This is a genomic window from Nocardiopsis sp. NPDC055551 (assembly GCF_053619415.1).
Window position 1 is genome coordinate 171,902 of sequence record NZ_JBSHJJ010000010.1, and the last position, 115,343, is coordinate 287,244.

Consider the following 115,343-nt stretch of genomic DNA (forward strand, 5'->3'; position numbering starts at 1 on the left):
CCACGGGCACAAGAAAGGGGACGACAGGAGGCACGATTCGTCCTACGATTGCCGTTGTGCCGGAATCCAACCGTGGTGTCGCCCTCGGAGCGAGCGCCTTCATCCTGTGGGGCTTCGCGGCCATGTACTGGCCGTTCCTCTCCGCCGCAGAACCCGCCGAGATCCTCGCCCACCGCATGGTGTGGGCCTTGGGCGCGATGTGCGTCTTCCTGCTGCTGGCGCGGCGGGGCTGGGCGTGGCTGCTCCCCATCCTGCGCAGTCCCAGGCGCCTGTTGCCGGTGGCCGCCGCGGCCGTGCTCATCTCGCTCAACTGGTGGGGGTTCATCTACTCGGTCTCCATCACCCAGACCCTGCAGGCCTCTTTGGCCTACTTCATCAACCCGCTGATGACCGTCTGCCTGGGTGTGGTGTTCTTCTCCGAGCGTCTGCGCGCCGCACAGTGGGTCGCCGTGGGGTTGGGCGCGACGGCGGTGGTCGTGATGACCGTCGCCTATGGTTCCACCCCGTGGCTCTCCCTGCTCATGGCCTCCTCCTTCGCCGCGTACGGCGCGGTGAAGAAGTACGTGAGCCTGGACGGGTTGCAGAGTCTGACCATCGAGACCCTGGTGATGTTCCTGCCCGCGTTGGGCTACGTGATCCACCTGGAGGTCACCGGGGCCGGTACGACGTTCTCGGTCTCGCCCGGGCACACCGCCCTGTTGATCGGGGGCGGCCTGGTGACCGCGCTGCCGCTGCTGCTGTTCGGGATGGCCGCGCGCCGGGTGCCGTTGAGCGTGATCGGGATGCTCCAGTTCATCACGCCGACCATGATGTTCCTCATCGGCTGGCTGCTCCAGGGCGAGGAGATGCCCCCGAGCCGCTGGGCGGGCTTCGGTTTCGTGTGGCTGGCCGTGTGCGTGTTCGCCTACGACCAGGTGCGTTCGTCCCGTCGCCGTTCCGCCGAGCGCACCGCGGCGGGCGATCTCCCCGACGCGCCCACGACTCCCCCGGCCCCCGCGCCAAGAGAATGAGTTCCCCGGTTCCGGCGAACCGAAACTACACTGTGTGACCCTGTGCTAACGTCTGGTCGTGGGTGTCGGGCTCTGCCCCCACCCCGAACCGGCCGCCTGCCCTGGAGGGTCCTCGTGAAGCCTCGCCTCAGCTCGATCGGCACGCTCCGTGCCGCCTCGGGCCTGCGCGCGGCGGCACTCGCCCTCCTGTTCCTGCTCGGTGTGCTGTTCGCGGCCCTGTGGTTGCTCTCCGCTCCCGCTCAGGCCGAGACCCGTTCGGAGCCGTTGGGGGGCCTGGGGCTGGAGCGGGTCGACGAGGTCACCGGCCCGGTGACCGCTCCGGTGACCGACACCCTCGGCACCGTCCACCAGCGGGTGGAGCGGGGAACCGGCGAGGCCGCGGCGTCCGCCGTGGCCCTGCCCGAACCCGCCGTCGCCGAAGTACGCGGGGAGGTGCGCGGGGTCGTCACCGGGATCGATCGGACCCGTGAAGAGGCCGCCGACCAGGGCCTCGTTCCGGCCCTCGTCGAACCGGTCGTGTCCTCGTATCCCGACGACGAATCGGCCACCGACGACTCGATCACCGCGCCGGAAACGGACTCCTCGGACCAGGCGAAGCCGTCCGCCGAGGAGACCACCGAGGCCGGCGAGGACCGAGCCATCCCGGCACCGTTCCGACCCACGGTCGAGGAGCACCGGGCCGCCGACCCCGAACACGATCCCGAGTCCGCCGGGGCGCTCACCGGCGATCCCGTCGACCCACCCGAGGTTCAGACTTCCGCCGGTTCCGTGGTTTCCGCGGTCTCCTCCGCCAACGCCCCCACCTCGGCGCCCGCCGCCGTCGCCGGCTACCTCGCCACCGCCGCGCTGCCCGGCCCCGACGCCGCCATCGCGCTCGTGCACGCCCGGTCCCCGCACGCCACACCCGCGGACCCGGCGGACGACCCCACGGTCTCCCCCGACTAGCGAACGGCCCGACCGCACGTTCGGCGCGTGTTCCCACGCCTGCCCGCGTGCCCCCGTGCGCCTTCCGTGCGCCCCTCGGACCCGTTCCCAGCCCGCCCCCACCTTCTTCGTCTGGGAGCTGACCTGAGTCCCGTGCTCCGCACACGTGATTCACGTCAGCCGGTGGTCCACCCCGGCTCGATCAGGCCGCCTCCCGCGGCCGCCCCAGCAGCAGCTTCAGGAAGGAAACCCATGACCCAGCCCAAGCGCCTGACCGCCCGAACCGTGATCCTCGCCGCCGGCGCAGCCGGATTCGTGGCCCTCGGCGCCGGTATCGCCGGGGCCGAGGACCTGCAGACCCCCATGCACGACATCGCCCCCACCGTCGAGCGGGCCCTCGTCGAAGGCGTGGCGCCCACCATGAACAAGATCGCTCCCGAGGGCGTGGGCCCGATCGCCGGAACCGCTCTGGAGGAGTTGCAGGCCAGTGCCAACGACCCCGAGCACGGCGCCCCCGACCTGGGTGCCGCCCTCCCTGACTCCCCGCTCGCCGACGCCGTCACCGAGACCCAGGACGCCACCGGTCTGGACGGGGACCCGCACGACACGATCGGTCACACCGCAGGCGAGTCGCTGGAGGCCGGCGCCCAAGACGCCGGGGTCGTGGTGGAGGACACCGCTCGCGGGGCCGGTGGCATCGTGGAGGACAAGGCCCGGGAAGTGGTGCCGCACACCGTGGTGGCCGTCACCGACCTGCGCGACGAGACGCTCACGCTGCCGGAGCTGGAGGGCCCCACCCTGCCCATGAGCCACTCCGAGTCCGCGCTGCCCACGGCGCCCAACGTGTGGGACCTGGCCGCCGGCTTCGGTGTGCGGACCCCCGACCGGCTCCAGGACGTCGTCGAGTCCAACCCGGTCACCGCGGACAACTACGTGGACCTGGGCGAGCAGGAGGTCTTGGGCATGGTGGGCAACCGGGCCTGGGAAGAGGAGGTCACCACCGTCCCGCAGAGCTCGCCCCAGGTCCCGGGTCTGACCGACCTCACCGACGGCCTGGCCGAGGGCATGTCCTCCGGTGAGGCCAAGCCCATCGACGTGAACGGCCCCCTGGCGGACGCGCAGCTCCCCCAGGTCGCCGACGGTCTGGACACCACCGCCGCCGAGGACCTGGTGGCCGGCCTGAGCCGGGGCACGGACCTGGTCCACGACCTGGACACCAGCGACCTGGTCGCCATCGAGGGCGGCACCGCCGAGCAGGAGACCCCCGAGGGCATGGTCGAGCACCCCACCTTCATGGACCTGCCCGGCTCCGAGGCGCTCCCCGTGATCTCCTAAAGCCATCTGACGGCACTCCCCGTGTCGACGGCGCCGCCCCGGTGTATGAGGGGCGGCGCCGTCCCTTGTTCGCGGGGACGATTCCACGTCCGGTGGCCAGGGCCGGCGCAGGGGCGGTGGCAACAGACGAAACCGTTGCCGTTTTGGTCCTCTAAATCTCATTCGGGATCATGATTCGTCGGCAGAATCAAAGAATGGTTCTCAGCAAACTGTTCGCTCACGCAGATGATCGCCTTGCCCGGAAGTACGGCGTCGTCTGGGGCGACCCCTGGCACGACCCTGACCTCGCCGCTGTCCTTCCCTCCATCAAGGCGGGCGACCTCACCGCCGGTCTGGCTCTCCTCGACACCCCGGACCCCCAACTCCGTTCCCTTCGCCTGCACATCCTCTCCAACGAGACCATCTCCCTGTTGGAGAAGCTGGAGTCGGGGATGGACCTTCCAGACCCCGAGCCGGACCTGTTGATGTGGGCGGGTGCTGCCCGCACCAAGGCCGCCTGGGCCATCCGCACCGGGGCCTGGGCCAAAGACGTCGACGCGGAACGGTTCCATCGCTTCCATGAGATGTTGGCACCCGCGGCCGACCCGCTCATGTACGCGGCCCGGATCAGCCTCTCCCCCACTGCCCTGGACCAGCTCCAGTGGTACTGCCTGGGAATGGATCTTCCCCGCGAGGAACTGGACGCGGTCTGGGAACGGATCATGGAGCTGGATCCCGACCACCACGCCTCGAAGGAGAGCAGACTCCAGGTCCTGTGCCCGAAGTGGCGGGGCTCTCACGACGAAATGTTCTCCTTCGCCCGTGAGGCGGTGGCCCGGGCTCCCCTGGGTGATCGTTCCCTCGTACTGATCGCGCAGGCGCACTACGAGAATCTCAGCGTCATGATCGGAAAGGAGGGCCTGGAGACCTATGGTGCCGTCAGTGGAGTCTTGGAGGGCTACTACCGAGACCCCTCGGTGAGGGCCGAGATCATCGACGCCGCCGACCGTTGGGTAGCGGGTCCGATCACCTACCCCCTGGCCGCACGAGACGCGCATACGTTCGGTTCGGCGCTGCACGTCGCCGGTGATCACCAGCGTGCCGCCGCGGTCCTCTCCCTGGCCGGCCCCCTGGTCCCGGAGTCGGGCTCCCACCTCTGGCGCTTCCTGGACTCCCACTCTCCGGCCTACTACGCCCGAACTCGGGCCAGGCTGCTCGTCCCCCTCCCCAGGGTCTGAACCCACCCGAACACGACGCGGGCCCTCCCTCGATCCGAGGAAGGGCCCGCGTGAAGTCGTCGTGCGGTGGGTCAGCCGGAGCGCTCCACCACGTAGTCGCACAGCGAGAGGAAGGCGTCCCGCGCCGGGATGTCCGGGAGTGTGCTCAGCTCTCCCCGGGCCTTGTCGGCCCAGTTGCGCAGGGTCGCGTCGGCCTCGGCCATGGCCGGGTGGGGACGCAGCAGTGCCAGCGCCTCCTCGGCCTCCGTGTCGTCGAGCGGCCGGCCCAGCAGGGACTTCAGGCGCTCGTCGGCCGGGTCCTCGGAGCGCATCGCGTAGAACATGGGCAGGGTGAGCACGCCCTCGCGCAGGTCCGTACCGGGGACCTTGCCCGAGTCGGCGCTCTCGCTCGCCACGTCCAGGATGTCGTCGGCGAGCTGGAACGCCATGCCCAGCGCGTCGCAGGCACGGGTCAGGGTGCCGACCGTCTCCGGGTCGACCTTGCCGAACATGCCGCCGAACTCCGCCGACGAGGCGATCAGCGACGCCGTCTTGTCGTCGATGACGTTGAGGTAGTGGTCCAACGGGTCGACGCCGTCACGAGGACCGGAGGTCTCCAGGATCTGCCCCTGCACCAGGCGCGCGAAGGTCTCCGCCTGCAGCCGGACCGCTTCGGTGCCCAGGTCGGCCAGCATCGTGGAGGCCTTGGCGAACACGTAGTCGCCGGTGAGGATGGCGACGGTGTTGCCCCAGCGCTGGTTGGCGCTGGACCTGCCGCGACGCAGTTCCGCCTCGTCCATGACGTCGTCGTGGTAGAGCGTCGCCACGTGGGTCAGTTCCACCACTGCCGCCGCGGGGATGAGGTCGGGGACCTTCGGGTCGCCGAAGTGGGCGGCGAGCAGCACCAGCATGGCGCGGAAGCGCTTGCCACCGGCCTCCAGCAGGTGGGACGCCGCCTCGGTCAGCAACGGGTCACTGGACCGCACCGACTCCCGCAGCAGCTCCTCCACCTTCTCAAGGTCGTCCTGCACCCCACGAGCGAGGGCCGCATCGACTCTCGGCAGAGCGAGAAACCCGCTCGGGACAGCACCGCTCACCGTAAAGCTCCACCTGTTGAACGGGCGTGTCGGCGACCCCCTGAGAGGGGGCCGCCGCACGCTCAGCACATGAACATGATCCGACTTGCCACGGTATCCGACCCGGAATGATCGTCCAAAGCCACACCCGGGTCGGTGATCACTCCTCGGTGACCTGGTGGACCATCACCGCCGCCGGTTCCTGACCGGCCTCGGCGTCCGGAAGCAGACCGTCCAGGACCGGCCCCGGGAAGATTCCGAGGGCCAGCGTAGCCGCCACACCCACGGTGATCACGCCGCCGGTGAGTGCGCCCGCGCGGGCCACCGTGGGTCCTTCGCCCTCCGATTCCCGGAAGAACATCACAACGATGATCCGGATGTAGAAGAAGGCGGTCACCGCGCTGCTGAGGACACCGACCACTACGAGCGGGGTGGCGCCCGCGGCGACGGCGGCCTCGAACACCGCGAACTTGCCGATGAACCCGCTGGTGAGCGGGATACCGGCGAAGGCCAGGAGGAACAGCGACAACGCGAGCGCGAGCCCGGGGGCACGACGCCCCAGACCGGCCCAGCCCTCCAGGTCGCCGAGCTCCTGACCGCCGTCCCTGGTGCGCACCAGGGTGACGATCGCGAACGCACCCAGGGTGGTGAACCCGTAGGCGGCGAGGTAGAACATGGCGCCCACGAGGCCCTCGGTGCTGGAGGCGATCACGGCGGTGAGGATGAAGCCGGCGTGCACGACCGAGGAGTAGGCCAACAGTCGCTTGATGTCGCGCTGGGTGACCGCGATGACCGCCGCCGCCACCATGGTGAGGATGGCGACCGTCCACAGCATCGGCTCCCAGATCTCCAGGGATCCGCCGAAGGGCACGAAGAACACCCGCAACAGCGCGCCGAACGCGGCCACCAGGGTGCAGGAGGCCATGAGCGCGGTGATGGGGGTGGGGGCGCCCTGGTAGACGTCCGGCTTCCAGTTGTGGAAGGGCACGGCGCCGACCTTGAACAGCAGACCGATCGCGACCAGGCCGATGCCCATGATGAGCAGCGGTTCGCCGTTGCCGTCGGCGAAGATCGCCGCGCCACCCGAGTCCACGGCCTGACGGATCGCGGTGAAGTTCACCGAACCCGCGTAGCCGTACACCAGGGCGATGCCGAAGAGGAAGAACGCCGAGGAGAACGCGCCGAGCAGGAAGTACTTGACCGCGGCCTCCTGGGAGAACAGGCGACGGCGGCGGGCCAGCCCGCACAGCAGGTACAGCGGCAGGCTCATCACCTCAAGGGCGATGAACATGGTGAGGAAGTCGTTGGCCGCGGGGAAGAGCAACATGCCCAGCACCGCGAACAGCACCAACGGGTAGACCTCGGTGTGCTGGGACCCGGCGAGGATGTGCCTGCGTTCCTCCTCGCTGCCCGGGACCGTGGCGGCCTGCGCGGAGAACGCGTCGCGGCCGTCACGCCGTTCGGCGATGAGCATGAGGCTGATCAGGGCCAGCACGGTGATGGTGCCCTGGAGGAAGAGCACCACGCGGTCCATCGCGAGGACTCCGCCCGCCACGATCACGCCGTCGCCGACCGCCTCCACCTGGAGGACGATCATGACGAACGTGACGAGCAGTGCCACGGCGGCGACGGTGATCTGCACCGGCCGCAGGACCTTCTTGGGCACGAAGGCCTCGAACAGCACCGCCAGCACACCGGCGCCGAAGACCACCAGGATCGGGGCGAGGAGCCACCAGTCCAGGGTCGGTGCCGCCTCGGTGATGCCGGGGAGCGACGGGGGCGCCCCGTCGGCGACGTAGAGCGCGTTCACTCCTCGTCTCCTTCCTCGGTGTCGCCCTCGGCGTTCGTGGTGGCCGAGGCGGTGTCCGCCCCGATCTCCACGGTCCGTTCGACGGCGGGGTTGATCACGTTGAGCAGGGGCTGCGGGTAGACACCGAGCGCGAGGATGAGGGCGAGCAGCGGAGCCACCACCCAGGTCTCACGCGCGGACAGGTCGGGCAGCTTCGACAGCTTCTGCGGGGTCGGTCCGGTCATGGTGCGCTGGTACATCCACAGGATGTAGAGAGCGGCCAGGACCACGCCCACCACGGAGATGATCGCGGGCACCGGGTTGAAGGCGTAGGCGCCGACGAACACCAGGAACTCACTGACGAACGGGGCCAGTCCGGGCAGGCCCAGACCGGCGAGGCCGGTCACCAGGAACACCCCGGCGAGCTTGGGCGCGACCTTCTGGACGCCCCCGAAGTCCTCGATGCGGGAGCTGCCCCGACGGGCGATGAGGAAGCCCACGATGAGGAACAGCGCGCCGGTGGCGAAGCCGTGGTTGACCATGTACAGGGCCGCGCCCGCCTGCGCCTGCGGGGTCAGGACGAAGATCCCCATGGTGATGAACCCGAAGTGGGAGATCGAGGTGTAGGCCACCAGGCGCATCATGTCGCTCTGTCCGATGGCGAGGATCGCGCCGTAGATGATGCTCACGACGCTGAGCCCCACCACCGGCCACACGAACCAGGACACCGCGGACGGGAACAGCTCCAGGCAGAACCGGAGCATCCCGTAGGTGCCGACCTTGTCCAGGACACCGACCAGCAGCACCGCGGTGCCGGGGCTGGAGGAGCCCGCGGCGGTGGGCAACCAGGTGTGCACCGGCCACATCGGAGCCTTGATCGCGAAGGCGATGAAGAATCCGAGGAAGAGCCAGCGCGCGGTGGCCGGGTCGACGGTGGCGAGCGGACTGCCCGGCGCGGTCAGTTCGGTCCACAGGAAGGTGCCGCCGATGACGTACACGCCGATCACCGCGACCAGCATGATGAGGCCGCCGGCGAAGCTGTACAGCAGGAACTTCAACGCGGCCTTGGTGCGCTCGGCGCCCCGGCCGTACCGCCCGATCATGAAGTAGACCGGGATCAGCATGACCTCGAAGAACACGTAGAACAGGAAGACGTCGGTGGCGGCGAAGACACCGATCATCATCGCTTCGAGGGCGAGGATGAGGGCGAAGTAGCCGCGGCCGCCGTCCGGGTGGTCGGAGTGTTCGTTCCAGGCCGCCAGGATGACCAGCGGGACCAGGATCGCCGACATCAGGACCATCGTCAGGGCGATGCCGTCCACACCGACGGCGAAGTGGACCCCGAAGTAGGGGATCCACGGGTAGACCTCCTCGAACTGGAGGTCACCCGCCGTGGCGGTGTCGAAGTTCAGCGCCATGGCCACGACCAGGGCCAGGGTGACCAGGGAGACGATCAGCGCGACGCGCTTGGCGTTCTCCGCGGAGGCGGTTCCCGCCCCGGTCCCGGTGGCGGGCCGGGTCTTGACCGCGGTACCGCCACCGCCCGCCTCGGCGGAGGCGGTGGCCCGGGCCGAGCCGGACGCCGCCTCGGCCTTCGTCCCGACCCGGGGCAGTGCCCAGATGAGGATCGCGCCGACCGCCGGAAGGGCGATGGCGAGTGTGAGCCAGGGGATCATGTCAGAACCTCACAGCCAGCGTCGCGGCGACGATCACGGCGCCGATGAGCATGGTGAGCGCGTAGGTGCGGGCGAACCCGGTCTGTGCCTTGCCGAGCCCGGTGGAGGAGTCTCGGACCCCGGCACCGATCCCGTTGACCGCGCCGTCGATGACCTTGTCCTCGATGACGACCAGCGCCTTGGTGAGCACCTGGCCGGGTCGCATGAACAGGTCTTCGTTGATCTCGTTGCCGTACAGCTCGTTGCGGGCCGTGTTGGTGACGAGGTTGCCCTTGGGGGCGGTGCGTTCCACCGACTTGCGCAGGTAGATCGCCCAGGCCGCGACCACGCCCAGGACCAGCACGGCCAGCGCCGCGATGCCGTAGGGCGAGGTGAAGGCGTGGCCCACCGTGAAGTGGGGAAGTTCCGCTCCGGTGACGGGCTGGAGGAACGCGGCGAAGCGGTCGCCGGCCACCAGGAATCCGCCCAGGGCGATCGAGCCGAGCGACAGCACCACCATGGGGGCGGTCATGCTCACGGGCGACTCGTGCGGGTGCACGCCCTCGTCCCAACGCTTCTTACCGAGGAAGGTCATGAAGACCATCCGGGACATGTAGAAGGCGGTGAGCGCGGCGCCCAGGATGACCAGGGAGCCGAAGACCAGGCCGACGTTGCCGCCGAGACCGAAGGTGGCGGAGATGATGCTCTCCTTGGTCCACCAACCCGACAGCAGCGGGACGCCGATGATCGCGAGGTAGCCCAGGCCGAAGGTGGCGAAGGTGATCGGCATCTTCGACGCCAGACCGCCGTACTTGCGCATGTTCACGTCGTCGTTCATGGCGTGCATGACCGAACCGGCGCCCAGGAACAGCCCGGCCTTGAAGAAGCCGTGCGTGACCAGGTGGGCGATGGCCGCCGCGTAACCGATCGGGCCCAGGCCCGCGGCCAGCACCATCATGCCGATCTGGCTCATCGTGGATCCGGCCAGGGACTTCTTGATGTCGTCCTTGGCGGAGGCGATGATCCCGCCGGCCAGCATGGTGGCGGCGCCGACGACCATGACGGTCATCTGCGCCGTCGGGGAGGCCTCGAAGATCGGACCGGCGCGCACGATGAGGTACACACCGGCGGTGACCATGGTGGCCGCGTGGATGAGCGCCGACACCGGGGTCGGGCCCTCCATGGCGTCCAGCAACCACGCCTGCAACGGCAGCTGCGCGGACTTACCGCAGGCGCCCAGCAGGAGCAGCAGACCGATGGCGAGCAGGACACCGTCGTGTGCGCCCGGTACGGCGGCGAAGACGTCGCTGAAGCCCACCGCGCCGAACGCGGTGAACATGATCATGATCGCCACGAGCAGGCCCATGTCGCCGACCCGGTTGATCAGGAACGCCTTCTTGGCCGCGGTGGCGGCGGTGGGCTTGTCCTGCCAGAACCCGATGAGCAGGTAGGACGCCAGGCCCACACCCTCCCAGCCGAGGAACAGCAGGACGAAGTTGTCCGCCAGCACCAGAACCAGCATGGCGGCGACGAACAGGTTGAGGTAGGCGAAGAACCTGCGCTTGCCCGGGTCCTCGGCCATGTAGCCGAGGGAGTAGACGTGGATCAGCGAACCCACGAACGTGATGAGCAGGACGAAGGTGATGGAGAGCGGGTCGACCAGCAGGTTGATCCGCGCGGAGAAGTCGCCGGCCGCGAACCACTCGTAGACGGGAACGGAGACGCTGCGCGCGTCGGCGCCTCGTCCGAGTAGGTCGAACAGGGCCAGGACGGCCCAGACGAAGGAGACCACCGGTAGGACGGTGGCCAGCAGGGGCCCCCAGGCGTTGGTGCGTCGCCCGCCCAGCAACAGGATCGCCGCGCCCACCAACGGCAGGGCGATCAGCAGCCAGGCGTTCGACAGCACCGCGCTGTCGGCCGCGGTCGCCGCGGGTTCGGCGGCGAGGTACGCGTGATGTCGTGTCACAGCCACGTCGCCTTCTAGTGCTTGAGCAGGTTGGCGTCATCGAGCGACGCGGACCTGCGGGTTCGGAAGATCTGCATGATGATCGCGAGGCCCACGACCACCTCGGCGGCGGCGACGACCATCACGAAGAACGCGATGACCTGCCCCTCGATGTCCCCGTGCATCCGAGCGAACGCGACGAACGCCAGGTTGCAGGCGTTGAGCATGAGCTCCACGCACATGAAGACGATGATCGCGTTGCGTCGGACGAGGACGCCGACCGCGCCGATGGTGAACAGAAGCGCCGCGAGGACGATGTAGTTCATCGGGTCCACGTGGACTCGACCTCCTGCCCGTTGCCGTTGGTGCCGTTGTCGACCGCCGGGTCGGAGCCGTCCTCACCGTCGCCGGTGGGTCGGGCCCCCTTCCCGGCGGTGGGTTCGTCGTCCTCGGGTCGGATCGCGTCGGACCCCCCGCCCTGGAGCGGAGTCGCCCGGATGTCCATGGGCACGCCCTTCTGGTACTGGGGGTCGCGCGCGGTGAGGACGGGGTTGAGGGACAGCTGGGAGACCGTGCCGTCCGGCAGCAGCGCGGGCATGTCGATCGCGTTGTGCCTGGCGTAGGTGCCCGGCCCGGGCAGCGGGGTGGGGTGGTCGCCGCGGATGCGGTCCTCGGACATCTCCCGCTGGGTGCGGCGCTTGCCGATCCGAGCGGTGTGCGCGAGCACCATGGCGCCCAGCACCGCGGTGATGAGCAGCGCGGCCGTGGCCTCGAACGCGACCAGGTAGCGCATGATCAGCTCGCCGGCCAGCCACGGGATGGTTCCTCCGACCGGGGCCGCGGCGGCGATCCCGGCCGGGTCGCCCACCGTGATGCGGGTGATCCCGGTGGCGAGGGCGCCGATGAAGCAGATCGCGACGATCGCCGTCAACAGCCGCTGTCCGCGCAGGGTCTCCACCACGGAGTCGGAGGAGCTGACGCCGACGAGCATCAGTACGAACAGGAACAGCATGAGGACGGCGCCGGTGTAGACGACGATCTGGACGACCATCAGGAACGGCGCCTCGTTGATGCCGTAGAAGATCGCCAGGCCGACCATCGTCAACGCCATCGACAGGGCCGAGTGGACGGCCTTGCGGGAGAAGACCACGCCCAGGGCACCGAGCACCACGATGGTGCCCAGTACCCAGAACAGGGCGGTCTCCCCCGACCCGATCGGCGCTCCCGCCGCGGAGTGCAGGACGTGCGGAGTCGTGTCGAGCGGGGTCACGGGGTGGCCTCCGCGTTCTCCGGCCGGTCCTGCGTGCCGTGCTGACCGCGCCCGGTGGCGTAGTAGTCCTGCTCGTCGTCGCCGAGCCGCATCGGGTGCGGGGGCTGCTCCATCTCCTCGGTGAGGGGCGCCAGGAGCTGCTCCTTGGTCCAGATGAGGCTCTGCCGGCTGTCGTCGGCGAGCTCGTACTCGTTGGTCATGGTGAGCGCCCGGGTCGGGCAGGCCTCGACGCACAGACCGCAGAGGATGCAGCGCAGGTAGTTGATCTGGTAGACGCGACCGTAGCGTTCGCCGGGCGAGTACCGGTCGTCGTCGGTGTTGTCACCGGCCTCCACGTAGATGGCGTCGGCCGGGCAGGCCCAGGCGCACAGTTCGCACCCGATGCACTTCTCCAGGCCGTCGGCCCACCGGTTCAGCTGGTGCCGTCCGTGGAAGCGCGGCGCCGTGGGGCGCTTGACCTCCGGGTACTCGACGGTGGGCACCTTCTTGAACATCGTGTGGAAGGTGACACCGAAACCCTTGACGGGGTTGAGCCACTCAAGCACCGGTAACCTCCCCCTTCTTCTGATTGCGTTCGACGGTGCCGGCCGAGGCCGTCCGAGACGGCTCGGCGAGCACGCGGCTGCCGTAGTGGGCGGCGGTGCTCGGGGGCACCGGGAACCCGCCGAAGGAGGGTTCCTTGTGGGCTCGGCGCGCGTTCTCGGCACGCACCTTGGCCTCCTCGGCGCGCTCGCGGCGCACGAAGCGCACCCAAGCGGCGAAGGCGGCGATGGTGGCCACGGTGAAGGCCGCGACGACCGCCCCGATGATGACCGGGGAGGCGCCGTCCAGGATGAGCATGCGCACGACGGCCACACCGGTGATCCACACGAGCTGGATCGGGATGAGGACCTTCCAGCCGAGCTTCATCAGCTGGTCGTAGCGCACACGCGGGAGGCTGCCCCGGGCCCAGATGAACAGGAACATCACGGCGACGAACTTGAGCAGCCACCACAGGAGCGGCAGCCAGCCCTCGTTGGCGCCGGGGATGATCGCGGTGACGCCGGGCGGCGCGTACCAGCCGCCGAGGAAGAGCGTCACGGACACCGCGGCGACGGTGCACATGTTCACGTACTCCGCGAGGAAGAACATCGTGAACTTCATGGACCCGTACTCGGTCATGAAGCCACCGACGATCTCGCCCTCACCCTCGGCCAGGTCGAACGGGAGCCGGTTGGTCTCGCCGATCATCGTGACGATGTAGATGAGGAAGGAGGGCAGGAGCAGCACCGCGAACCACAGGTTCTCCTGGGCCGCGACGATGCCGGAGGTGGTGAGGGTGCCCGCCATGATGAAGACCGCCACGAAGGACAGGCCCATGGCGACCTCGTAGCTGATCACCTGCGCGGAGGCGCGCAGACCACCGAGCAGGGCGTACGGGGATTGGGAGGCCCAGCCGCCCAGGACGATCCCGTACACGCCCAGCGCGGCGGTGGCCAGCACCAGCAGCGCGGCGATGGGCAGGTCGGTGAGCTGTAGCGGGGTCATGACCCCGAACATGTTCACCTCGGGACCCATCGGGATGACCGAGAAGGCGAGGAACGCCGGAATGGCGGCGATCATCGGCGCGGCGATGTAGACGAACCGGTCCACACCGCGCGGGATCACGTCCTCCTTGAGGGAGAGCTTGATCCCGTCGAACAGGGACTGCAGGAGGCCGAAGGGGCCCATCCGGTTGGGTCCGTGTCGCTGCTGCATGCGGCCCATGACCTTACGGTCGGCCATGATCATCATCAGCACGCAGACCATCAGGAACACGAAGATGCCCAGCGCCTTGATGGTGGTGATCCACCACGGGTCGTTCCCGAAGGCGCTCAGGGTGCTCTCCGCGGCCAGGTCGGCCACGCGCGGATCGAGAGCGGCGGGGGTCACTGTTGCCTCCCGTTGGTGGTGGGCGAGGCCAGTTCGACCGTCTGCCCGGCGGTGGCGCCCAGGTCACGACGGATGTCGCAGCCGTGCGCGTTGGCCGGGAGCCAGACGACCCGGTCGGCGATGTCGGTGACGACCGCGGGCACGGTCACCGTCCCCAGGGGGCCGGTGACGCGCAGCGAGCCGCCGTCGGAGACGCCGACCTCCTCCGCCGTGGTCTTGGACAGGTAGGCACGGGCCTTGCGGGCGGTCCCGGCCAGGTAGGGCTCGCCGTCCTCCATGCGGCCGGTGCCGAGCAACTGCTTCCAGGTGGACAGCAGCGCGCGGCCGGGGCCGGGTTCGGGTGTGGCCACCGGACGCGCGGAGGGGCCGACGGGGCGGTTCCCCGCCCACGGGCCCAACTCCAACAGTTCCCGGTGGGCGCCCGTGGCGTCGGGCAGACCCAGGTGCACGTCCATCTCGTCCGCGATGGCGGACAGGACCCGCAGGTCGGAGAGGGCTCCGGGCACCTTGAGCGCCTCACCGAAGGGTCGGTGACGGCCCTCCCAGTTGACGAAGGTGCCGGACTTCTCGGCGACGGCGGCCACCGGGAACACCACGTCGGCGCGGTCGGTGACGTCACTGGCGCGTAGTTCCAGGCTGACGATGAACGGCACCCGGGCCAGGGCGGCGCGGGCCGCCTCGGGGTCGGGCAGGTCGTCCAGTTCCAGCCCCGCGATGACCAGGGCGTCCAGTTCACCGGCGGCGGCCGCGGCGATGATCGCGTCGGTGTCGCGGCCGGGTTCGCTCGGCAGGGAACCGACGTTCCAGGCTCGGGCGACCTCGGCGCGGGCCGAGGCGTCGGCGACAGGACGTCCGCCGGGCAGCAGGTTCGGGAGCGCCCCGGCGTCGATGGCGCCGCGCTCACCCGCGCGACGCGGGATCCACGCCAGGCGGGCTCCGGTGCGTTCGGACAGGGCGACCGCCGCTGTGAGCGCGCCGGGGGCGGCGGCGAGCCGCTCGCCCACCAGGATGATCGCGCCCTCCTGGCCCATGGCCTGGAGGATCTCGGGATGTTCCACGTCCAGGGAGTTGAGGGTCCGACCCTCATCACCCGGGACGGTCCGAACGAGCGTGCCCTTGGTCTTGGTCAGGCCGAGGGTGGAGTGCGAGGCCAGCGAGTACACCTTCAGTCCTCGCTTGCGCATGCCCTTGCGCAGGCGCAGGAACGTGGAGGCCGACTCGTCCTCGGGGTCGAATCCGGCGAGCAGCACCGCGGGCGCCTTCTCCACCGAGGTGAAGTCGACGTCCACCGGCCTGCCCGCCACACGCGCGGCGAGGAAGGCCGCCTCCTCGGCGGAGTGCTCGCGGGCGCGGGCGTCCACGTCGTTGGTGCCCAGGGCCACGCGGGCGAACTTGGCGTAGGCGTAGGCGTCCTCGTAGGTGAGGCGTCCGCCGACCAGTACGCCCACGTTGCCGCGAGCGGCGGCCAGTCCCTGGGCGGCCATGCCGATGGCCTCGGGCCAGGAGGCGAACTCCAGGGCCCGGGAGTCCTCGTCACGGACCAGGGGGCGGCTGAGCCGGTCGCCCTCGGTGGCGTAGGTGAACGCCCACCGACCCTTGTCGCAGTTCCACTCCTCGTTCACCTGCGGGTCGTCGCCGGCCAGGCGGCGGGTGACCTTGCCCCGTCGGTGGTCGGTGCGCTGTGCGCAACCACCGGCGCAGTGCTCGCAGATACTGGGGGTGGAGACCAGGTCGAAGGGGCGTGACCGGAACCGGTAGGCGGCGCCGGTGAGCGCGCCCACCGGGCAGATCTGCACCGTGTTGCCGGAGAAGTAGGAGTCGAACGGCTCCCCCTCGGCGATGCCGATCTGTTCCTGGGCGCCGCGCTCCATGAGCTCGATCAACGGGTCACCGGCGATCTCGGCGGCGAAGCGGGTGCAACGCGTGCACTGGATGCAGCGCTCGCGGTCCAGCAGCACCTCGGTCGACAGCGAGACGGGCTTGGGGAAGGTGCGCTTGACGTCGATGAAGCGGGTCTCGCCCTGCCCCGTGGACATGGCCTGGTTCTGCAGGGGACACTCGCCGCCCTTGTCGCAGACAGGACAGTCCAGCGGGTGGTTGATCAGCAGGAACTCCATGATTCCGCGCTGGGCCTTCTCCGCCACCGAGGAGGTCAACTGGGTGTTGACCACCATGCCCTCCATGACCGTGATGGCGCAGGAGGGTTGTGGCTTGGGCATTCCCCGGCCGTTGCCCATGTCGGGGATCTCGACCAGGCACTGGCGGCAGGCGGCGACCGGATCGAGCAACGGGTGGTCGCAGAACCGGGGGATCTGAATGCCGAGCAGCTCGGCCGCGCGGATCAGCAGGGTCCCCTTGGGCACCCGGAGCTGGAAACCGTCGATGGTGACGGTGATCAGATCCTCCGGGGGCGGGGCGGGTGAGGACCCGCCGGATGTGTTGGAGGTGACGGTCATCGGTTCCCTCCCTCTGCAGAGGTCGGCCGGTCCGCCCAGAGGGTGGACCTGGAGTGGTCGAAGGGACAGCCGCCCTTCTCGAAGTGGTCGACGTACTCCTGGCGGAAGTACTTGATCGACGACATGACGGGGCTGGTGGCACCGTCGCCCAGGGCGCAGAAGGAGCGACCGAGCAGGTTGTCGCAGATGTCCAGGAGCTTGTCGATGTCGGCCTCGGTGCCCTCGCCCCGCTCCAGCCGGTCCAGGACCTGGACCATCCAGAAGTTGCCCTCGCGGCAGGGCGTGCACTTGCCGCAGGACTCGTGGGCGTAGAAGGCGATCCAACGGCCGACGGCGCGCACCACGCAGGTGGTCTCGTCGAAGATCTGGAGGGCGCGGGTGCCGAGCATGGACCCGGCGGCGCCCACCGACTCGAAGTCGAGCGGGGTGTCCAGGTGCTCGTCGGTGAAGATCGGTGTGGAGGAACCGCCCGGGGTCCAGAACTTGAGTTCGTGCCCGGCGCGCATCCCGCCCGCCATGTCGAGGAGTTCGCGCAGCGTGATGCCGAGCGGCGCCTCGTACTGGCCGGGGTTGGCGACGTGCCCGGACAGCGAGAAGAAGCCGAACCCGGCGGACTTCTCGGTGCCCATGGAGGTGAACCACTCGGCGCCGTTGGCGACGATCCCCGGGACGCTGGCGATGGACTCCACGTTGTTCACCACGGTGGGGGAGGCGTAGAGCCCGGCCACCGCGGGGAACGGCGGCTTGAGCCGCGGCTGGCCCTTGTAGCCCTCCAGGGAGTCCAGGAGGGCGGTCTCCTCACCGCAGATGTAGGCGCCGGCCCCGGCGTGCACGACCACGTCGAGGTCGAAGCCGGTGCCGAGAATGTCCTTGCCCAGCAGTCCGGCCTCGTAGGCGTCGGCCACCGCCTGACGGAGCCGTCGGATGACGTGCAGGACCTCACCGCGCACGTAGATGAAGGCCTGGCTGGACTTGATCGCGTAGGCGGCGATCGCCACGCCCTCCACCAACACGTGCGGGTTGGCGAGCATGAGCGGGATGTCCTTGCAGGTACCCGGCTCGGACTCGTCGGCGTTGACGACGAGGTAGCGCGGGTTGGGGTTGTCCTTGGGCAGGAACCCCCACTTCATCCCGGTGGGGAAGCCCGCGCCGCCGCGGCCGCGCAGGCCGGCTTCCTTGACCAGGTCGACGATGCCGTCGGGCTCCATGGTCAGCGCCTTGCGCAGCGCCTCATAGCCGCCGGTGGCCCGGTAACCGTCGATCGTGAAGGAGTCGGGACGATCCCAGTTCTTGGACAGGATCGGGGTCAGGGTGGTCACTTGGCGCCCTCCTCACCCTGCTCGTCGGAAGAAGGTGTGGGGAGGTCGTCGGGGTCCGGAGCCGTCCACCCGCGCTGCTGGGCGAGCTTGAGGCCGGCCAGCGACGGGGTGGCCGCCTGGACACCCTCGCCCGCGCGCCCGTCGTCGAACCCGGCGAGCACGCGCGAGGCCTGCTTCCAGGTGCACAGGCTCTTCGGGCCGCGGGTGGGCGCGACGTCCTCGCCCAAGCGCAGGTCGTCGACCAGCTGCTTGGCGGTGGCGGGCGTCTGGTCGTCGAAGAACTCCCAGTTGACCATCACCACGGGGGCGAAGTCGCAGGCCGCGTTGCACTCCACGTGCTCCAGCGTGACCTTGCCGTCCTCGGTGGTCTCGCCGTTCTCCAGGTCCAGGTGCTCCTTGAGGGAGGAGAAGATCTCGTCTCCGCCCATCACCGCGCACAGGGTGTTGGTGCACACGCCCACCTGGTAGTCGCCGCCGGGACGGCGGCGGTACATGGTGTAGAACGTGGCGACCGCGTTGACCTCGGCGAGGGTGATGTCCAGCTGGTCGGCGCAGAACCTCATGCCGTCCCGACTGACGTGCCCTTCCTCGGACTGCACCAGGTGCAGCAGCGGCAGCAGCGCCGACCGCGGCTTCGGGTAGCGGCTGATGATCTCCTTGGCGTCCTGCGCCAGGCGGGCCACCACCTCGTCGGTGAAGACGCTCTGTTCGGTCTCGGTGGTCCCGTTGTCGTTGTTCTCGCTCACCGGTCCACTCCTCCCATCACCGGGTCGATACTGGCCACGGCCGCGATGACGTCCGCCACCGTCCCGCCCTCGCACATGGCGGCGACGGCCTGGAGGTGGGTGAACGACGGGTCGCGGAAGTGGACGCGGTAGGGGCGGGTGCCCCCGTCACTGACGGCGTGGCAGCCGAGTTCGCCCTTGGCGCTCTCCACCGCCGCGTACGCCTGGCCGGCCGGGACCCGGAAACCCTCGGTGACCAACTTGAAGTGGTGGATGAGCGCCTCCATCGAGCCGCTCATGATGTGCGCGATGTGGTCCGGGGAGTTGCCCAGACCGTCCGGACCCAGCGCGAGCTTGGCGGGCCAACCGATCTTGGCGTCCTCGATCATCACGGGCCCGGGCTCCAGCTTGTCCAGGCACTGCTCGACGATCTTGAGGCTCTCCTCCATCTCGGCCATGCGCACCCGGTAACGGGCGTACACGTCGCCGCCGTCGGAGACCGGCACGTCGAACTCGTAGTTCTCGTAGCCGCAGTAGGGCTTGGCCTTGCGCAGGTCCCAGGCCAGACCGGAGGCGCGCACCAGCGGTCCGGTGACGCCGAGCGCCATGCAACCGGGCAGGTTGAGGTAGGCGACGTCCTTGGTCCGGGCCAGGTAGAGGGGGTTCTCGTCCAGGAGCTTGCGCATGATCTTGATGCGCTCGGGCATGTCCTTGAGCAGTTCCCGCACCTTGCCGACCGCGCCCGGAGGCAGGTCCTGGGCCACCCCGCCGGGGCGGATGAAGGCGTGGTTCATTCGCAGACCCGTGATGAGCTCGAAGATGTCGAGGATCATCTCGCGTTCACGGAAGCCGTTGGTCATGATCGTGGTGGCGCCCAGCTCCATGCCGAACGTCGCCATGGCCACGAAGTGCGAGGCCATCCGGTTCAGCTCCATGAGCAGGATCCGGATGACGTTGGCCCGGTCGGGGATGCGGTCGGTGATGCCGAGCAGCTTCTCGACCGCCAGGCAGTACGCCGTCTCGTTGAAGAGCGGCGTCAGGTAGTCCATGCGGGTCACGAACGTGGTGCCCTGCGTCCACGTCCGGTACTCCATGTTCTTCTCGATACCGGTGTGCAGGTAACCGATGCCGACTCGGGCTTCGGTGCAGGTCTCGCCGTCCAGGGTGAGGATCAGCCGGAGCACGCCGTGCGTGGACGGGTGCTGCGGTCCCATGTTGACGACGAGGCGCTCGGCGCTACTGCCCTGGGCCTTCTCGACGACGTCGTCCCAGTCCCCACCGGAGGCGTCGATGTAGTCCTCGGTGACGGTCATGCCGTGCCTCCCTTCTGGATGGCCCTTCGAATCACTCGTGTGGTGGCCGGGCGGTTCACTTGTAGTCCCGCCGCTCGTCCGGTGGGGGCACGGTCGCGCCCCGGTACTCGACCGGGACGCCGCCCAGTGGGTAGTCCTTGCGCTGGGGGTGGCCTTCCCAGTCGTCGGGCATCTGGATACGGGTCAGGGCCGGGTGGTCGTCGAAGACGATCCCGAAGAAGTCCCAGGCCTCGCGCTCGTGCCAGTCGTTGGTCGGATATACCGACACGATGGAGGGCACGTGCGGGTCGGCGTCGGGGCAGGTGGTCTCGACCCGGATCTCGCTGTTGTGGGTGATCGACCGGAAGTGGTAGACCGCGTGCAGCTCGCGCCCGACCTGGTCGGGGTAGTGCACCCCGATCACGCCGGTGCACAGCTCGTAGCGCAGGGCGGGGTCGTCGCGCAGTACCCGGGCCAGTTCCAGGAGGCCCTCGCGACGGACGTGGAAGGTGATCTCCCCGACCGCCACCACGACCCTCTCGACGAGGTCCGCCCGTTCCAGGGCGTTCAACGCCGCCTCCAGGTCGTCGGCGACCCGGTCGAAGTCGGCGGTGCGCGGGTCGTCGGGGTCGGTGAAGGGCCGACTGCTGTGGACGGGAGCGCTCCCCCGCACCTTCAGCCCACCGAACCCGGAGGTGTCCCCCGTGGTCGTCGACCCGAACATGCCGGTTCGCTTGATCGGCGCGGCCAACCGTTCACGCCCGAGCTGGTCGGGCAGGTTCTCCGCCGACTCGTCGCGGTCGCGCTCGTACTCGTTGCTCATGATCAGTCCTTGGTCACCAGCGGCAGCGAATGACGGAGCATCCGCTCCTCGGTCTCGGTGATCTCCTGCTCCCGATGGGCGCCGAGCTTGGTGTTCTGCACCTTGTCGTGGAGCTTGAGCACGGCGTCCAGGAACATCTCCGGCCTGGGCGGGCAGCCCGGCAGGTAGATGTCGACGGGGACGATGTGGTCCACGCCCTGGACGATCGCGTAGTTGTTGAACATGCCTCCGCTGGACGCGCACACGCCCATCGCGATGACCCACTTGGGTTCGGGCATCTGGTCGTAGATCTGCCGCAGGACCGGCGCCATCTTCTGGCTCACGCGTCCGGCGACGACCATCAGGTCGGCCTGTCGGGGGGTGGCACCGAACTTCTCCATGCCGAAACGGGCCAGGTCGTAGTGGGGACCGCCGACCGACATCATCTCGATCGCGCAGCAGGCCAGACCGAACGTGGCCGGCCACATGGAGGTCTTACGGGCGAGCCCGGCGACCTGTTCGACCGTGGTGAGCGCGATCCCCGCGGGGAGTTTCTCTTCGAGTCCCATCAGCTTCGGACCTCCTCAAGGCTGAACTGCCGGGTCTGTGGTGCCTGGGGGTGGGGGTGGGGCATGCGGATCAGTCCCATTCGAGGCCTCCGCGGCGCCATTCGTAGGCGTAGGCGATGGAGACGTTCACCAGGAAGAGGATGATCGCGATCAGACCGAACCAGCCGAGGGCGTCGAAGTGGATCGCCCAGGGGATGAGGAAGATGATCTCGATGTCGAAGACGATGAACATCATGGCCGTCATGTAGTACTTGACGGTGAAACGGCCGCCACCCGCCGGCTGCGGGGTCGGCTCGATGCCGCACTCGTAGGCCTGCATCTTGGCGCGGTTGTAGCGCTTGGGTCCGACGATCGCTCCGACGACCATCGACACCACCACGAAGGCGGCGCCGATCCCGCCGAGCACGAGTAGCGGTGTGTACAGCTCCACGGCTCACCCTCCTCCGTTGAACGGCCCGCCGGGGCGCGCGCCCGGCGGTCTTGTGAACGTTTTCACCTGCATGTCCCGCATCCTTTTCGGTGTGAGGGGCACCCTTTCGAAAGCACCCGAAAGGGGCGCCCGTCACGAGAACGCTGTGCTTTTTCGGGCCTCCGCCAGGGCTTCGGCCCATGCTCTTCGTGGCGTCGCGAGAAACCTCGGGTCAGGCCGCGGGCGCCATCTTGCTCAAACCGTTGATCACCCGGTCCATGGCGTCACCCTTGTTCGGCTCGGTGAGGTTGGCGAGCATCTTCAGCACGAACTTCATGAGGGTGCGCTGACGCAGTCCGTACTTGGTCGCGTACTTCATGAACTCGGGCTGACCGATGACCTTCACGAAGTAGCGACCGAGCGTGTAGTAGCCGCCGTAGGTGTCGGCGAGGATCTCCGGGTAGTTCAACAGGACGCGTTCCCGCGTCTGCTGGGTGGTGCGACCGTGCGCCTGCACGATCACGTCCGCGGCGATCTGCCCGGCCTCCATGGCGTAGGCGATGCCCTCACCGTTGAAGGGGTTGACCATGCCGCCCGCGTCGCCGACCAACATCAGGCCGCGCGCGTAGTGCGGAACCCGATTGAAGCCCATCGGAAGCGCCGAGCCGAGGATCTTGCCTTGCCGGTTCTCCTCCCTGAAGCCCCATTCCTCGGGCATGGAGTCGGTCCACCGGCGCAGCAGCTTGCGGTAGTCCACGTCCTGGAAGGCGGTGGTGGAGTTGAGGATGCCCAGGCCGACGTTGCTGGTGCCGTCGCCCACGCCGAAGACCCAGCCGTAGCCGGGCAGGAGGACGTCCTTGTCGCCGCTGCGGTCCCACAGCTCCAGCCAGGACTCCAGGTAGTCGTCGTCGTGGCGGGGGCTCTCGAAGTAGGTGCGCACGGCCACGCCCATCGGACGGTCGTCACGCTTACGGATGCCCATGCCGATGGAGAGCCGGGAGGAGTTGCCGTCGGCGGCCACGACCAGCGGCGCCCGGAAACTCACGGGTTCGCGGTCGGCGTTCTTGGCGCGCACACCGACGATGCGATTGCTGCGCTCGTCCATGATCGGGCCGGTGACGTTGGTGCGTTCCAGGAGCTTGGCCCCGGCGCCGACCGCACGTTCGACCAGGATCTGGTCGAAGTCGTAGCGGGTGCGGACGAGTCCGTACCCGGGGTAGGCGGCCAGTTCGGGCCAGGGAAGTTCGAGTCGGACGCCGGCCCCGACGATGCGCAGGCCGTGGTTCTTGATCCAACCCTCGTCCTCGAAGGTGATGCCCATCGAGGTGAGCTGCTTCACGGCCCTGGGTGTCAGTCCGTCACCGCAGACCTTCACCCGGGGGAAGGCGGTCTTCTCCAGCAGGAGGACGTCCAGTCCGGCCTGAGCCAGGTAGTAGGCGGTGGTGGCTCCAGCGGGGCCTGCGCCGACGACGATGACGTCGGCGTCGTACTCGATCCGCTCACGGCCTCTGGGAGCGGAGGTGGCTGTCTCACTCACGGGTGGGTCCTCGACTACTCGCGCGGTCCTACCGTGGCGGGCCAGTGCGGGTTCGACCCGCCAACGGGGGTGTTATGGGTCGGTTCGGGACTTCCGACTTGTCCGACATAGGGCCATGTGTCCTACGCCTCGTGCGCTTGTGAAGCACTTCACAAGCCTCTTTTCCGAAGTCTAGCCCCCCAAGAGCCAAGAGGCGACACCCGGGGCCCGTTCTTCAAGAAATCGGATATTGAACCCATAACCACCACAGCCGGCATCAAAGCGCCACTCAACGACAACAGTGCAGCTCATGGCGGATAAGCGGGACCAAGTGACTCATCGGTAACGTAAAAAGTCCCAAGGAACAGGATTCCTTGGGACTTGAGAACTTTGTTAATTTATACGAACAATAATGCCACCTGGGCGTTATGTCGGATTTTACTTTTCCCGGAAGCCACGGTGCAGGGCCACCGTGCCCAGCGTCAGGTTGCGCCAGGCCACCCGCGACCAACCGGCCGCCTGGAGGTACTTGGACAGCTCCGCCTGGTCCGGCCAGGCCATGATCGACTCCGACAGGTAGTCGTAGGCCTCGCTCCGCCCGGAGAAGGCGCCGGCGACCTTGGGCAGCGCCGCCATCAGGTAGGTCGAGTAGAGCTTGTCGACGAACTCCACCGGGATGTGGCTGAACTCGCAGATGACCAACCGGCCACCGACCTTGGTCACCCGCTGCAACTCGCGCAGGGCCTGGTCCACGTCGGCGACGTTGCGCAGACCGAAGGAGATGGTCACCGCGTCGAAGGTCTCGTCGGCGAACGGCAGCGACAGCGCGTCGCCGGCCACGAACGTCACCCCACCGCGAGAGGCGCCGCCCCGCCGCTCAGCGCCCTTGCTGAGCATCCCGAGGGAGAAGTCGCAGGCGATGACGCGAGCGCCCTTCCTGATGAAGGACTCCGAGGAGGTTCCGGTGCCCGCGGCCAGGTCCAAGACCAGCTCACCGCTGTGGGCGTCGACCGCGTCCACCACGGCCCGACGCCAGGCACGATCCTGGCCGAGCGAGATGACGTCGTTGACGAGGTCGTAGTTCTCTGCGATGCCGTCGAACATCGCTGCGACGTCCTTGGGCTGCTTGTCGAGCTTCGCGCGGGTCATGGCAACAAGACTAAGGGGGCCCGACAGGCGTCCGAGACCGCCCTCGCCCGGTACGGGATCAGACCTGGTGCTCCCCGTACCGCCCACCCTCCAGGAGGACCCGAGGAAGATAGTCCGAACGCACGTCCATCCGCTGGTCCGGATCGCGCCCGGCCTCGTCGTAGACCAGGCTCGCCAGTCCCAGCAGGCCGAGGGGCAGGACCTGCTCCAGCGGATCGGTTCCCCCCGAGCGGGCGTGGAAGTCCCCGAACATCTCCAGGCCGCGTACCAGTGTGCGTTCGAAGTCGTCCGGTTCGCCGGTCAGGTACGCGCGCAGCAGGTCCATCTGGGGAAAGACCAAGAGGTCCACTTCCAGCGCCGATCCGGCGTCCTCTCGGGAATGGGCGTCCGACCCCTCCATCGCCTCCCGCAGGTGCGCGACAAGCCGGTCGTCAAGGTTGATCAGTGCTTGTAGGGCGCTCACCCAGGCGTAGACGTACTCGGGGTGCCGGGCCTTGCCCTCTCCGCGCAACCGTTCGATGGGGATGGCCGCCAGGTGCCGGACCCGCTTCTCGTCCCGGCAGATCAAGCCCATGAAGAACGCGGTCAGCCAGGTCCGCGCGTCCGCTCCGGCCATGGCCCCTGGAGAGACCAGCGAGCGGGTCTCGTAGTCCACGAACAACTCCAGTTCGGTGCCCCGCGAACTGGTCCCGAGCGCGACGACGGCGTGGTGGTACTGAAAGGCGAACGCCCACGCGTCCCATGCCCAGATCCAGGTGCACTCGGGGTCCAGGACCAGCAATTCCATGGCGAGGCGGTACACCGCGTCGAGGTGGACGTCGGCGGTCGCCGTCTCCTCCACCAAGAGCCGGACGTAATGCTCACGCTCGGCCTCGATCGCCTCCACCCGTGACTCGTCGACCGTGAACCCGATCGGGGTGCGGCGGGGAACGAAAACCATGTGGGGTCTCCTCTAAGTAGGACGACTGATGCGACAGGTCGTTAGACGGGGAAGGCGTCGCGCCAGGAACCGTTCACGATCCCGGCGGGCAGGTAATCGGACTCCACTTCGAGGGACACACCCTCCACGGCCCCGTCATGGGCCAGACAGGCCAACGCCAACAGGCCCAGCGGCAAGATCCCTGTGGTGCTCCCCTTGGCCAACTCCTCCGCGGTGTACTCCCGATACAACTCCAAGGCCCGAACCAGGGCTTCGTTGAACCCGGGACCGTCCCCCGCGACCAACCGGCCCAGAACATCCAGCTCAGGAAGCGTCACCATCTCCGCGTGATCGGCGGCGAACGAAGCCCGTTTCGGGTCCGACAACTCCCGAGCCCGCTCCACCAGCCCCGCTGTGTCAGGTGAACCCAGGACGAACGCCTGCCACGCCTCCACCTCCGCGTAGGCGCCGGGCATGAAACGAGTGCCCTCGCTCTCCCCCGCACTACGCAGAACCTCGACCGGAACCCGCGCCAGAAACCGGGACCGATCAGCGGCGCGGCACGTCAAGGTCTTACGCATAAGACTGATCCACGAACTCGCATTGATCGCATAGTTCGGATTGAAACTATGCAGGTTCCGCATCCGACCAGCGACCAAACAATCCACCCGAGAATAAGGCTCCGCCATCGATGCCTGATAGAAGGCATGGTGATACTGCATTGCCGTCAACCACGCATCCCAAGTCCGACCCTGTTCCACCCGAGGATCAGCGACAAGAAACTCAGTAGCCTTATGGTCAATGATATTAATCGCGCCACCCAGCTTCCTAACACCCCCGTCTAGTTCACTGGCTTTTCTTTCAATAAACTCCTGATTCCTCCGCAGTTTATTTTCGCCGACCGGCCGAGAGATTTTGGGGCGAGCCACATACACGATTTTTATCCAATGTCGAAAATCCGATAATCGTACCCATTCGCCTGTTCCGCACCACCCGCCCTCATTGGATTCCCTTTAAATAGTGCATAAGTCAACTGACCCTGCTCTGACTTTTCGGAAATATATTCAGCAAGAGATTCTTCGTCAATAAATGACCTCCCCCCGATTTTCTGCACTCCAGGGATCTTCGAACCCTCCCCAACGGGAATAAGAGAACCTTCACCACGCCTTAGCATTGCGTCAAGGGTTGAATCAACATAACCACTGGTCCCCTGCATGACATCGGCAGGTCTCCCACCCTTCGGGGCATGAATCCTTGTGCCCAAGGAAGTCGTCGTGCTGGCCTTGGCCTCGACGATGACGATGTCCCCGTCTTTGGTCTCATAGATCAGGTCGAACTGACTGTTTCCGTTTCCAGGAGCCCCGGACCCACGGCCCAAAAGGGTCGCACCTTCCAGGTCCGGTTTGACGACCTTCTCCTCCCCGATCACGTTGCCTTGATCATCCTTGACCTCCCGCATAACCTCATTGCCATGCTTGTCAAGCAGAGGACTTCCGTCGAATTCGTAGCGGGCGGCGATCTTCGCCGACTCCTCGCCAAAGGTTTCGGCCACCTTCGTCGATTTGTGATAAGCATCCACCTTGTCCTGGTGTGCCCTTTCGAGCAGGCCATGATTTTCTCCACCTTCTACATATTTCCCGTATTTTTTCTCCGCCGCCTTGAAGGTTTCGTTTTTTCTTACCGCATCATCGTACGTCTTCGCCTTCTGTTCCGCCAAAGCATCAAGGCTCCTGAAATCTTCGCGGAGTTTCTCCTTCCTGGCGAGTTCGTCACCTGTAAGCGGATTTCCATTTGAATCCTTGAGGAAGTCAGGGCTATTGATCCTGACCTTGGTCTTGTCCCCATAGTAGTCCGGTGAATCCGGCTGCTTGAGAGGTGTGCGCCAACCAGTATTCTCATCGATGTGGAGCTTGGGAAGCTGCCAATTCTCCAGCCCAATCTTAAGATCTTCTTTAACCCGATGACCGATCCGGTTGTAATATTTCTTCCGGAAATCCTCGTCGTGGTTGACCAGATGTTCCACATCCCGCAGGAAGGCTTCCTCCGCGGCCGGGTCCTTCTGGTCACCCCAGCGGTGTTTCTCGAACTCCGCCAGGGTCTTGGGGCCGGGTGGCCTGGGATCGTCCCCGGTTCCATTGGCGAAGGGATCATCGGGGCGACCACCGCCTCCATCACCCCCGCCACCGAAGTGAGCGGGACCTCCGCCGGAACCGAAAGCACCGCCCGTGCCGGTCCCCCCAGAGTGACCGCCGGAGTCGCGCTCCAGCAAAGCGGTACTTCCAGGGCTCTGTCCGTCTCGCGCCCGGGTTCCATCATGTCCACCATGTGGTTCGCCGGCGGTGGAATTCTGAGCCTGGAAACCGTCCTCTCCATTGCGGCGTCCGAGACCGTCGGGCCCGGGGATCTCCATCCCGCCGGGTCCGACCGTTGCCCGGTCCAAACTGCGTTTCAGCAGACGGGCACGCTTTTCCGCGTCCATCGCGCTGAACCGGTCGACCTCCTCGGACAGTTCACGAACCGATCGGTCCTCGGTTTCGTTCCGACGCCCCGTCGAGGCGGGCTCCTCCGAATGGCGGTCGTCGCGGGAGCCTTCGGATTCGTCGGAGCGCGTAGGTCTGCTACCCGAGCCATCTGCGTCGCCGTGGTTCGCGAACGGTGGCGTGGGCCGGTCCGGAACCGACTGTTCCGGTGTCGACCAACGGGTGGTGAGTTCGTTGAGCCGCACGGAGAGGTCGTTCAACCGACCGAGCACTCCCCCGGACCCATCCGGATTCCGGCCACGGAAGACATCGGACAGGTCGAAACCCGGACGTGCGGCCAACCCTGGGCCGAGGTGGAGGGATGGAGTGAACTCGTCGAGGTCCAGTCGGAACGCCCCGGTCCCCACCCTGGCGAGCATGGTCGCACCTCGCACCGGCAGACCACCCACCAGCGTCAGCGCGAGGTTTCCTCCGGCAGTGGTGATCGTGTACATGGGACGGTCGTCCCACTCCCGCCACGGCACCAGGTCGTGGGCGACCTCCTTCCAGGACTCGCCCATGTTCTGCAGCCAGGCTTCCCCGGTGAAATCACCATCGTCGAGGACGGTGCCGGATCCGCCGTACAAGCCCGCGAGCGCCCCGTATCCCTTGAGGGTCTCCTTCAGGTGGTCCTTGGCGTTGTCGTAGACTTCGGAACCGTTCTGGGCCCAACCACTGTTCGCGTGCCACAGCCCGGTCGCCGACACGGCGTTGACACCGATGCCCCAGACCATGCCGCCGCCGAAGTTGTCCCAGCCGGCCATACCGGCGTCGACCGCCCAGTTCATGCCCTTGGGCTTGTCGCCGTTTTCCAGGTAGTCCCAGGTGAACTCATGGACCCGTTTCCAATCGGAGAACTTGCCGGGGTCGAAGTTCGGATCGGGGACGTCGTTCGGGTCGATCCCGTAGACGACCTCTCCGGTGTCGGGTTCGCCCTCACCGGCGGCCACGTAGGTGTTACCGGAGCCACTGATCGATGAAAGCCCGGTCGCGCAGTCGCGCTCGGCGTCCTGGTACTCACCCCATGCCTTGTTGACCGCGAGTTTGAGTTGCAGGTTACGGAGCGTGTTGATCGGGTTCTCGCTCCAGGCGTCCTCGGCCTGCATCTCCTCACGAAACTCCCAGGCCTCCTCCCGGAGCGAACCGAGCCTCTCCTTGGCGGTCTCGGCCGCGTCGGCGAAGGTCTCCAATTCGGATACCGCCGAGGCGATGTCGCCATCGATGTCGTCCCCCCGTTCGGAGACCCGTCCCATGGCGGAGAAGAGGGTGTCGCTGCCAGGCGCCGAGTAGTGGTTGGGGAGGGCACCCCAGGTGTCCTCGATGTCGTGGCCGCTGTCGCTGATCGACCCGGCCGCCGACCTCATCGTGCCGATCGCCTCCCGAAGGTTCTCCACGATCGTGGCGGGTCGGGGGATCAGCGGAGGATAGATGAGGGTGTTGGGATCGTGGTCGATCGCTTGTTGGTTGCGGGGATCGTCATCGTGTGAGGGCCTGAAGTCCTCGATGAGGGGCATGTGATTCGTCTGTCCTAGCGAGAGTGGGGGATCAAGCCGGGTCGTCGATTGTTCCCGCGGCGCTCTGGGCCTCCGCCGCCATCTCCATGTCGCCGACGAGGAAGGCGTCGACGGCTTCCGCGCATCCTTCGACCGCGGATCCGGCCCGACCGACCATTTCCTCGCACATCTCGCCGACGTGTTCGAGCAACGCGTAAAGCTCGGATCCGACGGGTCCGCTCATGGACGAGCCGGCGGCCTCGACAAGTGAGTTCGCGAGCGAGGTGAGGTGACCGTCGAGCGCTTCTCCACCGCCGTCACCGACCTGGTCGGCCACGTTGTGGAGAACCCCGCCCACGCCGGTGGGGTCGACATCCCACTCGCTCATAGGTCGCCCCCGCCGGAGAAGAGTTCGGGACGGAAGTTCTCCGGGGGTGGGGACTCGTCTATGGCGTGGTGGTCCACTCGCTCGTGCTCGTAGCGAACGATGTTGGAGTCCAGTCGTCGCAGGACGGAGTGCAATGAGCGGGCGACCGTGGTGACACGGCCTCCCAAGGAGCCCGCACGCCGGGCCATCACGGTCCTGACCTCACCACCGGGTGACGGGGGGCGAGCCGTTTCGAGAGGTGACCCGTTCTCGGTCTCCTCCGGCCGGTCCAGGGGTGGAACCAGCTCGAACCTCACGGTCCTCGCACCTGCTTTCCGTGTTTTCAGGGCGTTTGCAAACTCTGTACATCACTTATATCGACAATTGGTGACAGAGTGGACGTAGAAGTCACATGCGCCGTTCATGTGACCTTCCCTACAGATCCCCCGACCAGGCAGAGCCGAAGGACCCTGGATGAGTTATGACGTGGTGGCGCTCGTAGCGGAGAATCCGGACCTGCGGACACTCACCCGAGCGTTGGAGGATGCCGGTGCCGACTTGAGGGTGGGAGCGTTGGCCGGCGGTGGTCTCCTCCAGTTGCGCGATTCCCACGGGGTGCTGTTGACGTTGGAGCCCGGCCAGGCGGTCGAGGCTCCCGGAGAGGTGGAGAGGCTGCTCGGTCCTGACCTCGGGTCAGGGCTACCCGGGCGCTTCTGGTGGGTCGAGCTCCGGGCCCGTCCGGACGATGCCGGACGCGAGGTGGCGCACCGGGTCGCGGACCGACTGGCGCTGCGGCTGGGTGGGGCCGTATGGACTTCGGGACCTGCCGACTTCGGGGTCTGGGAAGAGACCCCGCACCCGACGGTGGAGCACTCGGCGAGCCGGGCCGTCGTAGTAGCGCAGGATCGCGAGGTCGTCCCCTACTCCTCCTGGATCGCCGACGCCTTGACCGTCCACGCGTCCCGGGGTGACGGCTTCCAACTACTGACCCCGACACACACCCGCCTGACCTACTCGCTGCGCACCCTGATGACCCTGCCCCTGGCTCGCTGGGTCGTGCGCGACGAGGCCGGTGGCCACTACGACGGCATTTCCGGGCTACCACTGCGCTGGGACCCCGAACACGGCCACGTGCCCGTACGGCGGGTGGGGGACATCGCGCCGGCCGAGGGGTTCCTGGACGACTCCCCGACCGGTCGGCAGCTCGTCCTCGAAGCCACCCTGCGGTTTCCAAAGTCGGATTTCACTCCGGGCAGGTCGGTCGAACTGATGGCGGAGCGATTGCGGGGATCCCTTCCGGTCGCGTGGGGACAGTACGAACCAGCACTGACCCCCTGGGACGGGGAACGTTTGGCACGCCTGGTCCGGCATCGGGCACCACGCACCACGTTGGTGCGTTTCCGGGGGAACGGATTCTGTGGGGACCTGCGGGTGAGCCACGACTCGGGGAGTGTGCGGGAGGAGGTCTCCTTGGTGTTGGGGTGCGAAAGCGCGGACGCGTTCCCCTACGACCACGTACCTTCGGCCGCGGCCTCGCTGGCGGAGGGCTTGGAGGTGCTACACGTGAGGCGGATGCGAGGGCGCACCGACTGCACCTACGCGCCGCGCTGGTACGGCCTGGCCGAACCGGTGGGATTCGCCGTGGGTTCGGGTCGGGCCGAAGCGGCCGAGGAACTCTCGGGGCGACTGAAGGGCGCCCGGGTGGGCGACGCCGTCTGGTTCGCCGCGCCGAAGGACGCCACTCGGGAACAGGCACTGCGGCTGATGGCGGCGCGCATTCGCCGGCTGTGACCGGGTGGGGGCACGGACCGCACAGAAGCTTAATCACCAGACGTAGTCATTCGACTACTTCATGCAAGAATGGGGGCACCGCAGCCGTTCCCCCGCCCAAGGAGAGAAACCCGTGAAATCGGCCCGATCGTTCGCCGCCCTGACCATGGGCTCGCTGCTCCTGCTTCCACTCGGTGTCGCGACCACCGCCCCGGCCGCCGCCGCACCCCACGAGGGCGTGGTCGGCGAAAGCCCCGTGGACTGGACGCCGCACGTGTTGAACGGCTCGGTGAAGGACATCCTTCGGATCGGCGACATCGTCGTGGTCGCCGGTGAGTTCGACCGGGTCTCCGACTCCAACGGCGATGGCACACACGATCGGCGCAACCTGTTCGCCTTCCGTCATGGCAGCGGGGAGATCCTGGGGGACTTCACCCCCTCTGTGGACGGGACCGTCACCTCCCTGGCGGAGGGGCCGGACGGGACGGTGATCCTCGGCGGACACTTCAATCAGGTCAACGGGAAGGACAGCCGGGGCGTGGCCCGGATCGACACCACCGCCGGCGACACCGTCGACGGGTTCGACGCCGCGGTGGGCGACGGGAACGTGTACCGACTCGCCTCCGACGGCACCGACGTCTACCTCGGCGGCAACTTCTCCACCGTGAACGGGGAGAGCCGCACCGGGCTGGCCCGTGTCGACTCCACAGACGGGACCGTGGACGCCGGCTTCACCCCGACCATCGCCGAGCAGCGGCGCGGAAGCCTGCGCGTGCAGGAGTTGGCCTTGAGTCCCGACGGGCGGCGTCTGGCCATCAACGGGACCTTCACCGAGGTGGACGGCGAGGACCGCTACCAGATCGCCATGATCGACACCGGATCCGGCGGCCTCACCCCATGGTCGACCTCGGTCTACGAGGCGCCCTGCGACTACGAACGCATGCACACCTACATGCGGCAGATGGACTTCTCCCCCGACGGTTCCTACTTCGCCGTGGTGACCGCGGGCGGCCCACGGGTCAAGCCGGGGTTGTGCAAGTCCATCGCCCGGTTCGAGAACGACTCCACCGCGAACGCCGAACCCACCTGGACCAACCTGACCGGCGGGGACTCCATCTACTCGGTCGAGGTCACGTCCAGCGCGGTCTACGTGGGCGGCCACCAGCGCTGGATGGACAACGAGGAGGGCGCCCTCAACCCGGGCCCCGGTTCCGTGGAGCGCGAGGGGATCGCGGCGGTGGACCCGATCTCCGGGCGCGCGCTGGAGTGGAACCCGGGCCGGGCGCGCGGCCACGGGGCCGAGGCCCTGCACGCGACCTCCGACGGGCTGTACGTGGGCAGCGACACCGAGCGGCTGGGGGGCGCCCGCCACGCCCGTCTGGGCATGTTCCCGGCCTCCTGAGGCCGGATTCCGCACCGGGGTGGTGGCCGCGTGGCGCGGCGGCCACCCCGTCGTCGTCGGGGGCTACTTGACGGGTTTGTCCGCCTTGGGCTCGACCTCGGACCCGGTGTCGGCTTCGGCAACGGTGTCGGTGGCGCTCTCGTCGGCGGTCCTCGCGTCGGAGTCGGCGCTCTCGGCGGCCTTCTCCTCCTGCGCCCGCAGGACCTCGTCCTGGATCTCGTCCTCACGGGCGGCTCCGCCGACCAGACGCCCCCCGACCGACTCCTCCTTGCGTTTGTCCGACCATTCGGTGACGGAGGAAGACATCTGATCGCGCCACTTGGACAACAGAACATAGGAGGCCAGACCACTGATCACCCACGCCAGGACCAGCGCGACCCAGGACCTCGCACCGAACAGGTAGACGACTCCGAAGGCGCCCGCGAAGAGCGCCACCCGGGCGGCGGTATAGGTCAACCAGCTACGCATCGAAAAAGCCTCACAACAGACGATTACCTGCACTAGATTGGTCAGCACACCCATCCACGTACGTTCACGTGCGTGTACGGCCGAGCCGGACGAGCGCGGCAGAAGGGGTGTTGTCCCGGTCAGACGGCCCTCACCCCAGGTTAAGGGCCTGCTGCGGGCATCGTGCACCAGGTCCGGGTGTGTTCCGTCGCCACTGGAACGGGGCACCCAAGGCATCGGATACGGGTATTCGTGGGATGTTTCCAATCCCGACAGTGGGGACCGAACATCACGTTCCGATCACATATCCCCCAGCTATCCCCCGATCGCCGTAAATTCTCCGAAAACTAGGGAGGAAACGGTCCAACTCGTGCACACTAGGGGATCAAACGCCCGCCGCCCCCTCACTCAAGGCGGGCATGATTGGGGGAATGTGAAGGTGGAACGAGCAAGCGAACGCCTGTTGACCCCCGGGGAAGTGGCCTCACTCTTCCGGGTTGATCCCAAGACCGTGACCCGCTGGGCCGCATCCGGGCGGATCAGCAGCATCCGCACTCCTGGCGGGCACCGCCGTTTCCGGGAGTCCGAGGTACGGGCACTCCTCCTCGGGGAACCCAGCGAGACCACCCCCTGACCTAAGACAGAGCAACGTCCTCGACGGCCCCGGGCACCCGCTCCGCGGGGTCTCCGGCAGCCCTGGGCCGGGCCACGGGGAGTGGACAGCGAGAGTAGGCTGGAACCATGGTGTGGCTCGGTGGCCTGATCACGCTCGTATCGATCGTTCTATGGGTGTACGCGTTCTTCGACGCGTTGACCACCCCTGCCCAGGAGGCTCGGAACCTACCGAAGATCCTGTGGTTGGTCGTCATCGGACTGTTCGTGCCCGTGGGATGGATCCTCTGGTTCTTCCTCGGCCGGCCACGCAAGACCGCTCCTGTGCCGGGTGACGCGCCCTCTCCGGCCCAGGACGTGTCCGCGGATGACCTTGACCCGTCCGACTTCTCCAAACCCTCCGGCAGCCCGCACCCGCTCGGACCCGATGACGATCCGGAGTTCCTCCGTCGACTGAACCGACGGATCGACCCTGAGGACTAGTCGTCCCGAGTGGTACCGCCGCTCGAACCAACGTTGGGGGCCGCGCCCGAGGAAATCGGGTGCGGCCCCCAACGCGTTTCAGGGAGCGGGTGAGGACCTCACAGGAGTCCGGCCCCGACCTCCCGCGCGAGCCCGCGGATCGCGTGCACCGGTTCGACCTCGGCCGTGAACTGCGGCACCCAGGTGAGCCCGGTGCCCAGCGGCGCGTTCGGGTAGAGCACGTTGTGTTCGGCGACCAGGTCCACCGGGGTGAGACGACCGCCGCCCTGCGACATCGTCACGTTCCCGTGCTCCACGATGTCGGTGCCGCCCCAATTGCGGAGCAGTTCACCGGCCCCGATCCCGTCGTGCAGGTCGAAGACGTTGTTCTCCGCGTACAGGTGCGACTCCAGGCCGACTCCCAGGCTGTAGCCGAAGTGCTCCGGATCCCGGACGGTGTAGAGATTGTTGTGGACGTGCACCTGCCCGAACCGCACTCGGGGAGCCCGCTCCCCCAGCCCGTCGAAGTGGTTGTGCCGATAGGTCACCCGCAGATACCCGCGGTCGGTGGTCCGGCCGTCGCTGTTGCCCAACAGCATCGCCTTGTCCCTGCCGTCGAAGTGGTTGCGGGACACCGTCACCAGGTCGGTCTCCCGGACGATGTCGAGCAGTCCGTCGTGTACTTCGTACTTGCGGCCGAAGTACTCGGGGAGTTCGGTGCCGGGGTTGTCGCCGTCGTCGAAGGTGTTGTGGTCCACCCACACGTTGGTGGCGCCGGAGACCTCCACCTGGTCGTACTCTGAGTTCCAGTTGCCGGTCTCGCCATCGGTGGGGTCCCAGCCGGGGAAGCAGTCGTGCGCGTCGGAGAAGGTCAGGTCGCGCAGGATGACGTTGTCGACGTCGTGGACGCGCAGGTTCGTCCCGGAGAGGACGGCGTCGTCGCCCGCGCCCACGATGGTGGTGTTGGATCCGACCTCGACGCGGATCCGTTCCGCCTGCACCGCGGCGGAGGCCAGGCGGGCCTCTTCCAGGGGACCCTCGGGGTCGTCCCGACCCCAGACCTCTGGATCGTAGGCCTCCAGGTACTCCTCCATCGTGTATCCGTCGACCGCGTAGTCCTCGCACTTGAGCGGGGCACCGTTCGAGTCGGTGTTGGCGTCGATGTGCCCCTCGACGTAGACGATCTTGGGGGTGTCGTCGTCCTTGCCGCCGACCGCGTCGCGGAACTCCTCGAAGGTGGAGACCACGTGGACGTCCTCGGGGGCGGCCGACGAGCCGCCGGTCGTTCCGTGTCCGGCCGACCCCCAACCGTCGCCCTCATGGAGGGCCTCACGACCGATGCCGCGGGGGTCGACGTCGGGTTCGGCGCTCGCCGGAGCGGCGGCGACGAGAGTGGTCGTGGCCAGGACGGCCGCCAAGGTCAGGGACGGAATCGGGGGTGGCTTGCGCATCGGCGCTCCTCCGGGGGATGACGGGTCGGGACCCGTGTACAAACGTTTGCATGAACGTCCCCGATACACGTGACCCCCGTCAACCCTCCTCCATCGAGTTGTTGCGGGAAAATGCTGGAAAGCCGGGCCTTCGATGGGTCACGATGACAAAAGCGGCAAGGCCCGAAGGGTGCTCTTGGAGCAAACGCTTGCCGTCCCCAAGATCGAACAGCGGAACGGAGTCCACGGGTGGCCGTCACCATCAAGGACGTCGCCAGGGTGAGCGGGGTCCACGTCTCCACGGTCTCGCGGGCCTTCTCCGCGACGCACCTGGTCAACGCCGACACACGCGCGCGCGTCCTCGCCGCGGCCGAGGAACTCGGCTACCGCCCCAACCGGGCGGCGCGGGCGCTGTCCACCAGTAGGACCGGCAACCTCGGGCTCATCGTCGCCGACATCGCCAACCCCTTCTTCCCGCCCCTGATCAAGGCGGCCCAGGCCCAGGCCCGAGCCCGCGACTACCACGTGTTCATCGCCGACACCGACGAGCAGGCCCGGGTGGAGGAGGAACTCATCCGGTCCATGGCCAAGCAGGTGGACGGCGCCGTGCTGGTCGCACCACGTCTGACCAACCGGGCCATAGCGGAGCTGGCGCAGGAGATCCCGCTGGTCGTGGTGAACCGACGGCTGCGCGGGGTGTCCGGGGTCCTGATGGACGTCGGTACCGGCGCCCGCCGGGCCATGGAACACCTCATCGAACTCGGCCACCGGGAGATCGCCGTGGTGGGCGGGCCCTCACGCGCCTGGACCAGCGGGGAGATCGAGAGCGCCACCGAGCACATCGCGCGGGACCACGGGATCCTGATCCAACGCGTGGGCCCCAACCCACCGACCGAAGAGGGCGGCCGCGCCGTGGCCGACGAGGTCGTGGCCGGTAACGCCACCGCGGTCCTGGCCCACAACGACCTGCTCGCCTTCGGTCTCGTTCGGCGGGCCACCGAACTCGGCCTCGACGTTCCGGGCGACCTCAGTGTGATCGGCGTGGACAACAGTCACGTGGCCCGGTACTCCAGCCCCGCCCTGACCACGGTGGCCATGCCGGTCGCCGAGGCCGGGCACGGGGCCGTCGACCTCCTCCTGCGCTCGGTGGACGCGGCCGGATCCACCGGCACGGTCACCCTGGAGACCTCACTGATCGTCCGCGGGTCGACCGCGCCTCCGGGGATCGGCGAGGACCCTCGCTGACGCCTCGACCCTCGACCAAGAGGCCGAGGGGCGACCCGATCCCTCGGGCCGCCCCTCGCAGGAGTCGCGTTCGCTCTCCGCCGCCGATCAGGCGTAGGAGTGCAGACCGCTGAACATGTAGTTCACCGCGAAGAAGTTGAACATCACGGTCGCGAAACCGAGCACGTTGATCCAGGTGGCCTTGGGTCCGCGCCAACCGCCGGTGACCCGCGCGTGCAGGTAGGCCGCGTAGATGACCCAGGAGATGAACGACCAGACCTCCTTGGGGTCCCAGCCCCAGAAGCGGCCCCAGGCCTCGTCCGCCCAGATCGACCCGGCGATGACGCCGAAGGTCCACAGCGGGAAGGCGAACAGGATGAACCGGTGGGAGATGCGGTCCAGCAGCTCCGGGCTGGGCAGCCGTCCGGCGATACCGGCGACCTTCTCCCCCAGCGCCCTCTTGCCCTCGGCCCGGTGCGCGACCAGGTAGGTGATACCGGCGACACCGGACACCATGAACGCGCCGCCCGCGATGATCACCGCCGTCACGTGGATCGGCACCCAGTAGGACTGCAGCGCCGGGATCAGCGGACCCGGGTCGACGTACAGCCAGCGCACACCGATGCCGAGCAGGAGCAGCACCGGAACGAGCACGAAGGCGCCCAGGAAGCGGGCCTGGTAGCGCCAGGAGGCGAACAGCAGCGCGCCGACGGCGACCAGGCACATCGCCACGACGAACTCGAACATGTTGCCCCACGGCCAGCGGCCGGCGGCGATGCCACGGGTGATGATCTGGGCGAGGCTGAACAGGAAGCCCAGCGCGGTCACTCCGAGGGCGATGCGGCCGAGCACGCTCTGGGAGGCCTGGGCCTCTCCCTCGCTGGTTCGGACGTTGACCTCGATGTCGCTGTCGCCGCCCTCGACGGCTCCGGCGCCGACCGGCATGAGGCGACCGGCCTTGAGCTTGGTACGACGGCCGTACGCGGCCTCGATCGCGAACATGAAGAGCGCGGCGGCGTAGGTCACGATCATCGCGATGATGAGCGTGTCACTGGCCGACGCCATGCTCTCGTTCACCGGTGCGGCGAGTGTGTTCGTCACCGGTCACTCCCTCGTGTGGTCGACTCTTCGGTTGGGCTGGTGGGGTCGTCGGTGGACTCGCTCCGGAGCCGTCCGGCGAGCCGTGTGGTGATCTCGTGGAACTCGGCGTTGTTGCCGGCCACCTCGGTCTTGCCGAGTCCGGCCAGCTCCACCCGGGTCCGTCCGTCCTCGCCCTCGGTGGCCCGCACCCAGACCCGGCGGGGGCGTACGAACAGGGTGACGATCAGGCCCACGACGGCCAGGGTCGCGGCGGTGAGCGCCGGCACCCGTGCCCCGTCCCGGTTGCTCTGCAGGGTGGCGTACTCCTGGACACCGGTGAAGGTGACCGATCCGGCCTCGTCGGGAAGCTCCCAGGTGTCGCCGACCGCCATCACGGGGGACTCACCGAGCCCCTCCATGTTCTGGGTCTGGATCTGGTAGACCGACTGCGGGTCGACCATGCCGAGGTCGCCTCGGTAGGCGTCCAGTGTCACCTTGGGGTTCTCCGCGCCGGGGAAGGTGGACACCAGTTCCCCTTCGGCGTCCTCGTCGGCGGTGGGCAGGAAGACACCCACGAAGCCGAGTTCCTCGCCTCCGGTGTCGGGCACCTTGACGACACCGTCGGAGGCATAGGTCATGGTCTCGCGGTGCAGGAACGGGACCGCCTGGTCGAAGACCAGGTCGCCCTCGGCGTTGCGGACCTCGAACCGCGGCGCGTAGCCGTGGCCGAGCAGGTACACCTGCACGCCGTCGACGCTCAGCGGGTGGTTGACCTCCAGCCGGTGGGTCTTCTCCTCCCCGCCGGGTTCCTCGGTGTAGGTGACGTCGGCGACATAGGCCTCCGCCTGACCGCGCAGGTCACCGTCCTGGATGAAGGTGGCCTCGAAGTCGTCCAGGTGCATGGTGAACGGAGCGAACTCGTCGGTGTCGGTCCAGTGCCCCGGGTAGATGGCGTCGTAGGAGGGCAGCGTGTTGGCGAACCCGTCGCCCTCCACGATGAGCATGTTGCCGCGGTAGCCGAAGAAGGAACCGGCGGCCAGCGCCAAGAGCAACCCGAGCAGGGCCAGGTGGAACAGCACGTTCCCGGCCTCGCGCAGGTAGCCGGTCTCCGCGGACAACGAGTCGCCGTAGCGCTCGGTCCGGTACCCCTTGAGAACCTTGCGCGCCTGTTCCAGGGCGGTGTCGGGGGTGGCGTCGGTGCTGAACCGTGCCACGTACGGCATGCGGCCCAGGTTGCGCGGCGTGGCCACCGGCCTGGCCCGCACGGCCTTGGCGTGGACCATGGCGCGCGGAATGACGCACCCGGCCAGCGACACGAAGAGCAACAGGTAGATGGCCCCGTACCAGGGCGAGGAGAACACGTCGAAGAGGTAGAACCGGTCGAGCCAGGGGGCCAGCTCCGGGTTCTCCTGGAAGTAGGAGGCGACCTCGTCGACGCTCACCACGTTCTGCGGCAGGATCGATCCGGGGATCGCCCCCAGCGCCAGCAGGAACAACAGGATCAACGCGGTGCGCATAGAAGTGAGCGTGCGCCAGATCCAGCGCGCCCAACCCAGGACGCCCAGGCCCTTGGCGGCGCGCGGCTTCTCCTCGGGGTTCGTCGGTGTGTCGGTCTTGGTCGTGGTCAAGTCAGATCACCGTCTGGAAGTTCGCGGCCCATCCCTGCATGGCGATGGTCATCTCGGTCCACAACCCCGTCACCATGGCCAGGCCGACCAGGACGAGCATGACCCCGCCGACCATCGTGACCGTGCGGGTGTGCCTCTTGAGTCGGTCGAAGGAATTGAGCGCGCGCCGGTAGAGCAGCGAGGCCAGGATGAAGGGCAGCCCCAGGCCGACGCAGTAGATCAGGGACAGGAGCATGCCGCGGCCGGCACCGCCCTCGACGAAGGCGAGGGTCTGCACGGCGGCCAGGGTCGGCCCGATGCAGGGGGTCCAACCCAGCCCGAACAGGATCCCGAGCAGGGGCGCGCCCGCCAGGCCGGCCCGGGGCAGGCGGTGGAACCGGAACTCGCGGCCCATCCCCGGCATGAACCCCATGAAGGCCAGACCGAGCACGATCGTGAGCGCGCCGAGCACCCGGGTTATGGGGTCGGTGTAGGCCATGAACAGGTCGCCGAGCCAGCCGATGAACCCGCCCACGGCGATGAACACCAGGCTGAACCCGACGATGAACAGGACGCTTCCGGTGACCATCGTCCAGCGCCGGGAGGCGAGTTCGGTGTCGATGTCGGTGACGGTTCCGCCGTCTCCCGCCGCCTCCTGGCGTTCCCGCACGTGCGAGCCGCTCATCCCGGACACGTAGGAGAGGTATCCGGGTACCAGGGGCAGGACACACGGGGAGAGGAAGGAGACCAGCCCCGCGGCCAGGGCCAGCGGAGCGGCGAGCAGGAGCGAACCGGACAGGATCGTGGTGCCGATGGGATCCATCAGCCATCGTCCTCGGCGGAGCCCTCGGCGTCCGCCTCGTCGCCGTCCTCCGTGCCGTCGGTGGCCTCGGCGCTCTCCGCGTCCTCGGCCCCGTCGTCACCGCTCTCCTCCTCGGCGACCCGAGGACGTTCCTCGGGGTCGCCCAGGTCGAACTCGACGACCAGCGGGTCGAGGAGTTCGGTGAGCTGCCCATAGGTGGTGGGGCCGATCACGCGGGCGGCGATGTCGCCGTTCGGGTCCAGGATCAGGGTGCTCGGGATGGCGCGCGGCGGGACCGTCTCCCGAAACGCCTGTGGGATCTCTCCCGGCTGGTCGTGCAGGCTCGGGTAGGCCACGCCCTTGTTCTCGGTGTAGGCCCGCGCGGCGGTCTCGTTGTCCTTGATGTTCACGCCGAGGAAGTCCACACCGAGGCCCTCGTACTCGGTGTGCACCTCGTCGAGCACCGGTTGTTCGGCACGGCAGGGACCGCACCAGCTGGCCCACACGTTGAGGACGAGGATCTGCCCCTCGTAGTCCGAGAGGGCGAGGTCGTCGCCCTCGAAGGTGTTTCCCTCGACGTCGGGCGCGGGTTCGCGTTCGCCGGTCTCGAAGACGGTGGCGCTGCCGTCACCGGAGATGAAGCGGTCCTCTTCGCCACCGCTCTCGATCTCGGTTCCCCCGGCGCAGCCGGACAAAGCGAGGACGGCGGCCAAAGCGGCGGCCGACAGGCGCGGCACGGCGCGACCGGGTCGCGTACCCGTACTGGTACTGGGCATCCAGGCAACCTCGCGAACGGGGTGTGATCAGGGCGGACTACAACAACGACAAAGTGTAGTAGATGCCCTGCCATGCCCTTCGTCGCCCCGGGGCAAGAGCCGTTCGGCCCGTTCCCGGAGCGACCGCCGACGAGGGAAGGTCACCGTGGGGGACGGCGCCGGGGGCGCGCCGTCCCTCAGGTGGTGGACCGGGTGTCGAGCGTGTCCGCCCCACACCCGGATCCCACCGATCAACCGGCCTCGACGAAAGCCTCGCGGAGGTAGTCGTGCACGGCACGTTCGGGGACCCGGTAGGACCGCCCCACACGGATTGCGGGGAGAACTCCCGAGTGCACCATTCGGTAAACGGTCATCTTGGATACGCGCATGATCGTGGCGACCTCCGCCACGGTCAAGAACCTGACCTCTTCGAGAGGCGGCTTGCTCCCGTTCATCTTGCGACGCCCTCATTCCCGGACGTGATCAATTGTCTACCCTTCAGCCCTGGCACACCGGACGTTGGTCGGACGACCCCGGAAACCGTGTTCGTCCCACCGACACGCCGGCGTGTCATGCTGTCACTACTGACACGTCCGTTTTCAGAGTAGAGCCGAGTTCCCGTCTAGGGAAGGTCGTTCGCGCCCGCTTCCGGGTTATACGTTGAGCACGGGTCGGATGAGGTTTAACGGTGGGTATAAATGGCCCACCCTGCTCAGAGGAACCCGGCTCGGCGGAGAACGTAATCCCGGAGAGGGGCGTAGTCCTCGGTCAGATAACCGTCGTCCAAAGGCACCGTGACCAGTAGCTTTCCCTCGTGTTCGGCGAGGAAGAGGGCCGGGTCGTTGCAGTCGGCGAAGCCCACCGTCGGGACCCCCATCTCCCCCGCGGCCCCGGCGAATCCATGATCGGCGATGACCAACTGCGGCCATGCCTCACCGCGGCCTCCGAGCTCGTTCAGGATCGCCCGCATGGCGAACGGATGGTGGCTGTGCCGGGGCAGTCGGCCGTCGGTCACCATGGCGACGTCGTCCCGCCAGACCACGATCCTTCGGTTGGGCGGGCGTTCCGTGGTCACCTCGTAGGAGTACCCGCCGGCCGCGGTGAGCACGGTGCAGCCGCGCTCGACCAGGGCGTCCTTCCACGCGGCGTAGGTCTCCCGGAGGTTGCGGGGGTGACCGGTGGCGAACATGACGCGTTCACGGCGTTCCGCGGCCAACGCCAACCGGTCGGCGAGGGCCTCCAGCGCGTCGATGGTCCGGTCCGGGTCGATCGTGTCGATCCCCCACACGTACTCCTCGTCGTCCACCACACCGCACCGCTTGCTCAGCAGTGAGAGGACCTCGCTGAAGGTCCAGTCGTGCGAGAAGGTCAGGCCGAACTGGTGATAGGGGTCCTTCTGGACGAGCCGTCGATAATGGCGCAGGTTGTTCTGCCGTGGGGTGTCGACATGCCCCGCGATCCCCGTGCGAACCAGATAGGTGATGAGTTCGGCGCGTGTCGGCGGCGTCACCTGCGTTCCCCTTCCTTTCCTGAGCGGCGATCGCGGTGACACGTCGGGCGGCCACCGAGGCGCCGACTCGCGTTCGCCCGGTATTCATCCCCTTCCTACCCGCCACGAGCCGGCCACTCCGCGAACACGCGGATTTCAACCATCGTGTGACCCGACGATCCGATCGAGTGGGATCGGAAGGTTCAGAGAGTGGGGTCGATACCGTGGCTGGGGAAGATCGCGGTGCGGGTGGCGTGGATGGCCCGGTCGATGGGGTCGCCCGGGTCGTAGCCGTTCTCGAAGGGTGTGAAGGTGACCTCGCGCCCGTCCGTCATGTACAGCGGCGCGAGTTCGCCGGTGCGCTCACGTACGAAGTCGCGCCACTTCTGCGGGGTCTCGCGGTCGGGGTCAATGGGGGCACCGGCCGCTTCGCCGAGCAGGTGACTCCAGGCCCTGGGCACGACGTGGACCAGGCCGTACCCGCCACCGCCGAACATCAGCCAACGACCGCCCGCGGTCTTGCGGGCCAGCTTGTGCAGTTCCTGGTAGGCGCGACGCTGCCCGTCCACGCTGAGCGTGAGGTTGGCCAGGGGGTCCAGCGCGTGGGTGTCGCACCCCTGCTGGGTCACCAGGATCTCCGGCTGGAACTCGTGCAGCAGCGGTGGGACGACCGCGTCGAAGGCGCGGTGCCAGCCGGTGTCGCCGGTGCCCGCGGGCAAGGCGACGTTCACGGCGTAGCCCTCCGCGTCCGGACCACCCGTCTCAGAGGCCTGGCCGGTGCCGGGGAACAGAGTCACCGGGGATTCGTGCAGGCTGATGGTGAGCACGCGCGGGTCGTTGTAGAAGGCCTTCTGGACGCCGTCGCCGTGGTGGACGTCCACGTCCACGTAAGCGATCCGCTTGGCCCCCTGCTCCAACAGCCAGGCGATGGCCAACGCGGGGTCGTTGTAGACGCAAAAGCCCCAGGCGTGTCCGCGCATGGCGTGGTGCAGGCCGCCCGCGATGTTCGCGGCGTGCGCGCTCTTTCCCGTCCACACCGACTCGGCGGCGGCCACCGAGGCGCCGGAGATCAGCGCGGCCGCGTCGTGCATGTCGGGGAAGACGGGATTGTCGACGGTGCCGAGCAGGTGTGTGTCGTCGGGTTGGAGGGTCTTGCCCGCCCGCTTGACCGCCTTGATGTAGGCGGGGTCGTGCACCAGGGAGAGCAGTTCGTCGGAGGCCGGCTCCACGTCGATCAGGTCCACGCCCGGCCCGTCGAAGACGCCGAGTTCACGACTGAGCGCCATGGTCAGTTCGACCCGGATCGGCGCCATCGGGTGCTGCGCCCCGAAGTCGTAGGTGGTGAGTCCTTCGTCCCATGCCACCCGAAGCGAGCAGGACGTGTGCCCTCCCATATGGTGACCCCCGTTCCAGGTGTACGTGCTCCGAAGCACACAGTACGCAAACCGGGTCCACCTCAGAACCTCGGGGCCCGCACGATGGTGACTCGTGCGGGCCCCGTTCGGTTTCCTCGTGGTCGTGAAACGCTCGGGATCACTCCATGTAGAAGCAGTCCGCGTACGTCTCCCCGGCCTTCATGTCGATGGTGTTGTGCAGGGGGCGGCTGGTGAAGCCGTCGACCGATCCGATGACGATCCGGTACTCGCCCGGGTCCAGCGTCAGGTCCATCGCGTTGGAGTCGCTGAGGCAGGAGGTGTCGGTGGGCGCGGAGGACGTGTCACAGCTGTCGCAGGGCTCGATGATGACCTCACCGTGCACCGCGTCAGGTCCGACGTAGAGGAAACGCATGTCCTCGTCGGTGTGGTTGACGTACTGGACCTCGACCTTGTCACCACCACCGGTCTCCCAGGCGGTGCCGTCCAGGTCGCTCTCTCCGACGATGACCGCGAGGTCCATCTGCTGCTCGATGCGGCCGGCGCCGACGTGCCGCTCCAGGTCCTCGACCTCGTCGGCCTCGTGCTCGGGGTAGTCGGCGGCGAGGAACTCGACCTGCTCCTCCGCCTCGTCGAAGTTCCCCTCGTCGATCTGGTCCCAACCACACTGAAGGGCGGCGTTGGGACGCTCCTCCTCGATGCGGTCGGCGATCTCGGGCGCGGAGTCCCAGTTCAGACCGTCGAACATGCCGATCTGACCGAAGGCCCCACACCAGCTCTCTTCGGCGTAGTCGCCGGTCGCCAGGTCGTACAGGTCGACCAGGGCCGCGGGCACCTCTCCCGCGGCGGGGGTGTCCGAGAAGTCCTCGGCCACGAAGGTGTAGGTCTCCTGGGCCTGACGGAAGGCCTCCTCGACCTCCGAGGTCACCTCTCCGCTGTACAGCTCGTCGGCCTCCGTCGCGAGCTGGGAGGCGTAGTCCAGGTGAACCTCGGCGACGCTGCCGTCGGTGTCCTCCCACTGGGCGGACCCATGCGCGAAGTACTCGCTGTAGGACTCCAGGGCGTGGTCGTAGGCCTCGTTCTCCACGTCGGCCTGGGCGCGACGCAGCAGCTCACAGGCCTCCACGCCAGAACGTGCCCGGTTCATCAGGCTCGGGGACATGGAGAGTTGGAACCCGGCCTCGACCCCGTTGTAGGCGTCGATCGCGGCGTCGCAGTCACCACGCGCGTGAGCCGCGTCGGCCACCCGCAGGCGCCACTCACCGGCCTGCCACACCCCGACCAGCGAGGCGGCCATCACCAGCACCAGGCAGGCCGCCAGGATCATCGGCATGGGCTTGGCGGAGGGTTGTTGTCCCACGCCCATGAGCCGTCGGTCGTGCGAGCGGCCGGCGAACAGGCCGTGCACGACGGTGATCAAGATCCAGAAGAGCAGCGAGGGAACCCACACGAGCAGGTTGTCGGCCGCGCCGAGGATCGCCGCGGTGACCAGGAGTGCGAGCGTGACACCTACGTTGATCCCGAAGAACAGCCAACTGCGCAGGTAGAAGTAGCCCGCGCCGACCCCGGACAGGTTGAGCAGCGCGGCGCGCAGGCCCGACTTGGACTTGAACAGGCCGAGCGGGGGCAGGGGCGGCGGGCCGGGAGGACCACCATAGGGACCGGGGGGCGGCGGCATGCCCGGGCCTCCGGGGCCGCCGGGTCCACCGGGACCGCCCGGGGGCAGACCGCCGGCGCCCATCCCGCCAGGGGGCATTCCTCCGGGAGGCGGCGGACCACCCGGCGGCATTCCGCCCGGGGGCGGACCCATGGGGCCGCCCCCGGGCGGCCGTCCCGCGCTCGGAGGTCCGAAGTTCGGCTGTCCACCGCTCGGGGGGCCGAGCGGCGGCCGACCACCGGAGGGGGCTCCCCCCTGGGGTGGTGGTCCACCGGGTGGTGGTCCACCCGATGGCGGGCCGGCCGGTGGCGAGCCCGCCGCGGGCCGCCCTCCCGTGTTCGGCCCGGGAGGGGTCTGGCCGCCGGAGGGGTTCCCAGGGACCTGGGGGCCACTCGGAGCTCCGGGCGGGGGCGTGTTCGGCCCGGGCTGTCCGGGCTGGTGGGAAGGGTCCGATGGCGGTTGAGAGTTGGTCATGGGGCCCCGGAATCTGTGGAGGAGGTACTGGGAGTGCGTGGGGTGGAAGGAGGCGGGGTTCCACCCGCTCTGCCCGACTTTATGCATCCCATACGACGCCACTTCCAGCGCCCCTCGATCACGAACCGTTACGGATTTTTATGTGATTTACGCCACATACCCTGCGGTCAGTGCCCGGAGAGAGCCCTGCTCCGGTCCCTCGCGGCCTCGATCGCGTCGGTGAACGCGGTCCGCACACCGTGCCGTTCCAACTCGCGCAGGGCGGCGGCGGTGGTCCCACCCGGTGAGGTGACCGCTTCGCGCAGGACCACCGGGTGTTCCCCCGAGCCGTCGAGCATGGCGGCGGATCCGGTGATCGTCTGGCCGACCAACCGCTGTGCCGTGGCGCGCGGCATACCCATCGCCACTCCGGCCTCGATCATGGTCTCGGCGATGAAGTAGAAGTAGGCCGGCCCGCTCCCGGAGATCGCGGTCACGGTGTCCATGTGCTGCTCACCGACCCGGATCACCTCGCCGACCGTGCTCAACAACTCCTCGGCCCGGTCCAGGTGTTCGGTCCGCGTGTGCGCTCCGCCGGAGACGGCGGTCATCCCCTTCCCCATGAGGGCCGGGGTGTTGGGCATGGCCCGGACCACGGGGACACCGGAGGGCAGATGGCTCTCCAACACGGCGGTGGTCAGCCCCGCCGCGACCGAGATGACCAGTCGCTCCTCGGACAGGTGCGCGGAGACCTCGTCCAGCAGGGCGAGCATGTCCTGGGGCTTGAGGGCCAGGAGCAGGGTGCCGGCGCGCTTGACGGCGTCGACGGCCGGCACGGTCTCGACCCCGTAGCGCGCGCGAAGCTCCGCGGCGTGCTCCTCGCGCGGTTCGGTGACCAGGACGTCCCCTGGGGAACGGTCCTTGGCCAACAGCCCGGCGAGCAGTGCCTCGCCCATCTTGCCTGCACCGATGATCGCGATCATGAAGGGGTCCTCTCTGCGGATCCCTCCACGCTAACCGTCCCGCCGGGCCGAGGTGGACCACACGTCCCAACCCGTGGACAACCTCTCCGGGGCGGTGGCGACGGGTGCCTCAGTCCGGGTCGACGGTGCCCTCGTCGTCGACGGCCCCGCCCTCGTCCACGGCGAAGCGTCGCGGCGGCGCCTGGGGGCGGCGGCGCAGCAGCGCGATCCGCTCACGACGGCCCAGCGCGGGTTCGGGCTCGCGTGGTCCGGCGAAGTGCAGTCGGGTGAAGGCCAGCGCCTCGGCCAACTCGCGCATCCGGGTCTGCCGATCGGGGGCCTTGCGGGTGCTCACCTCCAGGACGAGCTGACCTTCGTACCGGTTGCCCGCCAGATGTTCGAGGAGTTCGGCCACGGGCTGGCTCCCCCGCCCGGGGATGAGGTGCTCGTCCAGGTTCTGGCCGCCCAGACCGTCGGCGACGTGCACGTGGGAGAGGCGATCGCCCAACCGCTTGGCCATGTCCATCGCGTCGGAACCGGACATGGCGGTGTGCGACAGGTCGAGGGTCACGTCGGCGTAGTCGCGGTCGAGCGGGTTCCAGCTCGGGGCGTAGGGGACGACCTCTCGGTCGCGCACCCGGACCGGGTACATGTTCTCCACCGCGAAGACCACGTCGGTCTCGTCCTGCATGCGGGAGACGCCGATCTCGAAGTCCTTGGCGTATTCTCGCTGCCAGCGGAAGGCCGGGTGGACCACGATCGCCTTGGCCCCGAGGGCCTCGGCCATCTCCTTGGAACGGACGAGCTTGCCCCAGGGATCCTTGCCCCACACCCGTTGGGTGAGGACGAGGCAGGGCGAATGGACTGCGGTGACGGGCATCTGGTGGTAGTCCGAGAGGCGCCGGAGGAGTTCGATGTCCTGGCTGGCCGGGTCGGAGGAGACGAGCACCTCCACACCGTCGTACCCCAGCTTCGCCGCGATCTCGAAGGCGGCCGGGGTCTTCTCCGGGTAGACCGACGCCGTCGATAGGACCACGGGCGCGTCTGGGACCTGGATAGGGCTCACAGGTTCCAGGGTATGCGCTTTCGGCGTCCTTGGGGCGACCGGGTACGCCAACGCGGCGTGGCGAGGGACCTTCGTCCCGACCGTTCCGGCGCACTCCCGTGAAAGGGGCCGACGGCCGTGGCCCCTGTGGGCGACGACCGTCGGGAAGAGTGACGGGGCCGGAGCGGCTACAGCCGCACACCTCCGGCGAGGTTGTAGCGCGTCACCGCGCGCTCTCCGACCTTGCCGCCGGAACTCGGGGCGTCGATCATGCGGCCGCCTCCGAGGTAGATGGCGACGTGGTAGGCGTAACCGCCCGAGTCGGTCCAGTAAAGGAGATCACCGCGCTCGGCGTTGGCGTAGGAGACACGGGTTCCGGAGGCGACCTGGTCGTGGGCGATGCGGGGCAGGCTCACACCCGCCTTCCCGAAGGCGTGCTGTACGAGCCCGGAGCAGTCGAAGGAGCCGGGGCCGGTGCCGCCCCAGCCGTAGGGTTTGCCCGTCTGGGCCTCCGCGGCGCCGATGGCCTTCTCGATGGCGGACGAGGTGAGTGCCTGGTGGACACGTTCCGGTCCGCTCTGCTGCGCGGCGGCGACCGGAGCGGTCGGCTGATGGGGCTGGGAGAGCGCCGGTGCGGTCCCGGTGGCCAGGGCCGCCGCGGCGAGCGCGGCGACGACGAGTGCCCGCTTTCCCCGACGGTGCGCCCCGACGGTGACGGCCTGCTGTTCCGGGTCCGTGATGGAACGGCAGGCCCGCGTTTGCTCGTGGTGTCGCGGTAGGCACATGTGGTGACCCTCCTCGATCGACCGGGGCGGACCACGCCGCTGTGACGTGGATCTCCCACCACCGGCCCATCACCATTGGTCACATATTGATTACGTTAAGTCACTCTCCGTGATTCAGGCGATCCCCAAGAACGGTAAAGACTGCTTGACCCCGGCGGACATTTCGGTCGGAGAAGTACCAACCGAACACCATCCACCGGGGTCATCACCGGGGACCAAGGGTCATTGGAACCCAGGGCGCGTTCCGTGGACGCCGCCCTAGGGGGCCGGGACCCCGAGGGCGTCACGGACGAAGTCGGTCGTCGCCTGCATGCCCAGGTTGTTCGGGTGGACCGGAGCACCGTCCTCGGGGATCAGCCCCTCGACCCAGCGGGTGTCCGACCCCTGGCAGACGTCGTGACCCCGCTCGAAGGTGTCCACGAAGACCGCGCCGTGGGCCGCGGACTCCTCGGCGATCATCGTGTTGAGCGCGGTCTGCGCCTCGTCCAGGAACGGGACGTCACCACGGGCGATCGGCGTGCTCGGCCAGCAGCCGCCGCTCTCCGGCATGATCTGGAGGTACCCGACGGCGAGCACGGTCGCGTTCGGGCTGCGCTCGGCGATGTCGGCGTAGACCTGGGACACCTCGCCTCGCATCCCCTCGATCCGGTCGTCCAGCTCGGTGCCGTAGTGGTCGGCGCAGGGGCTGCCCACCGGGTTGCTCAGGCTCTGCTTGGCACACTCCACGAGCATCTCGGAGAAGCCGAAGTCGTTGCCGGCGATCCCGACCGTGACCAGGTCGGTCTCGGGGCGAAGGGCGTCGAGCTGCGGTTCGGTGTCGTCGAACTGCTTCTCGTACAGGTGGCTCATCACCGCGCCGGAACAGCTGACGTCGGTGATCTCCTCGATCCCCAGCTCCTCGGCGAGGCGCTTGGGGTAGTTGACGGACGACTGCATGCAGCCCAGCAACGGCATCTGCGCACTCACCATGGGGCCGGCGGTGAAGGAGTCACCGATGGCCACGTAGTGCGAGTAGGCGGCGGTCTCGGCGTCGTCGGCCGCGGCGGGCGCCGATGCCATCGTGACGCCCAGTGCCGCGATGGCGACGGGGGCGACGATCCGGGCCAGACGGCGCCGGAGCCCGGTACGGGAGCGGTGGGGGGTGGGGGATTCGTGTGAGCGGGACACGAGGGACTTCCTCTCGAAGGAGCGGGGGACAGGAATTGTCAGATACCGCCGGGGAGTGACTCCCCACACATTCTCTAACATGATTTACCGGATTCATGACCTAACTCGTAGGTAACTTTCATGTGTCTCCCTCGGAATTCCGGTGGCCGCGGAGCACCTGTGGACGACGCTCCACGCATGTCACCGGCACCCGTTAGCGTGGCGACCATGGCAAAAGCAGTGAAGACCTCGTTCCGGTGCGTCGAGTGCGGCTGGAGCACCCTCAAATGGGTCGGGCGCTGCGGTGAGTGCCAGGCCTGGGGCACCGTCGAGGAGGCCGGGGCGCCCGTCCCCAGCGCCGTCGCGCCCGCCCCCGTCACCGCCAGGGCCCGCCCCATCACCGAGATCAGCGTGGAGACCGCCGAGGCGATCCCCACCGGCGTGGACGAACTCGACCGCGTCCTGGGCGGCGGCGCCGTCCCCGGCGGGGTGGTGCTGCTGGCCGGTGAACCCGGTGTGGGCAAGTCGACCCTGCTCCTGGAGGTCGCCGCGATGCGCGCCGCCGACGCGCCGGTCCTGTACATCACCGGCGAGGAGTCGGCCGGGCAGGTACGGCTGCGCGCCGAACGCCTGGGCGCCCTCTCCGAGCGGCTGTACCTGGCCGCGGAGACCTCGGTGGCGACCCTGGCCGCCCACGTGGACGCGGTCGCGCCGAAGCTGCTCATCGTCGACTCCGTGCAGACCATGGTCTCCCCCGAGGCGTCCGGCGTCCCCGGCGGTGTCACCCAGATCCGCCAGGTGTCCGGCGCCCTCATCCAGATCGCCAAGGAACGCAACATCGCCACCGTGCTGGTCGGCCACGTCACCAAGGACGGTTCCATCGCCGGCCCCCGGATGTTGGAGCACCTGGTCGACGTCGTCCTGCACTTCGAGGGCGAACGCCACTCCCAGTTGCGACTGCTGCGCGCGGTCAAGAACCGCTACGGCCCCACCGACGAGATCGGCGTGTTCGAGCTGAGCGACAAGGGCATCGAGGGCCTGCCCGACCCCAGCGGGCTGTTCCTCTCCGATCGCACCGATCCGGCCCCGGGCACCTGCGTCACCGTCACCCTGGAGGGGCGGCGCCCCCTCATCACCGAGGTACAAGCGCTGGTCGCGCCCTCACCGCTGCCGGCGCCGCGCCGCGCCACCTCCGGCCTGGACACCTCACGGGTGAACATGATCCTGGCCGTGTTGGAGAAGCGTTCGGGCATGAAGCTGGCTAACCTGGACGTCTACGCCTCCACCGTGGGCGGTGTGAAACTGACCGAACCCGCCGTCGACCTGGCGCTGGCCATCGCCGCCGGCGGCTCCCACAACGACATCGCCCTGCCCAAGGGGTTCGTGGCCATCGGCGAGGTCGGGCTGGCCGGGGACGTACGTTCCGTCCAGGGGGTACGCCGCCGGGTGGCCGAGGCGCAGCGCCTCGGTTTCACCCAGGCGGTCGTACCGAAGGGCTTCGGCGACCCCATCCCCGGCATCCGCGTTCACGAGGCCGAGGAACTGAAGGACGCCCTGAAGTGGATCGCCAAGAGCCGCCGCAAGAAGGGCGCCCCGGACAGGCCGAAGGACACCAAGAAGCAGGCGCGTCCGAAGCTCACCATCGCCGAGGAACCCCCGTTCTGACGGGCCGGGGCGCCACGTCCGCGATCAGAAGGCGAAGACCGCGCCCTTGGCCTGGCTCAGGAGGCATTCGTTTCCGAAGGTCTCCTCGTAGCGCTCTCCCCCACCGTCGGCGACCACGGTCACCGGTCGGTGGATCATGGTGCAGGCTCCACCGGTTCCGGTCTCGACGTCGGAGACCCGCCCGCCGGCCTCCCCGATGAGGTCACAGGCCGCCTCGGCCTCCGGGTGCGTCCCTCCGGCCGGTCCGCACTCCAGGACCACCGAACGGATCGGTGTGGTCCCGGTGGTCTCGGCCCCACCCGGCGACGCGGGAGAGAGGCGGAGTTCGTAGCTCGTGGCCTCGGCCTGCGCGGGCGAGGCCAGGGAGAGGGCGAGGGCGGTGGCTGCGACGAGCCCCAGGGCTGTCCTCATGGTTTCACTCCAACGACGACGAGATCAGGTCACCACGAATCGTAGTGACCTGATGACGAAGAGTCCTGGTGTTCGTGAAAACCGGTGTGCCGACTTCGTGCCCCGGGCGTAGCGCCCTCAGGCCTTGAGCTGGAAGACCAGTTGGTCCACGCCGCTGACGATGTCGCCCCGGAGGTTGGCCTTGTACCAACCGGCCTGGGCCTGCGACGAGGTCGACCGGCAGTCGGTGAAGGAACGGTCCCGCTCCCAGGTGATCGTGTAGTCGTGCGGGCGGCCCTGCTCCAGCTGGCGTTCCTGGGCGGCCTTGCCCTCCACGCAGTCCGCGGTGGAGTAGATCCGGTCCTCGCCGGAGTGCACGATCAGTTCGAGTGCCTCCGGTCCCACGTCCACGGTGCAGGTCTGTTCGCCGACGTTGACCACGGAGACCTTGAACCCGGGATCGGTGTCGGCCCCGTAGGCCTCCCGGTCGGCCTCGGCGAAGTCGAAGGAGACCACCACGTCCTGCGGACGGCAGGGGTCCTCGGGCTTCTCGGGCGCGGCGGCCTCGGCGGAGTCACCACCGGAGGAACCCTCCTCCGATTCCTCGTCCTCACCCTCGTCCTCGCCCTCGGAGGGTTCGTCGGACGGTGACGGGGAGGCGTCCTCCTCCGGTTCCTCGGAGGCCTCCTCGGAAGGCTTCTCCTCGGGCTCACTGGGGGAGGGCGAGGGGTCCTCGACGCCCGCCTGGTTGCTGCCCGACGTGTTCTCGCTCTCGGAGGGACTACAGGCGTAGGCGATCAGCGCGAACAACAGCAGCACGCCGATCAGCACGAAGGCTCTGCGCCTCCAGTAGATGTCCTTGCCGACGGGTGCGGTGTGTCCGGTACTTGACGCCATGGGCCGTAGTATTGCGGTTTTGTGCGCCCCCCATCCACTCAACCCGCCGATTTGCCGTTAAAGATGAGCGATAACCCTTACAGCACCGCAGTTCTGGCGTGGTACGAGACCAACGCCCGCGACCTTCCCTGGCGTCGCCCGGACGCCTCCCCTTGGTCGATCCTGGTCAGCGAGATCATGCTCCAGCAGACCCCGGTCGTCCGAGTCCTGCCTGCTTGGGAGGCGTGGATGGAACGCTGGCCCACCCCCGCCCACCTGGCGAAAGAACCCTCGGGCGAAGCCGTGCGCATGTGGAATCGGCTGGGGTACCCACGCCGCGCCCTGCGTCTGCACGCCTGCGCGGTGGCCATCACCGAGGAGCACGGCGGCGAGGTCCCCGACGACCACGCCACCTTGTTGGCCCTTCCGGGTATCGGTGTCTACACCGCGGCGGCGGTGGCGAGCTTCGCTTACGGGCAGCGGCACGCCATTCTGGACACCAACGTTCGGCGTGTCCTGGCCAGGGCCGAAACCGGGGTCGAGTACCCGCCGAAAACCCAGACCAAGGCGGAGGTCGCCCTGGCCGAGTCACTGCTGCCGCCGCTGCCGTCGGTGGCCGCCCGCTGGGGCGTGGCCGTGATGGAGCTGGGAGCCCTGGTGTGCACCGCCCGCTCCCCGCGCTGCGCCGACTGCCCCATCGCCGGTCAGTGCGCCTGGCGGCTGGCCGGCCGCCCCGCCTACGACGGACCGCCCCGGCGCGGTCAGACCTACGCCGGGACCGACCGCCAGGTGCGCGGCAAACTCCTGGCCGTCCTGCGCGACTCCACGGAACCCGTCGCCAAGTCGGCCCTGGACGCCGTGTGGGACGACCACGTCCAACGCGAACGCGCCTTGGACGCGCTCATCGACGACGGCCTGGTCGATCCGCTCGGGGACGGCCGTTTCGCCCTGCCCGGCTGAGGCCCTCGGACACGTGACCGGGGCCCTCGAACGGCGAGGTCAGTTCATCCGGGCGTCGACGGTCTCGGGGTCGAAGTCGGCGTCGTTGCCGTCGTAGGCACCACTGCACGGCGCGCCCGGTTCGGGGGCCGCGGGGCTCTGCTCGTACTCGCGCAGGAAGTCGCCGATCCGTTCGTCCGAGGCGTCCTCCAACTGGATCTGGGCGCCCCAGGCCGAGGCCACGATCGGCGTGGGAAGGTCCTCCATCGGGCTGACCAGAACGTACGAGCCGGGCGCGTGGTAGGAGGCCAATTGTTCGACCTGGCCCGAGTCCAGCGACGGATCGTAGGTGATCCAGACCGTGCCGTGCTCCAGGGAGTGGACCGCGGCCTCGGTCAGCACCGGCTCGTCGTAGACGCCACAGTTCTGCCAGAAGGGGTAGTGCTCGCCGCCGACCGGAGGGTGTTGCGCGTAGTCGACGGTCTCTGCGGGATCCACGTGCTCGGCGGACAGCCCCTCGAAGAGTTGGACCTCGCCCTGGCCGTCCCCGCTCGCACCGCTCTCACCCGGGTCGGCGTCGCCGGGATCACCCATGGCCCACCACAGCCCGAGGCCCGTGACACCGATCAGGACGATGGCGAGGGCGCTTCCACCGATCACCCAGGGCAGCGCGCCGCCGCGCTTGCGCGGTGGGCCCTGGTAGGGGTATCCGGGCGGGCCCGCCGGCGGGTGTCCGGGCGGAGGCCCCTGCGGCGGGTACCCGGGCGGCGGAGCGCCTTGGGGCGGGTATCCCGGCGGAGGCCCCTGAGAAGGTGGCCCCTGCGGCGGCCCCTGGTGCGAGGGAGCGCCGTGCGGACCCTGAGGTGGGTACGAGCCGGGGAACGGTTCCTGGGGCCGTTGGGGGCCGTTCTGGTGGGGATCATTCGGTGAGGACACTGGGGCACCCTACCCCGCGGCCCTCCCCCGGGCATGGGAAAGGGGGCACCCCCGAAGGGATGCCCCCGTTCGTACCGGCGCTCGGCCGGCCGATGTCCCTACTCGCCCTTGGCGGCGGACTCCACCTCGGGGGTGTCCGGAACCGCGGCGGGCTTCGGCACACCCTTGAAGGTGAACTTGGCGTCCGTGCCCTCGCCCTCGGCGTCGATCACCACGATCTGGCCGGCCTTGAGGTCACCGAACAGGATCTTCTCGGACAGCTGGTCCTCGATCTCCCGCTGGATCGTGCGACGCAGCGGACGCGCGCCCAGCACCGGGTCGAACCCACGCTCGGAGAGGACCTTCTTGGCGTTCGACCGAAGCTCGATGCCCATGTCCCGCTCCTTGAGCCGGGAGTCCAGGTTCGTGATCATCAGGTCGACGATCTGGAAGATCTCCTTCTGGGTCAACTGGTGGAAGACGATGACATCGTCCACACGGTTGAGGAACTCGGGCCTGAAGTTGGTCTTCAGCTCCTCGTTGACCTTGGCCTTCATCCGCTCGTAGTTGGTGGTGGCGTCGTCCTCCTTGGCGAAGCCCATGGCCTGGCCCTTGGAGATGTCACGCGTACCCAGGTTGGTCGTCATGATGATGACCGTGTTCTTGAAGTCGACGTTGCGACCCTGGGCGTCGGTGAGACGACCCTCCTCCAGCACCTGCAGGAGCGAGTTGAAGATGTCGTTGTGGGCCTTTTCGATCTCGTCGAACAGGACCACGGAGAACGGCTTGCGGCGCACCTTCTCGGTGAGCTGGCCGCCCTCTTCGTAACCGACGTAGCCGGGAGGCGAACCGAACAGCCGCGAAACGGTGTGCTTCTCCATGAACTCGGACATGTCGAGCTGGATCAGCGCGTCCTCGTCCCCGAAGAGGAACTCCGCGAGGGTCTTGGACAGCTCGGTCTTACCCACACCGGACGGACCGGCGAAGATGAACGAACCACCGGGACGCTTGGGGTCCTTCAGGCCCGCGCGGGTCCTGCGGATGGCCTGCGAGAGCGCCTTGATGGCGTCCTCCTGGCCGATGACCCGCTGGTGCAGCTCGTCCTCCATGCGCAGCAGGCGCGAGCTCTCCTCCTCGGTCAGCTTGAAGACCGGGATGCCGGTGGACGCGGCCAGGACCTCGGCGATGAGCTCCTCATCGACCTCGGCCACGACGTCCATGTCGCCGGCCTTCCACTCCTTCTCCCGCTGCGCCTTCTTGTTGAGCAGCTGCTTCTCGTCGTCGCGCAGGGACGCGGCCTTCTCGAAGTCCTGCTCGTCGATGGCCGATTCCTTGTCGCGGCGCACCTTGGCGATCTTCTCGTCGAACTCGCGCAGGTCCGGCGGAGCGGTCATCCGACGGATGCGCATCCGCGAACCGGCCTCGTCGATGAGGTCGATCGCCTTGTCCGGCAGGAAGCGGTCGCTGATGTAGCGGTCCGCGAGCTGCGCGGCGGCCACGAGCGCGCTGTCGGTGATGGAGACCCGGTGGTGGGCCTCGTACCGGTCGCGCAGACCCTTGAGGATCTCGATGGTGTGCTTGGTGGTGGGCTCGTCGACCTGGATCGGCTGGAAACGGCGCTCCAGCGCGGCGTCCTTCTCCAAGTACTTGCGGTACTCGTCGAGCGTGGTCGCACCGATGGTCTGCAGCTCACCCCGGGCCAGCATGGGCTTCAGGATGGAAGCGGCGTCTATGGCACCTTCCGCCGCCCCCGCGCCGACCAGCGTGTGCAGCTCGTCGATGAAGAGGATGATGTCACCGCGGGTGCGGATCTCCTTGAGCACCTTCTTGAGGCGCTCCTCGAAGTCACCGCGGTAGCGGCTGCCCGCGACCAGGGCGCCCAGGTCGAGGGTGTAGAGCTGCTTGTCCTTGAGCGTCTCGGGGATCTCCCCCTTGACGATCTTCTGCGCCAGCCCCTCGACGACCGCCGTCTTACCGACGCCGGGCTCACCGATGAGGACCGGGTTGTTCTTGGTCCTGCGGGACAGGACCTGCATGACCCGCTCGATCTCGTTGTCACGACCGATGACCGGGTCGAGCTTGGACTCGCGAGCGGCCTGCGTCAGGTTGCGGCCGAACTGGTCCAGTACCAGCGAGGTGGAGGGTGTGGACTCGGAGGAGGCTCCGGTGGCCTGCGGCTCCTTGCCCTGGTAACCGTGCAGCAGCTGGATGACCTGCTGGCGGACCCGGTTGAGGTCGGCGCCCAGCTTGACGAGGACCTGGGCGGCGACGCCCTCGCCCTCGCGGATCAGGCCCAGCAGTATGTGCTCGGTACCGATGTAGTTGTGACCGAGCTGAAGCGCCTCGCGCAGCGACAGCTCAAGGACCTTCTTGGCCCGGGGGGTGAAGGGAATGTGCCCCGACGGAGCCTGTTGGCCCTGGCCGATGATCTCCTCGACCTGCTGCCGAACCGCTTCGAGGCTGATCCCAAGACTCTCCAGGGCCTTGGCGGCGACACCCTCACCCTCGTGGATGAGGCCGAGCAGGATGTGCTCCGTACCGATGTAGTTGTGGTTGAGCATCCTGGCTTCTTCCTGAGCCAGAACCACCACTCGCCGCGCGCGGTCGGTAAACCTCTCGAACATGTCTCGTCGCTCCTCTACAGAGCGGTCAGGCAGGGACGGTCGATACCGACCCGACTCTTCCGCATATAGGCCCCACAGGGATAACCGCCCCGGGGAGCGCTGTCGCACCGCTCGTCCTCACCGACCATGGCCGGCTCGGACGAACATCTCCCGCACGACCGACCGCAGCCGTCCGTGCCAGAGACTTTCCCCGACGATAGGGCGTTCACCCAACATCCAACTACCAATTGCCGCGTCAGATTTCCCTGTACGCCGAAGGCGAACGGCCCGGGCATCCCATCCATCACGAGAGTGCCCGGGCCGCACGTGCGTTAGCCCCATTATCGGCTCTTAGCGAACAAGCCGAAGCGTGTTGTTCTTCGAGCGGAATTGGTCCGCGGATGTCGATGCTTCCGACCCGACCGGGTCGGTGGCCCATAGGGGCGGCGGCCCACGATGGGACCGCCACGCACCGGACCACCGAATGCGCGGTCTGCTCACGGGTCGGAGTGCGTCGAGGTCGGGCCAAACAGGAGCGGGGACCGCGTGCCCGCGGCGCGGGGTGTCCTCCAACGAACGGTCTCCGCACCGGCTTGGCGCTCACGACCGAGCGGCTCCGCCCGATTCCACCGACAATCCTCGCCTCCCCCGTTATCCCCTGCGTCCGGTGGATCACGGTCCGTTCGATGACGGACCGAAGCCTGCCGGAGGATCGGGTGCGACGTCGGCGGGACTCAGGTCGAAATTCGATCAAGACCTGACAACATTTCGGCGGACCGAGCCGACGGCGAAATCAGCCCTTGATGGCCTCATATTCGGCGACGATGGCGGCGGGGATACGGCCACGCTCATTGACCGGCTTCCCCGCGGCCTTCGCCCAGGCGCGAATCTCGGCGCTGCGCTCACGGCTCGGGGCATTCCGGCTTCCACGCCGAGCGCCGCCACGACCCTGCTTCGCGGGGGCCTTACGAGAGGCCTCGACGAACGGGCTAAGGGCCTCGCGGAGCTTGCCGGCATTATCCGCGCTGAGGTCGATTTCGTACGTCGACCCGTCGAGACCGAACGTCACCGTCTCCTCGGCCTCACCGCCGTCGAGGTCGTCCACCAGGAAAACCTGGACCTTCTGTGCCATGGAATCAAACCTTTCAGAAGAGAGGTGTCTGTAGCACCTGAATATAAAGCTATCTCGCGGGAACGCGAAAGACAATTCCCGACGCGATGAAATCGACGTCGTCCACCGGACGAGGATTCGGGGTCACCGGAACCGCACGGGGCACATGAGTAGGCCCGCGCTCACGGGTCCCCCGACGCCGGGGAGTCGCGATGGCCGGGTCGAACCGGCAGCGTATCTAACGCCCCTCGGATTCGGTGCGTTCGCCATCCTGGGTAATCGGCGTCTCGTTCGTCGCCTTGGTCTCCTCGACCTTGGCCGCGCCCTTGTCACCCGCACTGTCATCCGAGGTGGCGTCCTCGTCGACCAGGCTTCCGTCCATCCGCCTCGGAGCCATCTCCCTGCGGAGCAGCTTGATGACGAAGGCACAGAAGACGGTCCCGACAACCACCGGTGGGATGAGCGCGGACAATACGTCGATCAGCCCAGGGGGAAGCACCGATGACAAAAAGTCACCCATCGAAGCGCCCTACCCTTCCTGGTTGTTACTTATTGCAGCAAATACCCGACTCAGTGTCGGGCCGGTCCGGGGGGATGGCGCGCCGGTGGGCCCGGGCAATCGCATACCAGACATCATAGACATCGTTTGCCCCCGGTTCGACACCGGACGTACCGAAGAGGTCTCGTCAAAGCCCTTGGGCGGCCAATGTCCGATCGGTTGTTCCCGCCCCGCACCGGTTCGCGGACGGAAGGTGAGGAGCGGCCACTCGATGGAAGCGAAAAACGCGCGATCCCGTCATCTCATCGGTAGTCGACGGACCCCGCCGCCCCGGCGGACGCAGGTACACATTACCCGCCCTCTTCCACTCCCATACCCCCGGTGCACTTAAGCGCTCGATCTCTCCACCACATGGACCCGATGCCCGGGGACGTATGGCCGGCGGGTACCTATCGACACCCGAAACCTTTAGCGCGAGGCACCTACGGGGTCATCGTCGAGATGTACAAGCATCCTCGTGTTCCCGAGAGTGTTGGGTTTGACCCGCTCCAGGTCGAGGAATTCCGCGACACCCTCGTCATAGGAACGTAGAAGTTCCTCGTACACACGGAAGGAGACCGGAGTGCCCTGGATCGGGACAAAGCCGTGTCGGGCGAAGAAACCGGTCTCGAATGTCAGGCAGAACACACGACGCACACCCAGCCCGCGGGCCGTATCGAGCAATGCGGTCACGATTCGGTGACCCACGCCGAAACCACGCAACGCGGGATCGACCGCGACCGTGCGGACCTCCGCGAGGTCCTCCCAAAGAACGTGCAGCGCCCCGCAGCCGACCACGGAGAGGCCCTCTCGCTCGAACACGGGATCCTCGGGTCCGTCGGAGGTGGTCTCCACCTCGGCCACCCAGAACTCCTGGACGTCCTCATAGAGGTTGACCGTGCTCTTGGAGAGCACACGGCGGTCGACGGAGTAGGTGTCGACGAGGCGGCGAATGTGGGTGACGTCGGACGTACGCGCCCGACGCACCCGAACATGACGAACGGGCATAGCCGGACCAGACTACGCCTTCACGACCTCCGACCGGAACGCTCTTCCACCGGTGGGGCGCGCTGGCGCGCGGGGCCGGTATGCCCGTATGTGTCACCCGGGCGTCTCCCGGGCGTGGTCGGCTCAGATGAGCTGACGCCTCGCGGCCCAGACGACCGCCTCGATGGGTGTGTTCACTCCGAGTACGTCACAGATGTTGCGAATGCGACGTCGCAGGGTTCGAGCACTGAGCTCTAGGTGCCGCGCGGCCACTTCGGTGGTGACACCCGTGGCGATCTCGGCGAGCAGTTCCAGCTCTTCGTGGCCCAGTTCGACCGGGGTGTACACGCCCGATTGGGCGTGCTCCCGCCGGCCCTGCAGGGGAACCACGTTCTCCCGGGGGGCTCGTATGAGGCTCTGGTCCTCAACGGCACGGCGTACGAGTGTGGCCTGTTCCACTCCGTCCTCCCTCATTCATATGAGTGCGGAACATCGACTCATCGACCGAAGGGCGCATCCGACCGGCTGTCGGCGCGTGGTGAGTCCCGGCCACCCGACCCTCCCCGACGAACCCCTCTGGCACAGGGGTTGGGGGCGGTAGGGAGCACGAGACACACGTGATGCCAGGGATGTTGTGGTCTGGGACGGACAGACCACACCGTGGCTACGTGTGCGGGGGACGCTGGACCGGTCCTCGGTCCGACATCCCGGCTCACCGTTCTTCTCGATCCACTTCGGCGAACTCACGGACCAAGGTCCGCTCTCAGCACGCTAGGCCGCTCCGTTGTTACCGTCAAGGGCCGATAAATGACCATGCGTGATGGACAATGGACACTGGGTCGCAATGCCATGGAAGATGAAATACCCCTCCGGCGCTGACCTGCGTAAACAATCTTCACCCGAGAACGGTGCCGCGCACACCGGAACCCCTCGGAAAAAGAAGGTTCTGGCCGGGTGGCCATCTCGACCTGACCGGAAGTTTGTTCCCTATACCCGGAAGGTGAGCGACATCTCGTGCCTTAGGCCACATTCCTCCAGGTGGCCGAAGCGACGAACGAGGGCCGCCGCTTCGATGCCGCGACGGCCCCCTGACTTCTTTCGGTCATCCCGTAACGGGATTCCCTCTGCACCTATTCATCCCAAAGCAGGGTCAAGGTGCGCGACGTTACTCCCCGGACGGCTTCACGATCGGGAAAAGGACGGTTTCCCGAATGTTCTTACCGGTGAAGGCCATCAGCAGTCGGTCGATACCCACACCCACACCACCGGTCGGCGGCATGCCGTACTCCAGCGCCCGCAGGAAGTCCTCGTCCAACTGCATCGCCTCGGGGTCGCCCTCGGCCGCCATCAGCGACTGCTCGGTGAGTCGACGGCGCTGCTCGACCGGGTCGACCAGTTCCGAGTAGCCCGTGCCCAGCTCCATGCCGAAGCCGATGAGGTCCCACTTCTCGGTGAGCAGCGGGTCCTCACGGTGCGGGCGGGTGAGCGGGCTCGTCTCCACGGGGTAGTCGCACACGAACGTGGGCTGGACCAGGGTGTGCTCCACCAGCTCCTCGAAGACGTGCTCGACGAGCTTGCCCTGACCCCAGGCGTGGTCGAACTCCACACCCTTGGCCTGGGCCGATCGACGGACCTCCTCGATCGGGGTGCGCGGGGTGACCTCGGTCCCCAGGGCCTCGGATACCGCCCCGTAAAGGGTGATCCGCGGCCACTCCCCGCCCAGGTCGAAGGTCTGGCCGTCACGTTCGATCGTGGTGGAGCCGTAGACGGCGCGGGCCGCGTCCTGGATCAGGTTCCGGGTGATGTCGGCCATCACGTTGTAGTCCGCGTACGCCTGGTAGAACTCCAGCATCGTGAACTCGGGGTTGTGCGTGGAGTCCGCGCCCTCGTTCCGGAAGTTCCGGTTGATCTCGAAGACCTTCTCCAGGCCGCCCACGACCAGCCGCTTGAGCGACAGTTCCGGGGCGATGCGCAGGTACAGGTCCATGTCGTAGGCGTTGATGTGCGTGGTGAACGGACGCGCCGTGGCGCCACCGTGCACCCGCATCAGCATGGGGGTCTCGACCTCGATGAAGTCGCGGTCGCTCAGGCCGTCCCGGATCGCGCGGATGGCGGCCGAGCGGCGACGCACCATCTGCTGGGAGTCGGGGTTGACGATGAGGTCCACGTAGCGCTGACGCACGCGGGCCTCGGGGTCGGTCAGGCCCTTGTGCTTCTCCGGGAGCGGACGCAGGCACTTGGCCGTCAGCGTCCAAGAGCTCACCAGGATGGACAGCTCACCGCGGCGAGAGGTGATGACCTCGCCCTCCACACCCACGTGGTCACCGAGGTCGATGTCGGCCTTCCAGGCGTCCAGGCTCTCCTTGCCGACCTGGTCCAGGGACAGCATGATCTGCACGTCCCCGGTCTCGTCGCGCAGGGTGGCGAAGCAGAGCTTGCCGCCGGTGCGGTAGAGCATGACGCGGCCGGCGATGGCGACCTTGTCCCCTGTGTGGGTGTCGGGCTCCAGGCCCTGGTGTTTGTCGCGCACAGGGCCGATCGACATGGTCCGCGGGTAGTTCACGGGGAAGGGGTCGATGCCCTCCTCCCGGAGCCGGTCCAGCTTCTGCCGCCGGACTCGCATCTGTTCGGGCAGGTCGTCGTAGGTGTCGTCGTGCGCGTCATTCACGGGCCCGATCCTACCCGTGTCGAACACTCCCACCGACCGGATCGGGCCCATGCGCGAGAGGCTCAGCGCAACCCCACCACCACCCGGCTTCGGCCCTCGTTCCCGGTGTGGACGAACACGGTCTCGTGGACCGGGACGAAGAGCGCCCCCGCCACGTTCGGCCGACCACCGGCCAGGTCCTCCCCGTCCAGGGGGATCGATCTCGGTTCGGCGTCGTCCCAGGGGTGGACCGCCATCTCCCATCCGGAATCACCGGAGACCAGGCGGATCACGACGTCCTCCAGGAACAACGCCTCGGACACGGGCCGGTCCTCGGCGACCGGCAACGATCCCGTGGCGCGTGTCCCATCGCCGTCCCAGTCCCGCTCCACGAACCGGACGAGGTCTCCGTCCCGAACCGACACCGTGAACGAGTCCGCGCTCACACCCGCGAACTCGGCACCGGCCCAGAAGGGTTCGGGGCCCTCGTACAGGACCTCCCCCGTGGTCAGATCGGCGACCAGGTCCCCCTCCGGCGTGTACACGGCGCTCTCGTCCGCCGAGACCCGCAGGTCCCTCGGTTCGGGGATGGAATGATCCTCCGACCACACGTGAGCCATCGGTACCCGCCAGAGCTCTCGCCCGGTGCTCGCGTCCAGAGCCACGATCAAACCGTCGAGGTCCGCGTCATCGATCCGCCTCCCCCGGTCATCGCGGTCGACTCCGCAGACGAGCGGCAGCAGGATCGTCTCCTCGACCCGCGCGGTGTCGTCGGACCAATGCCGGCTCGACCCGAAGTCGCACCCGTCCTCAAACTCGTACTCCCACGAGTGCTCCGCGTACCCAGTGTCGTGCCGCACCTCCCCGTATCCGAAGCGCAGGGTGCCCGTGTCCGTCCGCTCGAATTTCGCCGGATCCATCTCGAAGGCGCGCTTCCCAACCCAAAAGTACGCCGTCGACTCCATTTCTCCGGTGGCCACGTCCAACACGATCCGCCCGTTGTGGCGCCGCCCCAACCCGAAACCCAGGTGCACCGACTCCCCAGCCGGGTCGACCCGGGACGACGTGTACCCGTGGTCGTCCCCGCCCATCGCCGGATGCCGGTAGCTCCACACCTCCCGCCCGGTGACCGGATCCAGCCCGACGACCCCATGGTCGAGCAACACCAGTCCCACGCTCGGGGTGGCCACCACCGATTCGATCCGCCCATACCCCTCGGGGACCCAGGTCCACGCGTGCTCGCCCAACGTCGACGCCGGTTTCCCGGACCACTCCGGCACCGTCTCGGCCGCGACCGTGTGCCCGATCTCCGGAACGAGCGTCATCGGCACCCATACCGTGGGCACCCCCAGCAGAAACGTGACCAGAACGGCCACCCGGCGAAGTTCCGGACCGGCCTGCTTCGGCGAGCCCGCCAGGAGTAGGACCGCGGCGCCGACCAGGACGAGCCAGGAACCGACCTCTTCCAGGTACAGGGCGGGCTCGCTGGAGACGGGGAGCAGGAAACGCTCACTTCCCGCTCCCACCGGGAACAGGGCGACCATGAACGTGAACAGCGCCACCAGCCGGATCATCACGTGGCCGCGACGGGTCGCGAGGAACGACAGGAGCGTGGCGAAGACGCACAGCAGCCCGACCGAGAAGGGAACATCCGATTCTCGGAACAGACTCAGCACCATCGAGAGCAGGCCGGCTCCGGTGAGCAGGGCCCCCGCCAGAGCGAAGGGCGCGGCCGCCGAGGAGTGTTCGAAGGCGTCATGAACGTTGGAGCCGTCGTGGGCGATGGGAAACGCCATGGAGGTCCTTCGTTCGGAAGGGGCTTCCCCATCCAGCGTCGCGGCTCCACCACGCGACCGGGTTCCGTCCCGGTCGCGTTCCCGTCACGGCCTCGTTCGAGGCCGCGCCCGGTCGGCGGCTCAGTCGACGTTGCGTTCGAAGACCAGGCGCAGGCCGGTGAGGGTCAACCAGGGCTCGTGCACGTCGATGGTCTCGCACTCGTCCACCACCGTCGTGGCCAGGCCACCGGTGGCCACGACCGTGACCTCGTCCGGGTTGTCGGTCAGCTCCGCGACCATCCGGTCCACGATCCCGTCGACCTGGCCGGCGAACCCGAACACGATGCCCGAGCGCAGCGCCTCGGTGGTGTTCTTCGCGATCGCCGTACGCGGCTTGACGATCTCCACCATGTGCAGCTGGGCGCCCCTGCGGGACAGCGCGTCCACGGAGATGTCGATGCCCGGGGCGATGGCGCCGCCCACGTACTCGCCCTTGGGACTGACCGCGTCGAACGTGGTCGCCGTGCCGAAGTCCACCACCACGCTCGGGCCGCCGTAGAGGTGACCGGCGGCCAGCGCGTTGATGATCCGGTCGCTGCCGACCTCCTTGGGGTTGTCCATCCGGATCGGCACACCCGTCTTCACACCCGGCTCGACGATCACCGCGGGCAGGTCCCCGAAGTGCCGGCGGAACATCTCGCGCATCTCGTGTTGGACCGAGGGCACCGAGCAGCACATGGCGATGCCGTCGATCCCGCCCAGGTCGCTCAGCGAGCTCCCGTCGATGAGGCCGCGCAGCACCACCGCCCATTCGTCCGCGGTGCGGCGGACGTCGGTCCCCACCCTCCAATGTTCGAGAAGGTCATCGGAGTCGAAGAGTCCGAGCACCGTCTCGGAGTTACCGACGTCGATCGCCAGCAGCATTCTGAAGGCCTCATCTTTGGTCGAAGTGGTGGGTACCAAGGGAATCTTCCACCACCCGGGCGGTTCAGGCCAGGTCGAGTGCGATATCCAGCGCCGGGCTGGAGTGGGTGAGCGCACCCACCGCCAGGTAGTCGACCCCGGTGGCGGCAACGTCTGCGGCGACCCTCAGGGTGAGGCCCCCGCTGGACTCCAGGCGGGCACGGCCCGCCACCAGGGCGACCGCCTCGCGCAGTCGCGGCACCGAGAAGTTGTCGAGCAGGATCTCCTCCGCGCCCGCTGCCAGGGCGTCCTCGATCTGATCGATCCGGTCGACCTCCACCTCCAGGGGAAGATCGGGGAAGCGTTCCCGGATGGCGCGGACCGCCGCACCCACTCCTCCGGCGGCGAGGACGTGGTTGTCCTTGATCAGTCCGGCGTCGCTGAGGCAGTACCGGTGGTTGACGCCGCCGCCGCACCGCACCGCGTACTTGTCCAGGGCCCGCAGTCCGGGGGTGGTCTTTCGGCTGTCCCGAATACGGGCTTCCGTCCCGGCCACGGCGTCCACCCAGGTTCGGGTGGCGGTCGCGATCCCGGACATGTGGGTGAGCAGGTTGAGGGCGGTGCGCTCGGCGGTGAGCAGGTCGCGGGTGCGGGCGGTGACCGTCATGAGCACGTCGCCACCCTTGACGGAGTCGCCGTCACGCGCCGACCGGGCGATCTCCAGGGCGCCGTCGGCGACCAGCCAGAACACCAGCTCCGCCAAGGGCAGGCCACTGACGGTGCCGTCGGCGCGCGCCACCACGTGGGCGGTGCGCACCTGATCGGCGGGGATGGTCGCCACGGTGGTGACGTCGATGCGGGGGCCGGCGGTGAGGTCCTCGGACAGGGCCCGCAGCACGGTGTCCACGTGGCCCTGGTGCGGCGCGGTCCAGGGCAGCGTGAACTCCGCGCGCGCCTCCGGTGCCGGGTCGGGCCGGCCCAGGGGGAAGGTGATGCCGTCCAGCTCGGCTTCCAGGGCGGGCGGGAGCGAGGGCCCGCGCTTGTCGTCGGTGGTCACGATGGTGTCCCCTTCAAGTCGGACGATCACGGGCCGCGTGCGCAGCTCGGGTCGGGGCTCCGGTGTGTCGGCGCGCTGGTGGGAGCCTCGGCTCTCCGCGCGGCTCATGGCCGCGGCGGCCACCAGTCGGGCCACGGTGAGCAGGTTGGCGGTCTCCCAGGACGCGGTGTCGGGGGCGACCTCGCCGGTGTTCTCGACCAGGGCGTCGAGTTCGGTGACCAGGGTCTGGAGCCCGTCGCCGGTACGCAGGACCCCGGCGTGACGAGACATCAGGGCGCGGACCCGAGCGGCCGTCGACGGATCGACCGGCGGAGCGGGCGCGCCGACGGTCACGGCCTCCGTCCGCTCGGGGGCGGGTTCCTCGACGAGTCGGGCGGCGATGCGGTCGGCGTAGACCAGACCCTCCAGCAGTGAGTTGGAGGCCAGCCGGTTGGCGCCGTGCACTCCGGTGCGGGCCACCTCGCCCACGGCCCACAGCCCGGGAACCCCGGTACGGCCGTCGATGTCGACCTCCACCCCGCCGGAGGCGTAATGGGCGGCCGGCGCCACGGGGATGGCCTGGGTCAGTGGGTCGATGCCGTGGGCGCGACAGGACGCCAGGATGGTGGGGAAGCGGCGCTCCCACGTGGCCCGGCCGAAGTGGCGGGTCTCCAGGTACACGTGGTCGGTGTCCTGCGCGGCCATGACCCGGGCGATGGTGCGGGCGACCACGTCGCGGGGGGCGAGGTCGGCGAGTTCGTGCACCCCCGCCATGATGCGGCGGCCCTCGGCGTCGACGAGGTAGGCGCCCTCTCCGCGCAGCGCCTCCGAGACGAGGGGTTGTCGGCCCCGTGCCTCCGGGCCCAGCCACAGGACTGTGGGATGGAACTGGATGAACTCCAGGTCACGCAGGCGCGCACCGGCCCGGGCCGCCAGTGCCAGGCCGTCCCCGGTGGACACTGGCGGGTTGGTGGTGGCCGCGAACACCTGGCCCATGCCACCGGTGGCCAGGACCACGGCGGGGGCCCGGACCGCGCCCACCCCGTCGCGTTCGCCCTCCCCCATGACGTGCAGGGTGACTCCGCCGACCCGGCCGGTGGCGGGGTCGCGCAGGACGTCCAGGGCCAGCGCGTGTTCGATGATCTCCACGCGTTCGGCGTCGCGTACGGCGCGCACGAGGGCGCGTTGGATCTCCGCGCCGGTGGCGTCCCCTCCGGCGTGGGCCACCCGGTCGGTGCGGTGGCCGCCCTCGCGGGTGAGGGAGAGCCCACCGTCGTCGTCGCGGTCGAACTCGGCGCCCAGTCCGATGAGCCAGCGCAGGGCGTCGGGTCCCTCGGTGGCGAGCACGTTGACGGCGTGGGGGTCGCACAGGCCGGCCCCGGCCAGGTGCGTGTCGACCATGTGGGCGACGGGTCCGTCCTCGGGGGCCATGGCCGCGGCGATGCCGCCCTGGGCGAAGGCGGTCGAACCGGTGGACAGACGGTCCTTGGTGACCAGGACGACCCGACCGACGTCGGTGCCCTGGACGTAGCGCAGCGCGGTGCTCAGGCCGGCGATGCCCGAACCGACGACCACGACGTCGGCGTGGGTGGCCCACCCGGGTTCGGGGGCCGTGATCCGGGTCTGTCTGTCAGCACTCATCCGGGGGTCGCTTTCTGAACGATCTGAACGGACTCGGCCCGGCCGACCCCACTAGAGGGACACCGACACGTTGTCGATGAGTCGGGTGGGGCCGACCCTGGCGGCGACGGCCAGGACGGCGGCGCCCCGGTGTTCCGAGGAGGCTTCGGCGAAGGTCGCCGGGTCCACCAGGGCGAGGTAGTCGAGTTCGACCGGCGGGGTCGCCTTCGCCGCCTCGTCGAGGACGGAGCGGGCGGCCTCTCGGACGCCATCGGCCCCGTCGGAGGCGGCCTCGGCCCCGGCGCGCAGGGCGCGGGAGAGCGCGAGGGCGCTGCCGCGCTGTGCGTCGTCGAGGTAGACGTTGCGGCTGGAGGAGGCCAGGCCGTCGGCGTCGCGCAGGGTGGGGGCGCCGACGATCTCGACCGGGAGGTTCAGGTCGACGACCATGCGGCGGACGAGGGCGATCTGCTGGGCGTCCTTCTCCCCGAAGACGGCGAGGTGTGGGCGGACCAGTTGGAACAGTTTGGTGACCACGGTCAGGACACCGGTGAAGTGCCCGGGCCTGGAGGCGCCCTCCAGCCGTTCACCCATGGCGCCGGCGTCGACGGTGACCATCTGCTCGGCGGGGTACATGGTCTCGACCTCGGGGGCGAAGACCACGTCCACCCCTTCCTCGGCGCACACTCGGACGTCGGCCGCCAGGTCGCGCGGGTAGCGGTCCAGGTCCTCGTTCGGACCGAATTGGAGGGGGTTGACGAAGACGCTCACCACCACGGTCTCGGCCTTCTCCCGGGCCAGGCGCATGAGGGTGCGGTGGCCGCCGTGGAGGGCTCCCATGGTGGGGACCAGACCCACACGGCCACGACCGTCGAGGGCACGGCGCAGCTCGCCCGGCGTTCGGACGACGAGGGGCCCGTCTGCGGCGGGCATGGTGGGGGCGGTCATCGGTCTCTCCCTGGTGGGCACGATGGCGCGCGGACCGGGGTTCGCGCGCCGGGGTGGTTCGGGGCTCGGCGGTGCGCTTCCTCAGCGGCGCAGGACATCGAGCAGCCGCGCGGCGTCCTCCGGCTTGAGCAGCCCGGCGTTGATGGCCCGGTCCGCGGTGAGTCGGGCGAGTTCGACGTAGCTGGCCACGCTCTCGGGCGCGTTCTCGCGCAGCTGTTCGATGTGGCCGGCGACCGTTCCGGCGTCACCGCGCAGGACGGGACCGCTGAGCCCGTGGATGCCCAGGCGCAGGGCGTTGTCCAGGGCGGCGGAGAGCATCGGGGCGAGCAGGCGCCCGGGCTCGGGCACCCCGGCGGCGGAGAGCAGGGAGGCGCTGTCGGCGACCAGGGTGACCAGGTGGTTGGCGCCGCCGGCCAGGGCCGCGTGGTACAGGGTGCGTTTGTCCTCGGCGATCCACACCGGTTCGGCGCCCATCTCGACGACGAGGGCCTCGGCGATGGGACGCAGCTGTTCGGGGGCGGTGACCCCGAAGGTGCAGTCGGCGAGCCTTTCGATGTCCTCGTCGCGACCGGTGAAGGTCATGGCGGGGTGCAGCGCCAGGGGGAGGGCCCCGACGATGGTGGCGGGGGCGAGGACGCTGTAGCCGTGGGCGCCGCTGGCGTGGACCAGGATCTTGCCGCGCAGGTCGACCCCGGTTCCGGCGAGCCCCTCGACCAGGTCGGGGAGGGCGTCGTCGGGGACGGTGAGCAGTACCAGGTCACTGGCCTCGACCACCTGTGCGGGTTCGAGGACGCGGGCACCGTCCAGACGCTTCTCCGCCCGGGTCACCGACGCCTCGGAGACCGCACTGGCCGCCACGACCTTGTGTCCGGCCCTGGCCAGGGCGAGGCCGAGGACGGAGCCGACACGTCCGGCTCCGACGACGCCGACCCGCAGACGGGCGGGACGCCCCTGTGTCGTCTCCATGTACTCCGTGTCCCCTCCTGATCCGGTGCGCGTTCGCTTCCGGCGCGCCGAGGTCTGAGCACACGATAGTCCTCCCCCCGTGGTGGACCGTCGCCCCGCCCCTGGTGAGGAAGGCCCTGGGAGGTGACCGGTGACATGGAGCGGGGACGGGCATCGTCGCCCGCCCCCGCGTGTGTTCCGTCCGTCCCGGCCATCCGTCTCGTGGTGGCCGGGTCCGGGGATCAGTCCTGGATGATGACCCCGGCGTTGTAGCAGGAGGCGAGGGACTGGCCCAGCACGGCGTTGGAGTTGCCGCAGCCGGCGTTGGTGTTGTCCACACCGTTGATGTAGGAGATGTTGCCACTGACATCGGAGCCGTAAGCGGAGGTCCAGGCTCCGGCCTGTGCCGCGGCCGGTGTGGCGGAGAGGATGATCCCGGCGGAGGCGAGGGTCACGGCACCGACTGCGAGCGTCTTCTTCAGCACTGCTTTGTCTCCTTAGGCGTCCGGTCGGGGGGAGCCGCCCGGACTCGCGGTGTTGCGACGCCTGTTGGCGTCGGGGATGAAATTACCTACGAAGACGCCCACGAAACACACCCTGAACTGCACTGATCACAAAAAGTCGACGCTCGTCACCCACGGTCGCGGTACTTCCCGGGGCCCACCCGGACAAAGGCTCAGACTTCGCATCGCACCCGATCGCACAACGTCACCACCACTTCGGGGTTATCGCGCGGCGACAACGCCGGTTGCGGTCGACCATCTTCTCCCTCGACGACACCAGGCCCCGACCGCTGTGGGATAGCGGCCGGGTCCTCTTGCCTGGTTTCTCGGCGGGGCGGGTCTACGACAAGCCCTGACTCATCGCGGCTACGGGCTGACAGCGCCGGCTCTTGAGGATCTCCGACTCGGGCGACCCCTCCAAGGCCTCCACCACCTCCGGGCGACCGCCCGTACCGGTCACACGAAAAGCGCCACCCCGTCGTCACGGGATGGCGCTTGACGCGATGAAGCCAGGGACCCGAGGGCGGTTCGGCGGAAGGCGCCTTCCGGCCGTTCAGCCCGCCCGAGTCGGGTCGGTTCGGTGACCCGAACTAGTTCTTCACGGTGGCACCGGAGTCGACGCAGTTGGCGCCGGAGACACCCAGGATGGCGATCGAGTTGCCGCAGACGTTGACCGGCACGTCGAGGTCGGCGATGAGCTGGTTGCCGCTCAGGATGCCACCGTTGCCGGAGGTGAACGCGTTGCTGTTGGCCATGGCCGGGGACCCGGCAAAGAGGACGCCGGCAGCGGCGGCGGTGATGGCGGTAACGGCGAAGGCCTTCTTCAGCATGAATATCTCCCGTCAGGACCGTTTGGCGGGGGGCGCCAAACGGTCGAAACCATTGACGATGTGTATGACAGTGAACACTCCCCGTGTTCAGACACCATTTAGCCATACTCAGCCGCCGAGCGTGACCAGAAACCCGAAGCTTTCATGGCCCGTGACCAGGAAATATCACCCGTTGCGATCAGACATGTCGGACATGCAACCCACAACTACAGCCACTTACAGCCCTTCATGTGACACACACCACACTCACGTCTCGGGGGTGTCATCCGAAGAAACCTCCACTTCCTCGCCCGAGTGCTCCCTCTGCCCGGATTCCGCGTGCATGGTCGCCCGGGTCGCCCACCGTTCCGTGCCCGCGGAGGGCACCCGTGCGCGCCTGCCGGCCTCGGCCAAGGCGTCCAGGAAACGACGGCCCTCCACCGCGTCCCGGTCGGTCGCGCGCGCCGACACCGGCCCCGGAGGCGTGTCCACGTCGACGGTGACCCGACCTCGCAGGCGGGCGATCGGCCCGGCGGAGAGCCGCAGCGTCTGCATCCGCTCCACCGGGACGATCTCCGTGACCCGACAGAACACGCCGCGCACGCTCACGAACAACCGCTCGTCCACCCCGGCCGCGCCCGCCGACCGCCCCCGGTCGGCCACCAGCGGCACCACCGCCGCCTCGCTCCCGGGGAAGACCTCGTTCACCAACGTGAACGCCTTGGACCGCGGCGCCACCGGCAGCAGGTCCGCGGAGTCGCCCTGTCGGGCCCCCGCGTATCCCGCGACGGTCGCCTCCACCCGGGCCACCCCGAGTGCCCGCCACAGCATCGGTTCCACGATCCGCACCGCCTGTACCCGGCCGGGCGGAACGGTCTGCATCCGACGCTGGAACATGCCGTAACGCAGCCTCAGCCCGTCCGAGGACAACGACGCGTAGAAGTCCGTGTACCGCGCCAGCGGGCCCCAGTAGTAGCGCAGCAGCCCCAACGCGAGCGGCACCACCGCGCCCAACACACCCGGCTCCAGGAAGACCACGAACGCCGTGGCCAGCATGAGCAGCAGGATGAAGGAGACCAGGATCGGCACCCTGAAGGTCAACGCCCCCAGCAACAGGGGGAAGGGCAGGCGGTAGAACGGCCACTCCGGGGCCTGCGGAGCGCGGCCGGGAAGCCCCGCCGCGTGGGCGAGCACCGCCGCCCGCATCCGCTCTGCGACGCCCTTGGGCAGGCAGCGCAACCGGATGGCGCTACCGTCTCCGCCGGCCAGTTCGACGCGCAGTTCCGCCATCCCGAACACCTGCATCAGCAACGGCTGGACCACGTCCACCGCCTGGAGCCGACTCAACGGAATCTCCCTGGCGCTGCGCAGGACCAGCCCCGTGTGCACCACCAGGTGGTCCTCTCGGAGCCCGAAGGTGCCGTACCACCAGGAGGGCAACGCGTAGGCGAAGGAGCCGAACAGCACGGCCAGCGCCATGAACAGCACCCAGGCGAACCCGAACATCACCAGGATCGGCCCGATCAACGCGACGAACACCAGCGTCACCGCGATGATCTGCAACGGGATGATCATCCAGTGCGCCCGGAACACTCCGGTGGTGATGTCGTCCTTGGGAGGCGGCGGCGGTAGCGGCGGCCCCCACCTGAGCCCCGCCGGCATGGCCGGCCCCTGGAAACGCGGGTAGGGGCCCGGCTGCGGTGGATAGGGCGCGGGCCCCGGTGGACGCGCGCCTTGGTGCTGCCCCGGGTACGGACCTTGGTACGGGTTCGAGGGCGGCCCCTGGGGCGGCCCTTGGTAGGGGCCGCCGGGAGGCGGGCCCTGCACAGGGCCCTGCGGCGGCCGGTGCGCCCCACCTCCCGGCGGCGCCCACCCTGGTTCCTGCTGAGGCGATCCGTGCACTTACAACCCCGTGGAGAAACTCTCGCTGCGCGCGGCGAGCCGGTCGCGCAACTGGACGGCATCGGCCAACGGGAGCCCGACCACCCGCGCGTCCGCGGTGCTCGCCGCGGTGCGCACACGCACCGTCGCGATCCCCAACGCCTGTTCGAGCAGGTCGGTGGTGACGTCCACGACCTGCATCCGGCCGTAGGGCACCACCACGAGTTGCCGAACGAACACCCCGTAGGTCAGATACAACTCGGCCGGCGCCTCGGTGTAGCCCCAGGAGCGTTGGAACCGACCCGCGAGGAACCACATGCCGACCGCGACGACCAGGGCGAGAGCGGCCCAGATCCCGGCCCACAGCGGACGGCCCCACATGAACAGCAGCACGCCGCCACCCACCCCGGCGACCAGGCATCCCGCCGTGGTCACCAGCCGTCGGTACCAGGCCAACGCCGGTGGGATACGCCGCCAGAGCAGACCCTCGGGCGCGGCGAAGGCCACGTCCAGGGGCCGCTCCACTTTCGTCGATCCCGTCTCGGACTCGGTCTCGGGTGTCGATTCACTGGTCTCCACGGCCTCAGTCAACCATCAGCGCGCAAGGGTCGGTGAAGGCGCGCAGCGAACAACGGATGTTCAGCCGGCCCGCGGCGTGTCGTCGGTGTCGTCCTCGCCGTCGTCGTCGGGGACCCGGCAGGCGTGCTCCAGGTACAGCGCGGCGGCCAGGAGCAGGCCGGCGGCCAGGGCGGTGCCCACCGAGACCAGGAAGGCCTCGCGATGCGTGGGCAGGTCCAGTCGTTCGGTGATCGACAGGGCCATGCCCGCGAAGAAGCCCGCGGCCATCGACGCGAACAGGGCGCTCGCCTTGGCCAGGGCCAGTAGGCGGGCGGCGCTGAGCGGTTCGATGGGTTCGGTCCCCGGCTCGCGTCGAATGCGCCGCGCGGTCCGCCCCGCCGTGTAGGACTCGGCGAAGGCCAGCAGCAACAGGGTCGGGATCGCCGACCACGGGATCAGTGGCAGCCCGGACAGCGAGTTGGCGACGAAGAGGCCCACCAGGGCCCCGAGGGCCGCCAGGACGGACGGGACACGCCACCCGGTCGGGGAGAGCGTGCCCCCGCCGTCATCGGACATCAGCGATCCGCCTCCCCCGGAAGCCGCAGGGCAAGGTCGTCGCGTCGCGTCAGCTTCTGTTCCCCGGTGGTGTCGGCGTCCTCCACGTCGGCGAGCAGCGTCGCCACCGGCGCCCGGCCGGGCACGACCGCCGCGGGATCGGCGTCCAACCAGGGGCGCAGCACGAACGCGCGCAGGTGGGCGCGCGGGTGCGGCAACGTCAGGACCGGATCGTCGTCGACGGTGTCCCCGAAGGCGATCACGTCCACGTCCAGCGTGCGCGGACCCCACCGCACCTCTCGGACCCGATCGAAGTCGCGTTCGGCCGCCTGTGCGCGCTCCAGCAGTTCCCGGGCGGTGCCGTCGAAGTCGACGACCAGGACGGCGTTCAGGTACGCGTCCTGTTCGGGTCCCCCCACCGGGGCGGTCTCGTAGACCGGCGAGAGCGCGACGGGCGTGGGCGCCCCCGGCCCGGACGACAGCGCCTCCACGGCCCCCCGCAGGGTGGCGTGGCGGTCCCCCAGGTTGGAACCCAGGGCGAGTACGGCACGGGTCACCACGCACCCCGCTTCCCACGGGTCACCGTGACCGAGACGTCCTCGAACTCGTGCTCGATCGGCGCCGACGGCTTGTGCACGGTCAACTCGACCCCCTCCACGAGCGACTCGACCATGCACTCGGCGGCGAGCCGTTCGGCCAGCGTCTCGATCAGGTTGACCGGTTCGCCGGTGACGATCGCGACGAGACGGTCGGCGAGCAGCCCGTAGTGCACGGTGTCTCCGACGTCGTCGCTGACCGCGGCCGAACTCGTGTCCAGGTACAGCACGGCGTCGACCACGAAGTCCTGGCCCTCACGACGCTCGAAGTCGAACACGCCGTGGTTGCCCCGGGCCCGCAGTCCACGGAGCGCGATGCGGTCCGACATCAGTCCTCGCCCTCCGGTTCGTCCTCCTCCATCAGGACCGGCGAGGCGTGGTGCGACCACAACCGCCACCCCTGCTCGGTGTCGACGAACAGGTTGGTGGTGACCACCTGCCCGCCCGCGACGAACCCGGGACTGCCGTCCTCGGCCGTCAGCACGTTCTCCTCACACGTGACCATGGCGATGTCACCGCCCACCCCGATGTGCGTCTCGGTGAGCACGTACTGGATGTAGGTGACGTTGGCCATGATCAGGGACCAGGCGCGCATGATCTCGGTACGACCGCGCAGCAGCGGCCAGCCGGGGTTGACGCACACCAGGTCCGGGGCCTCGTACTCCTCGGCCCACACCGCGCCCATCAGGTCGATGTCGCCGTTCTCGATGGCGCTGTAGAACTGGGAGTTGGCCTCGGCGACGCTCTCCATGACCTCCTGGCGGGACTTCACAGGCCACCCCGGACCAAGGGCTCGGAACGGCCCTCGTCGAGCCCACGGCCACCGTCGGACCAGGCGGCCGCCACGCGTACGGCGTCGGCGTTGGGACGGACGTCGTGTACGCGTACCGCCCACGCGCCCCGATCCGCGGACAGGGTCGTCACCGCGGCGGTGGCCGCGTCACAGTCGACGAAGGGGCGATCCTCGCCCTTGGCGTCACCGAGCAGTCGGCTCAGGAAGCGTTTGCGGGAACCGGCGACCAGCACCGGACGGCCCAGTTCGTGGAACCGTTCGAGGTGCTGGAGCAGCGCCCAGTTGTGCGCCTGTTCGGGGCGTTTGGAGAATCCCAGTCCCGGGTCCAGAACGATCTGGCCGGGGTCGACTCCTGCACTGATCATGGCCTCCATACGGTCGCGGAGCTCATCGAGGACCTCCTGGACGACATCCGTGTACACGGCACGGCTCTGCATGTCATGACTATGCCCACGCCAGTGCATCAACACGTAGGCGACACCGGAAGATGCGACCAGTCGTGCCATCTCGGGGTCGGCCAACCCACCGCTGACGTCGTTGACCAGGACCGCGCCGGCCTCGACCGCGCGCTCGGCCACCTCGGCCCGCATGGTGTCGACGCTGACCGCGATCCCGCGGGAGGCGAGTTCCCGCACGACCGGTTCGACGCGGCGCAGTTCCTCGGCGGCGCCCACACGTTGGGCGCCGGGCCGGGTGGACTCACCGCCCACGTCGATGATGTCGGCTCCCTCTTCGACCAGCCGCAGACCGTGTTCGATCGCGCGTTCGGGATCGAACCAGGATCCGCCGTCGGAGAAGGAGTCGGGGGTGACGTTGACGACCCCCATGACCAGGCACCGCCCGCGGTCGGGCAGTCCTGGAAGTGTGTGTTTCGGCGCCATGCGTTTCACCCTACGCGTACGCGTAGGGGCCGGGGGCACACCGCCCCCGGCCCCTGTGAAGGTGTTCTCCGGGTCGCCCCGGACCGGCCGCACAGGCCGACCCGACGCCGACTCGTCGCGACCGGCCCTCGGGACGGTTCGGTCCCGGTCTCAGCCCCGGTCGAGGATGAGACTCATGGCCTCGGACCGAGTACGGTCGCTGCTGCGGAATATCCCTCGCACCGCGGAGGTGACCGTCTTGGCACCGGGTTTGCGCACCCCGCGCATGGTCATGCACAGGTGTTCCGCCTCGACCACCACGATCACGCCGCGCGGGTCCAGGTGGTCCATGATGGCGTCGGAGACCTGACCGGTCAGCCGCTCCTGCACCTGCGGCCTGCGGGCGTAGACGTCCACGAGGCGGGCGAGCTTGCTCAGGCCGGTGATGCGGCCGTCCACTCCCGGTATGTAACCCACGTGGGCCACCCCGTAGAACGGCACGAGGTGGTGCTCGCACGTCGAGTAGAGCTCGATGTCCTTGACCAGGACCATCTCCTCGTGGTCGGCCTCGAAGACCGTGGTGAGCACGTCACCCGGCTTCTGGCCCAGACCCGAGAACTGCTCCTCGTAGGCCCTGGCGACACGATCGGGGGTCTTGACGAGCCCGTCACGGTCGGGGTCCTCCCCGATGGCGATGAGGATCTCACGGACCGCGCGGGCGATCCGCTCACGATCCACGGGTCTGGAGGGAAGGTCGCTCACGCCTGTTCTCCTTCGTTGCCGACTCCCTCGGGGAGCCGACCGTTGAACTCCGATCCCTGCACCTCGGCGCCGTTGAGTGGGGTCATCTCCTTCTTGGAGCGCACCGGCGGCCGGTTGGAGGGCTGACGTTTGCCGTAGCCGGTGTAGGAACCGCGCGAGGGACGCTTACGGACGGGGGCGAAGACCGCCAACACCTCGTCCTTGGTGAGCGTCTCCCGCTCCAACAGCTGCAGGACCAGGTCGTCGAGAACGTCCCGGTATTCGACGAGGACCTCGTAGGCCTCATCGTGCGCCGATTCGATGAGGCGACGCACCTCCTCGTCGATGATGGAGGCGATCTCCTCGGAGTACTCGCGGGCGTGCGACATCTCGCGGCCCAGGAACGGCTCGCTGTTGGCGGAACCGAACTTGCGGGCGCCCAGGCGCTCGCTCATGCCGTACTCGGTGACCATGTTGCGGGCCAGGTCGGTGGCCTTGTCGATGTCGTTGCTCGCGCCGGTGGTGGGCTCGTGGAAGACGAGTTCCTCGGCGGCGCGACCACCGAGCATCATGGCCAGCTGGTCCATCATCTGTGAACGCGAGGTGAGGAACTTGTCCTCGGTCGGCACCGACATGGTGTAACCGAGGGCGCGACCGCGCGGCAGGATCGTGATCTTGTGCACCGGGTCGGCGTTGGGCAGCGCGTGCCCGACCAGGGCGTGACCGCCCTCGTGGTAGGCGATGACCTTCTTCTCACGGTCCGACATCACCCGGGACTTGCGCTCGGGGCCGGCCATCACACGTTCGATGGCCTCCTCCAGGATCGCGTGGGTGATGACCTTCTTGTCCGCGCGCGCGGACAGCAGGGCGCCCTCGTTGATGACGTTGGCCAGGTCGGCACCGGTCATCCCGGCGGTCTGGCGGGCGATGACCGCGAAGTCGACGTCGTCGGCCATCGGCTTGCCCTTGGAGTGCACCTCAAGGATGTCGCGACGGCCGTCCAGGTCGGGACGGTCCACGACGACCTGGCGGTCGAAGCGGCCCGGACGCAGCAGCGCCGGGTCGAGGATGTCGGGCCGGTTGGTGGCGGCGATGAGGATGACGCCGCCCTTGACGTCGAAGCCGTCCATCTCGACCAGCATCTGGTTGAGGGTCTGCTCGCGCTCGTCGTGACCGCCGCCCATACCGGCGCCGCGGTGGCGGCCGACGGCGTCGATCTCGTCGATGAAGATGATCGCGGGCGCGTTCGCCTTGGCCTGCTCGAACAGGTCCCGCACGCGGGAGGCGCCGACGCCGACGAACATCTCGACGAAGTCCGAACCGGAGATGGAGTAGAACGGCACCCCGGCCTCACCGGCGACGGCTCGGGCCAGCAGCGTCTTACCGGTACCGGGCGGACCCATGAGCAGGACGCCCTTGGGGATCTTGGCGCCCATCGACTGGAACTTCTCCGGGCTCTGCAGGAACTCCTTGATCTCGTGGAGTTCCTCGATGGCCTCGTCGGCCCCGGCGACGTCGTCGAAGGTGTTCTTGGGCGTGTCCTTGGTGATGAGCTTGGCCTTGGACTTGCCGAAGTTCATCACGCGGGAGCCGCCGCCCTGCATCTGGCTGAAGATGAACCAGAAGATGACGATGATGATGATCAGCGGCAGGAGGCTGAACAGCGCGGTCGTCCAGACCGGGGTGGTGGCGACGGAGACCTTGTAGTCCTTCAGCGCGCCGTCCGGGTTCTGGCTCGACTCCTGGAGCAGGGTGGCCAGTTCCATGCCCTGGCCTTCGACCCAGTAGGCCTCAAGGATCTCGCCGTCGACGGTGGTCAGCTCGATGCGCTGATCACGATCGACGATCTCGGCATCCTCGACCTCGTCCTGCTCGATGAGCCGGTAGACCTCGGAGATGTCGGCTTCCTCCGGCTGTGGGCCTCCACCGACGTCGAACACGCGGAAGCCGATGACGAGCATGAGGGCGACGACCAGGATCCAAATCCACGGGCCGCGGAAAATACGCTTCAGATTCATGTGAGCGGAACCCTGTCGGGTCCGTCCCTCCAGACCAGGCCGCCCGCCCCAGAGGACTGTCCGGAGCAGGACCTATCGGACACGTGCTCCCCGCGCTGACGCCGGGATATTCGACGGTACACCTCGCCGCGCCGGGCGGGCACACCGCTGAGGCCGGACGCGAGCCGTCATGAAAGCAACGACGACGACCCGTTCCGTTGTTCCCGAGCCCCGCCCGCGTGGGCCATGACACGGTCGCGCGGGCGGGGATCGGGCTAGTTCTCGTAGACGTGCGGAGCGAGGGTGCCGATGAACGGAAGGTTCCGGTACTTCTCCGCGTAGTCCAGTCCGTAACCGACGATGAACTCGTTGGGCAGGTCGAAACCGATGTACTTGACGTCGAGGTCGACGTCGAAGGCCAGCGGCTTGCGGACCATGGTGCAGACCTCGACCGACTTCGGGCCGCGCGAACGCAGGTTGCCCACCAGCCAGGAGAGGGTCAGCCCGGAGTCGATGACGTCCTCGACGATCAGGACGTCACGGTCCTTGATGTCGGTCTCCAGGTCCTTGAGGATGCGCACCACACCCGAGGACGTGGTGCCCGCTCCGTAGGAGGACACCGCCATCCAGTCCATCGAGACCGAGGTGTGCAGTACTCGGGCCAGGTCGGCCATGACCATGACGGCACCCTTGAGCACACCGACGATCAGCAGGTCCCGGCCCGCGTAGTCCGCGTCGATCCGCGCGCCCAGCTCGGCCAGACGCGCATTGATCTCTTCCTCGGTGACCAGAACCTTCTCCAGGTCTTGGCCCATGTCCTTAGCGTCCACGCTCACTGTCCTCGCTGCTGGATTCCCCGTTTGCGGCAACCAGGATAAACGTGCCGAACGTGGCGACAGCGCCGGACCGCGACACAAGAGGGCAGGGTCACCGCCCGCGACGGGCCGACTTCAGTGAACGAAGTGGATGCGACCGGCCGTGCGGCGGCCACGAACGCCACCGGGCAGGTCGATGTGGGCCTGGCCACGCCACTCCGTGATCAACCGTTCGAGCTCGCGGACGTGGCGGGCGGTGAGATCGGTGGCCGGACAGCCGGCGTCGAGCGCGGCACGGCGCAGCACGCGGGTACGCAGTGAGGTGTCGGCCTCCTCCAGCGGTCCGACGGCCAGGCCCTCCGCACCGGAGGCCGCCTCCAGCGCACGTTCGTACAGCGTGGCGGCGAGGTCGTCCAGGGTGTCGGCGTCGGCCCGGAGCATCGTCGCGGTACGTGCCAGGGCCGCCGTGATTCCGGGGCCGAGCGTCCGTTCCAGGGCGGGAAGCGCCTCATGCCGTACCCGGGATCGGGCGAACCGCGGGTCGTGGTTGTGCGGGTCCTCCCAAGGGCTCAGGTCCATGAGCCGGCACGCCGCACGGACCGTGGCCCGGTCCAGTTCCAGCAGGGGACGACGGTAGGCCCCGGAGGAGGCGGACATCCCCGCCAGGGAACGGGCCCCCGAGCCGCGGGCCAGTCCGAGCAGGACCGTCTCCGCCTGGTCGTCGAGGGTGTGTCCGAGCAGCACCACCGCGGGAGCGTGCTCCCGTACGGCCGTGTCCAGGGCGTCATAGCGGGCCCTTCTGGCGGCGGCCTCGGGACCGCCCGAGCCGGCCACCCGCACGGTGGCCACGTCCACGGGGTCGAGGCCGATCCCGCGCAACACCTTGACGACCCCTTCGGCCCGTTCGGCCGAGCCCTCCTGGAGTCCGTGATCCACGGTGACGGCGCCCGCCGCGCGCCCCATCCGAGGCGCCTCGAAGGCGAGCGCCCCGGCCAGGGCCAACGAGTCCGCTCCGCCGCTACAGGCCGCGAGCGCGGTGGTGTCGGCCGGCAGAGCGGACAGCACCCGCCGGACCGCCGAGCGAACGGCGGCCACGGCGGGGGGCGGACCGCTCACTCGCTGATGGCGGCGGGGCGCACGACCCGTTCGATCCACGTCGAGGGATTACGGATCTCCTCGATGGTGGGCAGGGTCTCGGGCGAGGTCCACACCTTGTTGAACTCGGTCATGCCGACCTGGGCGACCACCTGTCGGACGAAGGTCGCGCCCTCCTCGTACTGCTTCATCTTCATGTCCATGCCCAGGAGCTGGCGCATGATCCGGTCGAGCGGGTTGCCCCCCTCGCGCCGCTTCTGGAAGCGGGCCCGGATGGTCTCGACCGAGGGCACGACCTCGGGACCGACCGCGTCCATCACGTAGTCCCCGTGCCCCTCGGCCAGGCTCATGACCGCGGTGACCCGATCCATGAGCTCGTTCTGTTCCGGGGTCTGGAACGCGGTGAGGAGGTTCCCCTCGCCGCCCCGCACGGCTTCGGCCACGGCCTCACCGGCCTGCCGGAGCCGGTCGATGAGGTCGGAGGCGTCCATCTCCGTGGACAGCAGGAGTTCCTGCATGAGCTGCTGGACGTGGTCGCGCAGCCACGGCGTGGCCGTGAACTGCATCCGGTGGGTCTCCTCGTGCAGGCAGACCCACAGTCGGAAGTCGCGAGGGTCGACGTCCAACTCGCGTTCGGTGTTGACGATGTTGGGCGCCACCAGGGTCAGTCGCCCGGTCGGCGAGTGGCCGTTCGGGTCCGGTGGCAGGAAGAGCTCGTACTGGCCGAGGACCTTCCCCGCCAGGTAGGACAGGACGGCGCCGAGCTGCATCCCGGTCACACGTGAACCGACCGCGCCGGCCAGGTTCCCGGCCGGGCTCTTGTTCAGCCGATCGGCGCCCATCTGTTCGAGTACGGGTTCGAGCACCACCCGGAACCCGTTGACGTTGGCTCGAATCCACCCGGGTCTGTCCACGATGGTCGCGGGACCCGAGGGTTCGAGGGGGTTCATACCGGTGAAGTCGCGCACGTGCCCGGCCGCCACAGAGGAGAGGTCGCGCAACTGCGCGACGGCCTGCCGTGCGTCGGCCAGATCCACCTGCGGCCCAGGGCGCACGAGGCGGACACCGGTGTTGACGGCTACGTCCCAGTCGATCACAGTCACATCGCCAGCCTACCCACGGGACGCCCGGTGGCACGGGGATCAGGGATCGAATTCAGGGCAGACCCCGGGATCGCCCTGAGGTGAGCCGAAACGAACCCGAGCGAATCGCCCATCAGCGGGCGGGCCCCACGGTGGATCCCACCCTGGGGCCCGCCGACGACCTCACGAACAGCCGCACTCGGCGAGGGCGGCGGCGAGGGTGTCCAAGGCCGGCCCGGTGGCGGCCTCGTCGTTGGCCATGAAGGCGAACACGAACGCGTTGCCCTCCTGGTCGTGGATGGTGCCGGCGAGTGTGCTGACGCCGTCGAGCGTCCCGGTCTTGCCCCGGACCATGCCGGCCGCGTGGTGCGAGGTGGAGTACTCGGAGTAGCGACCGGCGAGCGTGCCGGTGGAGTGCGCGGTGGGCAGCCCCGTGAGGGTCGCGTTGAGTTCGGGGTGCTCGCCGGCTGCTTTGAGCAGCTGGACGAGGGCCCGCGGGGTGATGCGGTTCTCGGTGCTCAGACCGCTGTTGTCCGCCAGGTCGACCCCGTCGATACCGAGGTCGTCCATGACACGGTGAGTGGTCTCGGAAGCACCGGTGAAGCTCGCCTCCGCCCCCGACTCCAGGGCGGCCACGCGGCCCAGGGCCTCGGCCATGTTGTTGTCGCTGGCCAACATCATGAACTCGACGAGGGAACTCACCGGAGCGGAGTCCACCGAGGCCACCGGTTCGCCGACGGATTCGGCCTCCCTCGGGTCGCCCTCGACGGTGAGCCCGGCCCGCTCCAGTTGGTCGGCGAATGCCTCGGCGGCGGCCCGAGGTGGATCGGGCACACGGGTGGACACGTCCGGTTCGACCCTGCCCTGGTCGACCAGCAACGCGTGGATGGTGGCGGTGCTGCCCTCGGTCACGTAGTTGGGCTTCCACCCCGGCCCGGTGTCCGAGCCGGTGAAGAGAGAGTCGTCATAGCCGATCTTCACGGTGTCCACGCCCTGCTCGGCGAGGGAGTCGGCGGTGTCGGATGCGAGCTCCTCCAGGGTCGCTACCTGTGGGTAGGCTGCGGAGTCGGCGGTCACGGTCAAGGTCGCGTCGCCCCCACCACGGAGCACCACACGGTTCTCCGCGGGATCGAGGTATGCCTCGGTCCGTAGAACGTGGTCGGGGCCGACGGTGTCCAGGACGGTGACGGCCGTGGCGATCTTCGTCGTCGACGCCGGGGTCACCGCGGCGTCGGCGTCCCGTTCGAAGAGTGTCTCCCCGGTCAATCCGTCGACCACGTAACCGGAGAGGCCCTCCTCGAGCCCGGACGACGACATGGGATCATCAAGAACGTCCGCGACCCGTTCCGGGTCCACCGGAGTCGGAGCCGCGGGTGCAACCGCCGCCACGCCGTCGGCGTGCGTGACGGGGTTGGGCACCGCCGGCAGCGGTCGTGCCTCGATCACGTCCAAGGCGACGAACCCGGTGATCAGCACGAATATGTTGAGCAGGGCCAGCGCGAGGATCGCCTCGCCTCGTACCCGTCGCACCCGGGGCACCTGCCCTTCCTTCGGTGTCGCGGTCTGACGTTGTTGTTATACGGCGACATTAGTCGCATTGGGAGCCGAGATCAGCATGGAATTCGACGTTACGATCGAGATCCCCAAGGGGGAGCGCAACAAGTACGAGGTGGACCACGAGACCGGTCGTATCCGTCTCGACCGCATGCTGTTCACCTCCACCACCTACCCCGCCGACTACGGCTTCGTAGAGGGAACGCTCGGTGAGGACGGTGACCCGCTGGACGCACTCGTCCTGCTCAAGGCCCCGACCTTCCCCGGCTGCCTCATCCGCGCCCGCGCCATCGGCATGTTCCGGATGCGCGACGAGGCCGGTGGTGACGACAAGCTGCTGTGCGTCCCGGCGACGGACCCGCGCCAGGAGCACCTGCGTGACATTCACCACGTCAACGAGTTCGAGCGTCTCGAAATCGAACACTTCTTCACCGTGTACAAGGACCTGGAGCCGGGCAAGTCCGTCGAGGGCGCCAGCTGGGTCGGCCGCCACGAGGCCGAGCAGGAGATCATCGCGTCGGTGAAGCGCGCCGAAGAGGCCGGTGTGCACGGGGACTCCTCGCACATCACCAACGAGGGCAAGTGACCGACGCACGTCTCGGCACCTGATCTGGCCCGGTGAGGTGGACTCACCGGGCCTGCTCGTGTCCGGGGAACCCTGTTCCTCGTTCCTCAGTCGGTCCCCAGCGGCAGGAGCAGGAGCAGGAGCAACACGCCCAGCAGCATCAGCGCCTGTGGCGTGGGGATCGAGAACACCACTCCGCGCAGGCTGTTGCGCGCCCCCTGTCGAAGGGGGAAGCCGTCATGACCGAACTGGTCGGCGCGGACCGCGACGTGGGACCGGTATCCGTCGAGTTCGGGGCGGGTCAGACCGTTGAGCACACGGACCCGGACCAGACCGTGGGGCCCCGCGAGGGTCGGACGAGCGATCCTCTCCCCACCCGCCCCGCAGGCACGGTGGCGGCCGCACTCCACCTCGGCCAACGCGTGCAGCCACTCCCCCAACCGCGCGGAGTCCCGTAGGCGGACGCTGTGCGCCCTGGCCACGATCAGGGTGTCCCGCAGCACGACGTGCGCGGTGTCCCGATCGCGTAGGACCAGGACGCAGTACCGGTACAACTCCTCCCCGTAGGCGTCGAGGAGACGAGCGTAGACGCCGGCCGGGCACGCGCGACCGGAACGCAGGTCGTACAGAAGGTCCTGGTCCGTCATAGACCTAGAATCTACGCCGCGCGCCGCTCGGCGCTCTCCGGTTCGTGGAAAGACACGGCGGCCTTCCCTCGAATCCGGCCCATGGCGCGGAGCTCGGGAAACCGCGCGAAGTCCGACCTCGGTGGGGGTCTCAGGCGTCGTCGATGGGTCTTCGGGGGTTCGGAGGGCCGCCGGCGCCGTCCGGGCCACCCGGTTCCTCCCCGTCTCCCGGTTCCGATTCGGAGTCCGGTTCCGGCGACGGTCTCTCGCCCCCCGCGAAGAGGAAGCTCCCGTACCTGGCCCGCAGCCACAGGAGCACGTAGGTGAGCACGCACAGGAAGCAGATGAGCAGTGCCGCCTCCACGCCGAGGAAACCCAGCGCCATCACCCCGGTGGCGGCCACGACGACGGCCCGTACCAGTACACGCGCCCACAGTCCCTGCGCCTCGGGGTTCAAGGCTGCCCTCTGGGAACGGACGGCTGCACTGCCACTCCTGTCACTACGGCTGTTCTGGGAGGTGGGGCCCGAAGCGGCGAGAACGCCGTTCTCCCGGGCTCCACATGTCACCACCACGGGACGCCACCCGCAACATGCCCGGTACGTCTCCGGCGTGAGCGGTTCGACGCGCTCGTCTTCCGGTGTCCGCTTGACTCACCACCGGCTTTGCTGATCTCCTTACTGCCATGTATCCGCGCACCCGCACCGTCGCCTCGGCTCGTACGGCCCCCAACGGGGCCTCCTGCCTGCAGGCTTGTGCGGCGTGTCCGTGTTGTCGTCACTGAGTCGCAGTCGAGGGGACGGATTCCACCGACCCCGCACGACCGGCCCGTGATCGGCCCCCGTCCTTCGACGTGAGACGGCCGTGACGGGTCTTCGCTTGGGTGATCTTCCTCTCCGAACGCGCGTTCGGAGGCATCGACCCCACCGTTCCGGGACCTCCCGGGCCCCATGACGACTTTCCCGTGATCGCCCACCACACCGGTGATCACGCACACGTGAAGGATCCTCTCACGATGCCGCAGCAGACCTCCGCGCCGGCCACCGCCCCTCGCGTTCCGACCGAGCACGCCCCCCGACAACGCAACGCGACCGTGTCCCTGGACGGGATCGGCGACGTCGTGGACGCCGGACGCGCCTCCGGCTACGCCCACCTGGGCGCTCGCCGCCTGCCCACTCTCGGACAGGTGGTCGTCGCCGCCAGGGACGCCGCGACCGCGCTGCGCCCGACCCTCTGGCCGACCCGCCGAGGGAGCTGGCAGCCCGCCCCGCGCAGCGTCCGCCGCCTGGTCCGTGGGCGCTTCCGGGTCACGTCCGTGGCCCTGGAGCCCAACGGCTTCATCGCCGGGCCCTCTCCGCGCGCCGAGAATGCGCACACCCTGGAGGCGCTGTACCTGGTCAGCGGACGCGCCCACCTGATCACCTCCGACACCGACGGTCAGATGCTGTCGGCGGCGGAACTGACCTCGGGCCGGGCCCGTGTGGTGGGCGGTGGCACGCGGGGAGGCCGGCACCTGGTGAACACCGGTGAGGAGGTCGCGATCCTGGTACGGGTCACCGCCTGAACCGGGGTTCGGACGGCGTGGGGTCGCCTCAGTCGCCATCGGAACGCCCGGTTCCGGCCGCGCGCAGGGCCTCGTCCACGGCCTCGACGGAGCGGAGGAGCCCGGCCGTGCGCCGACCCTCGGCGAGGTAGGCGCTCATGACCTGGTCGAGAGCGTGCGGGGGCAGGTGGCCGCGCAGGTCCACCCGGGCCGTTCGATATCCCTCCCTGGCCGCCTCCAACGTCGCCGAGACGTACTGGCGGGCCAGGCGGGAGAGAGCGACGGGATGGCGGCGCAGGACTCCGTGCAACCGGTAGTCGGCGGGCACGTGGTCGAACAACCACTCCAGGGCCGTCTGCTCGAAGGAGTCCGACCCGGGTGGGTGCACACTCACGGGCCAGTCCGGCGTCAGGGACTGATCGGGCATGCCCCCCAGCATACCCATTGTTCGAAAGTATGTTCGATAACCTCCGGGTGAATCGGTCCGATTCCCTAGTCCGGTTTCTTCTCCGTGGACCCCGAACCGGCCTTGTCCGTCTTGTCGTCCTTCTCGGCCTGGCGGCGTTCGAACTCCACCCGAATGGCCTGCTCCGCCGCGTCCACCGCCGCTCTGGCGGTGATGGCGTTGGTGTGCGCGCGGTCCAACTCCTCAAGGAGGATGCAGTCGAAGGCCACTCGCGCATCATGGATCGCGGCTTCCAGCTGACGTGATGCCTCTTCCAGACTCATGACCCTCCCTTCCCCAGAAGTCGGCAACCGCACACACCGATCACAGGGGCAACGCGACGTAACGGACACCACGGGGCACCGTCCTCACAGGTCACGGCGGCGGCGCTTCAGTCCTCGACCGGTGGGGTAGGTGATCATCGGACCACATGACCGCACAGGGAGCCCCATGGTGTACTTCGTCCTCGCCCTGCTCGCGATCTGGTTGATCCTCGCCATCGTCGGCACTCTGATCGAAGGCCTGTTCTGGCTCGCACTGCTCGGCGGCGTCCTCTTCGTCGCCACCGCCGTCTGGGCCCGTTGGCAAAGCCGACCGGACATCTGACCGCTCCGACGACCGCCTCAGGATTCCAGCGCCGGGCGCCCTCCCCCGTCCAGACGTCGCAGCACCCGGCGGGCGCGCGCCTGGTCACCGCCCAGGTGCGAGGCGACCAGACCGAGCGCCTCGTCGGTATGCCCCAGGACCATCAGGTTGCGTACCCGTGCGCGCAGCCCCGCGGGCAGCTCGTCGGGATCACGCTGCGCCGGAACGTAACCGCCCACGACCTCCTTGGGGCCGGCTCGCGGCGGGGGTTCCGGCTCGGGAAGCGCGTGGCGCGTCTCCATCCGGGCGAGCACCCCTCGTAGGACGTAGGATCCGACGCCCAGAACCACCACCGCGCCCATCAGGGCGAACAACATGAACATCAGACTCATATCGCCCACCTACCCACACTTCGGACACGGCAGGCTCAACGCCGACACACACGGAGTAATCATTGGACCAAGAGGCCGGGAGCGGTCCAGAGCGTCAGTCGCCGCTCCCCCAACCCTGCGGCAGGTCCTCGGGAAGCAGGGTCTGGAGTTCGGCCACCTCGGGGATCTCGCCCCCGTGGGCCGCGGCCTCGATCCGCCGCGTCTGGCGCGCCACACACTCCTCGAAGAGCGCGCGGACCTCGATCCCGCCGCGTTCGGCGAACCCGTCCGTCGGCGCTCCGATCAGGTCCGCCAGCGCCTCTCGGGTCCGTTTCGGCAACCGCAGACCGGTCTCCTCGGCCATCGCCGCGAAGACCTCCACCAGTTCGTCGGTCTTGTAGGGCGCGAACTCCACCAGTCCGGCGAACCGCTCCGCCAGGCGAAGACCGGCCCGCATCAGGGACGCCACCGACTCGGGATCGCCGGTCAGGACCACCGCGACGTCGTCGTGGTGGGTCCGCATCAGACCGCCGAGGACGTCGGCCGTCTCCTGACCGAGTCCGGTTCCCCCGGAACCTCCCGATTCCGGCAGGAGAACCGACAGCACCCCGCCTCGTGCTCGTTCGAAGGCCGCCAGCGCCTCCTTGGAGGGGCGCCCCCGATCCACCAGGTCCTCGGCCCGCAGCCGTACCGAATGTCCGCGCGCGGCCAGCCCCAGGGCGGCGAGGAGTTCACCGTACAGACCGGCCACGGTGGAACGCCCGGTCCCGGTCCGGCCGGAGAACACCAGGTGGCGTGAGCGCCGGTCCTCCCCCTCCTCTCCACCACGTCGGGGTGATGTCAGCAGGCTCGACAGTTGGCGGGCCAGTGCCTCCTTGACCTCACCACGGCCCGCCAGGGAGTCCAGCCGGGCCATCAACGCGGTGACCTGGCCGCCCATCCGCCGATCGGGATCGGTCGCGACGGGGTCGGTCACCCCCTCCAGGTCCTCGGACAGGAGCCGGGTGAGGTCGTCCACGGTCGTGTAACCACCCTCGACGATCCGCTCGGACTGGGTCCGGACCGCACCACCGAGCACCCTGCGGACCTCGCGCCCGTTGTCGAAGGCCACGCCCCGGACCCGGCGTTGGAAGTGACCGACCAACAGGTCATGCACCCCCTCCCCCAGGTCGTAGCCGCGCTCAGCGGCCTCCCCGGCGAAGATCCCGGCCAGTTGCTCGGGTGAGTACTCCTCGAACTCGACGGTCCGCGCCACCCGCGCGCGCAGCCCGGGGGAGGCGTCGAGCAGGGACCGAAGCCGATCGGAGTGCCCCGCCAGGACCAACACGAATTCCTCGCCCGGCGCCTCCATCAGCGCGACCAGGGTGTCGATCACCTCTCGACCGTGCACATCCGGTGTTCCGGACTCACCGAACAGGGCGTGCGCCCCGTCGACGAACAGCACCCCGCCGCGGGCCCGCTCCACGGCCTCGGCCACCCTGTCCCGGGTGCCTCCCTGGTATTCGGCCACCAGGTCCGGCCGGGCCACCTCGATGAACCGTCCACGTTCGGACTCGCCCAACGACCTCAGGATCTGCCCGTACAGCCGGGCCACGGTCGTCTTCCCGATCCCGGGCGGTCCGGCCAACACCAGGTGGCGGCCCACGTTCAACCCGGGCAGCCCCGCCGCGACCCGTTCGGCGCTCACCCGTTGCAGGTCGACCAGGGCCCGGACCTGCCGTTTGACCCGTTCCTGTCCGACCAGCGCGTTCAGTTCGGTGAGCAGTGAGTCCAGCGAGCGTTCGCGGTCCCGTACCGACCCGTCCCCGTTCCCGCCGACGGAACGACCGGAGGAACCCCCGCCCCGGGCGACCACACGTTCGCCGTCGCCCCCACGGTTGTCGCTGAAGGTGCTGTCCTCCAGGTAGACCGAAGCGCCGGCGGCGGCCCACAGACCCTCGTCGTCGTTGCCGGACACGGTGCAGCGCACCAGCCGTACCCGCCCACCGTCCTCCACCATGAGACCGTCGCCCCGACCGTCCCTGATCGCGGTGTCCTCCAGGGCCACCACGGCGCCCTCACCCACACGCACACCACGCTCTCCGCTGCCCGAGAACGTGGAGGAGCGGACCGTGACGTAGCCACCCTGCGCGTAGACGCCGTCCTCCCCGCATTCGGAGAGGTCGGCGTCGACCAGACGCACCTCGGTGCCGTCGAGGATGTTGAGGCCGTCCTCACGGGCATCGCGCAGCACCATGCCGCGCACGGTGACCGTGGCGTCCTCACGGCTGTGGATCCCCGACCCCACGTCGTGGCCGACGATGTCCTCGAATCCCCCTGTACCACCGACCACGATGGCCATCGGGCCATGCCATCGGCTCACCCGCAGGTCGTCGACCTCGAAACGCGAACGCACCGCCGCGATCGCGCCACGCCCCTCCTGGACGCTCTCGGCCACCGACATCCCCGACACCTTCACGCGGGCACCATCGGCGACCAGCAGGGCGGCCTTGCCGACCTGCTCGCAGCGCAGGTCGGTCACCGTGGCCTCGGCGCCGTCGATGAGGACGGCGTCGGCGGCGGCCCCCTCCACCTTGAGGCCCCGCACCATGAGTCGACCACCCTCGATGGCCAGCCCGGTCCGGGTGGAGCCGAGGATCTCGCAGTCGCGGAGGGTGCTCTGGGAGTCGCCATGGACGAAGAAGGCGTCCGTCTCCTCCTTGTGCGGCGACTCCACCACCAGCCGGGTGAAGTCGGCACGGGAACGCTCGTAGACCCGGACCGGCCAGTCGTGCGAGCCCGTGACCCGCACGTCGGTGAACTCGGGCGCGGCCCGATCCCGGACGTAGATGCCACCGCCGTCCACCAGCGCGCAATCGGTCACCTCCGGGGAGGCCCCCGCCACGTACAGGGTGTGCCAGTCGTCGTGGGCCCCGGCGAAGATGGTCCCGCCGATCTTCGGGGAACACCTCCCCTGGACGGCGATCACCGCGCCGGCGAAGTAGCAGTCGCGTACGAAGCCCTCGCTGCCGTCCCACAACAGACCGCTGTCCTCGAATCGGCAGCCGATCACCTCGGCGTGCGCCCCGGACACGGTCACCCGTCGCGGTGAGGTGAAGACGCAGTCGACCGCGCGCAGCCGGGCCCCTTCCTGCACGTACAGCGGCGGGTACTCGTCCGATGAACTACGCACGCCGACCCCGTACAGCTCCAGGTCGCCGCCCTTGTGCACGTTGAAGACGTTGGTCTCGTTGCCCGCCGTGACCGTGACGGTGCCCGCCCCTTCGGTGGGCATCACGACCACACGCCGTAGCACTCCGACCGCCTGGGGCTCGACGTACTCGCCCGGCTCCACCCGCAGGTAGAGGTCCGAGCCCGTGTACCGGGGGTCTCTGAGCACCTGCCCCAGGGAAGAACTCGCGGCGGAATCCGTCTTCGAGACGCGGACCGTGATCATCCATCGACTCCCAAGGGGGTAGCGGCCGCGGCGCCGCGCCAAAGGGTCTGCGCTATGTACCGTATCCACCCCAGGGTCCGGGAACCCGATACGGCCCGTACCCCTTGTGGCCAGGGTCGGTCAGAACCCGACGACGTCCTCCGGTGACAGTGTCTGGAGTTCGCTCACGTCGGGGACGCCCCCGGCCAGGGCCGCGGCCTCGATCCGGCGCGCCTGCCGGGTCACGCTCGCCTCGAACAGCTTGCGGACCTCCCGTCCGTTGCCGTCGGACAGGCGTGCCTCTTCGCGCCCCATGGTCTCCGCCAGAGCCGCGCGGGTCTCCTCGGGGACCAAGAAGTCGGCTCCTTCGGCCATTCCCACGAAGATGCTCAGTAGTTCATCACCGCCGTAGGGAGCGAATTCGACGGTGCGGGAGAAGCGGGAGGCCAGCCCGGGGTTGCTCGCCAGGAAACCATCCATCTCGCCGGTGTAGCCCGCGGCGATCACCACCACCTCGTCACGGTGATCCTCCATGAGCTTGAGCAGGGTGTCGATGGCCTCCTGACCGAAGTCACCGCCGGAACCACCCGGACGAGCCAACGTGTAGGCCTCGTCGACGAACAGGACCCCACCGCGGGCCCGTTCGAACACGTCCTTGGTCTTCTGCGCCGTGTGGCCGATGTAGGAGCCCACCAGATCGGCTCGGGCGGCCTCGACCACCTGCCCCTGCGCGAGCACGCCCAGGGCCGCCATGAGCTGACCGTAGATGCGCGCCACGGTGGTCTTGCCGGTCCCGGGCGGACCGGAGAACACCAGGTGTTGGGAGGACATCGAGGTGGCCAGTCCCGCCTCCTCGCGGCGTCGGTTCGCGGAGATGAGGCTGATGAGGTCGGCGACCTCCCGCTTGACCCCGGCGAGCCCCACCATGTTCTCCAGGCGGGCCATGAGCTCTCGGGTCTGTTCGGCGTCCCGAGGACCGCCCACCCGCGCGGACAGACCGGTGTCCACGACACCTTCCAGGTCCTCGGGCAGGATCAGCGCGAGGGCCTCGACGGAACTGGCGTCACCGGCGACGATCCTCCCGGCCTGGGCCTGGACGATCTCCTCGAACAGACGCCGCGCCTCACGTCCGTTGCCGAACGTCTCGTCCCGGCTCTGCCCCTGGAAGTGGCGGACCAACAGCTCACGAACGCCCTCCCCCAGCGTGTAGCCCTGCTTGGGCGCCATCGTCTCGACGATGGTGGTGAGCTGCTCCGGTGAGTAGTTCTCGAACTGGATCGTCCGTGCCACGCGCGAACGCAGCCCCGGGTTGGCGTCGAGGAAGGTCCGCATCTCGCTGGAGTAACCGGCGAAGACGATGACGACCTCCTCGCGCAGGTCCTCCATCAGCTTGATGAGCGTGTCGATGGCCTCTTGGCCGAAGTCGCTGCCCGAACCGAACTTCCGGGACAGCGCGTAGGCCTCGTCGACGAACAGGACCCCACCGCGCGCCCGCTCCACCGCTTGGGTGACCTTGGCGCTGGTACCACCCAGGTGTTCGGCGACCAGGTCCTGGCGACCCACCTCGACGAACTGGCCGTTGTCCAGGGCGCCCAGGGAGCGCAGGATCTCGCCGTACAGCCGGGCCACGGTGGTCTTGCCGGTCCCGGGCGGGCCGGAGAAGACCAGGTGACGGCTGACGTTGAGCGCCGGCAGCCCCGCCGCGGCGCGCTTGGCACTCACCCGCTGGAAGTCGACCAGCGAGCGGACCTCCTTCTTCACGCCGTCCAGGCCCACCATCTCGTCCAGTTCGGCGAGCAGCTCGTCCAGGGACCCGGCCTCGCCCGTGGGGGCGTCGGGGACGGTGGCGCCTTCCGCGGCCCTCGCCTTGGCCCGGACCTCGTCGCCGCCCCTGTTGTCGGCGAGTTCGGTCTCCTCCAAGTGCACGACGGCCTCGTCGTGCGCGTCCACGCCCTTGTCCTCGTGCCCGGAGACCTGGCACCGCACCAGCCGGGCGCGACTCTCGGCGTCCAGCACCTTGACTCCGCTCATGGCCCCGTCCCGGATCTCGGTGTCCTCCAGGGTGGCGACCCCGCCCTCCAGGACGGAGACCCCATGTCCTCGACTTCCGCTCAGGGTCGAGGACCGCAGGACGAGCCGGGCGCCCTCGACGTAGGCGTTGTCGAACGCGCCGTCGACGATCCGGGCGTCGGTCACCTCCATCCGGGCGCCGGCACTGACGTGGAAGGTGTTGCCCTCTGGCGCGGTGATCTCCACGCCGTGGGCCTCGACGGTGGCGTCGTCCTGGGCCAGGATTCCACCGGCGACCCTCTCCCCGACCAGGTCCTTCACGGAGACATGAGCGTCGTGGACACCGAAGCAGGCCCCCTTGAGGTCTCGTCCGTGTACCCCTTTGAACTCACCGCTCCCACCGGATACGTAGACGCCGAACAAACCCTCGTCGACCCCGCTCCGGTGCTCGGCGAGTTCCAGGCCCGTCAGGCTCACCCGGCTCTTGACGAAGTTGCCCGCGTTGCCGCCCAGATCGAAGGCACGGAAACCCCGGCCGTTCACCCGGCCCTCCTGCGCGTGCAGCGCGGCGCCCTCCACCCCCTTCACGACCAGGTCGGCGAAGGTGAGTGTGCTCTCCACCACGCACACCGCGTTCGTCGGGGCACTCTCGACGCGGGCGTCGTCGAGCTCGACCTCGGCGCCGTCCAGCACGTACACCGAGTCACCGCCCTCCGCGCCACCCGTCACGCGCAACCGGGTGAACTTCGCCCGGGTGCCCGAACCGGTGACCCGCACCGGCCATCCGCGGTCCCCTTCGACGGTCAGGTCGGTGAACTTCGGTCGGGCGCCCTTGTCCACCCAAACCGAGTAGTACCCGATCGCACCACAGTCCCGAATCTCACATTCGGTGATGGTGGGCGCACTGCCGGAGACGAACAGTGCGTGGTGGTGCTCACTGCCCCCGTGGAAACGCACCCGCTCCACCGTGGGCGAGGCGCCACCCTCCAAACTGAGGATCGCGTCCTTGAACACGCAGTCGCGGACGACCCCACCGCCCTTGGTCCAGTAGATCCCGGCGCCCTCGAAGCGGGTGTTCACCACCTCGTGCGAACGACCGTGCAGGCCCAGTCGAACGTTGCAGTGGAACACACAGTCCACCGTCTTGAGGTGGGCACCCTCATCCACGTAGAGCGGCGGGAACTCACCGTCGGCTCCCTCGACCCGGACGCCATAGAGTTCCAACCTCCCCTCGGGTCTGACCCGGAAGACGTTGGTGTCGGTGCTCGGCGCGATCTCCACGGTCCCCGGCCCCTGGGTGGGAACCACCAGGATCTTCCGCGTCACAGAGACGATCTGGTCCTCGACGTAGTGTCCCGGATCGACGTGCAGGTACAGGTCCGTGTTCGCGTACAAGGGTGCGCGGACGGCGGCTCCCAGGGAACGGAAGGCGCCGGGATCGCTCTGGGACACGCGGACCGTGTGCATGCGTCTGCTCCGGAGGTGAGGGGCTGTGTGCGTTACGCACCCTAGCGTTCACGGGGGCACCGAACCCGTGGAGGGTGCGATCCGGCCTGGCCGGTTCCGGCCCGTCGTCGCAGGTCCGACCGAGAGTCAATCCTTGGCGGAGGGATCCGGCTCCGGGTCGGGCTCCGCGGTGGGGCCCTTCACCTGGTTCAGATCGTTGTCCCGGAGCAGGGAGTCCTCGAACTCATAGGTCGCGTCCCTGTCTCCCCAGATCCCGGCACCGCCGGTTTCCGCGATCGTCGAGCGCACGAGGCGGACCTTCCCGGCTTCGTCCCGCACGACGATCCCCGCCCCTCCGCAGTCGCGGATCTCGGAGTCCTCCAGCAGGACCGATCCGGCTCCCTCCACGAGCACTCCCTCTTGATAGGTGCCGGTCAACACCGTCGAACGCAGGGTGAGACCACCACCGTACGCCCGGGCCAGGCCGTACTCGGACCCCTCGAAGTGACTGTTCGATACCTCCAGGAACCCGGCGGTGTTCACGCTCAACTGGAGCCTGGTCCCCTGGGTCGATCGCACATCGTTCAACCGTGCTCTGCCACTCTGGGTGACCACCGCCGTCATGGTGAGACGTTCCCCGACCACCGAGGACAACACGGCGTCTCCGCCCCTCACGCTGAGCAGCCACCCGTCGAGGTCGAAAGCCCGAACGTTCTCCAGTTCGAGTTCCCCCTTACTCACATGCACCGCCCCGAACTCCAGGTAGTCCAGCCCGTCGCTCTGCCTCACCAGGGCGGGGTGATGGTCGCTCAACTCCACGTCGCTCAGACGCCCCCGGGAACGGATCATGTTGAGCAGGTCGCCCTTCTGTCCATGCCGCAGGGTGAGTCCTCGTCCTTCCAGAACGCCGTCCTCCACCATGAGGTTCGTGTCCTTCGTCTCCTCCACCGTCAGCCCATCGACGACGACGGTGGCCTTCCACGTCTTCATTCCGGCGCCCTTGGGGTGGCGGATCCGGCTGTCGGTGAAACCCACCCGCTCGGAGTCTTGGACGTAGACCGTGTACATACCGGCAAAGCCGCCGGCCACCCTGAGACGGGTGAAGTCGACGCGTGTGGTCGCGCCCAGGATCCCGATCGCCTTGTTCTCGGCGTCCTCGATGGAGAGCTCCGTGAAGTGGACCACGGATCCGTTGGTGGCACGTACGACGTAGTCCACGGAGGCCGTCTCGTTGAACCCGCCATCAATGATCACGCAGTCGGTGATCCTCGCCCGAGACCAAGAGAACTCCAGGGTCGGCGCGCCCACGTCCCCGCCCTCGAAGCCCGAGAACCGGAGTACGTCGGCCACCACCGCAGCCCCTTCCCTGAGGGACATACCCGCCTGGTGGAAGACGCAACGGTGCATCCGGCCGGTTCCACCACGCCATTCCAGCCCGGTGCCGACGAACCGACAGTCGACGAACTCGCTTTCGCCCTTCCCTCGCAGACGTACCGGGACACGGCCCACGAACCAGCTGTCGACCGCCTTGAGCCGGCCACCGCCCCGCACCTCGATCTGCGGTCGGTCCCGGCTCTTGGAGCGGATCAGCATCCCGTAGAGCTCAAGGGGGTGTTCGGTTTCGATCACCGCGCGGTCCCCGTCCACGGCGAGTTCCACGGTCTCCGGCCCATGGGTGGGCACGATCATCAGCGGCCCGGGGTAGGAGAGCGGTCGTTCCTCCTCGTAGGTGCCGGGCTCCACGTGGAGGTAGAGGCCCTCCGTCAGGTTCCGGATCCGAAAGGCCGTCACCGCGTCCGACAGCGAGAGGTAGGCGTTGGGGTCGGTCTTCGACACGCGTACCGAGTGCATGAGTCGGCTCCTGGAGGGGCTCAAGGGGAATGTGGCGCTTCGTACCGTAGCGCCGCTTTCACCCCCACCCGCCGCCCCGCGACGCCGAAAAAAGAACGCCGCCCCGTGACCGGGACGGCGTTCTGGTGGAGCCGCCTATCGGAATCGAACCGATGACCTATTCATTACGAGTGAATCGCTCTACCGACTGAGCTAAGGCGGCACACCGGCACGCGTTCGTACGTGCCGAAGCAGGAACCAGTCTAGCGCCTCCCGCGAGTGGGCCGCACACCCGGAGCCGGCCGGCGGCTCCGGGTCGTCTCGGTCAGCCGGCGAGGTTCGGGGCGCAGGCCATCCCGTCCTCGGGCACCGCCAACTCCAGCAGGTAGTCGTCCACGATCTGGTCGACGCACTCGTCGCCCATCCGGTAGCCGGTGTGACCGTCGCCGTCCCGGGTGACCAGGAAGGCGGACTCCAGCTGGTCGGCCAGCGACTCGGACCAGGCGTAGGGGGTGGCGGAGTCGCGGGTGGTGCCCACCACCATGATCGGGTCGGCCCCCGCACCGGTCAGGTCCGGCGTTTCGGCCACCGCGTCCTCCGGCCAGAACGCGCATGGCAGGGCGCCCCAGGCCAGCATCGGACCGAAGACCGGGGATTCCTCCCCCGCCATGGCGGCGGCCTCGGCGTAGGCCTCCACCTCGCGTGGGGCCGGGGAGTCGGAGCAGTTCACCGCGGTGAGCGCGGCGGTGGAGTTCTCGTACTCGTCCAGGTCGCCCCGGCTGTACAGGTCGTCGCCCAGCAACAACAGCCCGGTGCCGTCGCCGCCCTCCATGGCGTCGGTGAGCGCCTCGCGCACCCGCGGCCACCAGTTCTCGGTGTACAGGGCGGCCAGTACCCCCAGTTCGGCGCGGGCCCGGTTGACCTCGCGGCCGTCGTCGGTGGTGGTCTCCAACGGCTGTGTCGCGGCCTCCTCCAAGAACGCTTCCAGGGCGGCGATCCCCTGGTCGACGCCGTCGCCCGAATCACCGAGCGGGCAGTCCTGTTGGTTCAGACAGTCCCCGACGAAGGCGTGCAGCGCCGTCTCGAAACCGGTGGCCTGCTGGACGCTCACACTCAGCTGGTCCTGGGCCGGGTCGACCGCGCCGTCAAGGACGAGCGCGCGCACGTTGTCGGGGAACTGCTCGGCGTACTGAGCACCGATGTGGGTGCCGTAGGAGGCTCCGAGGTAGGTGAGCTTCTCGTCGCCCAGGAGCCCGCGCAGCAGGTCCATGTCACGGGCGACGTCGGCGGTGCCGATGTTGCGCATCAGGTCGGGCGCGCTCTCCTCACAGGCTTCGACGAACTCGCGGCTGCCCTCCTCGATCTGGGCCAGTCCCTGGGGGCTGAGGTCGGCCATGTCGTCGGCGCCCGGCCCGGTTCCGTAGTCGGTACCGAGGAACTCGTCGATCTCCTCGGCCTCCAGACAGGTCAGAGGGGTGCTGCGGCCCACTCCCCTGGGGTCGAAGCCGACCACGTCGAACTGTCGACGCACCGTCTGGCTGAGCGTGTAGGGGCTGTGGTCCACGAAGTCGTGGCCGGAACCGCCCGGACCGCCCGGGTTGACCACCAGGGAGCCCAACACCTCGTCTCCGGTGGCGGGTACACGCTTGACCGCGATCTCGATGCGTTCCCCCTCCGGTTCCTCGTAGTCCAGCGGAACCTCGAAGACCGCGCACTCGCTCTCGGGCAGACCGCTGTCGCACTCCCGCCAGTCGAGTTCCTGCTCGGCGAAGTCGACGGAACCCGTGACCGCGCCGTCGCCTTCGGCCCCATCGTCACCAGAGGTGCAGCCGGTGACCAGCACCACCACTCCGAGCAGCGTCGCCCCTACCCGCGCCCTCAGCCCCACCCGAATCCGCCTCCACTCGTCCAACACGTCGCGTCCCGATTGTCGCGGACCCGGCCGTGTGCTCGGCCCCGGCCCCTCCAGGGACCCCGACCGGTTCTCGTTCGGTCGGTTCTCAGCCCGCCAGCAGGGCGGAGGTCATGGCCTCCATGGCGATCTGCGGGTGCACGTTCGCGGCGATCCGCTCCCGGCACGCCATGATCGCGTCGATCCGGCGCAGGGTCGCCTCGGGTGGGCCGGAGCGGGCGATCCGTTCCAGGTCCCCGGAGCGTTCCGCGGTGGACAGTTCCACGGTCGCGCCCAGTTGGAGCGCGAGGACGTCCCGGTAGAAGGCGGCCAGGTCCAGCAGGGCACGGTCGTAGGAGTCGCGCTTGATCCGAGTGGCCCGGCGTTTCTGCCGCTCCTCCAGGTCCTTGAGCGCCCCGGCGGCGCCGCGGATGGCCTTGGCCACACCCTTACCGGTGGAACCCTCGCCGAAGGCCGCCTTGAGTTCGCCCTTCTCCTTCTCGTTCAACGCCGTGGTGAGCGCCTTGGACTCCTCCTCGGCGATCTCGTACAGCCGGGCGGCGGCGGTGACGCAGGCGCCCAGGCCGGTCAGCCCGACCGGGATGGACAGGACCTCCTCCCGGCGGCGGCGCGCCTCGGGCTCCGTGGCCAGTTGCCGGGCCCGGTCCACGCGGCCCGCGGCGGCCCGGGCGGCGGCCTCGGCGGTCACGGTGTCCACCCCGTCGCGCCGCACGAGGGAGTCGACGATCTGCCGGGTTCCGGGGGTGGCCAGGGTGACCAGACGGCAGCGGGAGCGGATCGTGATGAGCAGGTCGTCCGGGGTGGGGGTGCACAGCAGCCACACCGTTCGTGGCGAGGGTTCCTCCACCGCCTTGAGCAGGGCGTTGGACGCGGCCTCGGTGGCACGGTCGGCGTCCTCGAAGAGCACGATCCGGAAGTTGCCGCCCGAGGGCTTGGATCCGGCCCGCAGCACCAGGTCACGGGTGGCCGACACACCGAAGCTGAGCCCACTGGGGCGTACGTAGAGCACGTCCGGATGGGTGCCGGTCAGGACCTGGTGGCAGGAGTCGCAGTGGCCGCAGCCGCCCTCACGGCATTGCAGGGCCGCGGCGAAGGCACGCGCGGCCTCCTCGCGGCCCGAGCCGGGTGGGCCGGTGAACAGCCACGCGTGGGTCATGCCGGCGCCCCGTCCCCCGGCGAGGAGGTCGGCGGCGCCCTGGACCGCGCGCCCCAGTTGGGCGGCGGCCACCTGTTGGCCGACGAGGTCGTCGAAGACCGTCACGCGCTTCCCCTATCCACGACTCACTGATCCGGTCTCCAGGATAGGAGCCGGCACCGACGCCCGGACCGTTTTCCACAGGCCCTCCTGCTCGGATCCGAGGGGGATCCGCTCCCTCCCAGGGAACCCGACGCGACCCTTCCCTTCCGGTTGCCATCGGGGCCGGACCAGGTCAGAAGGGGTTTCGGGGTGAACCTCGGCCGGGGGCGACGGATCTCTCCTTGTAGAAGGGCGACCGCGACGGGGGCGCCGCCCGAACCACAAAAGGAGTACACATGTCGAAGGCACGAGGGATCACGATGCTGTTCGCGTCGGGGGCCATGGTCGCCGGGTTCGGCCTCGCGGGGGCGCCGGCCGCGTTGGCGGACGGACCGAACACGCCGCCCGAGGTGGTCGCCGCGATCGAGGCCGCCGCGTGGCCCGAACTGGAGGAGGGCCAGGAGACCTGGGAGGTCGCGGTCGTCAAGTTCCTGCTGGTGGAGTACGGCTACCTCGACGTCACCGAGGCCACGGAGGTGTTCGACGAGCGGCTGACCGAGGCCGTGACGGACTACCAGGGGGACAAGGGCCTCGACGCGAACGGGGTCGTCGACGAGCCGACCTGGGAGGCCCTGACCGAGGACCTGGGCATCGTCCGCCAGGGCGCCGAGGGCAACCGGGTGAAGGCCGTGCAGTACGCGCTGGTCTCCGGCCACGGCTACGACCTGGACATGGACGGTCTGTTCGGCGGGGCCACGCGTGCGGCGGTGGTCGACTTCCAGACCGGGGCGGAGATCGACGCCGACGGTGAGGTCGGTCCGATCACCTTCCAGGCCCTGCTGACCCCCGAAGAGGTCTCCGTCGACTGATCCCTGACCGAGGACACCGTGTCCCGGTCGTCGGGTGGGTCCTCGACCGGGACACGGCCACACCCTCACGGAAGAGCGAAGGGGCCTCCCACCGGATCGGCGGATCCGGTGGGAGGCCCCTTCACGTGGAGCCCCCGTCCCAGGCGCTACTCCGGTCGGATCACCGGGATCATGCCGGTGACGGCCTCGGATTCGGCGTCGATGGGGTCGGGCAGCAGCGGGCGCACCCGACGCTGGATCTCACGGGCGATCCGCTCCCGGCTCTCGCTCGCGTCCAGGACCAGGTAGCGGTCCGGTTCGGCTTCGGCCAGGGCGCGGAAGCCCTTCCGAACGCGCTCGTGGAACTCGGCCGACTCCGACTCGATCCGGTCGGCGGGGCCGCCCAGCCGCGCGAGCCCCTCCTGGGGACGCACGTCCAGCAGCACCGTCAGGGTCGGCACCAGCCCCTGGGTGGCCCAGTCGCTGATCTCCTGGATCTCGGAGACCGCCAGGTCGCGCCCGGCTCCCTGATAGGCCAGCAACGAGTCGACGTAGCGGTCGCTGATCACCACGGCGCCGCGGCGCAACGCCGGCAGGATCTCCTGCTGCACGTGGTCGGCCTTGTCCGCCGCGTACAGAAGCACCTCGGCACGGTCGGTGATGTGCGAGTTCTCCCGGTCCAGCAGGAGGCCGCGCAGTCGCATGCCCAGTTTGGTGGCGCCCGGCTGGCGGGTGCCCACCACCTCGAATCCCTGGTCGCGCAGCCACACGGTCAGGTCACGGACCTGGGTGGACTTGCCGGCGCCCTCTCCTCCCTCCAGGACGATGAAGGCCCCGGCGACGGAGGCCTCCTCGGCCTCCTCGGTACGTGGGCTGACCCCGCGCAGGGCGGCGAACAGCTCCGGGATCAGACCCGGGCCCGCGTCGGGGTCCTCGGCGTTGGCCTGGTGGTAGGTGACGAAACCGAGCGCGAGGGCGATGAGGCCACCCACGAGTAGGACCAGTCCACTGCCGTACAGGGAGTAGGTGAGGGGCCCGCCGAGCGGGAACTCGTGGTCCCCGGCGAATCCGGCCGCGATCGGGGCGAGGACGGCGGCGGCGAGCAGCGCGACCCGTCCGGTGGCGTGAAGGAGGGCGAACGCGCTCTCGCGTCGGTCCTCCTCGACCTCGACGTTGATCAGCCAGGTGCCGGTGGCCCAGGCCAGGCCCGCGCCCAGACCGAGCACGAACGCGAGGACGGCCGACAGGACCATGTCGGTGACGGCGCCGGCGATGAGCAGTGCCAGAGCGGCCAGTACCACGGACAGTCCGAGGAAGCGGCGACGGCTGAACTGCTTGAGCACGCGCGGCGCGGAGACCACGCCCAGGCCCAGGCCCAGGAAGAGCGCGGCCACCAGGACACCGAAGCCGGCGTTGCCCGCTCCGAGGTTCTCCACGTGCGGTCGACCCAGGCCGATGACCAGACCACCCGCGGCGGCGGTGGCGGCGAGCCCGAAGAGCACGCCTCGGATGAGCGGACCGGCGCCCACCGCCCGACGCCCGTTGCCGAGCGCACTCATCAGCGCCGCGTCCCGGTTGGGGCTCAGCGACGTCTTGGACACGGTGTGCTTGGGCAGCGGCAGCCCGGCCACCACGATCGCGGCGACGAAGAAGGTGAGGGCGTTGAGGTAGAGGGCGACGTCCGCGGCGGGGTCGGCCATGGACGGCACCAACGCGCCCAAGAGGTTGCCCACCGAGGCCAGGGCCGCGAAGAGCAGGGCCGCGACGGGCGCGGCGCCGTAGGTGGCCAACAGGGTCAGGCGGCCGGCCTGGCCCAGCATGCGTTTGGGAACGAGAACGGCGATGGTGGCGTCCCGCGCGGGGGTCCAGAACAGGGCCACGATCTCCGCCAGCAGCCCCGCGATCAGCAGCCACTGCAACGCGAACCCGGGGACCGACAGGCCCATGACCGGGATGGACGCGTACAGAAGGCCGCGCAAGACGTCGCCGCCGACCATCGTCCATCGACGGTCGAGACGGTCGGCCACGAGCCCCGCCAGGGGGCTGAGCAGGACCGCGGGGGCCAGCTTGATGGCGACGACCCCGGCGATGGCGAGGTACTGAACGAGTGTGGAGCCGTCGGCGGTGAAGATGGCCGCGAGGGACACCAGTGCCAGAAGGCTCAGCCAGTCACCCAGGCTGGAAAGGGAAAGTGAGACCCACAACCTTCGGAAGGGTGTGATCGCGAGGACGTTCTGCGCCTCGGCCGGCGCTCCCAGGGGTGCAGATCTGCTCATAGCGCTCAAGATTATCGATGAGGGGGATCGGTACTGACAGGCGTCCATCGCCTGTCCGGGATTCGGGGATGCCTCCGGGGCTCACACACGATTCCGCGCCCTCATCAGCCCGACACAGCGTAGTACGGAAGATCATTCCCCGACAGGGGATGAGGTCCCGTCTCCGTTACGAAACAGCGGAAACCGCCCATCCGAACTTCTCTCATGAGAGATACCCGGGTGGGCGGTCACCAAGACACACAGGACGTCACTCCGTGGCGGTGCTCTTCGGCTCGCCGGTCTTCTTGGCGGCGGGCTTGCGCGTCGCCGCCTTCTTGGTGGTGGTCGTGGTCGTCTTCTTCGCGGTCGTCTTCTTGGCCGGGGCCTTCTTCTTGGCGGGCGCCTTCTTGGCCGGAGCCTTGGCCCGACGCTCGGCCAGGAGTTCGGCGGCGCGCTCGTCGGTGATCGACGCGACCTCGTCGTCCTTGCGCAGGGAGGCGTTGACCTCCCCGTCGGTGACGTAGGGGCCGAAGCGACCGTCCTTGATCACCATCTTGGCGCCGCTCTCCGGGTCCTCACCGAGCTCGCGCAGCGGCGGAGCGGCGGCACGACGACCACGCTGCTTGGGCTGCGCGAAGATCGCCTTGGCCTCTTCGAGGGTGATCGTGAACATCTGCTCCTCGTTTTCGAGGGAGCGGCTGTCGGTGCCCTTCTTCAGGTACGGGCCGAACCGGCCGTTCTGCGCGGTGACGTCCTCACCGTCGAGCTCCCCCACCACACGGGGCAGGGACAGCAGACGGAGCGCGTCCTCCAGGGTGACCGTGTCCAGGTCCATACTCTTGAGCAGCGAACCGGTGCGCGGCTTGACCTTCGCCTTGGCCTTGCTCTTGGGCTTGGTCTCGCCCTCGGCCTCCTCCGGCTCCGGGATGACCTCGGTCACGTAGGGGCCATATCGACCGGACCTGGCGAGGATGGTGCGCCCGGTCTCGGGATCGACCCCGAGCTCACGGTCACCGCTGGGCTGGGCGAACAGCTCCTCGGCCTTGGCCGGGGTGAGCTCGTCCGGCGCCAAGTCCTCGGGCACGTTCACCCTGGTTCCGTCACGGTCCAGGTAGGGGCCGAATCGACCGACCCGGAGCACGATGTCGGTGCCGGGCAGCGGCAGCGAGCTGACCTCCTTGGGGTCGATCTCGGACAGGTGGTCACCGACCACCAGGTCCTTGAGACCCGTCTCCTGCCGCCCCTCGGGGGTCTGTCCACCGAAGTAGAAGCGCCGCAGCCACGGCAGGCTCTCGGTCTCGCCCCGGGCGATGTCGTCGAGGACGTCCTCCAGACGCGCGGTGAACTCGTAGTCCACCAGGTTTCCGAAGTGGCGTTCCAACAACTGCACCACGGCGAAGGCCAGGAAGGACGGCACCAGCGCCGTGCCCTTCTTGAACACGTAGCCGCGATCCTGGATGGTGCCGATGATGGCCGCGTAGGTGGAGGGGCGGCCGATCTCCCGCTCCTCCAGCTCCTTGACCAGGGTGGCCTCGGTGTAGCGCGCCGGCGGCCGGGTGCTGTGCCCCTCGGCCTCCAGGCTCTGCGCCTTGACCGGGTCCTCCTCGCTCAGGGCGGGCAGGCGGCGCTCACGGTCGTCCAGGTCGGCGGCCGGGTCGTCGGAACCCTCGACGTAGGCCTTGAGGAACCCGTGGAAGGTGATGACCTTGCCGCTCGCGCTGAACTCGGCGACCTCACCGTCGGAGGAGGTGCCCTCGATGCGGACGGTGACGGACTCGCCGACGGCGTCCTTCATCTGGGAGGCGACGGTGCGCTTCCAGATGAGCTCGTAGAGGCGGAACTCGGGGCCGGACAGGCCGGTCTCGGCGGGGACGCGGAAGGTTTCGCCCGCCGGACGGATGGCCTCGTGGGCCTCCTGGGCGTTCTTGACCTTCTTGGCGTACACACGCGGCTTGTCCGGCAGGTGGTCGCCGCCGTAGAGACGTCGTGCCTGATCACGGGCGGCCTTGACCGCGCTGTCCGACAGCGTGGTGCTGTCGGTACGCATGTAGGTGATGTGCCCGTGCTCGTACAGCCGCTGGGCGACCTGCATGGTCTGCTTCGCGGACAGGTTGAGCTTGCGGGAGGCCTCCTGCTGGAGGGTGGTGGTGCGGAACGGCGCGTACGGAGAGCGGCGATAGGGCTTGCGCTCCACGGAGGAGACCGCGAAGCCGGTTCCGGAGAGGCGTTCGGCCAGGCCCCGGGCGGCGGCCTCGTCGAGGTGGCGCACGTCCCGGTCGGAACGGATCGAACCCTGGGGGGTGAAGTCGCGACCGGCGGCCACGCGCTTGCCGTCGACCGACAAAAGCGTGGCGGGGAAGCTGGCGGGGGCGTCGGCGACCGCTCCGGCGGCGTCGAAGACCGCCTTGATGTCCCAGTACTCGGCGGAGGTGAAGGCCATCCGCTCGCGTTCGCGCTCGACCACCAGTCGGGTGGCCACGGACTGCACCCGGCCCGCCGAGAGCTTGGGCATGACCTTCTTCCACAGCACGGGTGAGACCTCGTAGCCGTAGAGACGGTCCAGGATGCGGCGCGTCTCCTGAGCGCTGACCAGACGGGTGTTGAGCTCGCGCGTGTTGTCCGCCGCGTGCTGGATGGCGTCCTTGGTGATCTCGTTGAAGACCATCCGTCGGACGGGGATCTTGGGCTTGAGCTCCTCGCGCAGGTGCCAGGCGATGGCCTCGCCCTCGCGGTCCTCATCAGTGGCGAGCAGGAGTACGTCGGCCTCGGCCAGCAGCTCCTTGAGCTTCTTGACGTGGGCCTTCTTGTCGGTGTTGACGACGTAGAGCGGTTCGAAGTCGCCGTCGACGTCGACACCGAGCCGCGCCCAGGACTCCCCCTTGTACTTGGCGGGGATCTCCGCGGCCTTGGCCGGCATGTCACGGATGTGCCCGATGCTGGACTCCACGACGTAGCCGCGCCCCAGGTAACCGGCGATGGTCTTGGCCTTGGCCGGTGACTCGACGATGACCAGAGTGGTCCCCGTCCCCTGGCTTCCGTTGTCCTTCGAGCCGTTCTTGCCGGCGCTGCCCTTCGTGGCTGGCACGCTGTTTCCCCTACGTCTAGCCTTACGTTTTCTCTCGGCCGTGGTCCTTCGGCTCCCGTGGGAACCGACAGTAACCGAACTACAGGCACTCCCCCGTCGGTGAGCGGACCGGGTCGGCCGCACCCGAGTTCGCCTCGTCGTCGGTCACACGACCCCACACCCACCGGCACCCGCAGAATAAGCGCTCATCGGACCGGTACCGGCCCGTAACGTGTATTTGCGACCGTGGCAACCCTCTCCCCCGGCCTCTCGGTGGCTCTGACGAGCACCCCGAACACCCTAGGACAGTGACTTGCGTCACACTTATCGACTCCGGGGTGTTCTGCCCTCAAAATGCGACGAGTCCTCCCGGATATTCCCGGGAGGACTCGACTCGTGTTCTCGAACCGGTGGTCGCCACCTCCGCTCCCCCGCAGTCCACCGCGTTCCAAACGGAACGGGGGCGCGGAGGCGCCTTCCTCCGGCTCGTCGTGCGCGACGCGTGTACGCCGCTCGCGGGAACGGTGTTCCCCGGCCATCGTCCGCCGTTCGCCTCGGGATGAGCGTGTCCACCGCAGTCCACCGCGTTCCAAACGGAACGGTGGGACGCACTCCCTGGGACGGACGGGTGTCCGTGTCCGGGTCACACCCCCGCGCGGGTCCGTCGACGGACCCGCTCAGGTACTACAGGCCGACGCCCGCGGCGCCCAGCAGGTCGCCCACCGGGTCGACCTCGGGCACCTCGGTGGCCTCGGGCAGCTCGGCCGAAGCCTGCTCCGCCACGGCCTGGTCCGCGGTCTCGCTCACGCTGTAGTCGACCGGCAGCATCTCGGAGACGGGGACCTCGGGCAGCTGGTCGACCCCCGGCACGCTGTCCAACGCGGAGGCCTGGGCCTCGGTCTCGGCGCTCTGGTGCTCCACCACCTTGGAGTCGGCGTCGGTGGCGCTCGCACCGGCGATACCGGCCACGGCGCCCACGGCGTTGCCCGCGACGTTGACGGGGACGTCCGCGTCGGCGACGAGCTGGTTCCCGCCGGCCAACGAACCGTTGCCGGAGGTCGCGATGTCCTGCTCGACGTCCTTGACCACGGCGTCGCTGTCGGTGGTGGCCGCGCCGGCCACGCCGCCCACGGCACCGACCGCGTTGCCCGCGGCGTTCACGGGGACGTCCAGGTCCGCGACGAGCTGGTTGCCGCCCAGCGCGGAACCGTTGCCGGAGGTCGCGATCGACTGGTGCTCACGGACCGGGGCCGACTGACGCAGCACGCCGGCGTCCACACCGGAGGTGTCCGGCAGGATCTGGGCGTTCTCGACGGCCTCGTTGAGCAGGTCGGTGGCGGTGAACTGCCCGGCCTGGTGCTCGACCGGCGCGCTCTGGTGGTCGCGCACGATCGCGTCGGCGTCGGTGGCCGCCGCGCCCGCGACGCCGCCCACGGCACCGATCGCGTTGCCGGACACGTTCACCGGAACGTCGAGGTCGCCGACCAGCTGGTTGCCGCCGAGCAGGGAGCCGTTGCCGGAGGTCGCGATGTCCTCGCCACCGTGGCCGTGTCCGTGGCCGTGGCCGTGGCCGTGGCCGGACTCGTGCAGGACCTTGGAGTCACTGCCGGTGCTGGAGGCACCCGCGACGCCGCCGACCGCGCTGATCGCGTTGCCCGTGACGTTCACCGGGACGTCGCCGTCGACCACGAGCTGGTTGCCGCCCAGCAGCGAACCGTTGCCCGAGGTGTGCACCTCGTTGTGCTGGTGGTCGATCACCTTGGCGTCGGAACCGGTGCTGGAGGCACCCGCGACGCCGGCGACCGCACCGATGGCGTTGCCGGTCACGTTGACGGGGACGTCGCCGTTGACGACCGCCTGGTTGCCGCCCAGCAGCGAACCGTTGCCGCTGGTGGCCGCGTCGCTGTCGGCGAGCGCCACGCCGCTGCCCAGGGCGACGAAGCCCGCGGCCAGGAGCACGGTCTTCGCGGAGGTGCTGGCCCACTTACGCATGTGGGAAGTCCTTTCGAGAGAACGAGTAGTAGAGAAGGTGTCGTGCATGGGGCCACAGGCCGTTCCACACCCCTGGGTGGGATGTGGGCCTTCGACCAAGGCCGGGGATCATCCGGTCGGCTCCGCACCTGGGCGGTGCGTCTTCGCCGGTCTGTTGGGTACGGTCGCGTCGCGTCCTCGCTGGCTGCGTACGGACGCCCGCACCCCGTCGATCAGCTCCCGCTCTGGTTGAGCGGCGGCTGACGTGAACCCCGAGCACAAGGCCTTGGCCGGTGCTGCGGGACTCGCGTCAACCCCCGGACCCGAGGGCCCGGGAGTCCGATCAGGCCCGGGCCTTGTGGCGCCGGCCGTAGAAGATGAAGCCGACACCCGCGGCGATGGCGAGGACCGCGGCGGCGACCAGGCCGGTCAGCGCGCTCTGGTCGGCACCGGTGACCGCGAGGCGGGACTCGTCCGCGGGGGGAGCCGAGGGGCCCTGGTCCGCGGTCTCCGCGTTCGGAACGGAGCCCTCGTCGGCGGGGTCCTCCGGGTCCTCCTCGACCTGCTCCTCACGCTCTTCCTCGGGGGTCTCCTCCGGCTCCGGCTCCTCCTCGGAGATCTCTTCTTCCCGCGGGGGTTCTTCCTCGGGGGTCTCCTCCGGCTCGGGCTCCTCCGGGTCGTAGCCCTCGTAACCGTCGTCCGGTCGCTCCGGCTCGGTCACCTCGGCCTCACCGTCGGTGCACTCGGCACCGGCCACGCCGAGAACCGCGACGGCGTTGCCGCAGACGTTGACGGGAGCGTCGACGTCTGCCTCGATCTGGTTGCCGCCACCGATGGAACCGTTACCGCTGGTGGTGGTGTCGGCGTAGGCGGTCCCGTAGGCGGTGGTGGCGAGGAGGCCTGCGGCGATGAGGGCCGCGACACGGGTGTGGGTTGATCGGGTCATCGGGTGTCATGTCCTTTGGTCGACGAGAGTCGGATCTGCCACTCATGGACCACGGACGGTCACCCGGCGTGAAGCGCCTGGGGTGAGACGCACACCCACCTCGGAAACGATGGGGTGCTCGTGCGCGAAGGCGCACCGACCGGCCGCGATCCCTGCGGGAAGCGGCTAGTCAGGCGAGAAGGAAGGGTCGTCCGCGGCGTCGCGCACGACCAGGGTGGGGTCGCCGGGAAGGGCGACCCGCTGGGCCCGGAGCTCCATGTGGCCGGACCGGTTCATGAGGAAGCCGGCGGCACCGGGAGCGGGGAAGGACGGGGCCGACGCACCGGTGGCGTCGGGTCCGACCTGGTGGTGGGAGCCACCGCCGATGAGACGGATGCGCTCGGCGTCGTCGTCCTGAGCGGTCTGCGCCGTGGCGGCCTGAGCGGCCTCCTCGGCCATGCGCAGACCGGTCTCGGTGACGTGGACGGGCACGCCATGGTCGGCGTGCGGTCCCATGCGCGCGGGCTCTTCGTCCGCTTCCTCGTCCTCTTCGTCCTCGTCCTTGGGACGGTCGACGGAAGAGGAGGAGATGGGGTCGTCGGCACCGAGGAGCGGCAGGCCCAAGGGGCCGCCGGGTTCGGTGACGGAGTCGATCCCGTGGTGGCCGACGGATTCGTTCAGTCCTGCGGTGACGCCGTCGACGAGGTCGCCCTCGCGCAGCGACTCGTCGGTGGCCCGAACCATGTCCTTGCCGGTTCGGGCGACCCCTCCGACCAGGTCGGAGGCCCCGCGAGCGGTTCCGTCAACGGTCCGCGCGGTGTCGTCGACCGCGGTCTCGGCGATGGAACCGACCCGGCTCTCCTGCAGGGCACCGGAGACACCGGTGTCCTCCAGCGCGGTGGCGGGAAGCGAGGTCGCCTGCGGGACGACCCTTTCGGTGACGGCCTCGGTGGAGGCGGTGGCGTGGGCCGCGGTTTCGGAGATCCGGGCCTGCCGGATCTCCTCGGTCGCGGCCTGACCGGTGCGTTCGGCGGCGTCGTCGACACCGAGCACGCTGTCGACGAGGCCACCGGATTCGGCGCCGGTGTCGCTGTACGCGACCCCGACACCGCCGGCGATCCACGCGACCGCGACGATTCCGGACAGGAGCAGCAGTCGGGCGTAGACACCACGGGTGTTGCGAGCAGCGCGACTGGAGGACACCAGCCACTCCCGGCTCGCGAGCACCATGGATGCCCCCTTGTCTCGACTACTACTGGACGGTCCCGCGCGGCGTTGTCGCCCACGGTCGGTCGTCGGCCCCCGAAAAGACGGAGTCACCTTCGAACTGAAAGCAACCGTAGCATCACACCGAGTGACCACAACCGGAAAAACGAACCGCACCGAGAAATTCTCGGTGCGGTTCGTCCAGGTTCAGGAGCGGTCGTCCCGAATAATTCCGGTCAGCTCATGTCGATGAATCGGTCCAACACACGGACTCCGAATTGGAGACCGTCCACGGGGACACGTTCGTCCACCCCGTGGAACATGCCGGCGAAGTCCAACTCCGGCGGCAGCTTCAGCGGGGAGAACCCGAAGTTGCGGATACCCAGCCGCGAGAAGCTCTTGGCGTCGGTACCGCCCGAGAGGCAGTACGGGACGGCCTTGGCGCCCGGGTCCTCCGCCAGCAACGACTCCGACATCGCGGTGACCAGGCCACCGTCGAAGGAGGTCTCCACCGCGGGAAGGTGGTGGATGAACTCACGGCTCACCTTCGGACCGAGCAGTTCGTCGATCTTGGCGAAGTACTCCTCCTCGGTCCCCGGCAGGAAACGACCGTCCACCTGGGCGGTGGCCTCACCCGGGATCACGTTGGCCTTGTAGCCACCGCCCAGCACCGTCGGGTTCAGGGTGTTGCGCAGCGTGGCACCGATCATCTTCGCGATCGGACCCAGCCGCGCCACCGTGGCGTCCACGTCCTTCTCCTCGAAGGGGATCCCGAACTCCTCGCAGATCTCCTCCAGGAAGGTCCGGACCGTGGGTGTGAGCTGCACGGGGAACCGGTGCTCACCGAGCCTGGCGACCGCGGCGGCCAGTTCGGTGACGGCGTTGTCGTCGTTGGTCATCGACCCGTGGCCCGCGGTGCCGCGCGCGGTGAGCTTCATCCACGCGATGCCCTTCTCCGCGGTCTCCACCAGGTACACGCGCCGGTTCTCGTTGACCGTGAACGAGAACCCGCCGACCTCGCTGATCGCGGAGTCGCAGTCCGCGAACAGCTCGGGGTGCTCGTCCACCAGGTACTGGGCGCCCCAGGTACCGCCGGCCTCCTCGTCGGCGACGAAGGCCAGGACGATGTCGCGCGGAGGACGTCGCCCCTCACGCAGTCGCTGCCGCAGCGTGGCCAGCACCATCGCGTTCATGTTCTTCATGTCGACCGCGCCACGGCCCCAGACACAACCGTCGGCGACCTCGGCGGCGAACGGATGATGCGTCCAGTCCTCCGCGGCCGCGGGCACCACGTCGAGGTGTCCGTGGATGAGCAGAGGGGGACGACCGGAATCCTCACCCGTGATCCGCGCCACCACGTTGCTGCGCCCGGGGTGCTTCTCGTAGATCTCGGACTCCACCCCGACCTCGTCGAGACGGCCCATGACATACTCCGCGGCCTTGCGCTCACCGGGGCCGGAATGGTCGCCATAGTTGGAGGTGTCGAACTCGATGAGCTCTCGGCACAGGTCGACGACCTCGACCTCCGCCGCGCTCGGATCACTGTCTTGCGCCATCTGGCTCTCCCGTCTGCCGGCCGCACCTTTCGCCCTAGACCTTGTCACGCTCTCCTCTCGTCTGGAAGCCGGTCACCCCCCACCGAAAAACTGGTTCGGGGCCCCTCAGACCTTTGCTATGGTTGAACCTGTTCGGCGCTACGGCGCCAGACACCCACGTCCGGGTGGCGGAATAGGTAGACGCGCTAGCTTGAGGTGCTAGTGGCCGTTAAGGCTGTGGGGGTTCAAGTCCCCCCTCGGACACAATCGAAGGCCCCGCTCAGCGGGGCCTTTCTTGTTGGCCCGGGTTGCGACCGGACCGTCGAGCCACACGGTGCGGGGGCGGCCCTCAACGTGGACGGCTCACGAGGAGCCTTGAGACCCCTTCGGGCCCCGATCGTTCGTGTACGGCAGCGGACTTCGACAAGGACGCCGACTTTGGTCGAGTGTCCCCGAACCCTTCGACCGATATGCGGCAACGGACGGCTTCACTAGCGTCGAACCCATGTTCAGACCCATGTTCGGGTCCCGTCAGCCTGCGGGCGGGTCGGCCGCACCGACGCCGAACGCGGAACGCTTGTTGGCGCCGGATCTGGCGCGGGGATTGATGCTGCTACTCATCGCCCTCGCCCACTCCCGGATGCTGCACGCGGGGGGCCTCTCGATGGCCGCGCCCTCTGGCGGTGGCCCGCTCGACGTCGCCGTCCAGTGGCTGCTGACGTCCGTCGTCGACGGGCGGGCCGCTCCCTTGTTCGGGCTCCTCTTCGGGTACGGCCTCGTGCAGATGACCCGGCGCCGCTCCGGACCCGGCGGGGACTCGGCACAGGCGCGGAGACTGATACGTCGACGCGGTGCCTGGATGATCGTGTTCGGTGTGGCCCACGTCGTCCTGCTCTACAGCGGGGACGTCATCGGTGCCTACGGTGTGTTCGCCCTGATGTTCGCCGGGGCGGTGTCCTGGTCCGATCGTCGGCTGTGGACGATCGCCGCGCTCACCCTCGTGCTCGGCGCCGCGGCCTCCGCCGCACTTCAAGTAGTCGCCGGAGCCGACACGCCACTGCCTGTGGGACCCACCCTCGTGGACAGCGCGATGCTACGGGCCAGTGCGCTCCCGGTGGTGCCGATCGCCGGACTGGCCGTAATGCCTTCGGTCCTGATCGGTGTCTGGGCCGGCCGGATGCGTGTGCTGGAGCAGCCCGACCGCTACAGGCCGCTCCTGCGCGGTGTGGTGCTGATCGGATTCCCTGTCGCCGTGCTGGGAGCACAGCCGGTCGCCCTGCGGGCCGTGGGCGTGTGGACACCGGATACCCCTGAGGTCGGCGTCGTCGCCTCGGCGGTGTTCGGAGCGACCGGCGTCGCCGGTGGGCTCGCCTTCGCGGCGGCCATCGCGCTCGTCGCGGTCCGCGTCAACGACCGGCGCGGCCGGGTGACGAACGCGCTGGTGGCGTGCGGCCGACGGTCGATGACCTTCTACATCGCCCAGTCGCCGGTGTGGTTGGTGGCCACCGAACCATCGCTGCTCGACCTGGGCGGCGGTCTGGGCGCCGCAGCGGCCGCCGGGGTCGCCGTCGCCACGTGGGTGGTCACCGTCGTCATCGCCGACGTCCTGCGCCGCACGGGGCGGCGTGGGCCGGCCGAAACCCTCTTGCGGCACCTGACCTACCGCCCTGGGCCGGGACATCCCCGACCCGCACCGCCATAGACCGAAGAGCTCGGCGCGGGCTCGTGGGCGAGTGGCAAAAGCGTGAAACCGACAACAGATGAGGGCGAACATGGAACGAAGGCGTAGAGCAGGCCGGAGTTGGACCGTGATGGCGCTGATCGGCCTCGCCGGGCCGCTGGTCGCGGCACCGGCCATGGCGGACGACAGGGGCGAGGAACCACAGGCACAGGTGGAGTGGGGCGCCTGCCCCGAGGATGTGGCGGCCGAGGCGCCCCGGATCGAATGCGGCCTGGTACCGGTGCCGCTGGACTACGCCGACCCCGAGGGCCCCGAGATCGAGATCATGGTGTCCCGGCTGGCCGGCCGGGACCCGGACCAAAGACGTGGCGTGCTGCTGTTCAACCCGGGCGGCCCGGGCGGATCCGGGCTGGCGTTTCCGGCGGACCTGGTCTCTCGGGGCCTGCCCGCCGAGGTCTCGGACAGCTACGACCTGATCGGCATGGACACCCGCGGAATCGGGTACTCCGCTCCGGTGCACTGCGGCATCGGCGTCGACCAGGACTACCGGGGCGCCGTCCCGCCGTACGCGGTCGACGAGGCGGCGGTCGCCGAGCAGGCCGGTCACGCGGAGATGATCGCCGACCAGTGCGCGGACAACGACACCGACGGACGGTTGCGCCACGTGACGACGGCGAACACGGCCCGTGACCTGGACCGGATCCGGGAGGCGCTCGGCGAGCGGAAGGCCAGCTTCTACGGCGCCTCCTACGGCTCGGCGCTGGGCGCGGCCTACGCCTCGATGTTCCCCGAAGGCTCCGACCGGATCGTGCTCGACAGCAACATCGGTGACACCCACCTCGACCACGAGGGGATGCGCAGGTACGGCCTGGGCGTCGAAGAGACCTTCCCGGACTTCGCGCGATGGGTCGCCGAACGCCACGATGAGTACGGCTTGGGCGACTCATCGGAGGAGGTGCGCCGAACCTACTTCGAGCTCGCCGAGCGACTCGACGAGAACCCGGTGGACACGGACGAGGGCCACATGGACGGCGGCCTCTTCCGGCTGGCCACCTTCGGGTTCCTCTACCACGATTCGACGTACCCCCGACTGGCGGAGTTGTGGCAGGAGGTGCTCGGCTCCGACACGGCGGCCGGGGAGGCGTCGGACGGGATCGCACCCCTTGTGGTGTCGGCCCCCGGCGCCCAGCCGACGATGGGTGCCGAGCCGTCGCCCTTCGACAACAACTGGTCGGTTTTCCTCGCCGTGACCTGCAACGACGTGGAATGGCCCGAGGACGTCGGCACCTATCAGCGTAGCGTCGCCCAGGATCGGGAGAGGTACCCGCTGTTCGGCGCCGCCAGTGCCAACATCATGCCCTGCGCCTATTGGTCGCACGAACCGGCCGAGCCGCCGGTGGAGGTCCTTGACGAGGGGCCGAGCAATGTCCTGATCGTGCAGAACCAGCGCGACCCGGTCACGCCGCACCGGGGCGGGGAGATGCTCAACGAGAAGTTCGGGCAGCGGTCCCGGCTGGTGAGCGTCGACGGCAGCGGACACGGCGTCTACGTCAACGGCGACAACGCCTGCGCGCAAGACACGACCACGGACTTCCTGGTCGAGGGCGACCTGCCGACCCAGGACACGCTCTGCCCGACCTGAGTCATCCCTGATTCGTGACTCGGCGGCGATGGTCGGCCGGCGGGGCCGGCGGGAGGAATCCATCGCAGGTCACCACCCGTCCAGCGACAGATCCGCACTCAGAACCAGCGGGCTCGGGTCCTGTAGGGGATGGTTCGAGTCCCCCTCGGACACGAAGGAAATCCCTGGTCACAGGGGAGGAGCGGTTCGGGTTCGTGCCCGGCCACGGCTTGGACCATGGCCCCAGGGTCGCCCACGAACACGAACCCTCCCCTTCCTTTCCCCCGGTCAGCGTGTCCTCAGCAGTGTGGTCAGGCGGGCCGCCGACGTACCGAGGCCGGTCGGTGCCCATGCGTGGTCGAGCGGCACGTG

99 protein-coding genes and 2 tRNA genes (1 of these 101 cut by a window edge) are annotated in these 115,343 nt (G+C 68.7%); 18 read left to right on the top strand and 83 right to left on the bottom strand.

The features are described from left to right. Positions 1-56: 56 nt before the first annotated feature. The 4 genes from rarD to ACWGSK_RS19220 all read left to right on the top strand — a co-directional run bounded on the left by rarD (position 57) and on the right by ACWGSK_RS19220 (position 4,486). Positions 57-1,010 (top strand): EamA family transporter RarD, encoded by a 954-nt coding sequence (gene rarD, locus ACWGSK_RS19205; protein ID WP_358507681.1) that lies wholly within the window; start codon positions 57-59, stop codon positions 1,008-1,010. A 114-nt stretch (positions 1,011-1,124) separates the two neighbouring features. Further along, positions 1,125-1,955 carry a hypothetical protein gene (locus ACWGSK_RS19210; RefSeq protein ID WP_358507683.1) on the top strand — a complete coding sequence of 277 codons (831 nt, stop codon included), beginning with the start codon at positions 1,125-1,127 and terminating at the stop codon, positions 1,953-1,955. Positions 1,956-2,186: 231 nt separating this feature from the next. Continuing rightward, the gene (locus ACWGSK_RS19215; protein WP_358507685.1) at positions 2,187-3,269 is read left to right on the top strand and encodes a hypothetical protein; all 1,083 of its coding nucleotides are present in this window, start codon (positions 2,187-2,189) and stop codon (positions 3,267-3,269) included. Between the two features lie 194 nt (positions 3,270-3,463). After that, positions 3,464-4,486: a hypothetical protein gene (locus ACWGSK_RS19220; RefSeq protein WP_358507687.1), complete on the top strand. Its 1,023-nt coding sequence runs from the start codon at positions 3,464-3,466 to the stop codon at positions 4,484-4,486. Between the two features lie 71 nt (positions 4,487-4,557). Here ACWGSK_RS19220 and ACWGSK_RS19225 read toward each other — a convergent pair whose 3' ends face one another. The 22 genes from ACWGSK_RS19225 to ACWGSK_RS19330 form a co-directional block, all read right to left on the bottom strand. Continuing rightward, positions 4,558-5,562 carry a polyprenyl synthetase family protein gene (locus tag ACWGSK_RS19225; protein WP_358507689.1) on the bottom strand — a complete coding sequence of 335 codons (1,005 nt, stop codon included), beginning with the start codon at positions 5,560-5,562 and terminating at the stop codon, positions 4,558-4,560. Positions 5,563-5,701: 139 nt separating this feature from the next. Beyond that, on the bottom strand, positions 5,702-7,351 hold the full coding sequence (gene nuoN, locus ACWGSK_RS19230) for an NADH-quinone oxidoreductase subunit NuoN (protein ID WP_358507691.1): 1,650 nt from the start codon (positions 7,349-7,351) through the stop codon (positions 5,702-5,704). After that, positions 7,348-9,006, bottom strand: coding sequence for an NADH-quinone oxidoreductase subunit M (locus ACWGSK_RS19235; RefSeq protein ID WP_358507693.1), 1,659 nt, complete (start codon positions 9,004-9,006; stop codon positions 7,348-7,350). The genes nuoN and ACWGSK_RS19235 overlap by 4 nt, the downstream gene beginning before the upstream one ends. A gap of 1 nt (position 9,007) precedes the next feature. Then, positions 9,008-10,951 (bottom strand): NADH-quinone oxidoreductase subunit L, encoded by a 1,944-nt coding sequence (gene nuoL / locus ACWGSK_RS19240; protein WP_452456396.1) that lies wholly within the window; start codon positions 10,949-10,951, stop codon positions 9,008-9,010. 14 nt (positions 10,952-10,965) lie between these two features. Next, the gene (gene nuoK / locus ACWGSK_RS19245) at positions 10,966-11,265 is read right to left on the bottom strand and encodes an NADH-quinone oxidoreductase subunit NuoK (RefSeq protein ID WP_013156051.1); all 300 of its coding nucleotides are present in this window, start codon (positions 11,263-11,265) and stop codon (positions 10,966-10,968) included. After that, complete coding sequence (locus ACWGSK_RS19250) at positions 11,253-12,200, bottom strand: NADH-quinone oxidoreductase subunit J (RefSeq protein ID WP_358507694.1); 948 nt, start codon at positions 12,198-12,200, stop codon at positions 11,253-11,255. Before ACWGSK_RS19250 ends, nuoK begins: the two co-directional genes overlap by 13 nt. Continuing rightward, positions 12,197-12,745 (bottom strand): NADH-quinone oxidoreductase subunit NuoI, encoded by a 549-nt coding sequence (gene nuoI / locus ACWGSK_RS19255; RefSeq protein WP_358507696.1) that lies wholly within the window; start codon positions 12,743-12,745, stop codon positions 12,197-12,199. Before nuoI ends, ACWGSK_RS19250 begins: the two co-directional genes overlap by 4 nt. After that, the gene (nuoH, locus tag ACWGSK_RS19260; RefSeq protein ID WP_358507698.1) at positions 12,738-14,111 is read right to left on the bottom strand and encodes an NADH-quinone oxidoreductase subunit NuoH; all 1,374 of its coding nucleotides are present in this window, start codon (positions 14,109-14,111) and stop codon (positions 12,738-12,740) included. The genes nuoI and nuoH overlap by 8 nt, the downstream gene beginning before the upstream one ends. Next, complete coding sequence (locus tag ACWGSK_RS19265; RefSeq protein ID WP_358507700.1) at positions 14,108-16,567, bottom strand: NADH-quinone oxidoreductase subunit G; 2,460 nt, start codon at positions 16,565-16,567, stop codon at positions 14,108-14,110. The genes nuoH and ACWGSK_RS19265 overlap by 4 nt, the downstream gene beginning before the upstream one ends. Then, positions 16,564-17,886, bottom strand: coding sequence for an NADH-quinone oxidoreductase subunit NuoF (gene nuoF, locus ACWGSK_RS19270; protein WP_358507701.1), 1,323 nt, complete (start codon positions 17,884-17,886; stop codon positions 16,564-16,566). The genes ACWGSK_RS19265 and nuoF overlap by 4 nt, the downstream gene beginning before the upstream one ends. Continuing rightward, positions 17,883-18,632 (bottom strand): NADH-quinone oxidoreductase subunit NuoE, encoded by a 750-nt coding sequence (gene nuoE, locus ACWGSK_RS19275; protein ID WP_358507702.1) that lies wholly within the window; start codon positions 18,630-18,632, stop codon positions 17,883-17,885. Before nuoE ends, nuoF begins: the two co-directional genes overlap by 4 nt. Next, positions 18,629-19,924: an NADH-quinone oxidoreductase subunit D gene (locus tag ACWGSK_RS19280; RefSeq protein WP_358507704.1), complete on the bottom strand. Its 1,296-nt coding sequence runs from the start codon at positions 19,922-19,924 to the stop codon at positions 18,629-18,631. The genes nuoE and ACWGSK_RS19280 overlap by 4 nt, the downstream gene beginning before the upstream one ends. Positions 19,925-19,979: 55 nt before the next feature. Next, a complete protein-coding gene (locus ACWGSK_RS19285) occupies positions 19,980-20,726 on the bottom strand; it encodes an NADH-quinone oxidoreductase subunit C (protein WP_452456364.1) in 747 nt (248 codons plus the stop codon). A 2-nt stretch (positions 20,727-20,728) separates the two neighbouring features. After that, positions 20,729-21,274 carry a NuoB/complex I 20 kDa subunit family protein gene (locus ACWGSK_RS19290; protein ID WP_067597538.1) on the bottom strand — a complete coding sequence of 182 codons (546 nt, stop codon included), beginning with the start codon at positions 21,272-21,274 and terminating at the stop codon, positions 20,729-20,731. Positions 21,275-21,344: 70 nt separating this feature from the next. Then, positions 21,345-21,704, bottom strand: coding sequence for an NADH-quinone oxidoreductase subunit A (locus ACWGSK_RS19295; RefSeq protein WP_067597535.1), 360 nt, complete (start codon positions 21,702-21,704; stop codon positions 21,345-21,347). A gap of 211 nt (positions 21,705-21,915) precedes the next feature. Then, complete coding sequence (locus ACWGSK_RS19300) at positions 21,916-23,220, bottom strand: geranylgeranyl reductase family protein (RefSeq protein ID WP_358507709.1); 1,305 nt, start codon at positions 23,218-23,220, stop codon at positions 21,916-21,918. A 417-nt stretch (positions 23,221-23,637) separates the two neighbouring features. Beyond that, a complete protein-coding gene (locus ACWGSK_RS19305) occupies positions 23,638-24,348 on the bottom strand; it encodes a demethylmenaquinone methyltransferase (protein ID WP_358507711.1) in 711 nt (236 codons plus the stop codon). Between the two features lie 58 nt (positions 24,349-24,406). Beyond that, on the bottom strand, positions 24,407-25,288 hold the full coding sequence (locus ACWGSK_RS19310) for an immunity 49 family protein (protein ID WP_452456365.1): 882 nt from the start codon (positions 25,286-25,288) through the stop codon (positions 24,407-24,409). Between the two features lie 41 nt (positions 25,289-25,329). After that, positions 25,330-26,202, bottom strand: a complete 873-nt coding sequence (locus ACWGSK_RS19315; protein ID WP_452456366.1) for an immunity 49 family protein — start codon at positions 26,200-26,202, stop codon at positions 25,330-25,332. 5 nt (positions 26,203-26,207) lie between these two features. Continuing rightward, positions 26,208-29,300: a hypothetical protein gene (locus tag ACWGSK_RS19320; protein ID WP_452456367.1), complete on the bottom strand. Its 3,093-nt coding sequence runs from the start codon at positions 29,298-29,300 to the stop codon at positions 26,208-26,210. A gap of 31 nt (positions 29,301-29,331) precedes the next feature. Then, positions 29,332-29,667 carry a DUF6507 family protein gene (locus tag ACWGSK_RS19325; RefSeq protein ID WP_067597520.1) on the bottom strand — a complete coding sequence of 112 codons (336 nt, stop codon included), beginning with the start codon at positions 29,665-29,667 and terminating at the stop codon, positions 29,332-29,334. Next, positions 29,664-29,963, bottom strand: coding sequence for a hypothetical protein (locus tag ACWGSK_RS19330; RefSeq protein WP_452456368.1), 300 nt, complete (start codon positions 29,961-29,963; stop codon positions 29,664-29,666). Before ACWGSK_RS19330 ends, ACWGSK_RS19325 begins: the two co-directional genes overlap by 4 nt. A gap of 157 nt (positions 29,964-30,120) precedes the next feature. Between ACWGSK_RS19330 and ACWGSK_RS19335 the strand changes: the two genes are divergently transcribed. Both ACWGSK_RS19335 and ACWGSK_RS19340 read left to right on the top strand, forming a co-directional pair. Continuing rightward, the gene (locus tag ACWGSK_RS19335; RefSeq protein ID WP_452456369.1) at positions 30,121-31,437 is read left to right on the top strand and encodes a DUF6177 family protein; all 1,317 of its coding nucleotides are present in this window, start codon (positions 30,121-30,123) and stop codon (positions 31,435-31,437) included. Between the two features lie 112 nt (positions 31,438-31,549). Continuing rightward, positions 31,550-32,818, top strand: a complete 1,269-nt coding sequence (locus ACWGSK_RS19340) for a hypothetical protein (RefSeq protein ID WP_452456370.1) — start codon at positions 31,550-31,552, stop codon at positions 32,816-32,818. A gap of 63 nt (positions 32,819-32,881) precedes the next feature. Here ACWGSK_RS19340 and ACWGSK_RS19345 read toward each other — a convergent pair whose 3' ends face one another. Further along, positions 32,882-33,286, bottom strand: a complete 405-nt coding sequence (locus tag ACWGSK_RS19345; RefSeq protein WP_452456371.1) for a DUF4229 domain-containing protein — start codon at positions 33,284-33,286, stop codon at positions 32,882-32,884. Between the two features lie 412 nt (positions 33,287-33,698). On the opposite strand from ACWGSK_RS19345, the gene ACWGSK_RS19350 reads away from it, so the two are divergent. Both ACWGSK_RS19350 and ACWGSK_RS19355 read left to right on the top strand, forming a co-directional pair. Then, complete coding sequence (locus ACWGSK_RS19350) at positions 33,699-33,899, top strand: BldC family transcriptional regulator (protein ID WP_017603819.1); 201 nt, start codon at positions 33,699-33,701, stop codon at positions 33,897-33,899. Positions 33,900-34,006: 107 nt separating this feature from the next. Further along, positions 34,007-34,360: a PLD nuclease N-terminal domain-containing protein gene (locus tag ACWGSK_RS19355; protein WP_358507717.1), complete on the top strand. Its 354-nt coding sequence runs from the start codon at positions 34,007-34,009 to the stop codon at positions 34,358-34,360. Positions 34,361-34,458: 98 nt separating this feature from the next. On the opposite strand, the gene ACWGSK_RS19360 is transcribed toward ACWGSK_RS19355, so the two are convergent. After that, positions 34,459-35,790, bottom strand: a complete 1,332-nt coding sequence (locus tag ACWGSK_RS19360) for a pectate lyase family protein (protein WP_358507719.1) — start codon at positions 35,788-35,790, stop codon at positions 34,459-34,461. Between the two features lie 228 nt (positions 35,791-36,018). On the opposite strand from ACWGSK_RS19360, the gene ACWGSK_RS19365 reads away from it, so the two are divergent. Then, positions 36,019-37,014 carry a LacI family DNA-binding transcriptional regulator gene (locus ACWGSK_RS19365; protein ID WP_358507721.1) on the top strand — a complete coding sequence of 332 codons (996 nt, stop codon included), beginning with the start codon at positions 36,019-36,021 and terminating at the stop codon, positions 37,012-37,014. Positions 37,015-37,101: 87 nt separating this feature from the next. On the opposite strand, the gene ccsB is transcribed toward ACWGSK_RS19365, so the two are convergent. From ccsB to ACWGSK_RS19425, 12 genes are all read right to left on the bottom strand, one after another. Further along, a complete protein-coding gene (gene ccsB / locus ACWGSK_RS19370) occupies positions 37,102-38,094 on the bottom strand; it encodes a c-type cytochrome biogenesis protein CcsB (protein WP_358507723.1) in 993 nt (330 codons plus the stop codon). Continuing rightward, complete coding sequence (gene resB, locus ACWGSK_RS19375; RefSeq protein WP_358507812.1) at positions 38,091-39,590, bottom strand: cytochrome c biogenesis protein ResB; 1,500 nt, start codon at positions 39,588-39,590, stop codon at positions 38,091-38,093. Before resB ends, ccsB begins: the two co-directional genes overlap by 4 nt. A gap of 112 nt (positions 39,591-39,702) precedes the next feature. Beyond that, complete coding sequence (locus ACWGSK_RS19380; RefSeq protein WP_358507725.1) at positions 39,703-40,503, bottom strand: cytochrome c biogenesis CcdA family protein; 801 nt, start codon at positions 40,501-40,503, stop codon at positions 39,703-39,705. Continuing rightward, complete coding sequence (locus ACWGSK_RS19385) at positions 40,503-41,258, bottom strand: TlpA family protein disulfide reductase (RefSeq protein WP_358507727.1); 756 nt, start codon at positions 41,256-41,258, stop codon at positions 40,503-40,505. The genes ACWGSK_RS19380 and ACWGSK_RS19385 overlap by 1 nt, the downstream gene beginning before the upstream one ends. A gap of 230 nt (positions 41,259-41,488) precedes the next feature. Next, positions 41,489-41,692, bottom strand: a complete 204-nt coding sequence (locus tag ACWGSK_RS19390) for a helix-turn-helix domain-containing protein (RefSeq protein ID WP_013155995.1) — start codon at positions 41,690-41,692, stop codon at positions 41,489-41,491. Positions 41,693-41,949: 257 nt separating this feature from the next. Continuing rightward, positions 41,950-42,747, bottom strand: coding sequence for a phosphatase (locus ACWGSK_RS19395; RefSeq protein WP_358507729.1), 798 nt, complete (start codon positions 42,745-42,747; stop codon positions 41,950-41,952). 182 nt (positions 42,748-42,929) lie between these two features. Next, the gene (locus ACWGSK_RS19400; protein WP_358507731.1) at positions 42,930-44,090 is read right to left on the bottom strand and encodes an acetoin utilization protein AcuC; all 1,161 of its coding nucleotides are present in this window, start codon (positions 44,088-44,090) and stop codon (positions 42,930-42,932) included. A 169-nt stretch (positions 44,091-44,259) separates the two neighbouring features. Next, complete coding sequence (locus ACWGSK_RS19405) at positions 44,260-45,777, bottom strand: DUF1109 domain-containing protein (RefSeq protein ID WP_358507733.1); 1,518 nt, start codon at positions 45,775-45,777, stop codon at positions 44,260-44,262. A 620-nt stretch (positions 45,778-46,397) separates the two neighbouring features. After that, entirely contained in the window at positions 46,398-47,192 is a 795-nt protein-coding gene (gene proC / locus ACWGSK_RS19410) for a pyrroline-5-carboxylate reductase (protein ID WP_452456372.1), read from the bottom strand. Positions 47,193-47,301: 109 nt separating this feature from the next. After that, the gene (locus tag ACWGSK_RS19415; RefSeq protein ID WP_358507736.1) at positions 47,302-48,237 is read right to left on the bottom strand and encodes a sugar phosphate isomerase/epimerase family protein; all 936 of its coding nucleotides are present in this window, start codon (positions 48,235-48,237) and stop codon (positions 47,302-47,304) included. Positions 48,238-48,404: 167 nt separating this feature from the next. Then, a complete protein-coding gene (locus ACWGSK_RS19420; RefSeq protein WP_358507738.1) occupies positions 48,405-49,001 on the bottom strand; it encodes a C40 family peptidase in 597 nt (198 codons plus the stop codon). Positions 49,002-49,259: 258 nt separating this feature from the next. Continuing rightward, the gene (locus ACWGSK_RS19425; protein WP_358507740.1) at positions 49,260-50,168 is read right to left on the bottom strand and encodes an SGNH/GDSL hydrolase family protein; all 909 of its coding nucleotides are present in this window, start codon (positions 50,166-50,168) and stop codon (positions 49,260-49,262) included. A gap of 207 nt (positions 50,169-50,375) precedes the next feature. On the opposite strand from ACWGSK_RS19425, the gene radA reads away from it, so the two are divergent. After that, the gene (gene radA, locus ACWGSK_RS19430) at positions 50,376-51,812 is read left to right on the top strand and encodes a DNA repair protein RadA (RefSeq protein WP_452456373.1); all 1,437 of its coding nucleotides are present in this window, start codon (positions 50,376-50,378) and stop codon (positions 51,810-51,812) included. Positions 51,813-51,836: 24 nt separating this feature from the next. Here the strand turns inward: radA and ACWGSK_RS19435 are convergent, their stop codons facing one another. Beyond that, positions 51,837-52,223, bottom strand: coding sequence for an SSI family serine proteinase inhibitor (locus ACWGSK_RS19435; protein WP_358507743.1), 387 nt, complete (start codon positions 52,221-52,223; stop codon positions 51,837-51,839). A gap of 117 nt (positions 52,224-52,340) precedes the next feature. Continuing rightward, complete coding sequence (locus tag ACWGSK_RS19440; RefSeq protein WP_358507745.1) at positions 52,341-53,099, bottom strand: hypothetical protein; 759 nt, start codon at positions 53,097-53,099, stop codon at positions 52,341-52,343. Between the two features lie 63 nt (positions 53,100-53,162). Here ACWGSK_RS19440 and ACWGSK_RS19445 point away from each other — a divergent pair, with 63 nt between their 5' ends. Next, positions 53,163-54,038 (top strand): HhH-GPD family protein, encoded by an 876-nt coding sequence (locus ACWGSK_RS19445; protein ID WP_358507747.1) that lies wholly within the window; start codon positions 53,163-53,165, stop codon positions 54,036-54,038. Between the two features lie 39 nt (positions 54,039-54,077). Here ACWGSK_RS19445 and ACWGSK_RS19450 read toward each other — a convergent pair whose 3' ends face one another. From ACWGSK_RS19450 to dacB, 27 genes are all read right to left on the bottom strand, one after another. Further along, the gene (locus ACWGSK_RS19450; RefSeq protein ID WP_358507749.1) at positions 54,078-54,677 is read right to left on the bottom strand and encodes a DUF3105 domain-containing protein; all 600 of its coding nucleotides are present in this window, start codon (positions 54,675-54,677) and stop codon (positions 54,078-54,080) included. A 374-nt stretch (positions 54,678-55,051) separates the two neighbouring features. Then, entirely contained in the window at positions 55,052-57,556 is a 2,505-nt protein-coding gene (locus tag ACWGSK_RS19455) for an ATP-dependent Clp protease ATP-binding subunit (RefSeq protein WP_358507751.1), read from the bottom strand. Positions 57,557-58,328: 772 nt separating this feature from the next. Further along, on the bottom strand, positions 58,329-58,667 hold the full coding sequence (locus ACWGSK_RS19460) for a histone-like nucleoid-structuring protein Lsr2 (protein WP_067606297.1): 339 nt from the start codon (positions 58,665-58,667) through the stop codon (positions 58,329-58,331). Between the two features lie 217 nt (positions 58,668-58,884). Next, on the bottom strand, positions 58,885-59,166 hold the full coding sequence (locus tag ACWGSK_RS19465; RefSeq protein WP_358507752.1) for a hypothetical protein: 282 nt from the start codon (positions 59,164-59,166) through the stop codon (positions 58,885-58,887). Between the two features lie 447 nt (positions 59,167-59,613). Then, the gene (locus ACWGSK_RS19470; RefSeq protein WP_452456374.1) at positions 59,614-60,192 is read right to left on the bottom strand and encodes an amino-acid N-acetyltransferase; all 579 of its coding nucleotides are present in this window, start codon (positions 60,190-60,192) and stop codon (positions 59,614-59,616) included. A gap of 123 nt (positions 60,193-60,315) precedes the next feature. Further along, entirely contained in the window at positions 60,316-60,630 is a 315-nt protein-coding gene (locus tag ACWGSK_RS19475) for a LuxR C-terminal-related transcriptional regulator (RefSeq protein ID WP_358507756.1), read from the bottom strand. Between the two features lie 706 nt (positions 60,631-61,336). Beyond that, complete coding sequence (lysX, locus tag ACWGSK_RS19480) at positions 61,337-62,839, bottom strand: bifunctional lysylphosphatidylglycerol synthetase/lysine--tRNA ligase LysX (protein ID WP_358507757.1); 1,503 nt, start codon at positions 62,837-62,839, stop codon at positions 61,337-61,339. Between the two features lie 62 nt (positions 62,840-62,901). Next, positions 62,902-64,614: a PQQ-binding-like beta-propeller repeat protein gene (locus tag ACWGSK_RS19485; RefSeq protein ID WP_358507758.1), complete on the bottom strand. Its 1,713-nt coding sequence runs from the start codon at positions 64,612-64,614 to the stop codon at positions 62,902-62,904. Positions 64,615-64,734: 120 nt separating this feature from the next. Beyond that, positions 64,735-65,517 carry a type III pantothenate kinase gene (locus ACWGSK_RS19490; RefSeq protein WP_358507760.1) on the bottom strand — a complete coding sequence of 261 codons (783 nt, stop codon included), beginning with the start codon at positions 65,515-65,517 and terminating at the stop codon, positions 64,735-64,737. Between the two features lie 64 nt (positions 65,518-65,581). Then, a complete protein-coding gene (locus ACWGSK_RS19495) occupies positions 65,582-68,173 on the bottom strand; it encodes an L-aspartate oxidase (protein ID WP_452456375.1) in 2,592 nt (863 codons plus the stop codon). A gap of 51 nt (positions 68,174-68,224) precedes the next feature. Continuing rightward, complete coding sequence (gene panC / locus ACWGSK_RS19500; RefSeq protein WP_358507763.1) at positions 68,225-69,097, bottom strand: pantoate--beta-alanine ligase; 873 nt, start codon at positions 69,095-69,097, stop codon at positions 68,225-68,227. Positions 69,098-69,178: 81 nt separating this feature from the next. Next, on the bottom strand, positions 69,179-70,063 hold the full coding sequence (locus ACWGSK_RS19505; protein ID WP_358507764.1) for a Rossmann-like and DUF2520 domain-containing protein: 885 nt from the start codon (positions 70,061-70,063) through the stop codon (positions 69,179-69,181). 221 nt (positions 70,064-70,284) lie between these two features. Next, positions 70,285-70,527, bottom strand: coding sequence for a hypothetical protein (locus ACWGSK_RS19510; protein ID WP_358507766.1), 243 nt, complete (start codon positions 70,525-70,527; stop codon positions 70,285-70,287). Between the two features lie 608 nt (positions 70,528-71,135). Beyond that, positions 71,136-71,375: a chaplin family protein gene (locus tag ACWGSK_RS19515; RefSeq protein WP_358507768.1), complete on the bottom strand. Its 240-nt coding sequence runs from the start codon at positions 71,373-71,375 to the stop codon at positions 71,136-71,138. A 246-nt stretch (positions 71,376-71,621) separates the two neighbouring features. Next, complete coding sequence (locus ACWGSK_RS19520) at positions 71,622-73,016, bottom strand: PH domain-containing protein (RefSeq protein WP_452456376.1); 1,395 nt, start codon at positions 73,014-73,016, stop codon at positions 71,622-71,624. Positions 73,017-73,256: 240 nt separating this feature from the next. Next, complete coding sequence (locus ACWGSK_RS19525; protein ID WP_358507814.1) at positions 73,257-73,703, bottom strand: PH domain-containing protein; 447 nt, start codon at positions 73,701-73,703, stop codon at positions 73,257-73,259. A 171-nt stretch (positions 73,704-73,874) separates the two neighbouring features. Next, the gene (locus tag ACWGSK_RS19530) at positions 73,875-74,369 is read right to left on the bottom strand and encodes a DUF3180 domain-containing protein (RefSeq protein ID WP_358507772.1); all 495 of its coding nucleotides are present in this window, start codon (positions 74,367-74,369) and stop codon (positions 73,875-73,877) included. Beyond that, a complete protein-coding gene (gene folK, locus ACWGSK_RS19535; RefSeq protein ID WP_358507773.1) occupies positions 74,369-74,905 on the bottom strand; it encodes a 2-amino-4-hydroxy-6-hydroxymethyldihydropteridine diphosphokinase in 537 nt (178 codons plus the stop codon). The genes ACWGSK_RS19530 and folK overlap by 1 nt, the downstream gene beginning before the upstream one ends. After that, on the bottom strand, positions 74,902-75,273 hold the full coding sequence (gene folB, locus ACWGSK_RS19540; RefSeq protein ID WP_358507775.1) for a dihydroneopterin aldolase: 372 nt from the start codon (positions 75,271-75,273) through the stop codon (positions 74,902-74,904). Before folB ends, folK begins: the two co-directional genes overlap by 4 nt. Continuing rightward, complete coding sequence (locus ACWGSK_RS19545) at positions 75,273-75,716, bottom strand: nuclear transport factor 2 family protein (protein ID WP_067606263.1); 444 nt, start codon at positions 75,714-75,716, stop codon at positions 75,273-75,275. Before ACWGSK_RS19545 ends, folB begins: the two co-directional genes overlap by 1 nt. Continuing rightward, complete coding sequence (gene folP / locus ACWGSK_RS19550; RefSeq protein WP_358507777.1) at positions 75,713-76,618, bottom strand: dihydropteroate synthase; 906 nt, start codon at positions 76,616-76,618, stop codon at positions 75,713-75,715. The genes ACWGSK_RS19545 and folP overlap by 4 nt, the downstream gene beginning before the upstream one ends. A 150-nt stretch (positions 76,619-76,768) precedes the next feature. Continuing rightward, a complete protein-coding gene (gene folE / locus ACWGSK_RS19555) occupies positions 76,769-77,359 on the bottom strand; it encodes a GTP cyclohydrolase I FolE (RefSeq protein ID WP_358507779.1) in 591 nt (196 codons plus the stop codon). Next, on the bottom strand, positions 77,356-79,356 hold the full coding sequence (ftsH, locus tag ACWGSK_RS19560) for an ATP-dependent zinc metalloprotease FtsH (RefSeq protein ID WP_358507781.1): 2,001 nt from the start codon (positions 79,354-79,356) through the stop codon (positions 77,356-77,358). Before ftsH ends, folE begins: the two co-directional genes overlap by 4 nt. Before the next feature lie 254 nt (positions 79,357-79,610). Next, positions 79,611-80,165 carry a hypoxanthine phosphoribosyltransferase gene (gene hpt, locus ACWGSK_RS19565; RefSeq protein WP_358507783.1) on the bottom strand — a complete coding sequence of 185 codons (555 nt, stop codon included), beginning with the start codon at positions 80,163-80,165 and terminating at the stop codon, positions 79,611-79,613. 120 nt (positions 80,166-80,285) lie between these two features. Next, the gene (tilS, locus tag ACWGSK_RS19570) at positions 80,286-81,266 is read right to left on the bottom strand and encodes a tRNA lysidine(34) synthetase TilS (RefSeq protein ID WP_452456377.1); all 981 of its coding nucleotides are present in this window, start codon (positions 81,264-81,266) and stop codon (positions 80,286-80,288) included. Next, entirely contained in the window at positions 81,263-82,342 is a 1,080-nt protein-coding gene (locus tag ACWGSK_RS19575) for a zinc-dependent metalloprotease (protein ID WP_452456397.1), read from the bottom strand. The genes tilS and ACWGSK_RS19575 overlap by 4 nt, the downstream gene beginning before the upstream one ends. 168 nt (positions 82,343-82,510) lie before the next feature. Then, positions 82,511-83,866: a D-alanyl-D-alanine carboxypeptidase/D-alanyl-D-alanine endopeptidase gene (gene dacB / locus ACWGSK_RS19580; protein WP_452456378.1), complete on the bottom strand. Its 1,356-nt coding sequence runs from the start codon at positions 83,864-83,866 to the stop codon at positions 82,511-82,513. 76 nt (positions 83,867-83,942) lie between these two features. Here dacB and ACWGSK_RS19585 point away from each other — a divergent pair, with 76 nt between their 5' ends. Further along, positions 83,943-84,467: an inorganic diphosphatase gene (locus ACWGSK_RS19585; protein WP_358507789.1), complete on the top strand. Its 525-nt coding sequence runs from the start codon at positions 83,943-83,945 to the stop codon at positions 84,465-84,467. An 86-nt stretch (positions 84,468-84,553) separates the two neighbouring features. Here ACWGSK_RS19585 and ACWGSK_RS19590 read toward each other — a convergent pair whose 3' ends face one another. After that, positions 84,554-85,093, bottom strand: coding sequence for a sigma-70 family RNA polymerase sigma factor (locus ACWGSK_RS19590; protein ID WP_452456379.1), 540 nt, complete (start codon positions 85,091-85,093; stop codon positions 84,554-84,556). A 130-nt stretch (positions 85,094-85,223) separates the two neighbouring features. Further along, the gene (locus ACWGSK_RS19595) at positions 85,224-85,529 is read right to left on the bottom strand and encodes a hypothetical protein (protein WP_452456380.1); all 306 of its coding nucleotides are present in this window, start codon (positions 85,527-85,529) and stop codon (positions 85,224-85,226) included. A 557-nt stretch (positions 85,530-86,086) separates the two neighbouring features. Between ACWGSK_RS19595 and ACWGSK_RS19600 the strand changes: the two genes are divergently transcribed. Further along, positions 86,087-86,635 (top strand): hypothetical protein, encoded by a 549-nt coding sequence (locus ACWGSK_RS19600; protein ID WP_452456381.1) that lies wholly within the window; start codon positions 86,087-86,089, stop codon positions 86,633-86,635. A gap of 28 nt (positions 86,636-86,663) precedes the next feature. On the opposite strand, the gene ACWGSK_RS19605 is transcribed toward ACWGSK_RS19600, so the two are convergent. Beyond that, the gene (locus ACWGSK_RS19605) at positions 86,664-87,053 is read right to left on the bottom strand and encodes a hypothetical protein (RefSeq protein WP_358507817.1); all 390 of its coding nucleotides are present in this window, start codon (positions 87,051-87,053) and stop codon (positions 86,664-86,666) included. Between the two features lie 53 nt (positions 87,054-87,106). Beyond that, positions 87,107-87,343 (bottom strand): hypothetical protein, encoded by a 237-nt coding sequence (locus ACWGSK_RS19610; protein ID WP_358507797.1) that lies wholly within the window; start codon positions 87,341-87,343, stop codon positions 87,107-87,109. A gap of 166 nt (positions 87,344-87,509) precedes the next feature. Here ACWGSK_RS19610 and ACWGSK_RS19615 point away from each other — a divergent pair, with 166 nt between their 5' ends. Further along, positions 87,510-87,665, top strand: a complete 156-nt coding sequence (locus ACWGSK_RS19615) for a hypothetical protein (RefSeq protein ID WP_358507798.1) — start codon at positions 87,510-87,512, stop codon at positions 87,663-87,665. A gap of 17 nt (positions 87,666-87,682) precedes the next feature. Here the strand turns inward: ACWGSK_RS19615 and ACWGSK_RS19620 are convergent, their stop codons facing one another. The 7 genes from ACWGSK_RS19620 to ACWGSK_RS19650 all read right to left on the bottom strand — a co-directional run bounded on the left by ACWGSK_RS19620 (position 87,683) and on the right by ACWGSK_RS19650 (position 99,889). Continuing rightward, complete coding sequence (locus ACWGSK_RS19620; RefSeq protein ID WP_358507800.1) at positions 87,683-88,036, bottom strand: hypothetical protein; 354 nt, start codon at positions 88,034-88,036, stop codon at positions 87,683-87,685. Between the two features lie 94 nt (positions 88,037-88,130). Next, positions 88,131-91,451, bottom strand: a complete 3,321-nt coding sequence (locus tag ACWGSK_RS19625) for a right-handed parallel beta-helix repeat-containing protein (protein ID WP_358507802.1) — start codon at positions 91,449-91,451, stop codon at positions 88,131-88,133. 120 nt (positions 91,452-91,571) lie between these two features. After that, the gene (locus ACWGSK_RS19630; RefSeq protein WP_452456382.1) at positions 91,572-94,907 is read right to left on the bottom strand and encodes an AAA family ATPase; all 3,336 of its coding nucleotides are present in this window, start codon (positions 94,905-94,907) and stop codon (positions 91,572-91,574) included. A gap of 126 nt (positions 94,908-95,033) precedes the next feature. Continuing rightward, positions 95,034-96,737, bottom strand: coding sequence for a right-handed parallel beta-helix repeat-containing protein (locus tag ACWGSK_RS19635; protein ID WP_452456383.1), 1,704 nt, complete (start codon positions 96,735-96,737; stop codon positions 95,034-95,036). 126 nt (positions 96,738-96,863) lie between these two features. Then, a tRNA-Thr gene (locus tag ACWGSK_RS19640) sits at positions 96,864-96,939 on the bottom strand. 102 nt (positions 96,940-97,041) lie between these two features. Further along, the gene (locus ACWGSK_RS19645; protein WP_452456398.1) at positions 97,042-98,604 is read right to left on the bottom strand and encodes an alpha/beta fold hydrolase; all 1,563 of its coding nucleotides are present in this window, start codon (positions 98,602-98,604) and stop codon (positions 97,042-97,044) included. Between the two features lie 112 nt (positions 98,605-98,716). Beyond that, positions 98,717-99,889: a DNA polymerase III subunit delta' gene (locus ACWGSK_RS19650; RefSeq protein WP_452456384.1), complete on the bottom strand. Its 1,173-nt coding sequence runs from the start codon at positions 99,887-99,889 to the stop codon at positions 98,717-98,719. A gap of 272 nt (positions 99,890-100,161) precedes the next feature. Here ACWGSK_RS19650 and ACWGSK_RS19655 point away from each other — a divergent pair, with 272 nt between their 5' ends. Continuing rightward, positions 100,162-100,734, top strand: a complete 573-nt coding sequence (locus ACWGSK_RS19655) for a peptidoglycan-binding domain-containing protein (protein ID WP_358514895.1) — start codon at positions 100,162-100,164, stop codon at positions 100,732-100,734. A gap of 146 nt (positions 100,735-100,880) precedes the next feature. Here ACWGSK_RS19655 and tmk read toward each other — a convergent pair whose 3' ends face one another. From tmk to ACWGSK_RS19685, 6 genes are all read right to left on the bottom strand, one after another. After that, a complete protein-coding gene (tmk, locus tag ACWGSK_RS19660) occupies positions 100,881-102,989 on the bottom strand; it encodes a dTMP kinase (protein ID WP_452456385.1) in 2,109 nt (702 codons plus the stop codon). A gap of 247 nt (positions 102,990-103,236) precedes the next feature. Further along, positions 103,237-106,053, bottom strand: a complete 2,817-nt coding sequence (gene topA, locus ACWGSK_RS19665; protein ID WP_452456386.1) for a type I DNA topoisomerase — start codon at positions 106,051-106,053, stop codon at positions 103,237-103,239. Between the two features lie 663 nt (positions 106,054-106,716). Further along, positions 106,717-108,024: a hypothetical protein gene (locus ACWGSK_RS19670; protein WP_452456387.1), complete on the bottom strand. Its 1,308-nt coding sequence runs from the start codon at positions 108,022-108,024 to the stop codon at positions 106,717-106,719. Positions 108,025-108,346: 322 nt separating this feature from the next. After that, positions 108,347-108,949, bottom strand: a complete 603-nt coding sequence (locus tag ACWGSK_RS19675; RefSeq protein ID WP_452456388.1) for a chaplin family protein — start codon at positions 108,947-108,949, stop codon at positions 108,347-108,349. 165 nt (positions 108,950-109,114) lie between these two features. Then, positions 109,115-110,158 carry a hypothetical protein gene (locus ACWGSK_RS19680; protein WP_358514908.1) on the bottom strand — a complete coding sequence of 348 codons (1,044 nt, stop codon included), beginning with the start codon at positions 110,156-110,158 and terminating at the stop codon, positions 109,115-109,117. A gap of 212 nt (positions 110,159-110,370) precedes the next feature. After that, positions 110,371-111,690: a M20/M25/M40 family metallo-hydrolase gene (locus ACWGSK_RS19685; protein ID WP_358514911.1), complete on the bottom strand. Its 1,320-nt coding sequence runs from the start codon at positions 111,688-111,690 to the stop codon at positions 110,371-110,373. Positions 111,691-111,848: 158 nt separating this feature from the next. Here ACWGSK_RS19685 and ACWGSK_RS19690 point away from each other — a divergent pair. The 3 genes from ACWGSK_RS19690 (at position 111,849) to ACWGSK_RS19700 (ending at position 114,992) form a co-directional block, all read left to right on the top strand. Next, positions 111,849-111,933 (top strand) — tRNA-Leu (locus tag ACWGSK_RS19690). A gap of 241 nt (positions 111,934-112,174) precedes the next feature. Next, positions 112,175-113,371, top strand: coding sequence for a DUF418 domain-containing protein (locus ACWGSK_RS19695; RefSeq protein ID WP_358514914.1), 1,197 nt, complete (start codon positions 112,175-112,177; stop codon positions 113,369-113,371). A 109-nt stretch (positions 113,372-113,480) separates the two neighbouring features. After that, entirely contained in the window at positions 113,481-114,992 is a 1,512-nt protein-coding gene (locus ACWGSK_RS19700) for an alpha/beta hydrolase (protein WP_358514916.1), read from the top strand. A gap of 267 nt (positions 114,993-115,259) precedes the next feature. On the opposite strand, the gene ACWGSK_RS19705 is transcribed toward ACWGSK_RS19700, so the two are convergent. Next, positions 115,260-115,343: the 3' end of a terpene synthase family protein gene (locus tag ACWGSK_RS19705; RefSeq protein WP_452456389.1), read on the bottom strand. Its footprint extends 2,172 nt past the window's final position; the window shows 84 of its 2,256 coding nt (coding positions 2,173-2,256); its start codon lies off the right edge, out of view; its stop codon occupies positions 115,260-115,262.

Bases quoted from the DNA above. Each gene is read 5' to 3' on its own strand.
- ACWGSK_RS19215 (WP_358507685.1), top strand. From the start codon at position 2,187: ATGACCCAGCCCAAGCGCCTGACCGCCCGAACCGTGATCCTCGCCGCC.
- ACWGSK_RS19220 (WP_358507687.1), top strand. From the start codon at position 3,464: ATGGTTCTCAGCAAACTGTTCGCTCACGCAGATGATCGCCTTGCCCGG.
- ACWGSK_RS19235 (WP_358507693.1), bottom strand. From the start codon at position 9,006: ATGATCCCCTGGCTCACACTCGCCATCGCCCTTCCGGCGGTCGGCGCG.
- ACWGSK_RS19265 (WP_358507700.1), bottom strand. From the start codon at position 16,567: ATGACCGTCACCTCCAACACATCCGGCGGGTCCTCACCCGCCCCGCCC.
- ACWGSK_RS19280 (WP_358507704.1), bottom strand. From the start codon at position 19,924: ATGACCGTCACCGAGGACTACATCGACGCCTCCGGTGGGGACTGGGAC.
- ACWGSK_RS19285 (WP_452456364.1), bottom strand. From the start codon at position 20,726: ATGAGCAACGAGTACGAGCGCGACCGCGACGAGTCGGCGGAGAACCTG.
- ACWGSK_RS19290 (WP_067597538.1), bottom strand. From the start codon at position 21,274: ATGGGACTCGAAGAGAAACTCCCCGCGGGGATCGCGCTCACCACGGTC.
- ACWGSK_RS19305 (WP_358507711.1), bottom strand. From the start codon at position 24,348: ATGACCCGCGCGAAGCTCGACAAGCAGCCCAAGGACGTCGCAGCGATG.
- ACWGSK_RS19310 (WP_452456365.1), bottom strand. From the start codon at position 25,288: ATGGTTTTCGTTCCCCGCCGCACCCCGATCGGGTTCACGGTCGACGAG.
- ACWGSK_RS19320 (WP_452456367.1), bottom strand. From the start codon at position 29,300: ATGCCCCTCATCGAGGACTTCAGGCCCTCACACGATGACGATCCCCGC.
- ACWGSK_RS19325 (WP_067597520.1), bottom strand. From the start codon at position 29,667: ATGAGCGAGTGGGATGTCGACCCCACCGGCGTGGGCGGGGTTCTCCAC.
- ACWGSK_RS19335 (WP_452456369.1), top strand. From the start codon at position 30,121: ATGAGTTATGACGTGGTGGCGCTCGTAGCGGAGAATCCGGACCTGCGG.
- ACWGSK_RS19345 (WP_452456371.1), bottom strand. From the start codon at position 33,286: ATGCGTAGCTGGTTGACCTATACCGCCGCCCGGGTGGCGCTCTTCGCG.
- ACWGSK_RS19355 (WP_358507717.1), top strand. From the start codon at position 34,007: ATGGTGTGGCTCGGTGGCCTGATCACGCTCGTATCGATCGTTCTATGG.
- ACWGSK_RS19360 (WP_358507719.1), bottom strand. From the start codon at position 35,790: ATGCGCAAGCCACCCCCGATTCCGTCCCTGACCTTGGCGGCCGTCCTG.
- resB (WP_358507812.1), bottom strand. From the start codon at position 39,590: ATGCGCACCGCGTTGATCCTGTTGTTCCTGCTGGCGCTGGGGGCGATC.
- ACWGSK_RS19380 (WP_358507725.1), bottom strand. From the start codon at position 40,503: ATGGATCCCATCGGCACCACGATCCTGTCCGGTTCGCTCCTGCTCGCC.
- ACWGSK_RS19385 (WP_358507727.1), bottom strand. From the start codon at position 41,258: ATGCCCAGTACCAGTACGGGTACGCGACCCGGTCGCGCCGTGCCGCGC.
- ACWGSK_RS19390 (WP_013155995.1), bottom strand. From the start codon at position 41,692: ATGAACGGGAGCAAGCCGCCTCTCGAAGAGGTCAGGTTCTTGACCGTG.
- ACWGSK_RS19405 (WP_358507733.1), bottom strand. From the start codon at position 45,777: ATGCCGCCGCCCCCCGGTCCCTATGGTGGTCCTCCCGGCCCGCCGCCC.
- proC (WP_452456372.1), bottom strand. From the start codon at position 47,192: ATGATCGCGATCATCGGTGCAGGCAAGATGGGCGAGGCACTGCTCGCC.
- ACWGSK_RS19420 (WP_358507738.1), bottom strand. From the start codon at position 49,001: ATGTGCCTACCGCGACACCACGAGCAAACGCGGGCCTGCCGTTCCATC.
- radA (WP_452456373.1), top strand. From the start codon at position 50,376: ATGGCAAAAGCAGTGAAGACCTCGTTCCGGTGCGTCGAGTGCGGCTGG.
- ACWGSK_RS19435 (WP_358507743.1), bottom strand. From the start codon at position 52,223: ATGAGGACAGCCCTGGGGCTCGTCGCAGCCACCGCCCTCGCCCTCTCC.
- ACWGSK_RS19440 (WP_358507745.1), bottom strand. From the start codon at position 53,099: ATGGCGTCAAGTACCGGACACACCGCACCCGTCGGCAAGGACATCTAC.
- ACWGSK_RS19445 (WP_358507747.1), top strand. From the start codon at position 53,163: ATGAGCGATAACCCTTACAGCACCGCAGTTCTGGCGTGGTACGAGACC.
- ACWGSK_RS19455 (WP_358507751.1), bottom strand. From the start codon at position 57,556: ATGTTCGAGAGGTTTACCGACCGCGCGCGGCGAGTGGTGGTTCTGGCT.
- ACWGSK_RS19460 (WP_067606297.1), bottom strand. From the start codon at position 58,667: ATGGCACAGAAGGTCCAGGTTTTCCTGGTGGACGACCTCGACGGCGGT.
- ACWGSK_RS19465 (WP_358507752.1), bottom strand. From the start codon at position 59,166: ATGGGTGACTTTTTGTCATCGGTGCTTCCCCCTGGGCTGATCGACGTA.
- ACWGSK_RS19470 (WP_452456374.1), bottom strand. From the start codon at position 60,192: ATGCCCGTTCGTCATGTTCGGGTGCGTCGGGCGCGTACGTCCGACGTC.
- ACWGSK_RS19485 (WP_358507758.1), bottom strand. From the start codon at position 64,614: ATGGCGTTTCCCATCGCCCACGACGGCTCCAACGTTCATGACGCCTTC.
- ACWGSK_RS19490 (WP_358507760.1), bottom strand. From the start codon at position 65,517: ATGCTGCTGGCGATCGACGTCGGTAACTCCGAGACGGTGCTCGGACTC.
- ACWGSK_RS19495 (WP_452456375.1), bottom strand. From the start codon at position 68,173: ATGAGTGCTGACAGACAGACCCGGATCACGGCCCCCGAACCCGGGTGG.
- panC (WP_358507763.1), bottom strand. From the start codon at position 69,097: ATGACCGCCCCCACCATGCCCGCCGCAGACGGGCCCCTCGTCGTCCGA.
- ACWGSK_RS19505 (WP_358507764.1), bottom strand. From the start codon at position 70,063: ATGGAGACGACACAGGGGCGTCCCGCCCGTCTGCGGGTCGGCGTCGTC.
- ACWGSK_RS19515 (WP_358507768.1), bottom strand. From the start codon at position 71,375: ATGCTGAAGAAGGCCTTCGCCGTTACCGCCATCACCGCCGCCGCTGCC.
- ACWGSK_RS19520 (WP_452456376.1), bottom strand. From the start codon at position 73,016: ATGCCGGCGGGGCTCAGGTGGGGGCCGCCGCTACCGCCGCCGCCTCCC.
- ACWGSK_RS19530 (WP_358507772.1), bottom strand. From the start codon at position 74,369: ATGTCCGATGACGGCGGGGGCACGCTCTCCCCGACCGGGTGGCGTGTC.
- folB (WP_358507775.1), bottom strand. From the start codon at position 75,273: ATGTCGGACCGCATCGCGCTCCGTGGACTGCGGGCCCGGGGCAACCAC.
- folP (WP_358507777.1), bottom strand. From the start codon at position 76,618: ATGGCGCCGAAACACACACTTCCAGGACTGCCCGACCGCGGGCGGTGC.
- ftsH (WP_358507781.1), bottom strand. From the start codon at position 79,356: ATGAATCTGAAGCGTATTTTCCGCGGCCCGTGGATTTGGATCCTGGTC.
- ACWGSK_RS19585 (WP_358507789.1), top strand. From the start codon at position 83,943: ATGGAATTCGACGTTACGATCGAGATCCCCAAGGGGGAGCGCAACAAG.
- ACWGSK_RS19590 (WP_452456379.1), bottom strand. From the start codon at position 85,093: ATGACGGACCAGGACCTTCTGTACGACCTGCGTTCCGGTCGCGCGTGC.
- ACWGSK_RS19600 (WP_452456381.1), top strand. From the start codon at position 86,087: ATGCCGCAGCAGACCTCCGCGCCGGCCACCGCCCCTCGCGTTCCGACC.
- ACWGSK_RS19605 (WP_358507817.1), bottom strand. From the start codon at position 87,053: ATGCTGGGGGGCATGCCCGATCAGTCCCTGACGCCGGACTGGCCCGTG.
- ACWGSK_RS19610 (WP_358507797.1), bottom strand. From the start codon at position 87,343: ATGAGTCTGGAAGAGGCATCACGTCAGCTGGAAGCCGCGATCCATGAT.
- ACWGSK_RS19615 (WP_358507798.1), top strand. From the start codon at position 87,510: ATGGTGTACTTCGTCCTCGCCCTGCTCGCGATCTGGTTGATCCTCGCC.
- ACWGSK_RS19620 (WP_358507800.1), bottom strand. From the start codon at position 88,036: ATGAGTCTGATGTTCATGTTGTTCGCCCTGATGGGCGCGGTGGTGGTT.
- ACWGSK_RS19625 (WP_358507802.1), bottom strand. From the start codon at position 91,451: ATGATCACGGTCCGCGTCTCGAAGACGGATTCCGCCGCGAGTTCTTCC.
- ACWGSK_RS19630 (WP_452456382.1), bottom strand. From the start codon at position 94,907: ATGCACACGGTCCGCGTGTCCCAGAGCGATCCCGGCGCCTTCCGTTCC.
- ACWGSK_RS19635 (WP_452456383.1), bottom strand. From the start codon at position 96,737: ATGCACTCGGTACGCGTGTCGAAGACCGACCCCAACGCCTACCTCTCG.
- ACWGSK_RS19655 (WP_358514895.1), top strand. From the start codon at position 100,162: ATGTCGAAGGCACGAGGGATCACGATGCTGTTCGCGTCGGGGGCCATG.
- tmk (WP_452456385.1), bottom strand. From the start codon at position 102,989: ATGAGCAGATCTGCACCCCTGGGAGCGCCGGCCGAGGCGCAGAACGTC.
- ACWGSK_RS19670 (WP_452456387.1), bottom strand. From the start codon at position 108,024: ATGCGTAAGTGGGCCAGCACCTCCGCGAAGACCGTGCTCCTGGCCGCG.
- ACWGSK_RS19675 (WP_452456388.1), bottom strand. From the start codon at position 108,949: ATGACCCGATCAACCCACACCCGTGTCGCGGCCCTCATCGCCGCAGGC.
- ACWGSK_RS19680 (WP_358514908.1), bottom strand. From the start codon at position 110,158: ATGGTGCTCGCGAGCCGGGAGTGGCTGGTGTCCTCCAGTCGCGCTGCT.
- ACWGSK_RS19685 (WP_358514911.1), bottom strand. From the start codon at position 111,690: ATGGCGCAAGACAGTGATCCGAGCGCGGCGGAGGTCGAGGTCGTCGAC.
- ACWGSK_RS19695 (WP_358514914.1), top strand. From the start codon at position 112,175: ATGTTCAGACCCATGTTCGGGTCCCGTCAGCCTGCGGGCGGGTCGGCC.
- ACWGSK_RS19700 (WP_358514916.1), top strand. From the start codon at position 113,481: ATGGCGCTGATCGGCCTCGCCGGGCCGCTGGTCGCGGCACCGGCCATG.